95 protein-coding genes, 1 tRNA gene, 1 rRNA gene, 1 pseudogene and 3 riboswitches are annotated in these 114,465 nt (G+C 73.1%); of the genes and pseudogenes, 56 read left to right on the top strand and 42 right to left on the bottom strand.

What is annotated here, in order from left to right:
• Positions 1-82: 82 nt before the first annotated feature.
• Positions 83-385: a zinc-binding dehydrogenase gene (locus ACFV4F_RS16645; RefSeq protein ID WP_380503080.1), complete on the top strand. Its 303-nt coding sequence runs from the start codon at positions 83-85 to the stop codon at positions 383-385.
• A 64-nt stretch (positions 386-449) separates the two neighbouring features.
• The gene (locus ACFV4F_RS16640) at positions 450-1,214 is read left to right on the top strand and encodes a VOC family protein (protein ID WP_380503079.1); all 765 of its coding nucleotides are present in this window, start codon (positions 450-452) and stop codon (positions 1,212-1,214) included.
• Here ACFV4F_RS16640 and lnt read toward each other — a convergent pair.
• Entirely contained in the window at positions 1,190-2,824 is a 1,635-nt protein-coding gene (gene lnt, locus ACFV4F_RS16635; RefSeq protein WP_380446079.1) for an apolipoprotein N-acyltransferase, read from the bottom strand. The two genes, ACFV4F_RS16640 and lnt, sit on opposite strands and share 25 nt — an antisense overlap.
• Positions 2,825-3,006: 182 nt before the next feature.
• On the bottom strand, positions 3,007-6,672 hold the full coding sequence (gene cobN, locus ACFV4F_RS16630) for a cobaltochelatase subunit CobN (protein ID WP_380503077.1): 3,666 nt from the start codon (positions 6,670-6,672) through the stop codon (positions 3,007-3,009).
• A gap of 160 nt (positions 6,673-6,832) precedes the next feature.
• A riboswitch (cobalamin riboswitch) is annotated at positions 6,833-6,918 on the bottom strand.
• A gap of 355 nt (positions 6,919-7,273) precedes the next feature.
• Between cobN and ACFV4F_RS16625 the strand changes: the two genes are divergently transcribed.
• From ACFV4F_RS16625 to ACFV4F_RS16615, 3 genes are read left to right on the top strand one after another with little or no spacing between them, the layout of a single operon-like run.
• The gene (locus tag ACFV4F_RS16625; protein ID WP_380503074.1) at positions 7,274-8,611 is read left to right on the top strand and encodes a cobalamin biosynthesis protein CobG; all 1,338 of its coding nucleotides are present in this window, start codon (positions 7,274-7,276) and stop codon (positions 8,609-8,611) included.
• Entirely contained in the window at positions 8,608-9,234 is a 627-nt protein-coding gene (locus ACFV4F_RS16620) for a precorrin-8X methylmutase (protein WP_380447847.1), read from the top strand. Before ACFV4F_RS16625 ends, ACFV4F_RS16620 begins: the two co-directional genes overlap by 4 nt.
• Positions 9,231-10,760: a precorrin-2 C(20)-methyltransferase gene (locus tag ACFV4F_RS16615; protein WP_380447845.1), complete on the top strand. Its 1,530-nt coding sequence runs from the start codon at positions 9,231-9,233 to the stop codon at positions 10,758-10,760. The genes ACFV4F_RS16620 and ACFV4F_RS16615 overlap by 4 nt, the downstream gene beginning before the upstream one ends.
• A gap of 134 nt (positions 10,761-10,894) precedes the next feature.
• On the opposite strand, the gene ACFV4F_RS16610 is transcribed toward ACFV4F_RS16615, so the two are convergent.
• Positions 10,895-12,634, bottom strand: a complete 1,740-nt coding sequence (locus tag ACFV4F_RS16610; protein ID WP_380503071.1) for a TIGR03767 family metallophosphoesterase — start codon at positions 12,632-12,634, stop codon at positions 10,895-10,897.
• Positions 12,635-13,089: 455 nt separating this feature from the next.
• Here ACFV4F_RS16610 and ACFV4F_RS16605 point away from each other — a divergent pair, with 455 nt between their 5' ends.
• Together ACFV4F_RS16605 and ACFV4F_RS16600 are read left to right on the top strand one after the other, a co-directional pair.
• Positions 13,090-14,265 carry a cobalt-precorrin-5B (C(1))-methyltransferase gene (locus tag ACFV4F_RS16605; RefSeq protein WP_380503068.1) on the top strand — a complete coding sequence of 392 codons (1,176 nt, stop codon included), beginning with the start codon at positions 13,090-13,092 and terminating at the stop codon, positions 14,263-14,265.
• A gap of 191 nt (positions 14,266-14,456) precedes the next feature.
• On the top strand, positions 14,457-15,986 hold the full coding sequence (locus ACFV4F_RS16600) for a UDP-N-acetylglucosamine 1-carboxyvinyltransferase (RefSeq protein WP_359957966.1): 1,530 nt from the start codon (positions 14,457-14,459) through the stop codon (positions 15,984-15,986).
• Positions 15,987-16,014: 28 nt separating this feature from the next.
• Here ACFV4F_RS16600 and ACFV4F_RS16595 read toward each other — a convergent pair whose 3' ends face one another.
• The 5 genes from ACFV4F_RS16595 to ACFV4F_RS16575 all read right to left on the bottom strand — a co-directional run bounded on the left by ACFV4F_RS16595 (position 16,015) and on the right by ACFV4F_RS16575 (position 20,180).
• On the bottom strand, positions 16,015-16,530 hold the full coding sequence (locus tag ACFV4F_RS16595) for a protein phosphatase (RefSeq protein WP_380503065.1): 516 nt from the start codon (positions 16,528-16,530) through the stop codon (positions 16,015-16,017).
• A gap of 205 nt (positions 16,531-16,735) precedes the next feature.
• Complete coding sequence (locus ACFV4F_RS16590; protein ID WP_380447837.1) at positions 16,736-17,500, bottom strand: cobalt-precorrin-6A reductase; 765 nt, start codon at positions 17,498-17,500, stop codon at positions 16,736-16,738.
• 4 nt (positions 17,501-17,504) lie between these two features.
• Positions 17,505-18,266 carry a precorrin-4 C(11)-methyltransferase gene (gene cobM / locus ACFV4F_RS16585; protein WP_380503062.1) on the bottom strand — a complete coding sequence of 254 codons (762 nt, stop codon included), beginning with the start codon at positions 18,264-18,266 and terminating at the stop codon, positions 17,505-17,507.
• Positions 18,263-19,501: a precorrin-6y C5,15-methyltransferase (decarboxylating) subunit CbiE gene (gene cbiE / locus ACFV4F_RS16580; protein ID WP_380503060.1), complete on the bottom strand. Its 1,239-nt coding sequence runs from the start codon at positions 19,499-19,501 to the stop codon at positions 18,263-18,265. Before cbiE ends, cobM begins: the two co-directional genes overlap by 4 nt.
• A gap of 244 nt (positions 19,502-19,745) precedes the next feature.
• Positions 19,746-20,180 (bottom strand): gamma-glutamylcyclotransferase family protein, encoded by a 435-nt coding sequence (locus tag ACFV4F_RS16575; protein WP_380447672.1) that lies wholly within the window; start codon positions 20,178-20,180, stop codon positions 19,746-19,748.
• 131 nt (positions 20,181-20,311) lie between these two features.
• Between ACFV4F_RS16575 and ACFV4F_RS16570 the strand changes: the two genes are divergently transcribed.
• The gene (locus ACFV4F_RS16570) at positions 20,312-21,394 is read left to right on the top strand and encodes an EamA family transporter (RefSeq protein WP_380503057.1); all 1,083 of its coding nucleotides are present in this window, start codon (positions 20,312-20,314) and stop codon (positions 21,392-21,394) included.
• 156 nt (positions 21,395-21,550) lie between these two features.
• Here ACFV4F_RS16570 and ACFV4F_RS16565 read toward each other — a convergent pair whose 3' ends face one another.
• The 3 genes from ACFV4F_RS16565 to ACFV4F_RS16555 form a co-directional block, all read right to left on the bottom strand.
• Positions 21,551-22,114: an EF-hand domain-containing protein gene (locus tag ACFV4F_RS16565; RefSeq protein WP_380447668.1), complete on the bottom strand. Its 564-nt coding sequence runs from the start codon at positions 22,112-22,114 to the stop codon at positions 21,551-21,553.
• Between the two features lie 313 nt (positions 22,115-22,427).
• Positions 22,428-22,760, bottom strand: a complete 333-nt coding sequence (locus ACFV4F_RS16560) for a hypothetical protein (RefSeq protein ID WP_380447666.1) — start codon at positions 22,758-22,760, stop codon at positions 22,428-22,430.
• A 166-nt stretch (positions 22,761-22,926) separates the two neighbouring features.
• A complete protein-coding gene (locus ACFV4F_RS16555; protein WP_380503086.1) occupies positions 22,927-23,340 on the bottom strand; it encodes a cytidine deaminase family protein in 414 nt (137 codons plus the stop codon).
• Between the two features lie 65 nt (positions 23,341-23,405).
• Here ACFV4F_RS16555 and ACFV4F_RS16550 point away from each other — a divergent pair.
• A pseudogene (locus ACFV4F_RS16550) lies at positions 23,406-23,852 on the top strand (GNAT family N-acetyltransferase); the annotation flags it as partial.
• Positions 23,853-23,953: 101 nt separating this feature from the next.
• Here the strand turns inward: ACFV4F_RS16550 and ACFV4F_RS16545 are convergent.
• The 4 genes from ACFV4F_RS16545 to ACFV4F_RS16530 all read right to left on the bottom strand — a co-directional run bounded on the left by ACFV4F_RS16545 (position 23,954) and on the right by ACFV4F_RS16530 (position 29,802).
• Positions 23,954-25,750 (bottom strand): dipeptide ABC transporter ATP-binding protein, encoded by a 1,797-nt coding sequence (locus tag ACFV4F_RS16545; protein ID WP_380503054.1) that lies wholly within the window; start codon positions 25,748-25,750, stop codon positions 23,954-23,956.
• A gap of 104 nt (positions 25,751-25,854) precedes the next feature.
• Positions 25,855-26,847, bottom strand: a complete 993-nt coding sequence (locus ACFV4F_RS16540) for an ABC transporter permease (RefSeq protein WP_380503052.1) — start codon at positions 26,845-26,847, stop codon at positions 25,855-25,857.
• Between the two features lie 132 nt (positions 26,848-26,979).
• Entirely contained in the window at positions 26,980-28,740 is a 1,761-nt protein-coding gene (locus ACFV4F_RS16535; RefSeq protein ID WP_380447658.1) for an ABC transporter substrate-binding protein, read from the bottom strand.
• Positions 28,741-28,827: 87 nt separating this feature from the next.
• Entirely contained in the window at positions 28,828-29,802 is a 975-nt protein-coding gene (locus ACFV4F_RS16530) for an ABC transporter permease (RefSeq protein ID WP_380447656.1), read from the bottom strand.
• 294 nt (positions 29,803-30,096) lie between these two features.
• Positions 30,097-30,193: riboswitch (ZMP/ZTP riboswitch) on the top strand.
• 20 nt (positions 30,194-30,213) lie between these two features.
• Between ACFV4F_RS16530 and ACFV4F_RS16525 the strand changes: the two genes are divergently transcribed.
• On the top strand, positions 30,214-31,725 hold the full coding sequence (locus ACFV4F_RS16525; protein WP_380503050.1) for a glycine hydroxymethyltransferase: 1,512 nt from the start codon (positions 30,214-30,216) through the stop codon (positions 31,723-31,725).
• Positions 31,726-31,794: 69 nt separating this feature from the next.
• On the opposite strand, the gene ACFV4F_RS16520 is transcribed toward ACFV4F_RS16525, so the two are convergent.
• Together ACFV4F_RS16520 and ACFV4F_RS16515 are read right to left on the bottom strand one after the other, a co-directional pair.
• Positions 31,795-33,282, bottom strand: a complete 1,488-nt coding sequence (locus ACFV4F_RS16520; RefSeq protein ID WP_380503047.1) for an aldehyde dehydrogenase family protein — start codon at positions 33,280-33,282, stop codon at positions 31,795-31,797.
• Positions 33,283-33,424: 142 nt separating this feature from the next.
• A complete protein-coding gene (locus ACFV4F_RS16515) occupies positions 33,425-33,940 on the bottom strand; it encodes a DUF6624 domain-containing protein (RefSeq protein ID WP_380447651.1) in 516 nt (171 codons plus the stop codon).
• 388 nt (positions 33,941-34,328) lie between these two features.
• Between ACFV4F_RS16515 and ACFV4F_RS16510 the strand changes: the two genes are divergently transcribed.
• Entirely contained in the window at positions 34,329-35,330 is a 1,002-nt protein-coding gene (locus ACFV4F_RS16510) for a class I SAM-dependent methyltransferase (protein ID WP_380503045.1), read from the top strand.
• A 190-nt stretch (positions 35,331-35,520) separates the two neighbouring features.
• Here the strand turns inward: ACFV4F_RS16510 and ACFV4F_RS16505 are convergent, their stop codons facing one another.
• Positions 35,521-37,221: an APC family permease gene (locus tag ACFV4F_RS16505; RefSeq protein WP_380503043.1), complete on the bottom strand. Its 1,701-nt coding sequence runs from the start codon at positions 37,219-37,221 to the stop codon at positions 35,521-35,523.
• 295 nt (positions 37,222-37,516) lie between these two features.
• Positions 37,517-37,604 (bottom strand) — tRNA-Leu (locus ACFV4F_RS16500).
• 389 nt (positions 37,605-37,993) lie between these two features.
• On the opposite strand from ACFV4F_RS16500, the gene ACFV4F_RS16495 reads away from it, so the two are divergent.
• A complete protein-coding gene (locus ACFV4F_RS16495; RefSeq protein WP_380442243.1) occupies positions 37,994-38,512 on the top strand; it encodes an ATP-binding protein in 519 nt (172 codons plus the stop codon).
• Between the two features lie 121 nt (positions 38,513-38,633).
• On the opposite strand, the gene idi is transcribed toward ACFV4F_RS16495, so the two are convergent.
• Positions 38,634-39,284, bottom strand: a complete 651-nt coding sequence (idi, locus tag ACFV4F_RS16490; protein ID WP_380442227.1) for an isopentenyl-diphosphate Delta-isomerase — start codon at positions 39,282-39,284, stop codon at positions 38,634-38,636.
• Between the two features lie 515 nt (positions 39,285-39,799).
• Between idi and ACFV4F_RS16485 the strand changes: the two genes are divergently transcribed.
• The 15 genes from ACFV4F_RS16485 (at position 39,800) to ACFV4F_RS16415 (ending at position 57,276) form a co-directional block, all read left to right on the top strand.
• A complete protein-coding gene (locus ACFV4F_RS16485; protein WP_380442225.1) occupies positions 39,800-40,555 on the top strand; it encodes a sugar phosphate nucleotidyltransferase in 756 nt (251 codons plus the stop codon).
• On the top strand, positions 40,543-41,604 hold the full coding sequence (locus ACFV4F_RS16480) for an iron-containing alcohol dehydrogenase family protein (protein ID WP_359958020.1): 1,062 nt from the start codon (positions 40,543-40,545) through the stop codon (positions 41,602-41,604). Before ACFV4F_RS16485 ends, ACFV4F_RS16480 begins: the two co-directional genes overlap by 13 nt.
• 91 nt (positions 41,605-41,695) lie before the next feature.
• Positions 41,696-42,433, top strand: a complete 738-nt coding sequence (locus ACFV4F_RS16475; RefSeq protein WP_359958111.1) for a CDP-alcohol phosphatidyltransferase family protein — start codon at positions 41,696-41,698, stop codon at positions 42,431-42,433.
• Between the two features lie 44 nt (positions 42,434-42,477).
• A complete protein-coding gene (locus ACFV4F_RS16470) occupies positions 42,478-43,395 on the top strand; it encodes a glycosyltransferase family 2 protein (RefSeq protein WP_380503082.1) in 918 nt (305 codons plus the stop codon).
• A 145-nt stretch (positions 43,396-43,540) separates the two neighbouring features.
• Positions 43,541-44,482, top strand: a complete 942-nt coding sequence (locus tag ACFV4F_RS16465) for an ABC transporter permease (protein WP_380503040.1) — start codon at positions 43,541-43,543, stop codon at positions 44,480-44,482.
• Positions 44,475-45,281, top strand: a complete 807-nt coding sequence (locus ACFV4F_RS16460) for an ABC transporter ATP-binding protein (RefSeq protein WP_380442220.1) — start codon at positions 44,475-44,477, stop codon at positions 45,279-45,281. Before ACFV4F_RS16465 ends, ACFV4F_RS16460 begins: the two co-directional genes overlap by 8 nt.
• A gap of 140 nt (positions 45,282-45,421) precedes the next feature.
• A complete protein-coding gene (gene hpnC, locus ACFV4F_RS16455; protein WP_380503037.1) occupies positions 45,422-46,378 on the top strand; it encodes a squalene synthase HpnC in 957 nt (318 codons plus the stop codon).
• 41 nt (positions 46,379-46,419) lie between these two features.
• Positions 46,420-47,277: a presqualene diphosphate synthase HpnD gene (gene hpnD / locus ACFV4F_RS16450; RefSeq protein WP_380442235.1), complete on the top strand. Its 858-nt coding sequence runs from the start codon at positions 46,420-46,422 to the stop codon at positions 47,275-47,277.
• A 127-nt stretch (positions 47,278-47,404) separates the two neighbouring features.
• Positions 47,405-48,838 (top strand): hydroxysqualene dehydroxylase HpnE, encoded by a 1,434-nt coding sequence (gene hpnE / locus ACFV4F_RS16445; RefSeq protein ID WP_380489233.1) that lies wholly within the window; start codon positions 47,405-47,407, stop codon positions 48,836-48,838.
• Between the two features lie 137 nt (positions 48,839-48,975).
• Positions 48,976-50,064: a polyprenyl synthetase family protein gene (locus tag ACFV4F_RS16440; protein WP_380503034.1), complete on the top strand. Its 1,089-nt coding sequence runs from the start codon at positions 48,976-48,978 to the stop codon at positions 50,062-50,064.
• A 7-nt stretch (positions 50,065-50,071) separates the two neighbouring features.
• A complete protein-coding gene (shc, locus tag ACFV4F_RS16435) occupies positions 50,072-52,153 on the top strand; it encodes a squalene--hopene cyclase (RefSeq protein ID WP_380442213.1) in 2,082 nt (693 codons plus the stop codon).
• Complete coding sequence (locus ACFV4F_RS16430; RefSeq protein ID WP_380503031.1) at positions 52,150-52,827, top strand: 1-hydroxy-2-methyl-2-butenyl 4-diphosphate reductase; 678 nt, start codon at positions 52,150-52,152, stop codon at positions 52,825-52,827. Before shc ends, ACFV4F_RS16430 begins: the two co-directional genes overlap by 4 nt.
• 2 nt (positions 52,828-52,829) lie before the next feature.
• Entirely contained in the window at positions 52,830-53,858 is a 1,029-nt protein-coding gene (hpnH, locus tag ACFV4F_RS16425; RefSeq protein WP_359958036.1) for an adenosyl-hopene transferase HpnH, read from the top strand.
• A 117-nt stretch (positions 53,859-53,975) separates the two neighbouring features.
• Positions 53,976-55,886, top strand: coding sequence for a 1-deoxy-D-xylulose-5-phosphate synthase (gene dxs, locus ACFV4F_RS16420; protein WP_380503028.1), 1,911 nt, complete (start codon positions 53,976-53,978; stop codon positions 55,884-55,886).
• A complete protein-coding gene (locus ACFV4F_RS16415) occupies positions 55,876-57,276 on the top strand; it encodes an aspartate aminotransferase family protein (RefSeq protein ID WP_380489223.1) in 1,401 nt (466 codons plus the stop codon). The genes dxs and ACFV4F_RS16415 overlap by 11 nt, the downstream gene beginning before the upstream one ends.
• A 65-nt stretch (positions 57,277-57,341) precedes the next feature.
• On the opposite strand, the gene ACFV4F_RS16410 is transcribed toward ACFV4F_RS16415, so the two are convergent.
• Complete coding sequence (locus tag ACFV4F_RS16410; RefSeq protein WP_380442204.1) at positions 57,342-57,614, bottom strand: DUF6343 family protein; 273 nt, start codon at positions 57,612-57,614, stop codon at positions 57,342-57,344.
• A 76-nt stretch (positions 57,615-57,690) separates the two neighbouring features.
• Between ACFV4F_RS16410 and ACFV4F_RS16405 the strand changes: the two genes are divergently transcribed.
• Positions 57,691-57,951, top strand: coding sequence for an I78 family peptidase inhibitor (locus tag ACFV4F_RS16405; protein ID WP_380442202.1), 261 nt, complete (start codon positions 57,691-57,693; stop codon positions 57,949-57,951).
• Between the two features lie 33 nt (positions 57,952-57,984).
• Here the strand turns inward: ACFV4F_RS16405 and ACFV4F_RS16400 are convergent, their stop codons facing one another.
• A complete protein-coding gene (locus tag ACFV4F_RS16400; RefSeq protein WP_380503025.1) occupies positions 57,985-58,836 on the bottom strand; it encodes a phosphatase PAP2 family protein in 852 nt (283 codons plus the stop codon).
• Positions 58,837-59,080: 244 nt separating this feature from the next.
• The gene (gene fabG, locus ACFV4F_RS16395; protein ID WP_380489214.1) at positions 59,081-59,845 is read right to left on the bottom strand and encodes a 3-oxoacyl-ACP reductase FabG; all 765 of its coding nucleotides are present in this window, start codon (positions 59,843-59,845) and stop codon (positions 59,081-59,083) included.
• A 405-nt stretch (positions 59,846-60,250) separates the two neighbouring features.
• Between fabG and ACFV4F_RS16390 the strand changes: the two genes are divergently transcribed.
• Positions 60,251-61,114 (top strand): MarR family winged helix-turn-helix transcriptional regulator, encoded by an 864-nt coding sequence (locus tag ACFV4F_RS16390; protein WP_380442196.1) that lies wholly within the window; start codon positions 60,251-60,253, stop codon positions 61,112-61,114.
• Positions 61,115-61,412: 298 nt separating this feature from the next.
• Here the strand turns inward: ACFV4F_RS16390 and ACFV4F_RS16385 are convergent, their stop codons facing one another.
• On the bottom strand, positions 61,413-62,276 hold the full coding sequence (locus ACFV4F_RS16385; RefSeq protein WP_380442194.1) for an aldo/keto reductase: 864 nt from the start codon (positions 62,274-62,276) through the stop codon (positions 61,413-61,415).
• A 446-nt stretch (positions 62,277-62,722) separates the two neighbouring features.
• Here ACFV4F_RS16385 and ACFV4F_RS16380 point away from each other — a divergent pair, with 446 nt between their 5' ends.
• The 12 genes from ACFV4F_RS16380 to ACFV4F_RS16325 all read left to right on the top strand — a co-directional run bounded on the left by ACFV4F_RS16380 (position 62,723) and on the right by ACFV4F_RS16325 (position 75,012).
• Positions 62,723-64,597, top strand: a complete 1,875-nt coding sequence (locus ACFV4F_RS16380; RefSeq protein WP_380489210.1) for an ABC transporter transmembrane domain-containing protein — start codon at positions 62,723-62,725, stop codon at positions 64,595-64,597.
• A 73-nt stretch (positions 64,598-64,670) separates the two neighbouring features.
• Positions 64,671-66,443, top strand: a complete 1,773-nt coding sequence (locus ACFV4F_RS16375) for an ABC transporter ATP-binding protein (protein WP_380503022.1) — start codon at positions 64,671-64,673, stop codon at positions 66,441-66,443.
• 189 nt (positions 66,444-66,632) lie between these two features.
• The gene (locus ACFV4F_RS16370; RefSeq protein ID WP_380442188.1) at positions 66,633-66,878 is read left to right on the top strand and encodes a LapA family protein; all 246 of its coding nucleotides are present in this window, start codon (positions 66,633-66,635) and stop codon (positions 66,876-66,878) included.
• Between the two features lie 56 nt (positions 66,879-66,934).
• Positions 66,935-67,654 carry an amino acid ABC transporter ATP-binding protein gene (locus ACFV4F_RS16365; RefSeq protein ID WP_380490073.1) on the top strand — a complete coding sequence of 240 codons (720 nt, stop codon included), beginning with the start codon at positions 66,935-66,937 and terminating at the stop codon, positions 67,652-67,654.
• A gap of 40 nt (positions 67,655-67,694) precedes the next feature.
• Complete coding sequence (locus ACFV4F_RS16360; protein ID WP_380503019.1) at positions 67,695-68,648, top strand: glutamate ABC transporter substrate-binding protein; 954 nt, start codon at positions 67,695-67,697, stop codon at positions 68,646-68,648.
• 13 nt (positions 68,649-68,661) lie between these two features.
• A complete protein-coding gene (locus ACFV4F_RS16355; RefSeq protein WP_380442186.1) occupies positions 68,662-69,306 on the top strand; it encodes an amino acid ABC transporter permease in 645 nt (214 codons plus the stop codon).
• The gene (locus tag ACFV4F_RS16350; protein ID WP_380442184.1) at positions 69,303-70,172 is read left to right on the top strand and encodes an amino acid ABC transporter permease; all 870 of its coding nucleotides are present in this window, start codon (positions 69,303-69,305) and stop codon (positions 70,170-70,172) included. The genes ACFV4F_RS16355 and ACFV4F_RS16350 overlap by 4 nt, the downstream gene beginning before the upstream one ends.
• A gap of 198 nt (positions 70,173-70,370) precedes the next feature.
• A complete protein-coding gene (locus ACFV4F_RS16345; RefSeq protein ID WP_380442229.1) occupies positions 70,371-71,276 on the top strand; it encodes a LysR family transcriptional regulator in 906 nt (301 codons plus the stop codon).
• Between the two features lie 158 nt (positions 71,277-71,434).
• Entirely contained in the window at positions 71,435-72,016 is a 582-nt protein-coding gene (locus ACFV4F_RS16340) for a cysteine dioxygenase (RefSeq protein WP_380442182.1), read from the top strand.
• Between the two features lie 7 nt (positions 72,017-72,023).
• Positions 72,024-73,121 (top strand): YeiH family protein, encoded by a 1,098-nt coding sequence (locus tag ACFV4F_RS16335; protein ID WP_380503016.1) that lies wholly within the window; start codon positions 72,024-72,026, stop codon positions 73,119-73,121.
• 97 nt (positions 73,122-73,218) lie between these two features.
• Positions 73,219-73,929: a spermidine synthase gene (locus ACFV4F_RS16330; RefSeq protein ID WP_380442179.1), complete on the top strand. Its 711-nt coding sequence runs from the start codon at positions 73,219-73,221 to the stop codon at positions 73,927-73,929.
• A 63-nt stretch (positions 73,930-73,992) separates the two neighbouring features.
• A complete protein-coding gene (locus ACFV4F_RS16325; RefSeq protein ID WP_380442177.1) occupies positions 73,993-75,012 on the top strand; it encodes a TetR/AcrR family transcriptional regulator C-terminal domain-containing protein in 1,020 nt (339 codons plus the stop codon).
• Positions 75,013-75,138: 126 nt separating this feature from the next.
• Here the strand turns inward: ACFV4F_RS16325 and ACFV4F_RS16320 are convergent, their stop codons facing one another.
• From ACFV4F_RS16320 to ACFV4F_RS16310, 3 genes are all read right to left on the bottom strand, one after another.
• Positions 75,139-77,115, bottom strand: coding sequence for a hypothetical protein (locus ACFV4F_RS16320; protein WP_380503013.1), 1,977 nt, complete (start codon positions 77,113-77,115; stop codon positions 75,139-75,141).
• Positions 77,116-77,292: 177 nt separating this feature from the next.
• A complete protein-coding gene (locus ACFV4F_RS16315) occupies positions 77,293-78,159 on the bottom strand; it encodes a TetR/AcrR family transcriptional regulator (protein ID WP_380442171.1) in 867 nt (288 codons plus the stop codon).
• A gap of 33 nt (positions 78,160-78,192) precedes the next feature.
• Positions 78,193-78,717, bottom strand: a complete 525-nt coding sequence (locus ACFV4F_RS16310) for an NUDIX hydrolase (protein WP_380503011.1) — start codon at positions 78,715-78,717, stop codon at positions 78,193-78,195.
• A 128-nt stretch (positions 78,718-78,845) separates the two neighbouring features.
• Here ACFV4F_RS16310 and ACFV4F_RS16305 point away from each other — a divergent pair, with 128 nt between their 5' ends.
• Positions 78,846-80,069: a serine hydrolase domain-containing protein gene (locus tag ACFV4F_RS16305; protein WP_380442167.1), complete on the top strand. Its 1,224-nt coding sequence runs from the start codon at positions 78,846-78,848 to the stop codon at positions 80,067-80,069.
• Positions 80,070-80,124: 55 nt separating this feature from the next.
• Here ACFV4F_RS16305 and ACFV4F_RS16300 read toward each other — a convergent pair whose 3' ends face one another.
• The 3 genes from ACFV4F_RS16300 to ACFV4F_RS16290 all read right to left on the bottom strand — a co-directional run bounded on the left by ACFV4F_RS16300 (position 80,125) and on the right by ACFV4F_RS16290 (position 83,729).
• On the bottom strand, positions 80,125-80,448 hold the full coding sequence (locus tag ACFV4F_RS16300) for a nuclear transport factor 2 family protein (protein ID WP_380442165.1): 324 nt from the start codon (positions 80,446-80,448) through the stop codon (positions 80,125-80,127).
• A gap of 309 nt (positions 80,449-80,757) precedes the next feature.
• Positions 80,758-82,281: an aldehyde dehydrogenase family protein gene (locus ACFV4F_RS16295; protein WP_380503008.1), complete on the bottom strand. Its 1,524-nt coding sequence runs from the start codon at positions 82,279-82,281 to the stop codon at positions 80,758-80,760.
• A gap of 500 nt (positions 82,282-82,781) precedes the next feature.
• Positions 82,782-83,729 carry a hypothetical protein gene (locus ACFV4F_RS16290; protein ID WP_380503005.1) on the bottom strand — a complete coding sequence of 316 codons (948 nt, stop codon included), beginning with the start codon at positions 83,727-83,729 and terminating at the stop codon, positions 82,782-82,784.
• Positions 83,730-84,026: 297 nt separating this feature from the next.
• On the opposite strand from ACFV4F_RS16290, the gene ACFV4F_RS16285 reads away from it, so the two are divergent.
• The gene (locus ACFV4F_RS16285) at positions 84,027-87,089 is read left to right on the top strand and encodes an ATP-binding protein (RefSeq protein WP_380442158.1); all 3,063 of its coding nucleotides are present in this window, start codon (positions 84,027-84,029) and stop codon (positions 87,087-87,089) included.
• A 296-nt stretch (positions 87,090-87,385) separates the two neighbouring features.
• The gene (locus ACFV4F_RS16280; protein WP_380503003.1) at positions 87,386-88,450 is read left to right on the top strand and encodes an aldose epimerase family protein; all 1,065 of its coding nucleotides are present in this window, start codon (positions 87,386-87,388) and stop codon (positions 88,448-88,450) included.
• On the opposite strand, the gene ACFV4F_RS16275 is transcribed toward ACFV4F_RS16280, so the two are convergent.
• Positions 88,447-88,968: a GNAT family N-acetyltransferase gene (locus tag ACFV4F_RS16275; RefSeq protein ID WP_380442154.1), complete on the bottom strand. Its 522-nt coding sequence runs from the start codon at positions 88,966-88,968 to the stop codon at positions 88,447-88,449. The genes ACFV4F_RS16280 and ACFV4F_RS16275 overlap by 4 nt on opposite strands.
• Positions 88,969-89,277: 309 nt before the next feature.
• Here ACFV4F_RS16275 and ACFV4F_RS16270 point away from each other — a divergent pair, with 309 nt between their 5' ends.
• From ACFV4F_RS16270 to ACFV4F_RS16250, 5 genes are all read left to right on the top strand, one after another.
• Positions 89,278-90,555 (top strand): extracellular solute-binding protein, encoded by a 1,278-nt coding sequence (locus ACFV4F_RS16270; RefSeq protein WP_380442152.1) that lies wholly within the window; start codon positions 89,278-89,280, stop codon positions 90,553-90,555.
• Between the two features lie 136 nt (positions 90,556-90,691).
• On the top strand, positions 90,692-91,696 hold the full coding sequence (locus ACFV4F_RS16265) for a sugar ABC transporter permease (RefSeq protein ID WP_359972458.1): 1,005 nt from the start codon (positions 90,692-90,694) through the stop codon (positions 91,694-91,696).
• A gap of 114 nt (positions 91,697-91,810) precedes the next feature.
• Positions 91,811-92,716, top strand: a complete 906-nt coding sequence (locus tag ACFV4F_RS16260) for a sugar ABC transporter permease (RefSeq protein ID WP_380503000.1) — start codon at positions 91,811-91,813, stop codon at positions 92,714-92,716.
• 95 nt (positions 92,717-92,811) lie between these two features.
• Positions 92,812-94,527 (top strand): glycoside hydrolase family 13 protein, encoded by a 1,716-nt coding sequence (locus ACFV4F_RS16255; RefSeq protein ID WP_380442147.1) that lies wholly within the window; start codon positions 92,812-92,814, stop codon positions 94,525-94,527.
• Positions 94,528-94,552: 25 nt separating this feature from the next.
• Positions 94,553-95,572 (top strand): LacI family DNA-binding transcriptional regulator, encoded by a 1,020-nt coding sequence (locus ACFV4F_RS16250; RefSeq protein WP_380442144.1) that lies wholly within the window; start codon positions 94,553-94,555, stop codon positions 95,570-95,572.
• A 174-nt stretch (positions 95,573-95,746) separates the two neighbouring features.
• On the opposite strand, the gene ACFV4F_RS16245 is transcribed toward ACFV4F_RS16250, so the two are convergent.
• From ACFV4F_RS16245 to ACFV4F_RS16235, 3 genes are all read right to left on the bottom strand, one after another.
• Entirely contained in the window at positions 95,747-95,947 is a 201-nt protein-coding gene (locus ACFV4F_RS16245; RefSeq protein WP_380442142.1) for a hypothetical protein, read from the bottom strand.
• Positions 95,948-96,231: 284 nt separating this feature from the next.
• Positions 96,232-97,542 (bottom strand): transglycosylase family protein, encoded by a 1,311-nt coding sequence (locus tag ACFV4F_RS16240; RefSeq protein WP_380502997.1) that lies wholly within the window; start codon positions 97,540-97,542, stop codon positions 96,232-96,234.
• Positions 97,529-97,688: riboswitch (cyclic di-AMP (ydaO/yuaA leader) on the bottom strand. (Overlaps the previous gene by 14 nt.)
• A 362-nt stretch (positions 97,689-98,050) precedes the next feature.
• Positions 98,051-99,028 carry a hypothetical protein gene (locus ACFV4F_RS16235; protein ID WP_380502994.1) on the bottom strand — a complete coding sequence of 326 codons (978 nt, stop codon included), beginning with the start codon at positions 99,026-99,028 and terminating at the stop codon, positions 98,051-98,053.
• A 571-nt stretch (positions 99,029-99,599) separates the two neighbouring features.
• Here ACFV4F_RS16235 and ACFV4F_RS16230 point away from each other — a divergent pair.
• On the top strand, positions 99,600-99,872 hold the full coding sequence (locus ACFV4F_RS16230; protein ID WP_380442137.1) for a DUF397 domain-containing protein: 273 nt from the start codon (positions 99,600-99,602) through the stop codon (positions 99,870-99,872).
• Between the two features lie 463 nt (positions 99,873-100,335).
• Here the strand turns inward: ACFV4F_RS16230 and ACFV4F_RS16225 are convergent, their stop codons facing one another.
• Positions 100,336-100,860: an ATP-binding protein gene (locus ACFV4F_RS16225; protein ID WP_380442135.1), complete on the bottom strand. Its 525-nt coding sequence runs from the start codon at positions 100,858-100,860 to the stop codon at positions 100,336-100,338.
• A 418-nt stretch (positions 100,861-101,278) separates the two neighbouring features.
• Between ACFV4F_RS16225 and ACFV4F_RS16220 the strand changes: the two genes are divergently transcribed.
• Positions 101,279-102,145, top strand: coding sequence for a helix-turn-helix transcriptional regulator (locus tag ACFV4F_RS16220; protein WP_329930454.1), 867 nt, complete (start codon positions 101,279-101,281; stop codon positions 102,143-102,145).
• Positions 102,146-102,272: 127 nt separating this feature from the next.
• Here ACFV4F_RS16220 and ACFV4F_RS16215 read toward each other — a convergent pair whose 3' ends face one another.
• Both ACFV4F_RS16215 and ACFV4F_RS16210 read right to left on the bottom strand, forming a co-directional pair.
• Positions 102,273-102,905, bottom strand: a complete 633-nt coding sequence (locus ACFV4F_RS16215) for a TetR/AcrR family transcriptional regulator (protein WP_380502991.1) — start codon at positions 102,903-102,905, stop codon at positions 102,273-102,275.
• 331 nt (positions 102,906-103,236) lie between these two features.
• On the bottom strand, positions 103,237-104,754 hold the full coding sequence (locus ACFV4F_RS16210; protein WP_380502988.1) for an MFS transporter: 1,518 nt from the start codon (positions 104,752-104,754) through the stop codon (positions 103,237-103,239).
• A gap of 86 nt (positions 104,755-104,840) precedes the next feature.
• On the opposite strand from ACFV4F_RS16210, the gene ACFV4F_RS16205 reads away from it, so the two are divergent.
• The gene (locus ACFV4F_RS16205) at positions 104,841-105,266 is read left to right on the top strand and encodes a MarR family winged helix-turn-helix transcriptional regulator (RefSeq protein WP_380502985.1); all 426 of its coding nucleotides are present in this window, start codon (positions 104,841-104,843) and stop codon (positions 105,264-105,266) included.
• A 102-nt stretch (positions 105,267-105,368) separates the two neighbouring features.
• Here the strand turns inward: ACFV4F_RS16205 and ACFV4F_RS16200 are convergent, their stop codons facing one another.
• The 5 genes from ACFV4F_RS16200 to ACFV4F_RS16180 all read right to left on the bottom strand — a co-directional run bounded on the left by ACFV4F_RS16200 (position 105,369) and on the right by ACFV4F_RS16180 (position 110,226).
• Entirely contained in the window at positions 105,369-106,316 is a 948-nt protein-coding gene (locus tag ACFV4F_RS16200) for a M56 family metallopeptidase (protein WP_380502982.1), read from the bottom strand.
• Positions 106,317-106,583: 267 nt separating this feature from the next.
• Positions 106,584-107,192: a DUF5134 domain-containing protein gene (locus ACFV4F_RS16195; RefSeq protein WP_380502980.1), complete on the bottom strand. Its 609-nt coding sequence runs from the start codon at positions 107,190-107,192 to the stop codon at positions 106,584-106,586.
• Positions 107,193-107,534: 342 nt separating this feature from the next.
• Positions 107,535-108,296 (bottom strand): amino acid ABC transporter ATP-binding protein, encoded by a 762-nt coding sequence (locus ACFV4F_RS16190; RefSeq protein ID WP_380502977.1) that lies wholly within the window; start codon positions 108,294-108,296, stop codon positions 107,535-107,537.
• 56 nt (positions 108,297-108,352) lie between these two features.
• The gene (locus ACFV4F_RS16185; RefSeq protein ID WP_380502974.1) at positions 108,353-109,357 is read right to left on the bottom strand and encodes an amino acid ABC transporter permease; all 1,005 of its coding nucleotides are present in this window, start codon (positions 109,355-109,357) and stop codon (positions 108,353-108,355) included.
• Positions 109,318-110,226 (bottom strand): ABC transporter substrate-binding protein, encoded by a 909-nt coding sequence (locus ACFV4F_RS16180; RefSeq protein WP_380502971.1) that lies wholly within the window; start codon positions 110,224-110,226, stop codon positions 109,318-109,320. Before ACFV4F_RS16180 ends, ACFV4F_RS16185 begins: the two co-directional genes overlap by 40 nt.
• Positions 110,227-110,733: 507 nt before the next feature.
• On the opposite strand from ACFV4F_RS16180, the gene ACFV4F_RS16175 reads away from it, so the two are divergent.
• From ACFV4F_RS16175 to ACFV4F_RS16160, 4 genes are all read left to right on the top strand, one after another.
• Positions 110,734-112,134, top strand: a complete 1,401-nt coding sequence (locus ACFV4F_RS16175) for a DUF6421 family protein (protein ID WP_380502969.1) — start codon at positions 110,734-110,736, stop codon at positions 112,132-112,134.
• Positions 112,131-112,889 (top strand): SDR family NAD(P)-dependent oxidoreductase, encoded by a 759-nt coding sequence (locus ACFV4F_RS16170; RefSeq protein WP_380448888.1) that lies wholly within the window; start codon positions 112,131-112,133, stop codon positions 112,887-112,889. Before ACFV4F_RS16175 ends, ACFV4F_RS16170 begins: the two co-directional genes overlap by 4 nt.
• On the top strand, positions 112,886-113,962 hold the full coding sequence (locus ACFV4F_RS16165; protein WP_380448890.1) for a threonine aldolase family protein: 1,077 nt from the start codon (positions 112,886-112,888) through the stop codon (positions 113,960-113,962). The genes ACFV4F_RS16170 and ACFV4F_RS16165 overlap by 4 nt, the downstream gene beginning before the upstream one ends.
• Before the next feature lie 410 nt (positions 113,963-114,372).
• Positions 114,373-114,465 (top strand): 16S ribosomal RNA (locus tag ACFV4F_RS16160); the annotation flags it as partial.

The raw sequence follows: 114,465 nt of genomic DNA, 5'->3' as shown, positions 1-114,465 counted from the left end.
ACACCCACACCACCCCCCCACACACCTCGTTCCAGAAGACGACGTCATCCGCGAGATCCTTGAGTCTCGGGGGCTGGGAGTTGTGAAAAACAGCCAGATCCTCGAGCTCGTCGGCGGCGCCGCGCCGCGCGACGCCGCCGGGGCCCTCGCCGACCGTTCGAAGCTGGTCAGCACCGCCGATCCGGCGACCGCCGCCGAGCTCGGCGGCCGCTACGTCACGCGGTCCACCACCTCCGAAAGCCTCGCCGCCCTGGCCGCCCTCGTCGCGGCCGGCGAGCTGGCCGTGCACATCACCGCCCGCTACCCGCTGGCCCACGCCGCCGAGGCGCTCGCCCTCGTCGAGTCCGGGCATGCGAAAGGCAAGCTCGTCCTCGAAGTCTCCTGAAAGCAAGCAGAATTGACGAACCATCATCGAAATCGCCAATGCAGGAACAGCCAGAGAGAAGCACATGAAGCAGAACTCCGCCACGATCGGCGCCCCCTGCTGGGTCGAGCTGGGCACCTCCGACCCCGCCGCCGCCCAGTCCTTCTACGGCGAGCTGTTCGGCTGGCGCGCCGAGACCGACGTGCGGCCCGAGGCCGGCGGCTACACGCAGATGTTCCTCGGCGACGCGCCGGCCGCCGCCGTCACCCCGCTCTACGCGCCGCAGCAGCCGACGGCCTGGACGGTGTCCTTCGCGGTCGCCGACGCCGACGAGACCGTCGCGACGATCAAGGCGCGCGGCGGAAGGGCGCTGATGGAGCCCGCCGACGTGTTCGACCTCGGCCGGTTCGCCGTCGTCTCCGACACCTCCGGTGCGGTCTTCACCCTCTGGCAGGCCCGCGCCTTCCAGGGCGCGGGCGTGTTCAACGAGCCCGGCGCGCTCGGCTGGGTGGAGCTGGCCACCCGGGACGCGGAGAGCGCGACCGCCTTCTACCCCGCGGTGTTCGGCTGGTCGGTCACCGCGTCCCCGCAGTACACCCAATGGGGCCTGGCCGGCGCGGACTTCGGCGGCATGATGGTGATGGACGAGCGCTTCCCGCCGCAGGTCCCGGCGCACTGGCTGCCGTACTTCGCGGTCGCGGACGTCGACAACACCGTCACCCGGGCGAACGGCCTCGGCGCCGATGTGCTGATGCCCGCGACGGACGTCCCGGACGGCCCGCGCATCGGCGTCCTGCGCGACGCCCAGGGAGCGGTGTTCGGCGTCTACCGCGCCGGCGACGAGGGCTGACCGTCCCCGGACTCCCCGCCGGACACCAGTGCCCGCGCCGCGCGCCGTCCCCGCCACACCACGGCCGCCGCCCCCGCCGTCACGAGCACGGCCGCCAGCGGTACCACGTCACCGACGCGGTCGTACCAGGTCAGCGTGTCGGGTGCGGTGAGCGGCAGCCGCACGGTCAGCGCCCCGGTGCCGTCGGTGCCGAGCCGCGCGAGCTCGCGCCCCTGCGCGTCGAAGGCCGCCGAGACCCCCGTCAGCGAGGCCTGCACGGCCGGACGGCCGGTCTCGGCGGCCCGGATCGCCGCGAGCGAGACGTGCTGCGCGGGCGCCCACGTGTGCTGGAACGTCGACGTGGACGACTGGTAGACCAGCACCCGGGCCCCGTCGCGCGCCGCCGTCCGCGCCATGTCGGGGAACGCCGACTCGAAGCAGACCAGTGCCCCGACCGGCAGCGCGCCGCCCGCCCGGTCGGTGGCCGGCAGCACGTGGAACGAGGTGCCGGGCGCCCGGTTCTCGCCCGCCGCCCGGCTGACGCCCGCGATCCACCCGAGCACCGGCCGCAGCGGGATGTACTCGCCGAACGGCACCAGCCGGATCTTGCGGTAGCGGTCCACGACGCCCGCGGGGGAGACCAGGACGGCGTCCTTCGAGATCCGCCCGTCGGCCTTGCGCGCGTCCTCCCCGGCGATGACCTGCGCGCCGGTGGCGGCGGACAGTTCGCGCAGCCGGTCCAGCGCGACCCGGTCGCGGTCCAGGTCGGACGTGGTGCTGCTCTCGCCCCAGACGACCAGGTCCACCGGCCGCCCGCCGAGCTCCGCCGTGGCCCGGGCGCTCGCGTCGAACCGGGCCTGCGGGTCGTCGACGATCCCCGGCTGGACGAGCGCCACCGTCACCGCCCCCGCCCGCACGGGCGCGTCGCGCAGCGCGAACAGGAGCGGCCCGGCCACCAGCATCAGGACGGCGGTCAGCGCCGCGACGGCCCGCGGCCGCCAGGGGGCGGCCGTGAGCACGACCAGCACCCCCGTGTTGACCGCCACCACCGCCGCGCTGACCAGCCAGATCCCGCCCGCCGACGCCAGCGCGAGGACCGCCGGGTGCTGCCACTGGGTGGCACCGAGCAGCGCCCACGGCCCGCCCAGCGCGTGCCAGGAGCGCGCGTACTCGGTGGTCAGCCACAGCGCGGGGACGACGGCCACGGCGAGCAGCGCCCGGCGGGCCGTCAGCGGCGGGCGCAGCAGCCGGTGCACGCCGAGGCCGACGACGGCCTGCAGCGCCCCGAACAGGACGGCGAGCACCGGCAGACCCGGTCCGATCGAGGGGACCAGCCAGTACATCGCCGTCAGGATGAAACCGGCGCCGAACCACCACCCGCGCACCGCCGCCTCCCGCCCCGACGGCGCCCGCTGCATCAGCAGCAGTCCGGGCACCAGTGCGACCCACGCCAGCCACGCGAGCCCCAGGGGCGGGAACGCGAGCACCGGCAGCGCCCCGGCCGCCAGCGCCCCGAGGCGCGCCCGGTACCGGTGGGCGGGCCGCGGCGGGCCGGCACCGGCCGGGTCGCCCCGGTGGCGGGCGAAGGGCGTGGGGGAGACGGGACGGCTGAGGGCGAGGCGTCGCGACATGCCCCGTATTGTCCGCTCGGGCGCATGATGTCACCAGTGTTCACGTCACCCGGATGGATGACGTGAACACCACGTTTGGAACACCCGAACGACCGGCCGGCGCCGGTGCCCCGGCCCACACCGGGGTGCCCCGGCCCTCGCCGCCCTCCGGGCCCCTTGACCCTCCAGGTGCCAGGTGCCGCTTAACCCTCCAGGTCCCCCTCGCCCTCCAGGTCCCCCTCGGTCTCCAGGAACGCGGCCTGCAACTGCTCGATCAGCTCCGGGTCCGGCTTCTCCCACAGGCCGCGGCTCGCCGCCTCCAGGAGGCGCTCGCTGATCCCGTGCAGCGCCCACGGGTTGGCGCCGGCGAGGAACTCCCGGTTGACCGGGTCCAGCACGTACTCCTGGGTCAGCTTCTCGTACATCCAGTCCGCGACCACGCCCGTCGTGGCGTCGTAGCCGAACAGGTAGTCGACGGTGGCGGCCATCTCGAACGCGCCCTTGTAGCCGTGGCGGCGCATCGCCTCGATCCAGCGCGGGTTGACCACCCGGGCGCGGAAGACGCGGGCGGCCTCCTCGGTGAGCGTCCTGGTGCGGACGGTCTCCGGGCGGGTCGAGTCGCCGATGTAGGCGGTCGGTGCCTTGCCGGTGAGGGCGCGGACGGTGGCGACCATGCCGCCGTGGTACTGGAAGTAGTCGTCCGAGTCGGCGATGTCGTGCTCGCGGGTGTCGGTGTTCTTCGCGGCGACGGTGATCCGCTTGTAGGCGGTCTCCATCTCCTCGCGCGCCGGGCGTCCGTCGAGACCGCGCCCGTACGCGTAGCCGCCCCACACCGTGTAGACCTCGGCGAGGTCGGCGTCGGTGCGCCAGTCGCGGCTGTCGATCAGCTGGAGCAGGCCCGCGCCGTAGGTGCCGGGGCGGGAGCCGAAGACGCGGACGGTGGCCTTGCGCTCGTCCCCGTGGACGGCGAGGTCGGCCTGCACGTGGGCGCGGACGAAGTTGTCCTCCGCCGGTTCCTCCTGGGCGGCGGCCAGGCGCACGGCGTCGTCGAGCAGGGCGACGACGTGCGGGAACGCGTCGCGGAAGAAGCCCGAGATGCGCAGCGTGACGTCGATGCGCGGGCGGCCGAGCTCCTCCAGCGGGATCGGCTCCAGGCCGGTCACGCGGCGCGAGGCGTCGTCCCAGACCGGGCGGACGCCGAGCAGGGCGAAGGCCTCGGCGATGTCGTCGCCGGCGGTGCGCATCGCGCTGGTGCCCCACAGCGAGAGCCCGACGGAGGGCGGGCAGGCGCCGTCGTTGTCGGCCCGGTAGCGCTCGACCAGCGAGGCGGCGAGGGCCTGGCCGGTCTCCCAGGCGAGCTTGCTGGGCACGGCCTTGGGATCGACGGAGTAGAAGTTGCGGCCGGTGGGCAGCACGTTGACCAGGCCGCGCAGCGGGGAGCCGGAGGGCCCGGCCGGGACGAAGCCGCCCTGGAGCGCGTGCAGGACGGCGTCCAGCTCGTCGGTCGTGGCGGCCAGGCGCGGCACCACCTGGGTGGCGGCGAACGCGAGCACCTCGCGGACGGCCTCCGGGTGCCCGGCGGCGACCTTCTCCACCGCCTCGGGCGCCCAGTCCTCGGCCTCCATGGCCTCGACCAGGGCACGGGCCCGGGCCTCGGCCGCGTCGGTGGCGCCCAGCGTGAGCGCGGCCTCGTCCAGGCCGAGCGCCTCGCGCAGACCGGGCAGGGCGCTGACGCCGCCCCAGATCTGGCGGGCGCGCAGGATGGCGAGCACGATGTTGACGCGGTCGGTGCCGGCCGGGGCCTGGCCGAGTACGTGCAGGCCGTCGCGGATCTGGGCGTCCTTGACCTCGCACAGCCAGCCGTCGACGTGCAGCAGGAAGTCGTCGAAGCCGTCGTCCTCGGGGCGCTCGTCGAGGCCGAGGTCGTGGTCGAGCTTGGCGGCCTGGATGAGGGTCCAGATCTGGGCGCGGATCGCGGGCAGCTTGGCCGGGTCCATCGCGGCGATGTTGGAGTGCTCGTCGAGGAGCTGCTCCAGGCGGGCGATGTCGCCGTAGGAGTCGGCACGGGCCATCGGCGGCACGAGGTGGTCGACCAGGGTGGCGTGGGCGCGGCGCTTGGCCTGGGTGCCCTCGCCCGGGTCGTTGACCAGGAACGGGTAGACGAGCGGGAGGTCGCCGAGGACGGCGTCGGGGCCGCACTCGGCGGACAGCGCGGCGGTCTTGCCGGGCAGCCACTCCAGGTTGCCGTGCTTGCCGAGGTGGATGACGGCGTGGGCGCCGAAGCCGCCGTCCTCCTGGGCGGCCTGGATCCAGCGGTAGGCGGCGAGGTAGTGGTGGCTCGGCGGCAGGTCGGGGTCGTGGTAGATCGCGACCGGGTTCTCGCCGAAGCCGCGCGGCGGCTGGATGAGGACGAGCAGGTTCCCGGAGCGGATCGCGGCGAGCACGATGTCGCCGTCGGGGTTCTGCGAGCGGTCGACGTACAGCTCGCCGGGGGCCGGGCCCCAGTGCTCCTCGACCCGCTCGCGCAGGCCCTGCGGGAGGGTGGCGTACCAGCGGCGGTAGTCGGCGGCGGGGATGCGGACCGGGTTGCGGGCCAGCTGGTCCTCGGTGAGCCAGTCCTGGTCGTAGCCGCCGGCGGCGATCAGGGCGTGGATGATCGCGTCGCCCTCGTGGCCGTCCTCGGCGCCGTCGTCCAGGCCGGGCAGGTCGTTCCCGAGGTCCATGCCCTCCTCGCGCAGCCGGTGCAGCAGCCGGACGGCGCTGGCCGGGGTGTCCAGGCCGACGGCGTTGCCGACGCGGGCGTGCTTGGTCGGGTACGCGGACAGCACGAGCGCGAGGCGGCGCTCGGCGGCCGGGACGTGCCGCAGGCGGGCGTGCTTGACGGCGGTGCCGGCGACGCGGGCGGCGCGCTCCGGGTCGGCGGCGTAGACGGTGAGGCCGTCCTCGTCGAACTCCTTGAAGGAGAACGGGACGCTGATCAGACGGCCGTCGAACTCCGGCACGGCGATCTGCGTCGCGGTGTCCAGCGGGGACAGGCCGTCGTCGCTGGCCTCCCACTGGGCGCGCGACCAGGTGAGGCACAGCGCCTGGAGGATCGGGCGGTCCAGCGCGGCGAGCGCGCCCGCGTCCCAGGCCTCCTCGTCGCCGCCGGCCTGGGCGTCGGCGGGGCGGGTGCCGCCGGCGGCGAGCACGGTGGTGACGATCGCGTCGGCCTCGCCGAGGGCGGCCAGCAGCTCGGGCTCGGCGCCGCGCAGCGAGGCGCAGTAGTAGGCCTCCGCACGGGCGCCCTTGTCCTCGATCGCCCGGCACAGGGTCTCGACGAAGGCGGTGTTCCCGCTCATGTGGTGGGCGCGGTAGTAGAGCACGGCGACCGTCGGGCGGGCGTCGTCGCCGTCGCCGTCGCCGTTGCCGTCGCCGGCGGTGGTCGCGGTCGCGGCCTCGCGCTCCAGCGGACCCCAGGCCGGGGCGGAGGCGGGCGGGGCGAAGCCGTGGCCGGTGAGCAGCACGGTGTCGGAGAGGAACGCGCCCAGCTCGGCCAGGTTGGCCGCGCCGCCGTGGGCGAGGTAGGCGTGCGCCTCGGCGGCGATGCCGGCCGGGACGGTGGACAGCTCCATCAGCTGGGCGTCGGGGGCCTGTTCGCCGGTCAGGACGATCACCGGGCGCGGGCCCGCCAGCAGCGCGTCGAGGCCCTCCTGCCAGGCGCGGCGCCCGCCGAGCAGGCGGACCACCACGAGCTCGGTGCCGTCCAGCAGCTCCGGCAGGTCCTCGGGGGACAGCCGGGCGGGGTTGCCGAGCCGGTACGGGACGGGGCCGGCCGAGGCGCGGGCGCTGAGCAGGTCGGTGTCGGACGTCGACAGCAGCAGGATCATGCGTAGGCCCTCCCGGCCTCGGTGGTGGCCGGGGCGGCCGAAACGGCGGCGGCCCGGACGGCCTCGGTGGTGGCCGGGGACGCGGGCGCGGGCATGCGACAGCGGTGGTGCATTTCTGCCTTCCTCGGGGTCCGCGCCCCGGGCCGGTGGAGGACGGCGGGAGTTCCTGGCTCCCGCGGCCACCGGGTGTCCCGGTGAGCCGCGGTCACAGTGGCGGGACCGCACCGGGCTTGCACCGGTTTCCTCCCCTGCGCCGTCGCTGGCGTCGGGCGGTCCGCGGGGACCGCCCGCCAGCATCGTACGGGGTGTGGCTGACCTGGGGGAGAGCGAGTTTCGACCTGCCCGGTGTCGGTGCGGGCGCGGGGGAGGTGCGGGGACGGCGTGGGGACGGGGTGGCCGTGGGGGTGCGGCGAGGGGGTTGCGGGGGTAGCGGGGGTGCGGCGGGGGCGTGCGGTCGGGCGTGGGCGGCGCGTGCCGGGGTGTGCGGTGGCAGGGCGAGCGTGAGGCGCGCACCGGGAGCCGGAGTGTGATCCCGAGTGTGATCCCGAGTGTGATGCAGCGGACGGAGGCAACCGATCGGATCATCTGTATGCTCGCCGCCATGCCACCGACACCCGACGCCACCCCGCCGGGCGCCGCGGTGCCCGACCGGGGGCGCGCGGACGCCTGTCCAGGGGCGCTTCGTCTGCATGCGGCCGACGACGGCGCCCTGGCCCGGGTCCGCCTGCCCGGCGGCCTCCTGACGGCTCGTCAGGCGCTCGCGCTGGCCGACGCGGCTGAGGCCCTCGGCGACGGCACACTGGAGACCACCTCCCGCGGCAACGTCCAACTCCGGGGCCTGGCTCCGCACTGCGCGGCGGACCTCGCCGAACGGCTGCGCGCCGTCGGGCTGCTGCCCTCCGACACCCACGAGCGGGTGCGCAACATCGTCGCCTCGCCGCTCGCCGGCCTCGACGCCCGACCGGCCGCCGACGTGCAGGCCTGGGTGCGGGAACTGGACGCGCGGCTGTGCGCGAGCGACTGGGCGGCCGGACTCTCCGGCAAGTTCCTGTTCGCGCTGGACGACGGCCGCGGCGACGTCGCCGCGCTCGACGCCGATGTGACATTGATCGCAGGCCCGGACGGCCGCCGCCTGCTGCGCCTCGGGCGCGACGCCTTCGGACACCCGGTCGAGGCCGGGCGGGAAGTGACGGCCGTGCTGGATGCGGCCCGGTCCTTCCTGGACGCGCTGCGCGCGGGCGGACGCAAGGCCTGGCACCTGCGCGAAGTCCCGGACCTGCTGCCGGCCGGCACCGTGCCGCTGCCCGCGCTCGCCGGGACCGCCCCCGACGTCGGCACGCTGCCCGGCGGACTGTCGGTGGGCCTGCGCTTCGGACGGGCGAGCGCGGCGCAGTGGCGCGCGCTGGTCGCGGCCTCCGCCGGTGAACTGCGCCTGACGCCCTGGCGCGGAGCCGTCCTGCCGGGGGCCCCGGCCCAGCGGCTGGCCGGCCTCGCCGAGGCCGGGTTCCGGACGCTGCCCGGCTCGCCCTGGGAGCGGGCCTCCGCCTGCACCGGGCTGCCCGGGTGCGCCAAGTCGCTCGCCGACGTGCGGGCGGACGCGGCGCGGGCCCTGGACGCGGCGGCCGCCGGCGGGCTGCCCGTGCACTGGTCGGGCTGTGAACGGCGCTGCGGCCACCCGGCCGGGCGGTGGGTGGACGTGCTCGCCACCGGGCAGGGCTACCGGGTGACGGTGAACGGCCCGGCGGTCGGCGCGGACGCGCGGGCTTCCGCTTTGGATGTTTCCGTCGTGGATGTTTCCGCGAGGGAGGGTTCTGCGATGGAGGCTTCCGCCGTGGAGGTTCCCGCCGTGGACGTTTCCGCGATGGAGGTTTCCGCCGTGGATGTGACGAACGAGGAGATGGCCGAGGCGGTCGCCGAGGCCAGGAGGACCACGAAGTGATCGAGTACGAGAAGGACGGCGCGTCCATCTACCGCCAGTCCTTTGCCACCATCCGCGCGGAGGCCGACCTGGCCGCCCTGCCGGCGGACGTCTCCCAGGTCGCGGTGCGGATGATCCACGCCTGCGGGATGGTCGACCTGGTCGAGGACCTGGTGTACTCGCCCGGCGTGGTCGCCTCCGCGCGCGCCGCGCTGCACGCCGGTGCGCCGATCCTGTGCGACGTCAACATGGTCGCGAGCGGCGTGACCCGCAAGCGGCTGCCGGCCGACAACGAGGTCGTCTGCACCCTCACCGACCCGTCGGTCCCCGAACTGGCGCGCACGATGGGCAACACCCGCAGCGCCGCCGCCATGGAGCTGTGGCTGCCCCGCCTGGAAGGAGCCGTGGTGGCCGTCGGTAACGCGCCGACCTCGCTCTTCCGGCTCCTGGAGATGATCGAGGCGGGCGCACCGCGCCCGGCCGCGGTGATCGGCGTGCCGGTCGGCTTCATCGGCGCCGCCGAGTCCAAGCAGGCCCTGGCCGAGCACCCGTCCGGCCTGGAGCACCTGGTGGTGCGCGGCCGCCGCGGTGGCAGCGCGATGGCCGCCGCCGCCATCAACGCGATTGCGAGCGAAGAAGAGTGACGGACCGTCAGAACCGTCAGAACGTTGCCTCGACCGGACGGCTCTACGGAGTCGGGCTCGGGCCGGGCGACCCGTCGCTGGTGACCGTCCGCGCCGCCGAACTCATCGGCAAGGCCGACGTCGTGGCGTACCATAGCGCCCGGCACGGGCGGTCCATCGCGCGCTCGATCGCCGAGCGGTACCTGACGGGTGGTCAGATCGAGGAGAAGCTGGTCTACCCGATCACGGTCGAGACCACCGACCACCCGGGCGGCTACCGGGGCGCGCTGGACGACTTCTACGAGGAGGCCGCCGCCCGGCTGGCCGCCCACCTGGACGCCGGGCGCGACGTCGTCGTGCTCGCCGAGGGCGACCCGCTGTTCTACGGCTCCTACCAGCACATGCACAAGCGGCTCGCGCACCGCTACCCGACCGAGGTGGTGCCGGGCGTGACCTCCGTCAGCGCGGCGGCCGCCCGGCTCGGCCAGCCGTTGACGGAGGCCGAGGAGACCCTGACGGTCATCCCCGGCACGCTGCCCGAGGAGGAGCTGGCGGCGCGGATCGCGGCCGCGGACTCGGCCGTGATCATGAAGCTCGGGCGCACCTTCCCGGCCGTCCGCCGCGCGCTGGAGCGGGCGGGCCGACTGGAGGACGCGCAGTACGTCGAGCGCGCGTTCATGGAGGGGGAGCGGATCGCGCCCCTCGCCGAGATCGACGGGGAGACGGTGCCGTACTTCTCGGTGGCGGTCCTGCCGAGCAAGGTCGCCCCGCTGGAGCCGGTCGTGCGGACGGCGGAGGGGGCCGGCAGCGTGACCGTCGTCGGCACCGGGCCGGCCGGGCCGCTGTGGCTCACCCCGGAGGCGCGCGGCGCGCTGGCCGAGGCCACCGACCTGGTCGGCTACACCACCTACCTGGCCCGGGTGCCGGAGCGGCCGGGGCAGGTGCGGCACGGCTCGGACAACAAGGTGGAGTCCGAGCGCGCCGAGTTCGCCCTCGACCTGGCCCGGCGCGGACGGCGGGTCTGCGTGGTGTCCTCGGGCGACCCGGGCGTCTTCGCGATGGCGACGGCGGTGCTGGAGGTCGCCTGCGAGGAGGCCTACCGGGACGTGCCGGTGCGGGTCCTGCCCGGCATGACCGCGGCGCACGCGGCCGCGTCCCGGGCGGGTGCCCCGTTGGGGCACGACTACGCGGTCGTCTCGCTGTCGGACCGGCTGAAGCCGTGGGACGCGGTCGCCCGCCGCCTGCGCGCGGCGGCGGAGGCGGACCTGGTGCTCGCGCTGTACAACCCGGGGTCCAAGTCGCGGACGACGCAGGTCGGCCTGGCCCGGGACCTCCTCCTGGAGTACCGCGCGCCGGAGACGCCCGTCGTGATGGCGCGCGATGTCGGCGGCCCGACCGAGCGGGTCCGGATCGTGCGGCTCGGCGAGCTGGACCCGGCGCTCGTCGACATGCGGACGATCCTGCTGATCGGCTCCTCGCAGACGCGGGCCGTCGAGCGCGGGGCCGGCGTCGAGGTCGTCTGGACGCCGCGGCGGTACCCGGAGTAGCGGAGAACGGCTGACAGATAACAGCTGACAGATTTCGTTATCTGTCAGCTGTTATCTGTTACTCGTCAGCCGTCAGCCGTCAGCCGCTGACCGTCAGCCGCTGACCGCCGGCCGCTGACCGCCGGCCGCCCCAGTCACCGAGTCGGCTTGGTGATCAGCAGCTCCGTGTTGTGGTCCTGCCCCGCGCCGAGCAGCGCGGCCGGCCGCCCGTACGGGTCGTTGTAGGACAGCTCGCGGTAGAGCGCGGCCAGGTTCGCGTCCGACGTGCTGCCGAAGTCCGTCCCGTACGGGGCGTCGGACTCGATCAGCGTCGTGAACAGGGAGAGCGTGCCGTCCCCGTTGTCCGCGATCTCGATGATCCGGCCGTGCTGCGGGTAGTCGATGTGGGAGGCGGTGTTGATCTCCCAGAACGCGCGCTCCGGCACCGCGTGCCCGTGCGCCGTGATCTGGTTCCTGTGGGTGTGCCCGTTCACCCACGCGACGACGTTGGGGTAGCGCTGGAGCAGCGCCACCAGTTCGTTGCCGTCGTGCCGCTTCTCGAAGATGTTGCGCGGGTCGGGCAGCAGGTTGCCCATGGTGCCGCTGGTGTGGTGGCTGAAGATCAGGATCAGGTCGTCGGCGCTGCCGCCCGTCACCTTGCGCCCGTTGCCGTCGTACCAGTGCCCGCTGTGCGCCTTCAGCTGCTGCTCCAGCCAGCGCAGTTGGGCGGTGCCGATCGAACCGTCCGCGAATCCGGCCTGGTTGGTGGTGTCCAGGCTGATGCCGAGGACCTTCTCCGAGATGCGGAAGGTGTAGAAGAGCTTGCCGCTGTTCACCATGTCCGAGGTGAAGCCGTGCCCGTGCGGGCCCGCGCCGGTGACCGCCGGGTCGAGGTGGGCCTTCGCGAACTCCTTGAGCGTGAACGGCCGTCGGCGCTCGTCGGGGGTGATCTCGCGCACCGCGTCGCCGGTCGCCAGCAGCTTGCCGAGCAGCAGCGCGGCGCTCGCCGGGTCGTGCCGCAGGGCCTCCGTCAGCCGGCCGGCCTCGGCGTTGTCGCAGCCCTCCAGCTTGTACCGGCCGGTGTAGAGGTCGTTCAGCAGGCCGAGGTCCGGGAGCGAACCCTCAAGGCTGTCGTCGTGGTTGCCGACCGTCGTGTACCAGGGCGTGCGCAGGCCGGGGGCGTCGAAGGGGCGGCCGGCGGCCGACAGGAAGCCGGGTATCTGCGGGAAGCCCTTCGCCTTGTAGCCGTCCTGGAAGGACAGTTCGGGGTTCCAGTAGGCGGAGCTGCCGGAGTTCTGCACACCCTCGTAGCGGTCCGGGTCACCGGTGTTCTGGGCGAGGCGTCCGCCGCCCATCACCGTGAGGTACCAGTCGAGTTCGGCGTGTTCGTGGTTGTCGGTGTTGTCGCCGGTGGCCATCACCAGACTGAACGGCATCCCGGTGTAGGGGCCGCCGGCGAGCGAGTTGACGCGCTCGACGAGGGCCGAGACACCGCGGGCGTTCAGCGTCTCGTGCGGCCGGTGCGCCGCGCCGAGGAACTTGGCGAGGTACTCGAAGCGGAACGGCGACTCGGTGTCGACCAGGTGCAGGTCGGAGAACTGGACGAAGCTGGCCAGCCCGGTGCGTCGGTCGTCGCGCCCGCTGCCCGGGGCCGCGATGTCCCCGCGGACGACCAGCGGCCAGCCCGGCCCGGCCGTCAGCCGCTTGTAGGAGCCGTTGCCGACCGGCGTCGCCACCTGGTCGAGCGTGGTCCCGGTCACCCGGACGGCTCTCGCGGCGGTGGCCGCCAGCGCCCGGTCGCGCGCCGCCGCCGACGCGAACTGCGCGCCGCCCAGCGAAAGGGCCGCCCAGGCGGCGGCCACCGACGTACCCGTCACGAACGTACGCCGACTCATCCCTGCCACGAAAACCCCGCATTCTGATGACCCGGCCGGTCGCACCGGTCCCGGGCCTCGTGTCATGAACCCGCATCTGGCGGAGCGACAGATTACTCACTGGTAGGCGGCGGTTTCGAGACCCGTGCAGAGAACTTCTCGGTAACGAGAGGCGGCCATTCCCGCCGCTCCCACCGGCCCCCGCCCGCATGCCCGCCCGCATGCCCGCCCGCATGCCCGCCCGCATGCCCGCCTGCATCCCCGCCCGTACCCTCACCCACGTCGGCCGAGGGCCCCGGTCACCGTCCGGCCGGGTCCATGGGGGAAAATCGGCACCGGAGGCCGTTGCGGCCGTCCCGGGGCGGCGGCCGGAGTGATGACCGGTGGCGCGGCCGGGGACGGCGGTCCGTGCAGCAATCGGTGCGGCGACGGGAGCAGCGGCCACGACGGCGACCGAGACAGCGAGCGAGGCGGACGTGGCCGAACCGGGAGGCCGGGCCGGGCAGCTGAAGAGCAGCGGCCTGCGGCACGGCTGGACGACGGGCGCCTGCGCCACCGCCGCCGCCAAGGCCGCGTACACGGCGCTGCTCACCGGCGAGTTCCCGGACCCGGTGACCATCACCCTCCCCAAGGGGCAGCAGCCCGCGTTCGCCCTGGCCGCGGAGGAGCTCGGGCCGGCGAGCGGCTCGGCCGCCCCCGGCCGGCACCCGGGCGCCCAGGACGGTCCGGACGGTCCGAGCGCCATGGCCGGCGTGGTCAAGGACGCCGGCGACGACCCCGATGTGACGCACGGCGCCCTCATCCGTGCGACGGTGCGGGCCGGCGAGCCCGGCGCCGGGGTGGTGTTCCGGGCCGGTCCCGGGGTCGGGACGGTCACCAAGGCCGGTCTGCCGCTGCCCGTCGGCGAGCCCGCCATCAACCCGGTGCCGAGGCAGATGATCCGCGACGCCGTCGCCGAGGTGGCCGCCGAGCACGGTGGGACGGGGGACGTCGTCGTCGAGGTCTCCGTCGACCACGGCGAGGAGATCGCCCGCTCCACCTGGAACCCCCGCCTGGGGATCCTCGGCGGCCTGTCCATCCTGGGCACGACCGGCATCGTCGTCCCCTACTCCTGCTCGGCCTGGATCGACTCGATCCGCCGCGGCGTGGACGTGGCGCGCGCGGCGGGCCGCACGCACGTGGCGGGATGCACCGGCTCGACGTCGGAGAAGGTCGCGGTCGCCGTGCACGGACTGCCCGAGGACGCGCTGCTCGACATGGGCGACTTCGCCGGCGCCGTCCTCAAGTACCTCAAGCGCCACCCGGTGCCGAGGCTGACCATCGCGGGCGGCTTCGCCAAGCTGTCCAAGCTCGCGGTCGGCCACCTCGACCTCCACTCGGCGCGCTCGCAGGTGGACAAGGGATACCTCGCGGACCTGGCCCGGCGCGGCGGCGCGGACGAGGCCCTCGCCGCGGCGGTGGCCGCCGCCAACACCGGCCTGGAGGCGGTGCAGTTGTGCCGGGCGGCGGGCGTGCCGCTGGGGGACCTGGTCGCCGAGGCGGCCCGGGCGACGGCGCTCGGCGTGCTCGTCGGCTCCCCGGTGGCGGTGGACGTCATCTGCATCGACCGCGCGGGCACCATCGTCGGACGGGCGGAACCGCTCGGGCCGTGAGGCGCGGCGGCCGTACTTCCCGGGCCCCACGGGTTCAGCCGGGTGAACTCCCGGGAAAGCGTGGAAAGCTCAGCAATATCTCATGGTGATGTGAAGATCTGACGCCCATACGGGGCGAGAAACGGACAAATGGAGCAAGGATTCGCCCCCTGATTCTGTCGCCATCTCAAGCGTGAGATATGGTCTGCCGGGTGACAGGCGACTACCTCACCCGTATCGGCACCCTCATCCGTACCGCGCGCCAGCACCGCGGCTGGTCCCAGGCGCAGCTCGGCGAGGCCCTCGGCACCAGCCAGAGCGCGGTCAACCGCATCGAACAGGGCAAGCAGAACGTCAGCCTTGAGATGATCGCCCGCATCGGCGAAGCCCTCGACAGCGAGATCGTCTCCCTCGGCTACTCCGGCCCGATGCACCTGCGCGTCGCCGGCGGCACCCGCCTCTCCGGCGCGATCGACGTCCGCAGCAGCAAGAACGCCTGCGTCGCGATCCTCTGCGCCTCGCTCCTCACCACCGGCCGCACCACGATCCGCAGCGTCGCCCGGATCGAGGAGGTCTACCGCATCCTCGAGGTCCTCACCAGCATCGGCGTCAAGAGCCGCTGGATCAACGAGGGCCGCGACCTCGAACTCACCCCGCCGGCCGAGCTCGACCTCGCCGCGATGGACGTCGAGGCCGCCCGCCGCACCCGCAGCGTGCTGATGTTCCTCGGCCCGCTGATGCACCGCGCCGAGCACTTCGCCATCCCGTACGCGGGCGGCTGCGACCTCGGCACCCGCACCGTCCAGCCGCACCTGACCGCGCTGCGCCGCTTCGGCCTGGAGGTCGCCACCACCGGCGGCGCCTACCACGCCTCGGTCGAGCCGGGCGTCCCGCTGGACCGTCCGATCGTGCTGACCGAGCGCGGGGACACCGTCACCGAGAACGCGCTGCTGGCCGCGGCCCGCCACGACGGCGTGAGCGTCATCCGCAACGCCTCGCCCAACTACATGGTCCAGGACCTGTGCTTCTTCCTGGAGAAGCTCGGCGTGAAGATCGAGGGCATCGGCACCACCACCCTCACCGTGCACGGCGTCCCGGAGATCACCTGCGACGTCGACTACACCCCGGCCGAGGACCCGGTGGAGGCGATGAGCCTGCTCGCCGCCGCCGTCGTCACCTCCTCCGAGCTGACGATCCGCCGGGTGCCGATCGAGTTCCTGGAGATCGAGCTCGCCGTGCTGGAGGGCATGGGCCTGGACTACGACCGGACCCCGGAGTACCGGGCCCACAACGGTCACACCCGGCTGGTCGACCTCACCGTGCGCCCGTCCAAGCTGACCGCGCCGATCGACACCATCCACCCGATGCCGTTCCCGGGCATCAACATCGACAACGTGCCGTTCTTCGCCGCGATCGCCGCGGCGGCGCACGGCACGACGATGATCCACGACTGGGTCTACGACAACCGCGCGATCTACCTCACCGAGCTGACCAGGCTCGGCGCGGACGTCAAGCTCCTCGACCCGCACCGCGTCCTCGTCCAGGGCCCGACCCGCTGGCGCGCCGCCGAGATGATGTGCCCGCCCGCGCTGCGGCCCGCGGTGGTCATCCTCCTCGCGATGCTCGCCGCGCAGGGCACCTCCGTGCTGCGCAACGTCTACGTCATCAACCGCGGTTACGAGGACCTCGCCGAGCGCCTCAACTCGATCGGCGCGCAGATCGAGACCTTCCGCGACATCTGACGGCCGGCGTCGATCCCCTGACCGTCCGTCAGGGGATCGCCCCGTCGAGGCCGGACAGCAGCAGGGCCACGTCCAACCCGGTGTTCAGGTACTCCACGAACACCGGGTTGTTCAGTGCCCAGGGCGAACGCCGTTCCCGGACCAGTCCGATGGCCCGGTCGGTGTCGTGCCCGAGGAGCGCGAGGGCGCCCGCCACCACGAGGCCGGAGCGGTTGTAGCCGGAGTGGCAGCGCACGAGGGTCCGGCGGCCCCGGCGGACGGCCTGCGCGGTGAGCGCGACCGCGTCCTGGACGGCCCGGATCTGGGCGGCGGAGAGCACGTCGTCCGGCACCGCCCGGACGACGTGCTCCACGTGCGGAGCGGGCCCGTGCCCCGGCAGCGTGAACAAGCTGATGACGACGTCGAACTCGTATCCCACGATGGCGAGTTCGAGATCACCGCCGGGTGGGGTCCAGTAGTGCCCGCCCATCCAGAGCCCGGGCGTGATCTCGTTCCAGGGGGTCGAGGGGCCCGGGGTGTCGCGCTCCTTCTGGCGGGTCCGCATGCGTGGTTCCGTGGTCCTTCCCGTTCGGCGGGCGGCGCTCGTCGATCAATGGGGACGGGGATCCGGCGAAGTGGGCGGACCTCCCCGCCGCAGGGCCCGGGGATCCGGCGAAGTGGGCGGACCTCCCCGCCGCAGGGCCCGGGGTGTCCAACGATGCTGCGGCGCACGCGAGTTTCCGGGAGGGCCGACCGGACATGCCCGCAGGCTAGGCGAGTTCGCCCAAGGAACCGGCCGTCGTGGCCAGCCAGCGGACCGCGCCCGGGACGTCCGGCGCGACCGGGACGCCGTCGGGCAGCGGCGGGCGCTCCACGACGACCACGGGCAGGCCGAGTTCGCGCGCGGCGGTGAGCTTGGGGGCGGTGGCCGCGCCGCCGCTGTCCTTGGTGACGAGGACGTCGATCCGGTGCTCGCGCAGCAGCGCGCGTTCGCCGTCCAGCGTGAACGGGCCCCGGTCCAGCAGGACTTCGAGCGAGGGCGGCAACGGCGGCTCGGGCGGGTCGACCGAGCGGGCCACGAAGTGCAGTCCGTCGAGGTGCGCGAAGGTGCCGATGCCCTGCCGCCCGGTGGTGAGGAACACCCGCCGCCCGAGGGCGGGCAAGGCCTCGGCCGCCGCGGCGAGCGAGGGGACGGGGTGCCAGCGGTCGCCGTCGGCCGGTGACCAGCCGGGCCGTCGCAGCGCCAGCAGCGGCACGCCGGTGGCGGCGGCCGCGAGGGCGGCGTTGCGGGACATGCCGGCGGCGAACGGGTGGGTGGCGTCCACCACGGCGGCCACGCGCTCGGCGCGCAGCCAGGCCGCCAGGCCGTCCGGACCGCCGAAGCCGCCGATCCTCACCTCCCCCACGGGGAGCCGGGGTTGAGCCACCCGGCCGGCCAGCGAACTGGTCACGCGCAGGTGCGGGTCCCCGGCGAGTACGGCGGCGAGGGACCGGCCCTCGGTCGTGCCGCCGAGGATCAGGACGTGGCGGACCACCGGGTCACGCCCCGCAGGGCTCGTGCGGGCGCTCGCGGTCCGCCGAGTAGAGGTGGCTGTCGCGGAACTGCTCGGCGGTGAGGGTCCGTCCGACGATGATCACCGCGGTGCGGACCACGCCGGCCGCCTTCACCTGCTCCGCGATGTCGGCGAGCGTGCCGCGCAGCACCAGTTCGTCCGGGCGGCTGGCCATCGCGACGACGGCGGTGGGGCATTCGGCGCCGTAGTGCGGAAGCAGCTGCTCGACGACGTCGTCGATGTAGCCGGCTGCCAGGTGCAGCACCAGCAGGGCGCCGCTGCGCCCGAGGGTCGCCAGGTCCTCGCCCTCCGGCATGGGCGTGGCGCGCTTGGCGATCCGGGTGAGGATGACGGTCTGGCCGACCGTCGGCACGGTCAGCTCCCGCTTCAGCGCGGCCGCCGCGGCCGCGAAGGCCGGCACGCCCGGGACCACCTCGTACGGGACGCCGGCCGCGTCGAGGCGGCGCATCTGCTCGGCGACGGCGGAGAAGACGGACGGGTCGCCGGAGTGCAGGCGGGCCACGTCCTGCCTGGCCTCGTGGGCGCGGACCAGCTCGGTGACGATCTGGTCGAGGTTGAGCCGGGCGGTGTCGATCAGCCGGGCACCGGCCGGGCACTCGTCGAGGAGCTCGCGCGGCACCAGGCTGCCGGCGTAGAGGCAGACCTCGGCGCGGGCGAGGATCCGCTGGCCGCGCAGGGTGATCAGGTCGGCGGCGCCCGGGCCGGCTCCGATGAAGTAGACGGTCACGAGGCGTCCTCCTGGGGGGTGTTGGGCTTGACGGCGGACCACTGGGTGACCGGCATGGCCTGCCGCCATCCGGTGAACCCGCCGACCGGGACGGCGTGGGCGACGGCGAGCTGGACGAGCTCGCCGCCGTGGCGCCGGTACCAGTCGGTGAGCAGCGCCTCGGATTCCAGTGTCACCGTGTTGGCGACCAGCCGGCCGCCGGGCGCCAGGGCGGCCCAGCAACTCTCCAGCAGGCCGGGCGCGGTGAGGCCGCCGCCGATGAACACGGCGTCGGGGGTGGGGAGTTCCGCGAGTGCGGCAGGAGCCCGGCCGGTGACGACGCGCAGCCGGGGGACGCCCAGCGCGGCGGCGTTGCGGGTGATGCGCCCGGCCCGGACGGGGTCGCGCTCGACGGTGACGGCCCGGCAGTCGCGGTGGGCGCGCAGCCACTCGATGGCGATCGAGCCGGAGCCGCCGCCGACGTCCCAGAGCAGCTCGCCGGGGGCGGGCGCGAGGGCGGCGAGGGTCGCGGCGCGGACGTGGCGCTTGGTGAGCTGGCCGTCGCTCTCGTACGCGGCGTCGGGCAGGCCGGGGACGAGGGAGGTGCGGGGGCCGGCGCCGAGGTCGACCGCGATGACGTTCAGCGGGTCGCCGGGCGGGTGCGGCCAGCCGTCCGCCGGGCCGTCGAGGTGCCGTTCGGCGGGGGAGCCGAGCTGTTCGAGCACCCGGAGGCGGGCGGCGCCGTAACCGCGGGCGGTGAGCAGCGCGGCGACGGCCGCCGGGGTGGCGGCGTCGGCGCTGAGCACGAGCAGGCGGCGGCCGGGGTGGAGGGCCAGGGCGAGGGTGTCCAGCGGGCGGCCGACGAGGCTGACCACCTCGGTGGCCTCCAGGGGCCAGCCGAGGCGGGCGCACGCGTGGGAGACGGAGGAGGGGTGGGGCAGGACGCGGAGCCGTTCGGCGCCGACCGTCTCGGCGAGGGTGCGGCCGATGCCGTAGAACATCGGGTCGCCGCTGGCGAGGACGGCGATGCGGCGGCCGGTGTGGGCGGCGAGCAGCCCGGGGACGGCGGGGCGCAGCGGGGACGGCCAGGGGACGCGGTCGGCGGGCACCTCGTCGTGGGGGAGGAGGTCCAGCTGCCGGGGGCCGCCGATGACGACCTCGGCCGCGTGGAGGGCGGCGCGGGAGGTGGCGGCGAGGCCGGGCCAGCCGTCGGCCCCGATCCCGACGACGGTGATCGGGGGTGGCAGCTCGGGCACCGGGTGGCTCCTCGTCGTTCGGTGGGCCGTGAGGCGGGAGGGGGAAACGGACGTAGCCGGGGCAGCCTACCTGGCGGTTTGGCGGAGGATCAGGGCGGGCGACGGGTGACGGCGGACGGGTGACGACTTTCAGCGAACAGATGACAGATAACAGATTTCGAAATCTGTTATCTGTCATCTGTTCGCCGAAAGTCGTTCGCGGCGCCCGAGCTCCCCCGCCCCGAACCAGCCGCCCCTCGCCCTGTCACCGCTCCGCCCAGTCCCCCGAGGCGATCAGCGCCGGCCGCGCCCGCAGTTCCGCCGCCGCCGTCGGCCCGGCCAGGTACACCCACGCCTCTCGCGTCTCGCCCGACGCCGTCCGCACCGTCCGCCGTTGCCGTACGTACAGTCCCGCTCCGTCGGCCCGGCACTCCTCCAGCCGGTCCAGGTCCGCGAGCGCGCCCGCGTACGCGCCAGGGCGGACGGTGACGAGCTCACCCACGATCCGGCGCCCGGGTGTCGGGTCCGGCACCGCCCACGGGAACCCGGGACCGTCGTGGAGGGCGGCGCCCTCCAGGACCGCCGGCCGGATGTCGGCGCAGCGGCCCGCCAGGTGTACGGCGTGGTTGTGGCCGTCGCTGCGCAGGGTGCCGTAGACGAAGAACGGAAGCGACTCGTCGGACGGGCGCTGATCAGACACGGGTTCGACCTCTCGTCCGGGGGCGCCCACCGTACGTCCTCGTGCCCGACTGGTGATACCCACTGGCGTGCGGGCCCGCCGATGCGGTGTCATATCGGATGTTCTGCCAGCACCGTCCAAGGGGGACACCCGTGACAGCGCCCGCCTCCTCCCCATCGCCCGAAGCCTCCGCCGAGGACACCGACGGCGAAGCCTCTCCAGGCCCGGCCTCACCGGCGCCGGTCGCCGCCCCGGACTCGGCCGCCCCGGACTCGGCCTCCACGGACTCGGCCTCCACGGGCTCCGCCTCCCCGGATCCCGCTGCCCCTCCCCGCCCGGCCCGGCTCAGTGGTGCGGTGTGGCTGGCGCTCGGCGTCGTCTACGTCGTCTGGGGCTCCACCTACCTGGCGATCCGGATCTCGGTCGAGACGATGCCGTCCTTCCTCTCCGCCGCCGCCCGGTTCCTGACCGCGGGCCTGCTGCTCGCCGGGTTCCTGCTGGTCCGGAGCGGCCCGGCCGGCCTGCGGGTGAGTGCGCGCCGGCTGGCCTCCTCGGCGCTGGTGGGCGTGCTCCTGCTGACCGGCGGCAACGGCCTCGTCGTGCTGGGCGAGCGCTCGGTCCCGTCCGGCCTGGCCGCCCTGCTGGTCGCGGCCGTCCCGCTCTGGATGGTGCTGCTGACGGCGTCCGGCGGCGAGCGGCCCCGGCCCGCCGAGCTGGCCGGCGTGCTGCTCGGCCTCGTCGGTCTCGGGGTGCTGTCCGCCCCGGCGTTCGGCGGGGACATCGCGCCGCTCGGCGTGATCGTGATCATCTGCGCCACGCTGACCTGGGCGGGCGGTTCGTTCGTCAGCAAGCGCCTGCCGATGCCGGGCAACGTGCTCGCCGCGAGCGCCTACCAGATGCTGGCGGGCGGCCTCGGCGACCTGCTGGTCGGCCTCGTGCGCGGCGAGGCGCACGGGCTGGACGCCGCCGCGGTCTCCGGCCGGTCCTGGTTCGCGCTCGCGTACCTGGTGCTGTTCGGTTCGCTGCTCGCCTTCACCGCGTACGCGTGGCTGCTGCGGAACGCGCCGCTGACGCTGGTCTCGACGTACGCCTACGTGAACCCGGTCGTCGCCGTGCTCCTCGGCTGGCTGATCCTGTCCGAGCCGCTGACGGGCCCGACCCTCGCGGGCGGGGCGATCGTGGTGGCGGGCGTGTGCCTGGTGGTGAGCGCCAGTCGGAAGCCCGCTCGTCAGTGAGGACGACGTCGCCGGTCCGAGTCGACGACAAGGCGCGGCGCTGCCCGAGGCGTTGGGCTCCGACGGCCTGAGGAGGCGCTGGTCGACACCCTCGTCGAGCGGACCGTTCCGGAGGCCTGACGGGCCGAACGCGACGTCCCGGCGGGGGAGTCGGGGTCAGAGCGCGTGCGGCGGGGTGCCCGTCCACCAGTTGCCGGGGGCCTCGGGGTCGCGGCTGGTCCAGAACTCGATGATGGCGGTGGTGAACTCCTCGGCGGAGAGCGTGCCGTCGCCGTCGCGGTCGAGCCGCCGGAAGGCCTCGTCGGCGTCGTCGCGCGAGAGGCCGACGAAGTGGCCGCGCTGGAAGACGAAGAACTCGCCCGCGTCGACCGTGCCGCTGCGGTCGGCGTCGGCCACGGCGAGGAAGGCCTCGGCGAGCGCCCCGAGGCTGGTGCGGGCGGCCTCCGGGTCGTCGGCCAGGGCGCCCGTCGAGCGGACGAACTGCTCCCTGGTGATCGACTCGGTGTCGGCCGGGAGGTGGGCGAGGTGGAGGTCGTGCCAGATCGTCAGGTAGGCGCGGACGATGACCGCCTCCGCCTCCGAACCCTCCTGGTGGCCGAGCGAGCGGGCGACCGAGTGGCCCATGAGGACGTGGTCCCGCTCGGTGATCAGCCCGTCGCCGTCGGCGTCGAGGTACCGGAACCCGTGATTGATCTTCGCGATGAGCAGATCGTCGGACATGTGTCCCCTCGGTTGGCGATCCCTGCCGGTGGAGTCCGCTTGATGGACCCCGGTTGACGGACCCGGTTGATGACGTCTGCCGGGCGTGCCGCAGATCTTGCCGGAGCACGACGCCAGCACGCCAGCGCTTTCGGCCACGGCCACGCAGTCGAACGGTGGCCCGACCGCTCCACAGCGCCGACCGCGCGCCGTCACCGACCCGCGCGCACTTCTCCGGCTCATTCGCACGACGACAGCGCACTCGCACGACGACTGCTCACACGCACCACGACTGCTCACCCGCACCACGACAGCCCGTCCGCACGCCCCCGGCTCACTCGCACGACCACGACGACGGCCATGTGCGCCCCAGCAGCACCATCCCGATCCCGCACAGCACCGCGACCACCGCGAGCGACCACAGCGCGGCCCGGGCCCGCCGGGAGTACCGCCACCAGCCGGCCACCCACGAGAGCGCTGCCGCGACGGCCCCGAGGAGCCCCAGCCCGACCGCCCCGAGCGCCGGGACCAGCCACGGCGGCCCGTCACCCTGGCAGGGCAGGTCCCGCTGGAACAACTGCCAGCTCCCCGCCGCCCCGCCCGCGAGCGCCATCGCGGCCAGGCACACCCCCACCTGCGGCCACCGCACTGCGGGTCGTCCGCCCATCGATGCCCCCGTCCGCCCAGAGCCTGCTCCCGCACGGGTCCGCGCCCAACGGGGTCGGTGAACTCTCCCAGGGCGGACGGACCACGGGCGTCAGCCCCCGGACGGAGGCCTCGCAGCCGCATCCGGTCCGAACGGCGGGGGCGCGAGGGCGCCGAAAGGCGCCCGCTCAGTCCTGGTGGTCCGCCGAGACGTACGCGTCGGGGAGGAGGTCGCGAACCCGGACGGCCCGCAGGGCCGGCCCGCGGCCGACGAGCACCTCGATGTCGGGGAAGTAGTCGAGCAGCACCTGGCGGCACCGGCCGCAGGGCGGGATGACGCCCCGCCCCTCGTCGCCGACCGCGACGATCGCGGTGAGGTCGTACGCGCCCTGACCGGCCGCCGAGCCGATGAGGGCGAGCTCGGCGCAGGGCCCGCCGGTGAAGTGGTAGGCGTTGAGGGCCGTGACGATCCGACCGTCGGCGTTGCGGGCGGCCGCGGCGACGGTGTGGTTGTCCGCGCGGGCGAAGCGGCGGGCGACGTCCTCGGCGGCGTCGACGAGCTCACGGTGCGCGGCGGACAGCGGGGACGGGGGCGAAGACAGGGACGGGGGCTCGGCGGCGGAGTTATTGGGTGGGTCTCCCGGGTCGTTCGTGACAGGCTTCGAGCATGGACCGCAGCCCCCTGTCCGTGCCAACGCTCTCCGCCGGCCCGTTCGACCTGCGCCCGTGGCGGCTCAGTGACGCCGACGTGCTGCGCGAGGCCGCCGCGGACCCGTACATCCCGCTGGTGACGACCGTCCCGGCCCGCTACGACGCGGACGCCGCGCGGGCCTTCGTCGAGCGGCAGTGGGCCAAGGCGGCGGCCGGCGGCGCCTACCCGTTCGCCGTCGCGCGCCGCGCCGACGAGCGGGCCGTCGGCTTCGTCGGGCTGTTCCCGCAGGGCGACGGCCGGGCCACGATCGGCTACTGGACGGCGGCCTCGGCCCGCGGCCTGGGCGTGGCCGGCCACGCCCTGCGCACGGTCGCGGACTGGGCGCTGCGCGAGGCCGGGCTGGCCCGGCTGGAACTGCACATCGAGCCGTGGAACACCGGCTCGCTGCGGGCGGCCGAGCGGGCCGGCTTCCGGCGCGAGGGCCTGCTCCGCGCTCACCGGACGATCGCCGGCGAGCGCCGCGACATGGAGCTGTACGCCCTCCTCGCGGCCGACCTGGAGCTTCAGCCGCCCACAGCGGCTCCTCCGGACGCCGTACGCGTACCCGCAAAGGACGTCGTGCGCGCATCCGCCCCGGGCGCCGCACGCGCGTTCGTCCCGGGCACGGCGGCCAGCAGCTCGCGCGTGTAGTCCGTGTGCGGCGCGGCGAACAGCCGGTCGCGGTCGGCGGACTCGACCAGCCGTCCCCGGTGCATCACGGCGACCCGGTCGCAGAAGTGCCGGACGACGGCGAGGTCGTGCGAGACGAACAGGAAGGCGACGCCGAGCCGTTCGCGCAGCTCCATCAGCAGGTTGAGCACCTGTGCCTGGACGGACACGTCGAGCGCGGAGACCGGTTCGTCCGCGATGATCAGCCGCGGCTGCGGGGCGAGCGCCCGCGCGATGCCGATCCGCTGGCGCTGCCCGCCGGAGAACTCGTGCGGGTAGCGGTCGAGGTGGTCGCCGGACAGGCCGACCTGTTCGAGCAGTTCGGCGGAGCGTTCGCGCCGCCCGGCGGCCGTGAGCGCGGTGTGCAGGCGCAGCGGGGTGTCGAGGGTCCGGGCGACGGTGCGGCGCGGGTTGAGCGAGGCATACGGGTCCTGGAAGACGAGCTGGACCTCGCGGCTGAGCCGGCGCCGCAGCGCGTGGTCGGGCCGGGCGGCGCCGGAGTCGTCGTGGATCACCCGGCCGTCGTAGGCGACGCGCCCGCCGGTGGGTCGCTGGAGCCCGGCGAGGACGCGCGAGGTGGTGGACTTGCCGGAGCCGGACTCGCCGACGAGGCCGACGGTCTCCCCGGGGGCGATGCGCAGCCCGACGCCGTCGACGGCCTTGACGGTCTCGGTGCGCCCACCGGGGAAGCGGCGGCGTCCGGGGAAGTGGACGGCGAGGTCGTCCACTTCGACGAGCCAGCGCGCCGGATCGCGCAGCCGGTCCGTCACCCGCGCCCCGAACGTCCTGGTAGGTGACGGATCGTCAACAGTCGGAAGTGGTGAGCCTGGTACGGAGTCCAGCGTGAGCGCCGCTCCCACCAGTGCGCGGGTGTAGGGCTCTTGTGGATCGGCCAGCAGTCGGGCGGTGGGTGCGGACTCGACCGGGAGGCCCCCGCGCAGGACGAGGGTGCGGTCCGTCGTCCCGGCGACGACGCCGAGGTCGTGGCTGACCAGGAGCACGGCCGTGCCGTGCTCGCGCTGCAAGTCGCCCAGGAGGTCGAGCACTTGCTGTTGGACGCGGGCGTCGAGGGCGGTGGTCGGCTCGTCGGCGATGAGCACCTCGGGGTCGTTCATCAGCGCCATGGCGATCATCACCCGCTGGCGCATGCCGCCCGAGAACCGGTGCGGGTGGTCGCGGGCCCGGCCGGCCGGGATGCCGACCCGGTCGAGCATCGCGACCGCCCGTCGCCGGGCCTCGGCGCGACCGGTGCCGGGGTGGTGCAGCCGGTACATCTCGGCGAGTTGGGCGCCGACGCCGTGGAACGGGCTCAGTGAGGTGAGCGCGTCCTGGAAGACCAGCGCGATCCGGCCGCCGCGCACCCCGCGCAGGACCGACTCGTCGGCGCCCACCAACTCCCGGCCGTCCAGCCGGATCGAGCCGGTGACGGTGGTGGTCCGCGGATCGTGCAGGCCGAGCACGGCGAGCCCGGTCGCGGACTTGCCGGAGCCCGACTCGCCGACCAGGCCGAGGACTTCACCCCGGGCGAGGTCGAACGAGAGCCCCCGGACGGCGGCGACCGGCGGGCCGCCGCGCGGATCGGCGAAGGTGACGGTCAGGTCGCGGACGCTCAGCACGGGTTCCGTGGACGACACATTGACTCCGGACGACATTGAACAACAACTCCCTTCGGACGGCGGACGGCGGACGGCGGACGGCGGACGGCAGGCGGCAGGCGGCAGGCGGCAGGCGGCAGACGGTGGGCAGCGGGCGGGCCTCAAGCCAGCCGGACGCGCGGATCGAGCCAGGCCACCACCACGTCGGCCAGCGCGACGAACAGGACGACGAAGCACGCGGCGAGCAGGACCGCCCCGACGACGGCGGGCAGGTCCTGCCCCTCCACCGCCTCCGCCGCGAACCGCCCGACGCCGTTGAGCCCGAACACCGTCTCGGTGATGACCGCCCCGCCCAGCAGCGCCCCGGTCTCCAGCCCGAGCAGCTGCACGAGCGGTCCGGCCGCGCCGCGCGACGTGTACTTGAGGTGGGCGCGCAGCCGGCCGAGGCCCTTGGCGCGCGCGGTGCGGACGTACTCCTCGCCCATCGTCTCCAGCAGCTGTGAGCGCGAGAGCCGGGCGAAGACGGCCGAGTTGACGAAGCCGAGGACGAGCCAGGGCAGCAGCATCCCGCCCGCCCAGGCGGCGGGGTCGGTGGCCGGCGGGGTGTACGACGGCAGCGGGAGCAGGCCGGTCGAGTAGACGAGCGCCCACTGCGCGACGTACCCGAGGAAGTAGATCTGCACGCTGGCGCCGACGAGCGTGAACCCGGAGAGCAGCCGGTCCGTGCGCGTCCCGTGCCGCAGCGCGGAGACGAACCCGGTGCCGAGCCCGAGCACCACGAGCACGGCGAGCGCGCCGGCGGTGAGCGAGAGGGTGACGGGCAGGTGGTCGGCGAGGGCCTCGGTGACGGGCTGGTGCAGCCGGTAGGAGTAGCCGAGGCAGGGCGCGGAGCAGCGGATGACCGAGCCGTCGACGTCGCCGACGTTCCGCCCGGCGACGATCCCGGTCAGGTAGTCGGTGTACTGGGTGAGCAGCGGCCGGTCCAGGCCCATGCTCGCGCGGACCGCCGCCACCTGGGCGCCGTCGCAGCGCGGCCCGCAGGCGGCGCGGGCCGGGTCGGCGGGTGCGGCGTAGAACAGGGCGAAGGCGGCGGCGGAGACCGCGGCGAGCACGGCGAGGGCCTGGAGGGCCCGCCGCAGGGCGAAGGAGAACATCGTCGGAACCTTGAAACCTCGAAGTGAGCCTCGAACTGCCGGCCCGGCCCGATCTGTCCGAATCAAACCGAACCGAACCAAACCGGACCGGACCGAACAAGGCCGAACCGGACCGGACCAGGCCTGGCCGGATCAGGACTTCAGGTACAGCCAGGCGAGCCCGACCGTCCCGTAGATCGGGTGGATGAACGCCCCGCCGACGTTGCCGCCGCGCAGCTGGTTGGCGGTCGGGTAGGCGAACGGCAGCACCGGCACGTCCTTCATGACGGTCTGCTCCAGGGCGTACAGCTCCTTCGCCTTGGCGCGCGGCTCGCCGATCCCGTTGATCCGGTCGATCTCCTTGTCGACCGCCGGGTTGCGGTAGCGCGCGCTGTTGAGGTCGTTGCCGGCGCGGCCGTCGAAGGCGAAGGGGACGAGCGTGGACGGGGTCGGCCAGTCGACGGACGAGGTCTCCTCGTACAGGTCGTACGGGGAGTCGGCGCGGTGCACCTCGTCGAGGAAGGCCTTGGGGTCGATCGGCTTGGGCACGACGGTGATCCCGGCCCTGGCGAAGCCGTCGACGAGCACCTGCGCGACGCGCTGGCCGTCCGGCGTGTTCTTGTAGCCGTAGGTGAGGCTCGCGGGTGGCTGCTTGGCCTTGGCGAGTTGGGCCTTGGCGGCGTCCGGGTCGCCCTCGGGCCGGGCCGGGTAGAGGTCGTACTTCTGCCAGTCGATCAGGGCGGGCGAGCTGAGCGTGGTGGCGAGTTCGCCGATGCGGGAGCCGCCCTGGACCTGGCGGGCCTGCTGGCGCGGGTAGGCGAGGTGCAGGGCCTTGCGGACCTCGACGTCCGGCACGCGCTCGTTGTTGATCACGAGCTGGGTGACGAAGGCGCCCTGACGGCCGGAGACGACGAGGTCCTTGGCCTCGGGGTCGGTGTCGGCGGTCCGGTACAGCTCGGGGGAGAGCTCGTCGGAGGCGGTGGTGGCGTCGGCGCCGCCGTCGCGGCCGGAGAGGATCTCCTGGTTGATGTTGAGCGCCTCCTTGCCGTAGGTGAAGACGAACCGGTCCGGGTACTGGCTGCGGACGGGGTCGGTCTCGGCCTTCCAGTACGGGTTGCGCTCCAGCACCATGCGGGTGTTCTGGACGTGTTCGGCGATCCGGTAGGGGCCGGTGGCGAACGGCAGCCGGTCGTAGTCGGTGCCGGTGTCCTTGTCGCGGCGCACCGGCGCGGACGAGGACTGCGCGGCCATGTACGGCACGTCGGCCTGCGGCTGCGGGAAGTGGAAGACGACGGTGCGCTCGTCGGGCGTCTCGATGGCGGCGAGGTCGCCGTCCTGGGGGCCGGCGTACTTCTTGCGCGCGTCCTCGTAGCTCGCCTCGCCGGTGAGCCACTGGGGCCAGTACGGCGGGCCGACCTCGTAGCCCTTGCCGAAGGTGCGCTCGATGCCGTACTTGACGTCCTGGGCGGTGATCGGCTTGCCGTCCTCCCAGGCGACGCCGTCCTTGAGGCGGTAGGTCCAGGTGCGGCCGCCGTCGGCGGAGGTGCCGGTGTCGGTGGCGAGGTCGCCGACCAGCTTGGCCTTTCCGTCGACGACCTGATACTGCGTCAGTTGACGCCCCCAGAGCAGCGAGGCGTTGTACGCGGCGCCCGCGTACACCTTCTGCGGGTCGAGGTGGCGGAACTCGACGCTGTTGTACACGTTGACCGTCCCGCCCTTGCGGGCGCCGGGCACGGCCGGGGCGGGGCCGGCGCTCTCCTGCTCGCCGCCGAGCGCGGCGGTCAGCGGGGAGGTCTCCTTGGCGGCGGCCGGGTTCGCGGTGGAACCCGCGCCCGCGCCGGCCGAGCAGGAGGTCGCGAGGAGGGCGGTGGCGACGACGGCGAGGGACGGACCGGTCCTGCGGGTCCAGCGCATGGCGAATCTCTCCTTGCCCCGACATGCGGGGTCATCAGACGAACGAACGGGGAAAACGGGGCGAGGTCCGGGCGGCGAATCGCCGGATCAGCGCCGGCCCGACCGCGGGTCCAGGGAGTCCCGGACGGCGTCGCCGAGCAGGTTGAAGGCGAGGACGAAGAGCAGCAGTGCCACGCCGGGGAAGACCATGTACGTCGGGTCGGCCCGGAACACCTCGGCGCCGCGGGCGATCATCCGGCCCCAGTCCGGGACGGGCTCGGTGATCCCGACCCCGAGGAACGACAGCACCGCCTCCGAGGCGACGATCGCCGGCACCGCCATCGTCACGTGCACCAGCAGTTGCGAGCGGACGTTCGGCAGCAATTCCCGGACGACGACGTGGAAACCGCTCGCCCCCTGGGCGCGGGCGGATTGCACGAAATCCCGTTCCCGTAGCGAGCGCACGGTGGCCCGGAGGGAAAGCGCGAGCGGAATCCAGCCGAACGCGGCGAATACCAGGATCAGCACCAGGAACTGCATCCATTCCGGTTCCGCGGCGCCCGGATCGACCAGTCTCGACTGGATGACCGGGCTGAGCGCGAGCAGCAGGAGCAGGGTCGGAAAGGCGAGCAGCACGTTCGCGAGGAAACCGAACAGGCGGTCCGCGATTCCGCCGAGGTAGCCGACCGCGACACCGGCCAGCACGCCGAGCGCGGTCGTCACGGCGGCGGACGCGAAGGCGATCAGCAGCGAGGTGCGGATGCCGTACAGCAGCTGGGTGAACACGTCCCGGCCGAGGCCCGGCTCCAGGCCGAACCAGAAGTCGCCGGAGATGCCGCCGTTCGCCAGCACGGGCAGTCCGCCGTCGCTGAGCAGGCCCGGAGCGTTCTGGCCGTAGTGCTCGGTCGGGTTCTTCCCGTACAGGGCGGCGATCAGCGGGGCGGCGAGGGCGAGGAGCAGGAACAGCAGGACGACGGCGAGGGCGGTGGCGCCGACCCGGTCGCGCAGGATCCGGCGGACCGCACCGTCCGGGGCCGGCCGGACGGCGGAATCAGGTGCCGGGACTGTTTCGACGATGGCCATGCGAGGCGTACTCCCGAATTCTCCGCCGCCCTTTGGGGTGAGGGTGCGATGACGTGCATTTCCGAGCCGCCTCCGGGGGTTTCCCGGCGGCCGGCGCAATGCCATCAGATCGGATGCGATGGACCTCGGGCAAATCACTTCGAGCCGATGTGTTGCGCATTGTTTCGGCCGGTGCGACGGCTTCACGGCGCCGCAACACGCTCGTCGCAGGAGAACGGGCAAAAGCCCCCAAAGCATCCTCCCCGTCCCGCATTCTGAGATCTGCGCCACACCCCTGCGGGTATTGGTACGATCCGGGTGGGCCGCGACTGGCGCGTAGGGATGGAATCAACCATCGGGAAGCGGCCCCGTGCCCTGTCACGTGCAGTTGCCGAGCGCCTGGGCCGTCCGCATCCCCACCAGGAGACCGCCATGGCCGCCCAGCCCCAGCCCGAGCTTCAGCCCGAGTCCCGGCACCAGCCCGAGCCCCTTCCGCAGCCCCACACCGCCGCCGACGCCGCCGCGAACACCGCCTTCCGCAGCGCCCTCGACGTCGTCGCGGGCGTCGAACCGCGCATCGCCGCCGCCATCGGCCGGGAGATCGAGGACCAGCGCGCCTCCCTCAAGCTGATCGCCAGCGAGAACTACGCCTCCCCGGCCGTCCTGCTCGCCATGGGCAACTGGCTCAGCGACAAGTACGCCGAGGGCACCGCCGGGCGCCGCTTCTACGCCGGCTGCCGCAACGTCGACACCGTCGAGACCGTCGCCGCCGAGCACGCCCGCGCCCTGTTCGGCGCCGACCACGCCTACGTCCAGCCGCACTCCGGCATCGACGCCAACCTGACCGCCTTCTGGGCCGTCCTCTCCCAGCGCGTCGAGAGCCCGGCCCTGGAGCGCGCCGAGGTGCGCAACGTCAACGACCTCACCGAGCAGGACTGGGCGCGGCTGCGCCACGAGCTCGGCAACCAGCGGATGCTCGGCATGTCCCTGGACACCGGCGGCCACCTCACCCACGGCTTCCGGCCCAACATCTCGGGCAAGATGTTCGAGCAGCGCAGCTACGGCACCGACCCGGCGACCGGCCTGATCGACTACGACGCGCTGCGCGAGACGGCCCGCGAGTTCCGCCCGCTCATCCTGGTGGCCGGGTACTCCGCCTACCCGCGGCGCGTGGACTTCCGCCGGATGCGCGAGATCGCGGACGAGGTCGGCGCGACGCTCATGGTCGACATGGCACACTTCGCGGGCCTCGTCGCGGGCAAGGTGTTCACCGGCGACTTCGACCCGGTGCCGCACGCCCACATCGTCACCACGACCACCCACAAGTCGCTGCGCGGCCCGCGCGGCGGCATGGTGCTGTCCACCGCCGAGCTCGCCGAACACGTCGACCGCGGCTGCCCGCTGGTCCTCGGCGGCCCGCTCTCGCACGTCATGGCCGCCAAGGCGGTCGCGTTCGCCGAGGCCCGCCGCCCCGAGTTCCGGGCCTACGCCCAGGCCGTCGTCGACAACGCGCAGGCGCTCGCCGAGGGCCTGCTGCGCCGCGGCGGCACGCTCGTCACCGGTGGCACGGACAACCACCTGGTCCTCGCCGACGTCTCCGGCCACGGCCTGACCGGCCGCCAGGCCGAGGCGGCGCTCCTGGACGCGGGCGTCGTCACCAACCGCAACTCCGTCCCGCAGGACCCGAACGGCGCCTGGTACACCTCCGGCGTCCGCCTCGGCACCCCCGCGCTCACCACCCGCGGCCTCGGCGCCGCCGAGATGGACGAGATCGCGGGCCTCATCGACACCGTGCTGCGCGCCACGACCCCCACCACGACCGCCAACGGCGCCCCGTCGAAGGCCCAGTACGTCCTGGACGCCGCCGTCCGCGACGGCATCGCCAAGCGCGCCGCCGACCTGCTCGCGCCCTTCCCGCTCTACCCGGGCGTCGACCTGGTCTGACCGCCGAAGTCCCTGGGGGCGGGACGCGTTGACGCGTCCCACCCCCAAGTCCGACGGCTCGCGCCGAGGTCAGTACTGCAGCGACTTGTACTGCAGGAACTCCTCCAGGCCGTGGCGGCCGAGCTCGCGGCCGAGGCCCGAGCTCTTGTAACCGCCGAACGGGGCCAGGGGGTTGAAGCGGCCGCCGTTGAGGTCGACCTGGCCGGTGTCGAGGCGGCGGGCGAAGGCGGCGGCGGTGTCGGTGTCGGCCGCCCAGACGCCGCCGGCCAGGCCGTACTCGGTGCCGTTGGCGAGCTCGGCGGCGTGGTCCTCGTCGCGATAGGGGAGGACCACCAGCACCGGGCCGAAGACCTCCTCCTGAGCTACCGTCATGTCCGGTGTGACGTCGGCGAGTACGGTCGGGCGGACGTAGAAGCCGACGGGAAGGTCGGCGATCGGCTCGGGACCCCCGGCGACCACCCGGGCGCCCTCGGTGATCGCTCCCTCCAGGTAACTGCGCACCCGCGCCTGCTGCTTGGCGTTGACCACCGGACCGATCCGGGTCCGCGCATCGGCCGGATCGCCGGGGACGTACTTCTCGGCGGCCTTCGCCGCTATGGAGACGGCCTCCTCGTAGTGGTCCCGGTGCACCAGCAGCCTCGTCCACGCGCTGCACGTCTGGCCCGAGTTGGCGAACACATTGGCCACGTTGACGTTGACCGCGCGGGTCAGGTCGGCGCCGGGCAGCACCACGTTGGCGGACTTGCCGCCCAGTTCCAGGGCGACCCGCTTCAGGCCGCGCCCGGCCGTCTCGGCGACCGCGCGGCCGACGGCGGTCGACCCGGTGAACGACACGACGTCCACGTCCCGGTGGGCGGCGAGCGCCGCACCGGCCACCGCACCGGTGCCGGTCACCAGGTTGAACACGCCCGCGGGGAAGCCCGCTTCGTGGACCAGCCGGGCGAACAGCCGTGCCACCAGCGGCGTGTCCTCGGCCGGCTTGAGGACCACCGGGCAGCCGGCCGCCAGCGCCGGGACGACCTTGGCCACGATCTGGTGCAGCGGGTAGTTCCACGGTGTGATCGCCGCGACCACGCCGGCCGGCTCGGCCAGCACCAGCGAGTTGCCGATCCGCTCCTCGAAGGGGTGCTCGGCGAGCAGCGCCAGGTAGGAGGACGCGACGGTCAGCGGCAGTCCGGCGTGGACGGCGGCCGCGAAGCCCACCGGGGCGCCCAGTTCGGCGACCACCGTCGCGGTGATCTCGTCCTGCGCCCCGGCGATGCCGTCCCGGAGCCGGGTGAGCAGTGCGAGCCGCTCCTCACGGGTGGTGGCGCCCCAGGCCCGCGCCGCCCGGCGGGCCGCGCCCACCGCGGCGTCCACGTCGGCCGCGCCGCCGGCCGGCACGGTGGCGATCACCCGTTCGGTCGCGGGGTTCAGCACCTCGATCGACCCGGTGTCCCCGGAGGGGCGCCAGGCGCCGTCGACGTACTGGTCCGCGTGGTCCCCGAACCACCGGCCGCCCTGCTCGTCCCCGCCCGACCCGTCGTTCCGCGCGTCCTGCTCCGCGTCGTGCTGCACCGATGGTCCTCTCGTCCGCCTGGCCTTCCGACCGCGCTCCACCGCGTTTGACCGCGCTCAACCCAGCGCTGGTCCAAAGGCCCAGTCAAGGCGGCCGGGGCGGCCGTGCGCAAGAGCCAATCCGCTCCGGCGGACCCGACGGTCAGCGCGGCGCGAACCGCGAGGTGTACTCGGCGAACGGCTCGATCCCCACGTCGGCCCGCCGCTCGTCCAGCCGCTCCGGGTCCTCGCAGGGCCACGGCACCGGGCGGCCGTCCGTGACCGCGCCGATCTGCGTGCCGTACCGCTGCTCGTGCCCCTCGTTGACGGCGAGCCGGTCCTGAAGGAACGCCAGGTCGCGCGCGCTCGCGGCGCCGTCCGCGACGGCCACGGCCATCAGCTCCACGGCCCGGCGCTGGACGTCCAGTTGGCGGTCGGCGTGCTGGGCGACCAGCCAGGCGGCCTTCGCCGCGTCGGCTCCGACCAGTGCCTCGGTGGGCCAGCCGTGCTCGGCCATGATCGCGGCCAGCCGGTCCCCGTGCCCGGTGGTGAGCCGCCGCCAGGCGGCCTGCTCGGCGAGGTCGGTGCTGTTGGCGAGCCGCACGGCGGCGGCGTCCTCGGTCATCATCGCCGTCAATTCCCCGGCCAGCGCGGTGAGATCTCGCTCGGTCTTCGTCATGTCGCTCCGTTCCCCATTCCCGGCCCACCGCAGTGGGGGCCGACGGTGTCCCACCGTAGGCGGCCGAAAAGCAACGAAGATCATTCCAAGGAATGGTGACTCTGTGGAGCGGAGAGGGCACAATGGATGTACGTGATCGGTGCGGCCGTGCCCACTCCCGGCCCGATGCGACGGTCCACAAATTCTGCGTCCGAAAGGCTCCTCAATCGCGCGGACGGCGCTGTAGATTGCAGCGAACTCAGCGGTGGGGGGCTACGGTTGGCGGCGGGTGCAAGACGTGTGCACACCGTCGGCACGTCGTGCGCCCCCGCGGTGGGCGGGAGGGCGCCACCGCTCTGAGGTCTGGCTCGAATCCGCAGGTCATCCGTACCGCAAAAGGAGCTTCCCCGTGACCGACGCCGCGTTCACCGACGAGCAGCCCCGGCCCGCCGAGCCGGCCTCGCTGGACGACGTGCCGGGGTGGTTCTGGGACCACGACCGGCATTCCTTCGAGTGGTTCCTGGGGCGCCAGGAGAAGGCCGGCGTCACGGGCGACCTGCTGGAAATGGGCGCATACCTGGGGCGCAGCGCCATCGTCATCGGGGAGCACCTCCAGCCCGGCGAGTCATTCACCGTCTGTGACCTCTTCGACTCGGACGCGCCGGACGACGAGAATGCCGCTGAAATGGACATGTCCTACCGCAAGACGCTGAGCCGAACGGCCTTCGAGTCGAACTACCTGTCGTTCCACGGCGAGCTGCCGGAGATCATCCAGGCGCCGACCTCGACGCTGGCGGGCGGACGGATAGCGGCGGGCGCGTTCCGGTTCATCCACATCGACGCCTCGCACCTGTACGAGCACGTGGTCGGCGACCTCCAGGTGGCCCGCGTCGCGCTGCAGGACCAGGGCGTCGTGGTGCTCGACGACTACCGCTCCCAGCACACCCCGGGTGTCGCCGCCGCCACCTGGGAGGCCGTGTTCAACCACGGGCTCAAGCCGGTCCTGCTCACCGAGTGCAAGTTCTACGGCACCTGGGGGGACCCGGAGCCCTTCCAGCGGGACCTGCTCGACCGGGTGGACCTCGCCGAGGGCTGTGAGCTGAGCGCCGAGACCCTCAACGGCCGGCAGATGCTGCGCATGACCGGTACCTCGGAGGGCATCGAGCCGTTCCGGCCGTCCCGCCACCACAAGCGGCTCGTCGCGCTGAACGCCCGCCACCAGGCCGACCAGGCCGCCGACGACTCCCGTCGGGCGCTCCTGGAGTCGCAGGAGGAGGCCGCCCGCGACCTCGCCGCCCGCCGTGCCCGGGCCGCCGAGCAGCGCCGCCCGGTCAACGTCGCCAAGCGCGCCGCCCGCGACCTGCTCCCCCCGGTGGTCACCTCGGCGATCCGCCGCGCCCGCCGGGGCTGAGGGCGGGCGGCGGCCGACAGCTGTCAGCTGACAAGTAACAGATAACAGATAACAGATTTCAGCGAACAGATTTTGAAATCTGTTCGCTGAAATCCGTCCGCCGCCGCCGCTCGCCGCCCCCGGAACGCGCGAGTGCCGGCCGAGCCAAGCTCGACCGGCACTCCCGTGTTCGGCTCCCAGCCTCAGGCCGTCACGCCCGCGACGGCTCCGGCGACGCCGACTCCGACGCCGACTCCGGCCCCGGGCCCGACGCGGCGTCCTGCGCGCCGGCCTCGCCCTCGGCCTCGCCCTCGCTCAGCTCGCGGCGGACCTCCGCCAGGGACGGGTTCGCCCAGGCGCTCGCGACGCCCCAGCGGTAGAACGCGAGACCGATCGCGGCGACGATCAGCAGGTCCCAGCCCTCGGGCAGGTAGCCGTGCCCGCCGAAGTCGGAGCTGCCCGCCCACGAGACGCCGGCCATCACGAACAGGTACGCGACCATCCAGGCGCCCGCGATCAGGTGCGGACGCAGCACGGCCCACGGCTTGCGCAGCTCGTACCAGGCCCAGATCGGCAGGCCGGCGGCCATCAGCAGGATGACCTTGCCGGTCAGCGGCCAGCGGGCCCAGTACAGGACCAGCGAGCCGAAGACCATCGCGACCGGCGCGATGACCGGCATCGCGCGCAGCCGCACCGGGCGCGGCAGGTCCGGGGCGAGGCGGCGCAGCGCCATGACGGCGACCGGGCCGGTGATGTACGAGATGACGGTCGCGACCGAGACGATCTCGGCGAGCGAGCCCCAGCCGCGGAAGACGGCCAGGAACAGGAACGCGACGCCGAGGTTGAGCAGCAGCGCGGGGCGCGGGATGCCGGTCTTGGGGTCGACCTTGCCGAAGAGCTTCGGCAGGTGGCCGTTCTCCTGGACGCCGTGGATCATGCGCGAGGTGGTGGCGGCGTAGATCATGCCGGTGCCGGAGGGCGAGATGAACGCGTCCGCGTACAGCAGGATCGCGAGCCAGTTGATGCCCCAGGCGATGGCGAGGTCGGCGAGCGGCGAGGTGTAGCCGAGGCCGCTCCAGCCCTGCGACAGGTCGGCGGCCGGGATGGCGCCGAGGAAGGCGATCTGCAGCGCGACGTAGATCACCAGGGCGATCAGGATGGACCCGATGACGGCCTTGGGCAGCGACTTGCCGGGGTCGCGGGCCTCGCCGGCCAGGTTGAGCGGCGACTGGAAGCCGTTGAAGGCCCAGACGATGCCGGAGACGGCGACGGCGGTGAACACCGCGCTCCAGCCGTTCGGCGCGAAGCCGCCGTGGTCGGTGAAGTGCGCGGTGTCGAAGTGCGCGAGGAGCAGCGCGCCGGCGGTCAGGGTCGGGACGATGACCTTGAAGACGGTGATCGCGGTGTTGGTCTTGGCGAACAGCGTGATCGCGAACCAGTTGAGGGCGAAGTAGACGAGCAGCAGCACGCTCGCGAGGGCGACGCCGCTGATGGTCAGTTCCTGCCCGTTGTACAGCCCCTTGGCCCAGCCGAAGTGCCAGGAGCTCATGTACTGGACGGACGCCGTGGCCTCGCCGGGGATGACGGAGACGATGGCGATCCAGTTGGCCCAGGCGGCGAGGTAGCCGGCCAGCGAGCCGTGCGAGTACTGGCCGTAGCGGACCATGCCGCCGGCCTTGGGGAACATCGACCCGAGCTCGCTGTAGGTGAGGGCGATGGTCAGGGCCACGGCGGCGCCGATCGCCCAGGCGAGGATCGAGGCGGGGCCGGCGAGCTTGGCGGCCCGCTCGGCGCCGAACAGCCACCCGGACCCGATGATCGAGCCCAGCCCGACGGCGGTGAGGCTGATGGTGCCGAGCGAGCGTCGGTAGTGGTTCTGGTGCGATGCCGCTGACGGCTCGGGCTCACTCAACGTATCGGTCCTCTCGCTCGGGGTCGACGGGTGGTGTCGTGGTTTTTACGGTCATGAGTCGGTATTCCGGACACAAACGCCCAGCAGCCTATGGGGCGAAAAAGGGCGTTTACCTCAGGGGAAGCTCAAACCGTCCGATCGTTGCCATCTCGTGTCCGGTCTCCGGGGCTCCGACGCCCTCGGAACGCCGCTGTGGCCGGTCCCAGCGGGCCTGCCGGGCCCGGGCCCGGCCACAGCGGCGGACGAAAAACAAAAAATTCCCCGCGGAATCCTTGTGGATCCACGGGGAATTCGATGGTGTCCGAGGGGGGACTTGAACCCCCACGCCCGATAAAGGGCACTAGCACCTCAAGCTAGCGCGTCTGCCATTCCGCCACCCGGACGGGGTGTGTGCTTCGGGGTTTTTCTCGCCCCCTCGGCGACAGAGAGAACATTACCAGGGTTCTGGAGTGCTTCTCACCTGCGTTTCCCCGGCGGGGGCCCCGGTCCGACGGCGACCGACGGGGGACACCCCGACGACGGCCCGACCACCGCCGGACGGCGAAGCCTCGCAGGGCCACCCGATCGCCGGCCGAAGCGGTGGCGAGGGCGAAGGAAACGGTCCGATTGCGCCGTCCCGCCGATCGGGACCAGTCGACACCGATCCGACACGGGCAACTTCTCGACGGTGCCGCGGTCCCCGTGGCGGCTCTCCTAGCCTCTGTGGACCGAGGGCGCCAGCGGAACGCCTGATTCCCGGGTCGCGGACGAAGGGCGGCTGGACGTGGAGCAGATCAGCGGGGCGGCGAAGGCCGAGCCGAGACGCGACCGGGCCCTGCGGGGGCCCGCCCGCCCGGCGCCGGAGCCGGCCGAGGGCGTCTGGCGCTTCCCGGTGCCCGCCACGGAGTCCTCGGTGCCGCGTACCCGGCACGCGGTGCGCGACCGCCTGCTGGCCCAGGGCATGACCGGGGTGCGCCACCAGGAGCTGGTGGACGACGTGCTGCTGATCGTCTCCGAGCTGGTCAGCAACGCCGTGACGCACGCCGCCGAGCTCTCGCCCGAGGTGACCACCGAGCTGGCGGTGCGCGACGGCTGGGTGCGGGTCTCGGTCGAGGACGGCGACCCGTACCGTCCGAAGGCCCTGGAGAGCGACACCGGCCGCACCGGGGGGCGCGGCCTGCTGCTGGTCAAGAGCGTGACCCTGCAGGCCGGGGGCGTGTGCGACGTGGAGCGGACGGGGGAGGGCGGCAAGGTCATCTGGGCCTCGCTGCCCATCCCTCCGCTCCCTCCGCGGCACGACGACTGTCCGTGACCATCCGGACGATCCGGACCATCCCGGCGGTCACCGCCCCCGCCACCAGTCCCGTCCTCGCCATCAGTCCTGCCCCCGCCACCAGTCCCGCGCGGACTAGCCGGACTACCGGACCATCGGACTACCAGTCCCGTCCGGCGATCTCCCGGATCCCCGGCAGCGCCGCCTCGAAGACGGTCTCGAACCACACCGAGAACGGCCGCTCGGTCCGCAGCTCGCGCAGCTCCTGCGCGGTGACGAAGGCGTAGTCGTCCACCTCGTCCGGATCGGGGACGACCGGCGCCGTGACCAGGCCCACGAACAGGTGGTTCCACTCGCGCTCGATCAGCCCGGAGGCCTCGTCCGGCAGGTCGTAGCGCACCGTCCCGGCCTCGCACAGCAGTGCCGGCGCGACGCCCAGCTCCTCCGAGGTGCGGCGGGCGGCGGCGACGAACGGCGGCTCGTCCGGGTAGGGGTGGCCGCAGCAGGTGTTCGACCAGACGCCGGGGGAGTGGTACTTGCCGAGCGCGCGGCGCTGGAGCAGCAGCCGGCCCTGGCGGTCGAAGAGGAACACCGAGAAGGCCCGGTGCAGGCGCCCCGGCTGCTGGTGGGCCCAGTGCTTCTCGGCCGTGCCGATGGTGGTGCCCTCGTCGTCGACGAGTTCCAGCAGGATCTCCGGGCCGGTGCTCCCGGCGGTGCCCCCGGGGTCGGCCGTCACGTCGGTCTCCACGTCGAGACCGGTGTCGATCTCGGAGGTGAAGTGCGTCGGGCTGGTCGGCGGACTCTGGGGCATGGGGTGGCCTCTTTCGGGGAGCGGGAGCAACGGAAGCATCGGGTTGCGTCCGGTGCAGCGGGTGCATCGGACGCAGCGGGGGCACCGGCGCCGGCGTCGGGCTCCAGTCTGCCGTATGGGTGGCGGTCGGCACGGGTCCCACGCACAACCTGGCGGATCATGACCCTCAGGGGGACTTTTCCGGACGGAGAAGGACGTCAGAGGGCCCCGGAAGGGTCATGGAGTTAGCAAAAGGGTTCGGAGTCGTTCGAGGCACGTTCGGGCGCGCCAGGAGGCGCGCCGGCCCCGTTCGCGCCCGCTCCGGTGCGCCGCTCCGGCCGTCGTTCCCAGCCACCGTTCAGGCACCTCCCAGGTCCCCGGCCGCGTTCGGGCCGGTCGCCCCGGTCGCCTACCATCACTAAGGACAAGGTGCCCGCATCTGCGCCGGCACCGGCGCGCCGATTGCGCGGCCCGGGCGACTCGTTCCGGTGCCCCGGCGCACCCGCGCACAGCACGACGGATCAGGAGACCCCCGCATGATCGGCCTCGTTCTGGCAGCCGGCGCCGGCCGCCGGTTGCGCCCGTACACCGACACCCTGCCCAAGGCGCTGGTGCCGGTCGACGGGGAGCGGACCGTCCTGGATCTCACCCTCGGCAACTTCGCGGAGGTCGGGCTGCGCGAGGCCGCGATCGTCGTCGGCTACCGCAAGGAGGCGGTGTACGACCGCAAGGACGCCCTGGAGAGCAAGTACGGCGTCAAGCTCCACCTGGTCGAGAACGACAAGGCCGAGGAGTGGAACAACGCCTACTCCCTGTGGTGCGCCCGCGACCTCTTCGCCGAGGGCCTGCTGCTCGCCAACGGCGACACCGTCCACCCGGCCTCCGTCCAGCGCACCATGCTGGAGGGCAACCGCCGCCTGACCGAGGCCGGCGAGGCCCCCGGCATCCTGCTGGCCCTCGACACGGTGAAGAAGCTCGCCGACGAGGAGATGAAGGTCGTCGTCGACCCGGCCGCCGGAATGCGCCGCATCACCAAGCTGATGGACCCGGTCGAGGCGAGCGGCGAGTACATCGGCGTGACCGTGATCAACCCCTCGGCCGCCGCGGACCTCACCGACGCGCTGCGCGCCACCTACGAGCGCGACCCGCAGCTGTACTACGAGGACGGCTACCAGGAGATGGTCGACCGCGGCCTGCGGATCGACGTGCAGCCGATCGGCGAGGTCTCCTGGGTCGAGGTCGACAACCACGACGACCTGGCGAAGGCGCGGGAGATCGCGTGCCGGTACTGACCCGACTGGTCCCCTCGCCGCTGTTCGTCGAGGTCCGCCCGGGCGCGCTGGACGCGCTCGGCGGGATCCTCGCGGACCAGCGGCTGTCGGCCTCGGGCCGGATCGCGGTGGCGATCAGCAACGGCTCGGGTGCCGCGATGCGCGAGCGGCTGGAGCCGGCCCTGCCCGGTGCCGACTGGTTCAGCGTGGACGACGGCAGCCTGGACAGCGCGGTGCGCTTCGCCGAGGCGATGCGCGGCGGCCACTACGACGCGGTCGTGGGCCTGGGCGGCGGCAAGATCATCGACGCCGCCAAGTACGCCGCGGCCCGGGTCGGCCTGCCGCTGGTCGCGGTGGCCACCAACCTCGCGCACGACGGCATCTGCTCGCCGGTCTCCACGCTCGACAACGACGCCGGCCGGGGCTCCTACGGGGTGCCCAGCCCGATCGGCATCGTCGTCGACCTGGACGTGATCCGCCAGGCCCCGCCGCGCTTCGTGGCGGCCGGCATCGGCGACGTCGTCTCCAACATCTCCGCCTGCGCGGACTGGGAGCTGTCGCACGCGGTCACCGGCGAGCCGGTGGACGGGCTGGCCGTGGCGATGGCCCGTTCGGCGGGCGAGAACCTGCTGCGCCACCCCGGGAACCTGGCGGACCAGGACCTCCTGACGGCGCTCGCGGAAGCCCTGGTACTGTCCGGCATCGCGATGAACATCGCGGGCAGCACCCGGCCCTCGTCGGGCGCCTGCCACGAGATCTCGCATGCCCTGGACGTGCTGTATCCCAAGCGGTCCGCCCAGCACGGCGAACAGGTCGGCCTCGGCGCGGCGTTCGCCAGCTTCCTGCGGGGCGAGCGCGAGCTGACCGGTCTGATCGTGGAGCGCCTGGCGCGCCACGGCCTGCCGGTGACCGCCGCTCAGATCGGCTTCACCGAGGCGGAGTTCACCGAGGCGGTGCACTACGCTCCGAACACCCGGCCGGGCCGCTTCACCATCCTTGAGCACCTCGACCTCTCCCCCTCAGCAATCAGGGACGCGTACGCCGACTATGTCCAAGCCGTCAACAGCTGACCCCTCCACCGCGGGCGCCGAGCGGCCCCCGGTGGACCTGACCCGCCGGCCCTCGATCGAGGAGCTGCGCGCGGTGATCCACCCGGAGGGCATGCTCCAGCGCCGCAGCGCCGAGCACTGGGCCGGGCGCCTGTACATGCGGAGCATCTCGCTGCGGGTCACGCGGGTGCTCTCGACCGTCACGGCGATCACCCCCAACGGCCTCACCTACCTGATGATGGTCACCGGCGTCCTGGCCGGTGCCGCGCTGGTGGTGCCGGGTCTGACCGGCGCCGTCCTGGGCGCCCTGCTGATCCAGCTGTACCTGCTGCTGGACTGCGTGGACGGCGAGGTGGCGCGCTGGCGCCGGCAGACCTCGCTCACCGGCGTCTACCTGGACCGGGTCGGCCACTACATGTCCGAGGCCGCGCTGCTGACCGGCCTCGGCCTGCGCGGCTGCGACCTCTTCCACCGGCAGGGCCCGGCGGCGCACTGGGAGTGGGCCTTCCTCGGCACGCTGGCCGCGCTCGGCGCGATCCTGATCAAGTCCGAGACGGACCTGGTGGACGTGGCCCGCGCCCGCAGCGGCCTGACGGCGGTCGAGGACAGCGCCTCGGTGCCGCGCTCCGCGGCCGTGGCCAAGGCCCGCCGCGCGGCCTCGCTCCTGAAGTTCCACCGCCTGGTGGGCGCGGTCGAGGCCTCGCTGTTCATCCTGGCCGCCGGCGTCGCCGACGCCGTCCACGGCGGTCTGTTCTTCACCCGGCTCGCCGTGGTCGTGCTGGCCGCGATCGCCATGCTGCAGACCGTCCTGCACCTGCTGAGCATCGTCCTTTCGAGCAGGCTCCGATGAACACTTCCGCGAACACCTCCACGAACACCTCCACGAACACCTCTATGAACACCTCCGCGAACGCCGCCGCCGGTCCAGGCGCCGACGGCTTCCGCCTCGGCGCCGTGATCATCACGATGGGCAACCGCCCAGCCGAGCTGAACGCCCTGATCGAGTCCGTCCGCGCCCAGGAGGGCCCGGCGGTCGAGCTGGCCGTGGTGGCCAACGGCGCGCCGCTGCCCCCGCTGCCGGAGGGCGTGCGCAGCGTCGAGCTGCCGGAGAACCTCGGCATCCCCGGCGGGCGCAACGTCGGCATCGAGCTGTTCGGCCGGGACGGGCGGGACGTCGACGCCATCCTGTTCCTGGACGACGACGGCCACCTGCCGCGCACCGACTCCGCCCGCCTCCTGCGCGAGGCCTTCACCGCCGACCCGGAGCTGGGCATCGTCTCGTTCCGGATCGCCGACCCCGACACCGGTGTCACCGCGCGCCGGCACGTGCCCCGGCTGCGCGCGAGCGACCCGCTGCGCTCCTCCCGGGTGACGACCTTCCTGGGCGGCGCGAGCGCCGTGCGCTGCACGGTGTTCGAGCAGGCCGGGCAGCTACCCGCCGAGTTCTTCTACGCGCACGAGGAGACCGACCTCGCGTGGCGCGCGCTGGACGCCGGCTGGGCCATCGACTACCGGGCGGACGTGGTCCTGCACCACCCGACGACCTCGCCGGCCCGGCACGCCACGTATTTCCACAACGTGGCGCGGAACAGGGTTTGGCTCGCGCGACGGAACCTTCCGGCCCTGTTCGTGCCTCTCTATCTGGGAACCTGGTTCCTGCTGACCCTGGCCCGCCGCCCCTCCCCGGAGGCGCTGAAGGCCTGGTGGGGCGGGTTCCGGGCGGGCTGGCGCGAACCTTGCGGTCCGCGTCGCCCGATGCGATGGCGTACCGTTTGGCGATTGACCAGGCTGGGCCGCCCACCGGTCATCTGATCTCATTTGATCGAATGATCGATCGCTGCGGCCGGTGCCACACACCGGCCGGACTCCCCCGTGATCCCAGTGGATCCCCATCGGCGCAAGGCCGGCGGACCCCCGCCGACCGGCCGCCCCGACCGATCCCGCGTGAAGGACGAATGTGTCGACAGTGAGTGAACCCGTCAGCCTCTCAGCCCCCAGGGGGGCGGACGCGGGCCTGACCCCCAAGCAGCTTGCGGACAAGTACGGCCTGGCCGTGAGCGGCCGGCGGCCCGGCCTCTTCGCCTACACCAAGCAGCTCTGGGCCCGGCGCCACTTCATCTGGGCCTTCGCCACCGCCCGACTGGTGGCGCAGTACACCGATGCCAAGCTCGGCCAGCTGTGGCAGGTCGTGACCCCGCTGCTGAACTGCGCGGTGTTCTACCTGGTCTTCGGCGTGATCCTGAAGAGCAAGGACAACTTCCCGCCGAACACCTACATCGCGTGGCTGTGCATCGGCGTCTTCGTCTTCCAGTTCACCCAGAACGCGGTGCAGTCCGGCACCCGGGCGATCTCCGACAGCCTCGGGCTGATCCGCGCGCTGCACTTCCCGCGCGCCTGCCTGCCGATCGCCTTCACGGTGATCCAGCTGCAGCAGCTGCTGATCTCGATGGTGGTCCTGGTCGCCACCGTCCTGGCGGCCGGCATCACGCCGGGCCGCACCTGGCTGCTGATCATCCCGGCGCTGCTCCTGCAGACGATGTTCAACACCGGCGTCTCCCTGATCTTCGCCCGGATCGGCGCCAAGACCAGTGACATCTCCCAGCTGATCCCGTTCGTGATGCGCGCCTGGATGTTCCTGTCCGGCGTGATGTTCAGCATCCAGGACAAGGTCAGCACCTGGCCCCACTACATCCAGACGATCATGGCCGTCAACCCGGCCTCGGTCTACATGGACCTGCTGCGGCACGCCTTCGCGCCGATCATCTACAACCACCACCAGCCCGCCCACCAGACGATCCCGCCGCACCAGTGGATGTACGGCATCGCCTGGGGCGTGGGGATGTTCATCGTCGGATACGTCTTCTTCTGGAAGGCCGAGGAGGAGTACGGCCGTGGCTGACGCAGACCTGAACAAGAACACCGTCCGGGACACCGACGTCGCCCGCGAGCCCACCGTCGTCGTCGACGACGTGCACATCGTCTACCGCGTGCACGGCGCCGGCTCCGGCAAGGGCAGCGCGACCTCGGCGCTCAGCCGCATCGTCAGCCGCAAGCGCTCGGCCGGCGTGCGCGAGGTGCACGCCGTGCGCGGCATCAGCTTCACCGCCTACAAGGGCGAGGCGGTCGGCCTGATCGGCTCGAACGGCTCCGGCAAGTCGACCATGCTGGCCGCCATCGCGGGCCTGCTGCCGACCGAGAAGGGCGGCATCTACACCAACGGCCAGCCCTCGCTGCTGGGCGTGAACGCGGCCCTGATGAACGAGCTCACCGGTGAGCGCAACGTCGTCCTCGGCTGCCTCGCGATGGGCATGCCGCCGGCCGAGGTCCGGCGCCGCTACCAGGACATCGTCGAGTTCTCGGGCATCAACGAGAAGGGGGACTTCATCTCCCTGCCGATGCGCACCTACTCCTCCGGCATGGGCGCCCGCCTGCGGTTCTCCATCGCCGCGGCGAAGACCCACGACGTGCTGCTGATCGACGAGGCGCTGGCCACCGGCGACCAGGCCTTCCAGCAGCGCAGCAAGAAGCGGATCGAGGAGCTGCGCCAGTCGGCCGGTACGGTCTTCCTGGTCAGCCACGACAACAGCTCGATCCGCGAGGTCTGCGAGCGGACCATCTGGATCGAGCACGGCGAGCTGGTCATGGACGGCCCGACCGACGAGGTCGTCGGCCGCTACGAGCGCGGCGAGCGCCCGTAGCACCCGAGCCGCGCGGGGGGCGTGTGCCGGACGTGACGCCCGTGCTCGGACGCGTGTCCGAGTCGGGCCGGTGATGCCCATCGGTGTAGAACGGGGGAGTGACAGCAGTGTCGGCTTCGGCCCAGCCCAGCAACGAGCCCGTGGACCAGACCGCGGGGGCGACCCTGGAGAAGGCGAGCGCGGAGAACTTCCCGGTCGCCCCCTTCTTCCTGCCCGCCGCCTGGCGCGGTGACCTGATGGCGGTCTACGGCTTCGCCCGGCTGGTCGACGACGCGGGCGACGGCGACCTCGCCGACCCGGCCGGCGCCGCCCGCCTCCTCGGCGTCGACACCCCCTTCCCGGCGTCCGCCACCACCCCTTCGGCCCAGTGCGGCCCGCCCGCTCCCGACGAGGTCGCCTTCCGGCTCGCCCTGCTCGACGGACTGGACCGCGACCTCGACCGGGTGTTCGAGACGGCGCTGCGCCCGGGCGGCGCCGACCGGCCCCGGCACCCGCTGATGCGCGCCCTCGTCCCGGTCGTCGACCGGCACGGACTGACCCCCGAGCCCTTCCGCCGCCTGATCGAGGCCAACCGGGTCGACCAGACCACCGCCCGCTACGCCACCTGGGACGACCTCGTCGGCTACTGCACGCTCTCCGCCGACCCGGTGGGCCGACTGGTGCTCGCCATCGCCGGCGTCTCGACGCCCGAGCGGGTCGGGCTCTCCGACGCGATCTGCACCGCCCTCCAAGTGGTCGAACACCTCCAGGACGTCGCCGAGGACCTCGCCCGCGGCCGGATCTACCTGCCCGCCGAGGACCTGGAGCGCTTCGGCGTCACCGAGGCCGACCTGGCCGCGCCGAGCGCCGACGGCCCGGTCCGCGAGCTGATCGCCTTCGAGGCCGAGCGGGCCCGCACCCTGCTCGACCGCGGCGCGCCGCTGGTAGGTACGGTTCGGGGGAGGCTTCGACTGCTCCTGGCGGGATTCACCGCAGGTGGTTACGCGGCCCTGGCGGCCGTCGAGGACGCCGGGTACGACGTGCTCGCCCAGCAGGCGAAGCCGGACAAGCGCCGCCTCGCAGCGAAGGCGGCGGCCATCTTCGCGAAGGGAAGGTGAACGCCCGAGTGGCGGCATCACCACTGGCGTCGGCCCAGGTCATGGCGGCCTACCGGTACTGCGAGGCAGTCACCGGACTCCAGGCGCGCAACTTCAGCTACGGCATCCGGCTGCTGCCGGAGCCCAAGCGGCTGGCCATGTCGGCCCTGTACGCCCTGGCCCGCCGGGTGGACGACATCGGCGACGGCGACCTGCCCGCCGACCGCAAGGCCGAGGCACTGCTGCGCACCCGCGAACTGCTGGACGACGTCCGCGCCGGCAAGGTCGCCGAGGACGACACCGACCCGATCAAGGTCGCCCTCGCGGACGCGGCCCGTCGCTTCCCGATCCCGATCGGCGGCTTCGACGAACTGATCGACGGCGTCGAGATGGACCTCAAGGGCGCCGAGTACCAGACGTACGAGGAGCTCAAGGTCTACTGCCGCTGCGTGGCCGGCGCGATCGGCCGGCTGTCGCTCGGCGTGTACGGCTGCGACGACCCCGAGCGCGGGGCGCACTATGCCGACACCCTCGGGCTCGCGCTCCAGCTCACCAACATCCTGCGCGACCTGCGCGAGGACGCCCTGAACGGCCGCACCTACCTGCCCACCGAGGACCTGGTCCGGTTCGGCTGCCAGGAGGGCTTCGCCCAGCCCAGGCCGCCGGCCGGCGCGGACTTCACCGGCCTGGTCGCCTTCGAGGCCGCCCGGGCGCAGGCCGCGTTCGAGGAGGGCCTGCGGCTGCTGCCGATGCTCGACCGCCGCAGCCGGGCCTGCACGGCCGCGATGGCCGGCATCTACCACCGGCTGCTCGGCCGGATCGCGGCCGACCCCGAGTCGGTGCTGCGCGGCCGGGTCTCGCTGCCGGGCTGGGAGAAGGCGTACGTGGCGCTTTCCGGGCTCGCCGGGGGGCGTTCTTGATTCTCGCCGCAGTTCTGTCACGCTGTGTCAGCGGGGAATCACGCATGGGTAGAGCCGCGTTGTCCACGACCGAGCCGACCACGGCAGCCGCCGCCGGGCGGTCCAGCGATCGCGAGGGGGAGGGCCGATGACCGGGCGAGCCGATGCCGCGCGCCCGGCCGCCGTCGTGGTCGGCGGCGGCCTGGCCGGGATCACCGCCGCGCTGCGCCTGGCCGAGGCAGGGCAGCGGGTCACCCTGGTGGAGGGGCGGCCCCGGCTCGGCGGCCTCGCCTTCTCCTTCCGGCGCGGCGAGCTGACCGTCGACAACGGCCAGCACGTCTACCTGCGCTGCTGCACCGCCTACCGCGGCCTGCTCGACCGGCTCGGCGCCACCCGCCTCACCCACCTCCAGGAGCGGCTCGACGTCCCGGTGCTCTCCGTCACCGGCCCGGCCGAGGCGCCCGTGCGCACCCTCGGCCGGCTGCGCCGGGCCGGCCTGCCGGTCCCGCTGCACCTGGCCGGCAGCCTCGCCCGCTACCCGCACCTCGGCCCGGCCGACCGCGCCCGGGTGGTCCGCGGCGCGCTCGCCCTCCAGCGCCTCGACCTGGCGGACCCGGCGCTGGACGGCACGTCCTTCGGCGCGTGGCTGCGCCGCCACGGGCAGAACGAGCGGACCCTCGCCGCCCTGTGGGACCTGGTCGGCGTCGCCACCCTGAACGCCTACGCGGACGACGTGTCGCTGGCCCTCGCGGCCATGGTGTTCAAGACCGGCCTGCTCTCCGACCCGGGCGCCTCCGACATCGGCGTCGCCGCCGTCCCGCTCGGCACCATCCACCACGACCGGGCGCTCGCCGAGCTGGAGCGCGCGGGCGTGACGGTGCTGCTGCGCGCCCGCGCGGCGGAGCTCAAGCCCGGCGCGCAGCAGCACGCCGTACGCCTGGAGGGCGGCGAGCTGCTCACCGCCGAGACCGTCGTCCTGGCCGGCGCCCAGGACAGCGCGGCCGCCCTGCTGCCGCCGGACGCGATCCCCGCACAGGAGCGCCTGGCCGGCTTCGGCACCTCGCCGATCCTCAACGTCCACGTCGTCTACGACCGCAAGGTCCTGCGCCGCCCCTTCTTCGCGGCGCTCGACTCCCCGGTCCAGTGGGTCTTCGACCGCACCGACCACTCCGGACTGGCCGCCACGCCGCTCGGCCGCGAGCACCCCGGCGCCCAGTACCTGGCGCTCTCCCAGTCCGCCGTGCGGGACGAGATCGACCTGCCCGTCGCCGAGCTGCGCGAGCGGTACCTCCCGGAGCTCGCCCGGCTGCTGCCCGCCGCGGCGGGCGCCGAGGTGCTGGACTTCTTCGTCACCCGCGAGCGCACCGCCACGTTCGACCCGGCCCCCGGCACCGCGGCGCTGCGCCCCTCGGCGGGCACCCGCGTGCCCGGCCTGCTGCTGGCCGGTTCGTGGACGGCCACGGGCTGGCCCGCGACGATGGAGGGGGCCGTGCGCAGCGGCCACGCCGCGGCCGACGCGGCGCTCGCCGCCTCAGGCGCCCGCCGCCCGGTGGACCGGGGCGACGGGAGGTGGCCGAGGTGACCAGCGGCCCCGTCGCCGGCGACCCCGCGAGAGCCGGCGCCCGTCCCCCCGGACGCGCCGGGCACCCCGGGCGCGCCGACACCGCAAGCATCCGGCCGGCCCGCGCGGTCCGGCACCACCAGGGAGAGGGAACGCACGTGGAGTCACGCACCGGCACCGCCGCTGGAGGCACGGCGCACGCCGAACCGGTCTCGGTGCCGGAGCTGCTGGCCCGCAGCCGCACGCTCTGCACCCCGCCGCTGCGCGCCGCCGTCGCCCGTTTGGCCGCACCGATGGACACCGTCGCGGCGTACCACTTCGGCTGGATCGACCGGGACGGCACGGCCGTGAAGGGCGACGGCGGCAAGGCCGTGCGCCCGGCGCTGGCCCTGCTGTCCGCCCAGGCGGCGGGTGCGTCCGCCGAGGTGGGAGTGCCCGGCGGGGTCGCCGTTGAACTGGTACACAACTTCTCCCTGCTCCATGATGATCTGATGGACGGTGACGAGACCCGGCGCCACCGGGCGACCGCCTGGACGGTCTTCGGCCCGGCCCAGGCGATCCTGGTCGGCGACGCCCTGGCGACGCTCGGGACGGAGGTGCTGCTCGACGCCGGCGCGGCCGGTCCGGCGAGCGCCGCCGACGCCTCGCGCGCCGTCCGGCTGCTCACCACCGCCACCCGCCGGCTCATCGACGGGCAGGCGATGGACGTCGCCTTCGAGCAGCGCGACAGCGTCACCGTCGCCGAGTGCCTGGAGATGGAGGGCGGCAAGACCGCCGCCCTGCTCGCCGCCGCCTCGGCGATCGGCGCCGTGCTGGCCGGGGCCGACGACGAGGTCTCCGGCTCGCTCCAGCGCTACGGCCACCACCTGGGCCTGGCCTTCCAGGCGGTGGACGACCTGCTCGGCATCTGGGGCGCCACCGAGGTCACCGGCAAGCCGCACTGGGGCGACCTGCGCCAGCGCAAGAAGTCCCTGCCGGTCGCCGCCGCCCTCGCCGAGGGCGGCGCCGCGTCGCGCCGCCTGGCCGAGCAGCTGGCCGACCCCTCGGGCCGCGGGGAGGAGAGCGAGCCCGAGCTCGCCGCCCGGGCCGCGCTGATCGAGCAGGCCGGCGGCCGCGCCTGGACCCAGGAGGAGGCCCGCCGCCAGCACACGACCGCCCTCGCCGCTCTCGACGAGGTGCCCATGTCCGACCCGGTGCGCGAGCACTTCGTCGCACTCGCCGAATTCGTGGTGGTACGAGAGAGGTGACGTTACGTTGACAGCAACCGCGGACGGCCGGCTCGACCCTGAGTACGATCCCGAGCCGGTCGCGGTGGGCGACCGCCCCCCGGCCCTGCTGGGCACCGGACTGTGGCGGCCCGAGGACCCCGCCCCGCCCCCACCGGGCGGGGAAGCGGCCCCGGGTCCGGCCGACGCCCGGGACGCGCTGGCCCGGGCCACCGCCCACCTGCTCTCGCTGCAGAGTCCGGACGGCTGGTGGAAGGGCGATCTGGAGACCAACGTCACCATGGACGCCGAGGACTTACTGCTCCGGCAGTTCCTCGGGATCCGCACCGAGGAACAGACCGCGGCCACCGCCGACTGGATCCGCTCCCAGCAGGGGGAGGACGGCACCTGGGCCACCTTCCACGGCGGGCCGCCCGAACTGTCCACGACCGTCGAGGCGTACGTCGCCCTCAAACTCGCCGGCGACGACCCGGACGCACCGCACATGCTTGCCGCCGCGCGCTACGTCCGCTCCGCCGGGGGCATCGCCGCCGCCCGGGTCTTCACCCGGATCTGGCTCGCGCTCTTCGGCTGGTGGCCCTGGGAGCGGCTGCCCGAGATGCCGCCCGAGATCATCTTCCTGCCCCGCTGGCTGCCGCTGAACATCTACGCCTTCGGCTGCTGGGCCCGCCAGACCATCGTCCCGCTGACCGTCGTCTCGGCCCACCGCCCGGTCCGCCCGGCGCCCTTCGCGCTCACCGAGCTGCACACCGACCCCGGTGACCCCTTCCCCGACCGGCCGCTCGCCCCCGCCACCAGCTGGGACGGCCTCTTCGAGCGCCTCGACAAGGTCCTGCACGCCTACCACCACCGCGCGTTGCGCCCGCTGCGCAAGCACGCCATCGCCCAGGCCTGCCGCTGGATCGTCGAGCGGCAGGAGGCCGATGGCTGCTGGGGCGGCATCCAGCCGCCCGCCGTCTACTCGCTGATCGCCCTGCACCTGGAGGGCTACGAGCTGGAGCACCCGGTGATGCAGGCCGGGCTCACCGCCTTCGACCGCTTCACCGTGCACACCGAGGACGGCATGCGCTGGCTGGAGGCCTGCCAGTCCCCGGTCTGGGACACCTGCCTGGCCACCATCGCCCTGGTCGACGCCGGACTGCCGGCCGACCACCCGGCGCTGGTGACCGCCGTCGACTGGATGCTCGGCGAGGAGATCCGCAAGCGCGGCGACTGGAGCGTGCGGCGGCCCTCGCTGGAGGCGGGCGGCTGGGCGTTCGAGTTCGAGAACGACACCTACCCCGACATCGACGACACCGCCGAGGTGGTGCTCGCGCTGCGCCGGGTCGCCCACCCCGATCCGGCGAAGGTCGACGGGGCGGTGGACCGGGGAGTGCGCTGGAACCTCGGCATGCAGTCCAAGAACGGCGCCTGGGGCGCCTTCGACGTCGACAACACCAGCACCCTGCCGAACAAGCTGCCGTTCTGCGACTTCGGCGAGGTCGTCGACCCGCCGTCCGCCGACGTCACCGCGCACGTCGTCGAGATGCTCGCCGAGGTCGGCCAGGCGCGGGACCCGCGCACCCGGCGCGGCGTGGAGTGGCTGCTGCGCAACCAGGAGGCCGACGGCTCCTGGTTCGGCCGCTGGGGCACCAACTACATCTACGGCACCGGCTCGGTGCTGCCCGCCCTCGTCGCGGCCGGCGTGCCGGACGAGCACCCGGCGATCCGCCAGGCCGTCCGCTGGCTGGAGGACCGCCAGAACGCCGACGGCGGCTGGGGCGAGGACATGCGCTCCTACGACGACCCGGCGCGCTGGGCCGGGCGCGGCGACTCGACCGCCTCGCAGACCGCGTGGGCGCTGATGGCGCTGCTCGCGGCCGGCGAGGGCCCCGAGCGTCGGGCCAACCCGGCGGTGGAGCGCGGGGTCGACTGGCTGGTGCGCACCCAGCTGCCCGAAGGCACGTGGGACGAGCCGCAGTTCACCGGGACCGGCTTCCCGTGGGACTTCTCCATCAACTACCACCTGTACCGGCTGGTCTTCCCCGTCACCGCCCTCGGCCGCTACCTGGGCGGCGGTCCGGCGGTCCTGCGGGAGGGCGCCGGCCCGGTGATCGGGGCGTCCCGGTGACCACCCCGCCCCTGCTGGTGCTCTGCGCGCTCGGCCCCGAGGTCTGGGCCCTGCGCGGCGGGAACTGGCGCGGCTCGGCGGGCGGGCCGCCGGTGCTGCTGCGCACCGGGGTGGGCCGGCGGCGGGCCGGCCACGCGGTGCGCCGGGTGCTCGGCTCCGCCCCGGGCGGCTACGGCGCGGTCGTGGTGGCCGGCTTCGGCGCGGCCGTCGGCCCCGGGATCGCCCCGGGGGACGTCGTCGTCGCCGACGGCGTGCGCAACGCGGAGGGCAACCTGTTCGCCGTCCGCTCGGCCGCCGACCTCGCCCGGGCGCTCAAGGAGCGCGGGCTGGCCGTGCACACCGGGGTGCACCACACCGCCGACCACGTCGTCCGCGGCCTCGAACGGCGGGCCCTGTACCTCCAGGGCGCGCTCGCCGTCGACATGGAGGCCGCCGCCGTCCTCGCCGCGCTGCACGAGCTGCGGCCCGCGCTGCCCGCGGCCGTCCTGCGGGTGGTCGTGGACACCCCCGAGCGGGAGCTGCTGCGGCCCGGGACGCTCCCCGCGGGGGTGCGCGCCTGGCGGACCCTCCGCGCGACCGTTCCCGCCCTCGTCGACTGGTACCGGCAGGACCTCCCGGACCGCAGGGAACCGCACCACCCCACATCCTCGACGCTCCCCCAGGAGGCGAGCTAGCCATGGCCATGCCGTTGCGCCAGACCGTGCGGGTCGGCACCTACCTCATGCAGCAGAAGCTGCTCAAACGGCGGGACAAGTTCCCCCTGATCGTCGAGCTGGAACCGCTGTTCGCGTGCAACCTCGCGTGCGAGGGCTGCGGCAAGATCCAGCACCCGGCGGGCGTGCTGAAGCAGCGGATGCCGGTCGCCCAGGCGGTCGGCGCGGTGCTGGAGTCCGGCGCGCCGATGGTCTCGATCGCCGGCGGCGAACCGCTGATGCACCCGCAGATCGACGAGATCGTCCGGCAGCTGGTGGAGCGCCGCAAGTACGTGTTCCTGTGCACCAACGCGCTGCTGCTGCGCAAGAAGATCGACAAGTTCCGGCCCTCGCCCTACTTCACCTTCGCCGTGCACATCGACGGCATGCGCGAGCGGCACGACGAGTCGGTGGCCAAGGAGGGCACCTTCGACGAGGCGGTGGCGGCCATCAAGGAGGCCAAGCGGCGCGGCTTCCGGGTCACCACCAACAGCACCTTCTTCAACACCGACACCCCGCAGACCGTCATCGAGGTGCTGGACTACCTCAACGACGAGCTCAAGGTCGACGAGATGATGATCTCCCCGGCCTACGCCTACGAGAAGGCCCCCGACCAGGAGCACTTCCTCGGCGTCACCCAGACCCGCGAGCTGTTCCGCAAGGCCTTCGCCGGCGGCAACCGGCAGCGCTGGCGCCTCAACCACAGTCCGCTCTTCCTGGACTTCCTGGAGGGCAAGAAGGACTTCGAGTGCACGCCGTGGGGCATCCCCAACTACTCGCTCTTCGGCTGGCAGCGGCCCTGCTACCTGATGGCCGACGGGTACGTGCCCACCTACCGCGAGCTGGTCGAGAAGACCGACTGGAGCAAGTACGGCCGCGGCAAGGACCCCCGCTGCGAGAACTGCATGGCCCACTGCGGCTACGAGCCGACGGCGGTGCTCGCCACCATGGGCTCGCTCAAGGAATCGCTGCGCGCGATCACCGAGACCGTCAGCGCCAACCGCGGCCGCTGACCGGAGCCGCTCCGGCGGACCCGGTCGCTCCAGACCGGCCCGGGCGCCGTGCCCGGGCCGGCCCCGCCCCTCGGGGGCGAAGGCACCACCGCACCACTCGAGTCGTGAGGTGTACCCATGTCACTGCTCTCCAGCGTCACGTCCCCGGCCGACCTGCGAAAGCTCCCCGCCGCCGAACTGCCGCTGCTCGCCGACGAGATCCGCGACTTCCTGATCGACGCCGTCACCCGGACCGGCGGGCACCTCGGCCCGAACCTCGGCGTGGTGGAGCTGACCATCGCCCTGCACCGGGTCTTCGACTCCCCGTACGACCGGATCGTCTTCGACACCGGACACCAGAGCTACGTCCACAAGCTCCTCACCGGGCGCCAGGACTTCAGCCGGCTGCGGATGAAGGGCGGCCTGTCCGGCTACCCGTCGCGCGCCGAGTCCGAGCACGACCTCGTCGAGAACTCGCACGCCTCCACCGCCCTCTCCTACGCCGACGGCCTCGCCAAGGCCGCCCAGCTGCTCGGCCAGCACGACCGGCACACCGTCGCCGTCATCGGCGACGGCGCGCTCACCGGCGGGCTCGCCTGGGAGGCGCTCAACAACATCGCCGACGCGAAGGACCGGCCGCTCGTCATCGTCGTCAACGACAACGAGCGCTCCTACGCGAAGACGATCGGCGGCCTCGCCCACCACCTCGCCACCCTGCGCACCACCCAGGGCTACGAGCGCTTCCTCGCCCTCGGCAAGGGCGCGCTGCAACGAACCCCGCTGGTCGGCCAGCCGATCTTCGACGCGCTGCACGGCGCCAAGAAGGGCTTCAAGGACGCGTTCGCCCCACAGGGCATGTTCGAGGACCTCGGGCTCAAGTACCTCGGCCCGATCGACGGCCACGACCTCGGCGCCGTCGAACAGGCGCTGCGCCAGGCCCGGGGCTTCGGCGGCCCGGTCATCGTGCACTGCCTGACCGTCAAGGGACGCGGCTACCGCCCCGCCGAACAGGACGAGGCCGACCGCTTCCACGCCGTCAACCCGATCGACCCCTACACCTGCCTGCCGATCTCGCCCAGCGGCGGCGTCTCGTGGACCTCGGTGTTCGGCGAGGAGATGGTCGCGCTCGGCGCCGAGCGGCCCGACGTCGTGGCGATCACCGCGGCGATGCTCCAACCGGTCGGGCTGGAACGGTTCGCCAAGGCCCATCCCGAACGCACCTTCGACGTCGGCATCGCCGAGCAGCACGCCGTCACCAGCGCCGCCGGGCTCGCCACCGGCGGGCTGCACCCCGTCGTCGCCGTCTACGCGACCTTCCTCAACCGCGCCTTCGACCAGGTCCTGATGGACGTCGCCCTGCACCGGCTCGGCGTCACCTTCGTCCTCGACCGCTCCGGGGTGACCGGGCCCGACGGCGCCTCGCACAACGGGATGTGGGACATGTCGATCCTCCAGGTCGTGCCGGGCCTGCGGCTCGCCGCCCCGCGCGACGCCGACCAGCTGCGCGCCCAGCTGCGCGAGGCCGTCGACGTGGCCGACGCCCCCACCGTCGTGCGCTTCCCCAAGGCGACCATCGGGCCCGCCGTCCCGGCCGTCGAACGCGTCGGCGGCGTGGATGTGCTGCTGCGCACCGGCGACCTGCCCGAGATCCTCCTGGTCGCCGTCGGCACCACCGCGCCGGCCTGCCTGGACGCCGCCCGGCTGCTGATCGCCGAGGGCTTCGCCGCGACCGTCGTCGACCCGCGGTGGGTCAAGCCCGTCGACCCGGCGCTGCCCGCACTCGCCGCCGCCCACCGGCTCGTGGTCACCGTCGAGGACAACGGGCGCACCGGGGGCGTGGGCGCCGCCGTCGCCCAGGCGCTGCGCGACGCCGACGTCGACGTCCCGGTGCGGGTGCTCGGCCTGCCCCAGGAGTTCCTCGGCCACGCGGCCCGCGGCGAGGTCCTGGAGGAGGCCGGGCTGACCGGCACCGGGGTCGCGGCCCAGACCGCCGTCTTCGCCAAGAACCTGCTACCGACCAGAGGAGCGAACCCGCGCCATGCCGGCTGACCCCGACCGCACCGCCTTCGACCTCGCCGCCCTGATCGCCGAGCGCGGCGGCGAGCGGTACGAGCTGCACGGCCGCTACCTCAACCCGCAGCTGCCGCGGATGCTCCACACCATCGGCTTCGACAAGTACTACGAGCGCGCGCAGGGCCCGTACTTCTACGACGCCGAGGGCAACGAGTACCTCGACATGCTGGCCGGCTTCGGCATCTTCGCCCTCGGGCGCCACCACCCCGTGGTGCGCTCGGCGGTCCAGCAGGTCATGGACCTCGACCTGCCCGACCTCGTGCGCTTCGACTGCTCGCCGCTGCCCGGGCTGCTGGCCGAGCGGCTGCTCTCGTACGCGCCGGGGCTGGACCGGGTGTTCTTCGGCAACAGCGGCACCGAGGCGGTCGAGACCGCGCTCAAGTTCGCCCGCTACGCCACCGGCCGCAAGCGGATCCTCTACGCCGACCACGCCTTCCACGGGCTGACCGTCGGCTCGCTCTCCGTCAACGGGGAGAACGGCTTCCGCAAGGGCTTCGACCCGCTGCTGCCCGACACCGCCATCCCGCTCGGCGACCTCGGCGCGCTGGCCAAGGAGCTGAAGCGCGGCGACGTCGCGGCGCTGATCGTCGAGCCGATCCAGGGCAAGGGCGTCCTCGCGCCGCCGCCCGGCTGGCTGCGGGCGGCCCAGGACCTGCTGCACGAGCACAAGGCGCTGCTGATCTGCGACGAGGTACAGACCGGGATCGGCCGCACCGGGGAGTTCTTCGCCTACCAGTACGAGGAGGGCGTGCTGCCCGACCTGGTCTGCGCGGCCAAGGCGCTCTCCGGCGGCTACGTGCCGGTCGGGGCGACGCTCGGCAAGGGCTGGATCTTCGAGAAGGTGTACTCCTCGATGGACCGCGTGCTCGTCCACTCGGCCAGCTTCGGCTCCAACGCCCAGGCGATGGCGGCCGGGCTCGCGACCCTGGAGGTCATGCGCGACGAGAAGGTGGTCGAGAACGCCCGGCAGGTCGGCGACCACTTCCGGGAGCGGCTCGCCGCGCTCGTCGACAGGTACGAGCTGCTGGCCGAGGTGCGCGGCAAGGGGCTGATGATCGGCATCGAGTTCGGCCGGCCCAGGTCGCTCAAGCTGCGCACCGGGTGGACCGCGCTCCAGGCGGCCCGCAAGGGGCTGTTCGCCCAGATGGTGGTCGTGCCGCTGCTCCAGCGCCACCGGATCCTGACCCAGGTGTCCGGGGACCACCTGGAGGTGATCAAGCTGATCCCGCCGCTGATCATCACCGAGCGGGACGTCGACCGGTTCGTCACGGCGTTCACCGACGTCATGGACGACGCACACCGGGGGAGCGGGCTGATGTGGGACTTCGGGCGGACGCTGGTGAAGCAGGCGGTCGGCAACCGCTGACGGCCGTTGCCGGAAGGAGCGGGAAGCCGGCCCGGCCGACTTCCCGCTCCGGGGGAGACACCGCGTCAGAGCTCGGTCCGGCGGCGCCGGATGACCACGACGAGATCGACGGCGGCGAACAGGGTGAGCAGGCCCATCACGACCGCGAAGCCGGTGAGGGTGCCGCTGCTCGGGGCCCCGTACGACGGGGAGTTGGCCGCCCAGACCGCGAAGGCCACCGTCGCGATCGCGAACAGCGGGGTGAAGGTGAGCGACAGCAGGTAGCGGAGCTTGAGGTCGCTGCGGGCGGTCGAGGGCTCGGTGCCGCTGCGCCAGCGCCGCGGGGTCGTGGTGCGCATGCCCGTTCACCTCCCGGCCGCACGGGTGCGGGCTACGATTCCAGCGTACGTCCGAGGGACGGGCCGGGGAGGGGCGATGACGGGATCGGGCGGGGAACGACCGGGGGCCGGCGGCGGCGATCAGGGGGGCGCGGGCCACGCCTGGGACGGGCCGGAGGGGGACGCCGAGGGCTACGCGGGACTGCGGATCGAGCGGGCGCGGGAACTGGCCCGGCGGCACGGGTGGGCCTCGGTCCGGGTGCTGGAGCCGGACGCGATGATCACCATGGAGTACCGGGAGGGGCGGCTCAACCTCGCGGTGCGCGACGGCGTGGTGGAGCGTAGCTGGGAGGGGTGAGGCGCCGTACCGGGCCGTTGACCCGGCCGTCGTTCATCGGTTCCGGACGTCCCGGCGGCTCCGGCTCCCGCTTCGGTTTCGGCTCCGGCGCCTGCGGCTGGTGATCCACTCCTCGGCCGTGGTGACGAGCGGCTCCAGCAGCGGCAGCGAGAGCAGCACCAGCAGTCCGGCGGCCCAGCCGGCCAGGACGTCGGTGACCCAGTGGGTGCCCAGGTAGACGGTGGTCAGGCCGATCGAGCAGGCGGTGGCGGCGGCGATCAGCGCGCCGGTGCGGCGCCAGCGGACGGCGAGGTAGGCCAGCACACCCCAGGTGACGACGGCGTTGGCGGTGTGGCCGGACGGGAAGATCGTGCCGCCGGAGAAGAGCTCGGGGGAGCCGACGTACTGGGCGTAGTGCGGGCCGAGCCGGCCGGTGACGATCTTGACGGCGCCGACGGTGACGTTGAGCAGCAGCAGGGCGACGCCCATCACCAGGAGCGGGCGCAGCCGGCCGAGCCGGTGGGCGCGCCAGGCGAGCCAGGCGAAGGCGGCGATCGCGGAGGGGCCGCGCTGGCCGGCCACCACCCAGGTGCCGAGCAGCGGCTCCAGGCCGGGCCAGCGCTCGTAGGGGCGCAGCAGGCGGACCGACCAGTCGAGGTCGACGAGGGCGGTGTTGAGGAGTACACCGGCGAGTACCAGCAGGTAGCAGGCGCAGGTGGCGAGGAGCAGGAGCGCGCGGCGGCGGCTCATCGGGGGCCAGCCGGGCTCGGCGGTGGTCGGGCCGAGCGGCGCGCGGCCGTCCGGGGCCGGGCGCACGGGCCGCCCCGGGGACGGCCGGCCGGGGCGGCGGGAGGTGTTCTCCGGGCCCTGCTTCGGGAATTGCCGGGAGGCACTCGGGGCTTGCACGGGGGTGACCCTACCCATCCGTCCGGTGCCATTTCGGGGGTAATTGTCATTTCCCCGGGAAATCGACAATCCGGTCGGCAGGGGATGGTCCGGGGAGTGATTTCGGCTAATCCCCGATCGAAAGTCCGTGTGGTGTTCGAATCATCCTTCAAAAGGCTCGGTAAAAAGAACGGGGCGGCCGGCCGGTCCGCCCGGCCGCCCGCCCCATGGTCACCCTGTGTAGGTTCCGTGCCCAGCAGAGGGGTCAGTCGAGGGGGCCGCCCGCGACGTAGATCACCTGACCGGAGACGAAGCCGGCGCCCTCGCTCGCGAGGAAGGAGATGGTGTGGGCCACATCCTCAGGCAGACCGACCCGCTGGACCGGGATCTGAGAGGCTGCGGCCCGCTTGAAGTCTTCGAAGTCCATGCCGACCCGGGCCGCGGTGGCCGCGGTCATGTCCGTGGCGATGAAGCCCGGGGCCACGGCGTTGGCGGTGACGCCGAACTTGCCGAGCTCGATGGCCAAAGTCTTGGTGAAGCCCTGCAGGCCCGCTTTGGCGGCCGAGTAGTTGGCCTGGCCGCGGTTGCCCTGGGCGGACGAGGAGGACAGGTTGACGATGCGGCCGAAACCCGCGTCCACCATGTGCTTCTGCACCGCGCGGGTCATCAGGAAGGCGCCGCGCAGGTGGACGTTCATGACCGTGTCCCAGTCGGACTCGGACATCTTGAAGAGCAGGTTGTCGCGGAGCACTCCGGCGTTGTTGACCAGGACGACGGGGGCGCCGAGCTCGGCCACCACGCGGTCCACGGCGGCCTGGACCTGCCCGGCGTCCGAGACGTCGGCGCCGACCGCGAGGGCCCGGCCGCCCGCGGCGGTGATCCGGTCGACGGTGTCCTTGCCGGCCGCCTCGTCCAGGTCGAGGACGGCGACCGCGTAGCCGTCGGCGGCCAGTCGGAGGGCGGTGGCGGCGCCCAGGCCGCGTCCGGCGCCGGTGACGACGGCGACCCGGGGGGTGCTCTGCTCGGTCATGCTCGCTCTCGTCTCTCTCAGGATTTTCCCAGGGAAGGGCGTCCCCGGGTGACGCTGGCCACACCCTACCGGCGAGTAGGAAGGGCGGCCAGAGCGGAGACGCGCAGGTGACGGTGGGTAAGGACCGACCGGTCGGCTTTCTGCTGAGAACGGGTTACCGAGAAGGCGTGGCGGCGCGTAAATATGCCAATGTTGCCGAACCTGCGTCTACTATCCGCCCCTGCCTGCCAGCGAGGGCCAGCCGTTTGTATAGTGTCCGCCAGCAGCCACCGGCTGCACGGCTGGAGCGCCCTCCCTCATAGCGGGACGCCCACTCGCCGTTACTGCCCCACCCGGGTGTCCCACACACACCGGGTGTGACATCGGGACGGATACATGGTGCTGGGGGAGATCCCGACGACCCGCGTGTCTGCGCGACTGCAGCAGTCGCCCGGACACCTCATCCGCGTTGCACAGCAGGTCCACACGCGACTGTGGTCCGAACACGTCGGAGCCGATCTCACGGCTCCGCAGTTCGCCGTCCTGCTGGTCCTCGCGCTGGAACCGGGCGCGGACCAGAGGACGGTCGGCGAGCGTGCCTCGCTCGACAAGGCCACGATGGCGGAGATGGTCGCGCGGCTGGTCCGCCGCGGCTTGGTGCTGAGAAGGCGCGACCCGGCCGACGGCCGGCGCAAACTCCTCGCTCTGTCGCAGAGCGGGGCCCAGGCGGTGCGCGAGGCCACCGGAGGCGTGGTCCGCGTGCAGCGCACCCTGTTCGAGCCGCTCGGCGCGGACGAGCAGGTCGAGATCGTCCGGGTGATGGCCAAGATAGCCAGGCTGGAGCCCGCGGCGGTCGTGTACAGCGACGCGCGGCCGATACTGGACGCCCAGCGGGCGATCGGTTACCTGATCAGGGTGAGCCAGCAGGTGCACACCAAGCTCTGGTCGGAGCACGTCGGTGCGGAGCTCACCGCTCCGCAGTACGCGGTGCTCGACGCGCTGGAGCTGGAACCGGGCGCGGACCAGCGCACGGTCGGCGAGCTGGCCTCGCTGGACAAGGCCACGATGGCCGAGATGGTGAGCCGTCTCGTCCGCCGCGGTCTGGTGCAGCGCCGCCGCGACCCCTCGGACGGGCGGCGCAACCTGCTCTCGCTCTCGCCGGCGGGACAGGACCTGCTGCACCGCTCGGCGGCCGGCGTCGCCAAGGTCCAGCAGCTGCTGCTGGCGCCGCTGGACGAGCACGAGCACGCTCCGGCGCTCGCGCTGATCGGCAAGGCCGCCAGGCTCTAGCCTCCGCCCTTTTGAGCTCCAGCCAAAACGATTCGCCAACGTACGGACGATCCCGGGTCAGGGGTCGGGTCGGACGGGGGTGGGTCGGGGAGGGTTTCGGGCTCGTGTCGTAGTGATCGTGTGCTTGTGTGCTCACATATTTGCGGCACGAGTCCCTTCCGGGCATGTCGAAGACCGCCCACTCCTCAACGGGGTGGGCGGTCTTTCGATATGACCGCTGGTCCGGTGGCTACGGGTTCCCGGTCAGGGACGCCTGGCTACGGGTGCCCGGCGTCCCGGCCTCGCGGCCGGGCGGGGCTCAGTTCCAGTCGAAGCCCTGCGGGTCCGGGCCGATGCGCTCGCCGGTGGCGACGCCGGCGATCGCGGCGAGGTCCTCCGCGTCCAGCTCGAAGCCGGCCACGTCCAGGTTCTCCCGGATACGGGAGGGGGTGACCGACTTCGGGATCGCGATGATGCCGCTCTGCAGGTGCCAGCGGAGCACGACCTGGGCGACCGTGCGGCCGTGCTTCTCGGCGATCTTCACCAGCGCCGGCTCGGCGAGCAGGTCCTTGCCCTGGCCCAGCGGGCTCCACGCCTCCGTGGCGATGCCGTGCTCGGCGTGGAAGGCGCGCAGTTCCGTCTGCGGGAAGTACGGGTGCAGCTCGACCTGGTTGAGCGCCGGGACGACCGAGGCCTCGTCGACCAGGCGGGTCAGCTGCTCGGGGCCGAAGTTCGAGACGCCGATGGAGCGGGCCCGGCCGTCGGCCTTGAGCTGCTCCAGCGCCTTCCAGACGTTCGGGTAGGTGCCGTGCATCGGGCGCGGCCAGTGGATCAGGTAGAGGTCGACGTACTCCAGGCCGAGCTTGGCCAGCGAGGCGTCGAACTCGCGCAGGACCGCGTCCCGGCCCTGCGCGCCGGACCAGTCGCGGGTGCCGGAGTTCCACAGCTTCGTGGTGATGTAGAGGTCCTCGCGGGCCACGCCGCCGGCCAGCGCCTCGGTGACGGCCTGGCCGGTGCCCGTCTCGTTCTCGTAGATCGCCGCGGTGTCGATCGAGCGGTAGCCCGCCTCGATGGCGGCGCGGACGGCCGGGGTGGCCTCCGCGTCCGGGACCTGCCACACGCCGAAGCCGAGCTGCGGGATCCGCGTGCCGTCGTTCAGGGTCACGGTGGGGATGTTGCTCACGGGAAGGGGTGCCCTCCTGGTCGACCATGGGTTCCAGTGGGGCAACCGGAACTCATGGAGTGTTTGTTCCCGCCGTTCGGGTGAACCTTCCGGGGCCGGGGGCCGTCCGGGCGGGGAACCGCGGGGGCGGGCCCGGAAAACCTGTTGCGCGGATCACACCGGGGTTGGCAGGCTCGCGGCCATGACCTCCTGAGACACGGGCCCTTCGTGCCCTCCCCAGTCAGCCCCGGCCGCTGCCGGGCGCGTTTCCGTCGCCGTGGCCCGCGCCGCCCGTGGCGCGCGGCGCCTCGAACCATCCCGAAGCCTCCCGGACCGTGCGCACCGCGGACTGCTCGCCGCAGGCCGCGTGCCGCCGAACCGGCGTGCCGCCGTTTCGCGTGCCGCCGCTCCGCGCGCCGACCGGGCCACCCCAGGACCGTCCCCCGAACCACCGGCATCGGAGTGTCATGCCGCTCGCCCCCCTCCCCCTGGCCGATCCCGGCCGCCCCGACCTCTCCTCACCCCTCGCCTTCCTGCGCTGGCTCCAGCGCGCCCAGCGGCGCGGGCAGGTGCTCTCCACCTGCTGGGCGCTGCTGGAGATGGGCGGTCAGGCCGCCCTGCCCGTACCGCTCGGACACGGCGTCCAGGCCGCCGTGGACGGCGACGCGGGCGGGATCTGGCGGGCCGGCGCCCTCGTGGTGCTGCTCGCCGCCGTCGCCTCGCTCGGCACCGTCCTGCTGCACCGCCAGGCGGTCTGGAACTGGATCCACGCCGCCACCCACGTACGGCAGTTGGTCGCCCGGCAGGCCTCGCACCTCGGCGCCGGGCTGTCCCGGCGGATCGCCACCGGCGAGGTCGTCGCGGTCGGCAGCGGGGACGTCGAGCGGATCGGCTGGTACGTCGAGCTCGTCGCCCGCGTCCGGGCCGCGGTGATCGTCTGGCTGGCGGTCAGCGCGGTCGTGCTGGTGACCGAGCCGGTGCTCGGCCTCGGCGTGCTGCTCGGCGTGCCGGTGCTCGCGGCCTCCGTCTGGCCGCTGATCGGGCCGTTCGAGCGGCGCTACGAGAAGCAGCGCGCGCTCGGCGGCAAGGCCACCGAACTGGCCGCCGACACCGTCGCCGGGCTGCGGGTGCTGCGCGGCATCGGCGGCGAAGAACTGTTCCTGGAGCGCTACCGCGCGGCCTCCCAGAAGGTCCGCGCCGCGGCCGTCCGCTCGGCCCGGCTGTGGTCCCTGATGCAGGCCCAACAGGTGCTGCTGCCGGGCCTGTTCGTCGTCGGGGTCACCTGGTACGGGGCCCGGCTGGCGGCCTCCGGGGAACTCGCCGTCGGCACCCTGATCGCCGTGTACGGCGCGACCGCCTTCCTGGCGGCGCCGCTGCGGATCCTCGGCGAGGCCGCGCACGCCTGGAGCGTGGCCCGGGTCTCCGCGGGCCGGGCCGTCCGGGTGCTCTCGCTGCGCCGGACCAGCGGCGCGGCCGAGGCCGCGCTCACCCGGCCGGGCACCTGCGACCTGCACGATCCGGTGACGGGGCTGACCGCGCGGGCCGGCGAGCTGACCGCCGTGGTCTGCGGCGATCCGGACTTCGCCGGAGCGCTCGCCGAGCGGCTCGGCGGGCACGTCCCGACGGCCGAGGAGGAACGGCAGCCCTCCGCCCGGCTCGGCGGGACGGAGCTGGACGCGGTGCCGCTGGCCGAGGCGAGAGCCGCGGTGCTGGTCCACGACAAGGAGCCGGTACTGCTCTCCGGCACACTGGCCGGGCTGTTCGACATCCCGTCCTCGGGCCGGGTCCCGGTCGCCGAGGCGCTCGCGGCCGCCCGCTCCGACGACGTGCTGGAGGCCCTGGTGGAGGGCTCGCCGGAGTGCGGGGGAGACCCGATGCGCGCCCGGATCACCGAGCGCGGCCGGTCGCTGTCCGGCGGCCAGCGCCAGCGCCTCGCACTGGCCCGCGCGCTGCTGGCCGACCCGCCGGTGCTCGTCCTGGACGAGCCCACCAGCGCGGTCGACGCCCACACCGAGTCGCGGATCGCCACCGGGCTGCGCGACGTCCGGGCCGGGCGCACCACCGTGGTGTTCGCGACCAGCCCGCTGCTGCTCGACCAGGCGGACCGGGTGGTGCTGGTCCGCGACGGCCGGGCGGTCGTGGCCGGGCGGCACCGCGAGCTGATGCGGACCGAGCCCGCGTACCGGTCGGTGGTCACCCGTGACGAGGAGGCCGCGCCCGGGGCTCCTGCCCGGGGCGAGGCCGTTGCGGGGAAGACCGTTGCGGGGGCGGCCGCCCGGGGCGGGGAGACCGTGCCCGGGGCGGAGGCGGCTTCCGTGGGGGCCGGGGAGGGGGCCGCGTGAGCACGTCCGTCAACCGTCCTGCGAACAACTGTGCTGCGAACAACTGTCCTGCGAAGCCGGCGAGGAGTACGTCATGAAGCCCCCTCTGCATCAGGAGCAGGGGCCGGCCGCCACCCTGCCGGTCGGCTCGCCGGCCGCCGTGCGCGCGTACCTGCGGCTGCTCGCGCGGCGCCACCGCACGGCCTTCTCCGGGGTGGTGGCGCTGCACTCGGTGGCCACGCTCGCCGGGCTGGTCGGGCCGTGGGTGCTCGGCGGGCTGGTCGAGTCGCTGGCCCCGGACGGTGCGCGGGCCTCCCTCGGGGTGGCCGTCGCCTGGTACCTGCTGGCGCTGGCGGTGCAGTCCGCCTTCACCGGCTGGTCCCGGATGCGCGGCGCGATCCTCGGCGAGCGGGTCCTCGCCGACCTGCGCGAGGACTTCCTGGTCCGCTCGGTCGCGCTGCCCACCGGCGTCCTGGAGCGGGCCGGCACCGGCGACCTCGTCTCCCGGGGCACCACGGACATCGACCGGCTGGACAAGTCCGTGCGCGAGGCGGTGCCCGAACTCGCGGTCGCCGTCGTGTCGTTGCTGCTGGTCCTCGGCGCGCTGCTGATCACCTCGCCGCTGCTCGCGCTCACCTCCCTGGTCGGGCTGCCGTTGCTGCTGGCCAGCTCCCGCTGGTACTTCCGGCGCGCGCCGCAGTCCTACCGCAACGAGTCGGCCGGGTACGCCGCGGTGAACACCGTGCTCGCCGAGACGGTGGACGCCGGGCGGACGGTCGAGGCGCTGCGCCTGGGCGACCAGCGGGTCCGCCTGACCGACCGCAAGCTGCGCGAGTGGCTGGCCTGGGAGCGGTACACGCTGTGGCTGCGCTCGGTGTGGTTCCCGACCGTCGACGCGGTCTACGCCTCGGCGGTGCTGGCCACGCTGGTGCTCGGCGGACTGTTCACCCTCCGCGGCTGGATCACCGTCGGCCAGCTGACCACCGGGGTGCTGTACGCCCAGATGCTCACCGGCCCGGTCGACCTGATCCTGCGCTGGTACGACGAGCTGCAGATCGGGCAGGCCTCGCTGGCCCGGCTGGTCGGCGTCCGCGAGGTGCCGGAGCACGAGGGCGACGAGGGCGCGCGCCCGGACGGCCGCCGGGTCGAGGCCACGGACGTGCGGTTCGGCTACCGCGAGGGCGCGGACGTCCTGCACGGGATCAGCCTGGACGTCGCCCCGGGCAGCCGGGTGGCGCTGGTCGGGCCGTCCGGGGCGGGCAAGTCCACCCTCGGGCGGCTGCTGGCCGGGATCTACGCGCCCGGCCGGGGCAGCGTCACGCTCGGCGGCGCGGCGCTCGCGCGGATGCCGGCCGAGCGGGTCCGGGCCGAGGTGGCGCTCGTCAACCAGGAGCACCACGTCTTCGTGGGTACGCTGCGGGACAACCTGCGGCTGGCCGCGCCCGGGGCCGATGACACCGAGCTGAGGGCCGCGCTCGACGCGGTGGATGCCGGTGCCTGGGTGGACGCCCTCCCGGAGGGCCTGGACACCGAGGTCGGCTCCGGCGGCGCCGTGCTGACCCCGCCGCAGGCCCAGCAACTGGCCCTGGCCCGGCTGGTGCTGGCCGATCCGCACACCCTCGTGCTGGACGAGGCCACCTCGCTGCTCGACCCGCGCGCCGCCCGGCACCTGGAGCGCTCGCTCTCCCGGGTGCTGGAGGGGCGGACGGTCATCGCCATCGCGCACCGGCTGCACACCGCGCACGACGCCGACGTGATCGCGGTGGTCGAGGGCGGGCGGATCAGCGAGTACGGCAGCCACCCGGAGCTGGTCGCGGCCGGCGGTCCGTACGCGGCGCTGTGGCGCTCCTGGCGGGACGAGCGGTAGTGCCGGTCAGGTCCGGGGTCGTCAGGTCCGGGGTCGTCAGGTCCGGAGCGTTCCGGTCCCGCGCGGCGAGCGCAGGGCCCGGAACGCCCCAAACCCGCACGGGGCCGGATTGCCCCGTGCGGGTTACTCCACCCGCACGGAAGGGCGCGTAACCGGGCAAAACGGGGTCCGGGCCCGCAGACTGCTCCGGTGACCAAAGTTTCAGGCGGCTCGTCCGGCCCCCAGCGCAGCGAGATCGGCGGGATCCCCACCCGGTACATCGGGATCGGCGTCATCGTCATCCTCGCGGTGTGGTTCCTGTTCGCCAACCTCGACAAGGTGAAGATCCAGTTCTGGGTCTTCACCGTCACCGCGCCGCTGTGGATCGCCCTGCTGGCCACCCTGCTCGCGGGCGGCGCGCTGGGCTGGCTGCTGAAGGGGCGGCGCGCCCGGTGACCGCCGACCCCGGGCCCGCGCAGGGCGGCGCGTCCGGTTTCGCGCCGCTGATCGAGATGCGCGGCGTCAACAAGCACTTCGGGGACCTGCACGTCCTGCAGGACATCGAGCTGACGGTCGGCCGCGGCGAGGTCGTCGTGGTGATCGGACCCTCCGGTTCCGGCAAGTCCACGCTCTGCCGGGCCATCAACCGGCTGGAGCCGATCGAGGGCGGCACCATCCTGATCGACGGCGAGCCGCTGCCCGAGGAGGGCAAGGGGCTGGCCCGGTTGCGGGCCGAGGTCGGAATGGTGTTCCAGTCCTTCAACCTGTTCGCGCACAAGACGGTGCTGCAGAACGTCTCGCTCGCCCAGATCAAGGTGCGCGGCCGGCCGAGGGCGGAGGCGGATGCCAAGTCCCGGACGCTGCTGGAGCGGGTCGGGCTGGCCGATCAGGCCGGCAAGTACCCGGCGCAGCTGTCCGGTGGCCAGCAGCAGCGCGTGGCGATCGCCCGCGCGCTGGCGATGGACCCGAAGGCGCTGCTGTTCGACGAGCCCACCTCGGCGCTCGACCCCGAGATGATCAACGAGGTGCTGGACGTCATGCGCCAGCTCGCCCACGAGGGCATGACGATGGTCGTCGTCACGCACGAGATGGGCTTCGCCCGGGCCTCGGCGAACCGGGTGGTCTTCATGGCGGACGGCCGGATCGTCGAGGACCGCGCCCCGGAGGCGTTCTTCAGCGCTCCCGAGAGCGAGCGCGCCCGGGACTTCCTCTCCAAGATCCTGAAGCACTGAGGCGGCGCCGGTGATGAGGAAGGCCGTTGCGAGGAAGGCCGTGACCACGAGGGCGGCGGAGAAGGCCGGGACGAGGAAGGCTGGGACGGAGAGGGCCGGGGCGAGGAAGGGCGGGGCCGCCGCCGCGTTGGTGCTCGCCGTGCTGGTGGCGGGCTGCGGCAAGGCCGGCACCCCGCCGCCCAAGGGCCCGCAGCCCAGCGCCCTGCCCAGCTACCAGGTGCAGGACGCCGCCGCGATCACCGGCTCGCCCACCCTGAACGCGGCCCGCGGCCGCGGCCACCTGGTGGTCGGTGCCAAGGAGGACCAGCCGTACCTGGGGCAGAAGAACCCGGCCACCGGCGTGTACTCGGGCTTCGACATCGAGATCGCCAAGATGGTCGGGGCCTCGCTCGGGTTCGCGCCGGACCGGATCCAGTTCAAGACCATCGCCTCGGCCAACCGCGAGACCGCGCTGCAGAACGGCCAGGTGGACTACTACGTCGGCACATACACCATCAACGACAACCGCAAGAAGCTGGTCGGCTTCGCCGGCCCGTACTTCGTCGCCGGGCAGTCGCTGCTGGTGCGCAAGAACGACAACAGCATCCACGGCCCGCAGGACCTGGACGGCAAGAAGGTGTGCTCGGCGGCGGGCTCGACCCCGTACCAGCGGATCCAGTCGAAGTACCCGAAGGCGAAGCTGATCGGCTACGACACCTACTCGGCCTGCGTGGACAACCTGATCACCGGCCAGGTCGACACCGTCACCACGGACAACGCGATCCTGCTGGGCTACGCGGCGAAGGTGCCGGACGAGCTCAAGGTCGTCGGACCGCTGTTCTCGACGGAGCCGTACGGGATCGGGACGCCGAAGAACGACACCGTGCTGCGGTACGCGCTGGACGACGCCCTGGCCCAGCACGAGCAGAACGGCGACTGGAAGAAGGCGTTCGACGCGACCCTCGGCCTCTCCGGGGAGCCCGCGCCGACCCCGCCGCAGATCGACCGGTACTGAGAGGGGCCGCGCCGTGAAAACGCTGACCGACAACTGGTCGACCTACTGGGACGGGTTCCTCGGCACGCTCTCGCTGTTCGCGGTGAGCGCCGTGCTGTCGCTGGTGCTGGGCGTGCTGATCGCGAGCTTCCGGGTCTCGCCGGTGAAGCCGCTGCGGATCTTCGGCACGGCGTGGGTGACGATCCTGCGCAACACCCCGCTGACCCTGCTGTTCTTCATCGTGGTGCTGGGCCTGCCGCGGTTCGACATCACGCTGCCCTTCTACACGTTCGCGGTGCTCGCGCTCGGCTGCTACACCTCGGCGTTCGTCTGCGAGGCGATGCGCTCGGGCGTCAACACCGTGCCGCTCGGTCAGGGCGAGGCGGCGCGCAGCCTGGGCATGACCTTCGGGCAGACGATGGGGCTCGTGGTGCTGCCGCAGGCCTACCGCTCGGTGGTCGCGCCGATCGGCAGCGTGCTGATCGCGCTGGCGAAGAACACGGCGATCGCCGGCTCCTTCAGCGTCACCGAGCTGCTGGGCACCTACCGGACCATCAACGAGCTGGGCTACAGCATCGTCTGGACGTTCGTCTGGATCGCCGTCGGCTACCTGATCATCACCCTGGCCATCAGTGCCGTCTTCAACCTGCTCGAACGACGACTGGCGGTGTCGCGATGACCGTTGAATCCTCGGCGCTGTACGACATCCCCGGCCCGAAGGCGCTCGCCCGGCACCGGACGTATGGCGTGGTCGCGCTGGTGCTGATCGCGGGGCTGATCGCGTGGGTCGTCTACATGCTGTTCCACACCCACCAGTTCACGTACGCGAAGTGGGAGCCGTTCGAGTACCGCGGCGTCCAGGACCTCCTGCTGCGCGGGCTCGGCAACACGCTGCAGGCGTTCGGCTGGACGGTGCTGTTCGCGCTGCCGTTCGGGGCGCTGTTCGCGGCCGGGCGGCTGTCGGACCACCGGGTGGTGCGCTGGTTCTCCACGCTGGTGGTCGAGTTCTTCCGGGCCATGCCGCTGCTGGTGATGATCTTCTTCGTCTTCGTCGCGCTGAAGGTGCAGCCGCTTTGGGCGCTGGTGGCCGGGCTGGTGCTGTACAACGGCTCGGTGCTGGCCGAGGTGTTCCGCGCCGGCGTGCTCGCCGTGCCGAAGGGGCAGCGGGAGGCGGCGTACGCGCTCGGGCTGCGCAAGACCCAGGTGATGACCTACGTGCTGGTGCCGCAGGCCAACCGGGCGATGCTGCCGGCGATCATCAGCCAGCTGGTGGTCGCGCTCAAGGACACCTCGCTCGGCTTCCTCATCACCTACGAGGAGTTCCTGCACGCGGGCAAGCTGATCGCCACCAACCTCGACTACGACCTCCCGTTCATCCCCGTGGTGATCGTGATCGCGCCGATCTACATCGGGATGTGCCTGCTGCTCTCCTGGCTCGCCCGGTGGGTCGAGCGGCGCAGCCGGCGCAGCCCGAGCGTGCGGGGCGGGGCGCCGGTGGCGAAGGCGGGGGTGGCGCTGGGGCTGCCGCCGTCGGCGCAGCAGTGAGGCGGGTGACGCGGGTGGCGCGGGGCGGCGGCCAGGGGTGGTGGAGCGGTCGCGCCGGGGTGGGTCCGCCGTGCCGGTGTGGCGGTTGGTTCGCGACTGAACCATAGGTGTGCTCGGGGTCAGGCCCGGAACCTCCAATTTCCTCTTATGATTGCGGAGGCTGGAGGCAGACGACCGGGCGGAGGGGCCATGGAGCCGGTGTTCGACTCGCGGCACATCAGGACGTTCCACGAGGTGGTCAGGGCCGGGTCCTACTCGGCGGCGGCCCGCGAACTCGGCTACACCCAGCCCGCCATCACCCAGCAGATGAAGGCGCTCGAACGCACCGTCGGCGTCCCCCTGTTCACCCGCGCCGGACGCGGACTGCGCCTCACCGAGGCCGGCGAGGCGCTCTCCCGGCACGCCGAGGTGATCCTCGGTAGCCTCTCCGCCGCCCAGCAGCAGCTCGCCGCGCTCGCCCGGCTGCGCACCGGGCGCGTGCGGGTCTGCGCGTTCCCGAGCGCCAACGCGACCCTGATACCGCAGGCGATGGCGCGACTGCTCGACGAGCACCCGGGCGTGCGGGTCGAGCTCCTGGAGGCCGAGCCGCCGGACTCCGTCCAGCGGCTGCTGCGGGGGGAGTGCGACATCGCGTTGGCCTTCCGCTACCCCGGCGCCCCGGCCGATGTGCCGGAGGGGCTGGACGAGATTCCGCTGATGGAGGACCTGCTCACGGTGCTGCTGCCGGTCGGGCACCCGCTCGGGCGCCGGCATGCCGTGCGGCTCGTCGACCTCGACCGCGAGCGGTGGATCGCCGGGTGCCCGCGCTGCCGGGCGAACCTGCTGCACGTGTGCGCGGAGGAGGGCTTCGCGCCGGACATCGTCTTCTCGACGGACGACAACCTCGCGGTGCAGAGCCTCGTCGCGGCCGGCGTCGGGATCGCGCTGATGCCGGCCCTCGTGCTCTCCTTCATGTGCCACCGCAAGGTCACCGGGCGGGCCGTCGAGCCGCACCTACGGCGGCACGTGAGTGCGTACGTGCTGCGCGAGCACCGGCGGATCCCGGCCACCGCGCTGGTGCTGGACCACCTGCGGCAGGCGGCCGCGAGCCGGGTGGGGTGCTGAGCCCGGTCCCGGTGCACTGCCGGCCGTCGGCTGGTGAAGACGGGTTCCCGGGTTCGCCATCGGGGGGAAGATCGCCTGCGGACTTATAAGCGCACGTTGGAATACCGCTTACGATCCCTCGTTGGACGTGATAGGTCCGCTTGGCCGAACCTGCTGGCATGACAGCCCCAGCCACGGTCGACAGCGACCGTCTCACCGAGCGGATGAACGCCCTCATCGGCGAGATCCGCGCCGTCGTCGACCGCGGCCTGCCGCCGGAGCTCACGGCGTACCTGGTCGGCGAACGCCTCGCCCCCCACCTGTCGGCCGACCCCGACGGCCCCGGCGCCCTGCTCACCCCCGCCCAGTGCGAGGCCGACCCCGCCCGCTACCGGCAGCACGTCGTGCACGCCGAGGAGGACGGCAGCTTCTCCGTCGTCGCCCTCGTCTGGCTGCCCGGCCAGCAGACCCCGATCCACGACCACGTCTCCTGGTGCGTCGCCGGCGTCCACCAGGGGCAGGAGAGCGAGATCCGCTACCGGCTCATCTCCGACGGCCGCACCGCCCGGCTCGTGGAGACCGAGCACGTGGCCGGACCGGCCGGCACCGTCGCCGCCTTCGCCCCGCCCGGTGACATCCACCTCGTGCGCAACGCGTGCAGCACCACCGCCATCTCCATCCACGTGTACGGCGCCGACGTCTCGCGCCTCGGCACCAGCATCCGGCGCGTCTACCGGCTGCCCGCCGACGGGCAGCGGTGAGCGTGGCGTGGCGCTGACCCTCCGGGAGCGGACCACCCGGGAGCGGACCACCCGCACCCGCACCCGCTCCCTCCCCCCGCTGGGCGGCGACGCCCACGGCCTGCTCCTCGCGGCCGCGGGCGTCGGCGCCGCGCTCGCCGTCCACGCGGCCGTGCCGGCCGTGCCCAAGCTCACCGCCGCCGTCGTGCTCGGCATGGCGGCGGCCCACCTGCCCGGGCTGCGCCCGGTCGTGCGCGGCGTGGCGCGGCCCGGCCTGTCCACGGCCGGCAAGCGGCTGATGCGGCTCGGGATCGTGCTGCTCGGCCTCAAGCTCAGCCTCGGCGACGTGCTCGGCCTCGGCTGGGCCACCGTCGCCATGGTGATCACCGTCGTCGCGGCCACCTTCGGCGGCACGCTGTGGCTCGGGCGCAGGCTCGGGCTGCCGGGGGACCAGCCACTGCTGATCGCCACCGGCTACTCGATCTGCGGCGCCTCGGCGATCGGCGCGGTCAGCCAGGCCTCCGGCAGTGACGAGGAGGACGTCGCCGCCTCGGTCGCGCTCGTGACGCTGTGCGGCACGCTCGCGATCGCCGTGCTGCCGCTGCTCCAGCACCCGCTCGGGCTCGGCGAGGTGGAGTTCGGGCGCTGGGTCGGCGCGAGCGTGCACGACGTCGGGCAGGTCGTCGCCACCGCGCAGACCGGCGGGCCCGGAGCGCTGCGCGAGGCCGTCCTGGTCAAGCTGATGCGGGTGGTGCTGCTGGCGCCGCTGGTCGCCGGGGTCGCGGTCGCGGTGCGGCGCAGGCAGCGGTGGAACAAAGAGAACATTGCTGGACCAACTGCTAAAGAGTCGGTCAAAAGCGACACCCGGCCGCCGATCGTCCCGCTGTTCGTCGCGGGCTTCCTCGCGATGATCGTCCTGCGGACCACCGGAGTGCTGCCCGAGCGGGCGCTGACCGTGGCCGGGGACGCCCAGGAGCTGCTGCTCGCCGCCGCGTTGTTCGGTCTCGGCAGCGCCGTCCACCTGCCGACCATGGTCCGCACCGGCGGGCGGATCGCCCTGCTCGGCCTCGGCTCCTGGGTGATGGTCGCGGGGGTCTCGTACGCCGGAGTGCTGCTCACGACCTGAGGAAAACGGCTGCTGGCACGGTGACGACCTTGGGTATTGTCGGGCGGGTAGTGGTCCTGCGGGACCGTCCCGCACCCGAGTCCGCCGAGGAACGCGCATGCCGACCGCACTGCCCGAACGGAACGACCGCGACGCCGTGGTCACGCTCGACCGGCGCGAGGGTCCGTTCGGCGAGGTGGTGCTGCGCCGGCGCGGGCCGGACTTCGAGATCATCGCCAACGGCTGCTTCCTGATGGACACCGCCGACGGCCGCTCGGAGCGGCTGCTGATCCAGGCCGCGCTCGACGAGCTCGACCGCGCGGGCGGAGCCGCCGGGCGGCCGTCCGTGCTGATCGGCGGGCTCGGCGTCGGCTTCTCGCTCGCCTACGCGGTCGCCGAGCCGCGCTGGGGGCGGATCGCGATCGTCGAGCGCGAGACCGCGATCATCGACTGGCACCGGACCGGGCCGCTCGGCGCCTTCTCCGGCGGCGCGCTGGAGGACGAGCGGGTCGAGGTGCTCCACACCGACCTGCTGGAGTACCTCGCCGCCGCCGACGGCGAGCGGTACGACGCGCTGTGCCTCGACATCGACAACGGGCCGGACTGGACCGTCACCGACGGCAACGCGCCCCTGTACGGGGCCGACGGGCTCGCGGTGCTGTGGCACCGGCTCCGGCCGGGCGGGGTGCTGGCGGTCTGGAGCGCCCAGCCCTCGGCGGCGTTCGACGAGGCGCTGCGGGCGGCGGGGTTCTCGGACGTCGCTTCGCACGAGGTCCCCGTCTCCCGGGGAGTGCCGGACGTGGTGCACCTGGCGCGGCGCGCGGGCTGATCCGGCTCGGGTCGGTCGGGGTCCGATCGTTCGTTTCGGTGCTGTGGGGCTGAGGAGTTGGGCATGGCGGAGGACGGGACGCCGTCGGGGCGGATCTTGGCGGAGCTCCGACGGCGGATCGCCTCGGGGGAGTTGGCGCCGGGGGAGCGCGTGCCGTCCACCAGGGCGATCACCCGGGAGTGGGGGGTCGCGATGGCCACGGCCACCAAGGTGCTGAGCCGGCTGCGGGAGGAAGGGCTGGTCCGGGCGGTGCCCGGGGTCGGGACGGTGGTGGCGGGGGCTCCTGTTGCTGCTGGTCCGTCGGCCGCCCCCGCGGCTCCGGGCGGCTCGACCGGACCTTCGGGGACGGCTGTTGCGCGGCGGGCGGCGCGGGGTGGGGACCGGGTCGCGGAGCGGGGTGGAGACCGGGAGCTGTCCCGGGAGCGGATCGTCACGACGGCCGTGCGGGTGGCGGACGAGGAGGGGATCGCGGCGCTGTCGATGCGGCGCATCGCGACCGACCTCGGTGTGGCGACGATGTCGCTCTACCGCCATGTGCCGGGCAAGGACGAGCTGTTGAGGCTCATGACGGACCGGGTCTTCGGCGAGGAGCCGCTGCCCGATCCGCTGCCGGCGGGGTGGCGGGAGGCGCTGGAGACGGTCGCCCGGTTGCAGTGGCGGATCTACCGGCGGCACCCGTGGCTGGCGGGCACGATGTCGTTCACCCGGCCGGTGCTGGCGCCGGACGCGGCCGTGCACACCGAGCGCACGTTGGCCGCGCTCGCCGGACTGGGGCTGGGCGTCGAGGAGATGGCCCAGGCGTCGGTCACGCTGGCGGCCTTCGTGTGCGGGCTGGCGGTGCACTTCGAGCGGGAGGCGCAGGCCGTCCAGGACAGCGGGATGTCCGCGGACGAGTGGATGGACCGCCAGGACGGCGAGGAGCGGGACCAGCTGATGGCGGACCCGGAGCGGTTCCCGATGTTCGACGCGCTGAACCGGGGGCCGGAGATCGACATGAGCCTGGACGCGCTGTTCGCGTTCGGGGTGGCGCGCATGCTCGACGGGATCGGCGCGGTGATCGCCCGGCGGTCGGGCGGGGGCTGACGGGCGACGGCGGACAGGTGACAGCGAACAGATGACAACTAACAGATTTCAGCGAACGAAATCTGAAATCTGTTAGTTGTCAGTTGTCATCCGTCTGCTCGCCGCCGTCTGCCCGCCGCCGTCGGCTCAGCCGAACGGCCGGGCCTCCGGCATCGGGGGCGTGGCCGGGGTGTCGGCGCCGGAGCGGGTGCCGTCCGGGGCCTCGCCCGGGAGGGGCGGGAGGGTTTCCGGGGCGAAGGGGTTGAAGTCCGGCGGGGGCACCCGCACGGGCGTGCCCCGGAGGGCCGGGTCGCCGTCCGGCCCGTCCTCGTCGTCCGTCGGCGGGTGCCCCGGGCCGTCGACCTGGGCGGGGATGCGCGGCGGGACCGACGGCGGCGGCGGGACGGGCGGACGCTGGGGCGCGAGCGTGGTGCCGAAGGGGTCGCTCGGCTCGTCGGCCACCACCGTGCCGAACGGGTCGGTGGCCACGGCGGGCGCGCCGTCTGGGGCCTCGCCCGGGAGGGGCGGGAGGGTTTCCGGGGCGAAGGGGTTGAAGTTCGGCGGGGGCACCCGGACGGGCGTGCCGCGGAGGGCCGGGTCGCTGTCCGGCTCGTTCTCCTCGCGTTCCGCCTCGCGCTCCTCGTCAGGCTCGTTCTCGCCCTGCTCGTTCCGGTCCGGCGCGTCGGCGATCGCCGCGAAGGGGTTGAAGTCCGGCGGGGGCCCGGCCGCCGGGGTGCCCCGCAGTGCGGGGTCGTCCTCGGCCGCGGGCACGGCCGTCGCGTCGGCGAGCGCGGCGAACGGGTTGTGGTCCAGAGGCACGGCCGCCTCCCGCTCGGCGGGCACAGGCACAGGCACAGGCAGAGGCAGGGGTACGGGAGTGGGTACGCCCGGCGTGCCGTCCCACCCGAACTGGACGCTATTCAGCAGCTCCGCGAACGCCTCCGTGTACAGGTCCCAGTCCTCCGGCTGCGCCGTGGAGAGCTGGACGCAGAGCACCGACGCACCGTCCGGCAGCGGGACGAACGCCTCGACGACCGAGGTGACCACCCAGCGTCGCTGCCCGTCGGCGGCCAGCGCCCCGGGCACGGGCACCGTCCTGCCCTCGACCAGGACGGCGGCCGGCCCGGCCGGCAGCAGGACCGTCCACACCTCGGCGTGCCGGCGGACGGTGGCGAGTTCGGTGGCGAGCGCCGTGATCGGCAGCGGGTGCCGGGCGAGCGAGACGACCAGGGTGGCCTCGGTGGTGCGGCCGTCCGCCTCCAGGGCGCAGACGCCCGCGTAAACGGCGCCCGCGGCGTGGACCACGTCGGCGAGGGCGGCCGTGATGACGGCGAAGTCGCGGCGTGGGCCGGGGCCGGAGGCGCTGAACAGTTCCTCGGCGACCTCGGCCAGGTGTCCGGTCAGCCCGTCGGCGGCCGCGGCGACGGCCCGGTCGGCGCCGTGGCCGTCCGCTCCGTCCGGCGTTCCGTCCGGCGTCGCGCCCAGCGGCGGCACCGCGCGGGACGAGACGCCCGCGGGGCCGTCGGGAGAGGTCAGGGGGTGGAAGCCGGGCGGCACGACCAGGCGGACCTCGGTGCCGGCGCCGGTGGCCAGCTCGACGGGCAGTCGGGTCTGCTGACCGCCCGCCAGCGCCGCCAGAGCGGGCGCGAACGGCGGGCGCAGCTTGGGGTCGGCGATCTCGCCGGTGACGGGCAGCTGGAAGAGCGCGGCGGAGGCGGTGCCGCGGTCGGCGGTCGTGCCGCGCACCGCGCCGCCGCCGTAGCGGGCGAGGAGCGCGGTGACGGCCCGTTCCGCGACCGGCGCGCCGGTGCCGGGGCGGGCCGTTCCGGCGGTCACGACGGTGCCGAGCCGGTCGACGGCGGCGTGCACCGGTCCGTTGGGCGCCAGCGGCAGGCCGAACAGTTCCTCGGCGGCCGGGTGCCGCTCCGACGACCCGCGCGACCCGCGCCGCGGGTCGAGCGAGGCCACCGGGTGACGGGAGGTGCGTCCGTCGAGGAGGGCGTCGGTGAGGGTGGAGAGGGTCGCGCTGACCTGCTCCGCGGCGGCGAAGGGGTTGGCCTCCGCGGTGGACCGGTCGTCGAACCGGCCGCCGAACTGGCTGTCGAACTGGCCGTCCTGGGTCAACTGTTGAGCCCCCCGCTCTGGTGCGTCCGCGGTCGGTGTCCGGGTGGTCAGGGCGCGCGCCCGGTGGCATGCCGCCGGGGTCCGCGGCTGTTCCCGGCCGTGGTCATTCCTATCAGAGCCCACCGTCGGGGCAGAACCGGCGGCCGTCCTGCGGACCACCGGCCAAGCCGGGGCCGGCTACTCCGTGGCCTGCGCCGACGGCCCGTCGGCGACGGGCTGAGCGGGCGGAGCGGCGAGCGCCCCGAGCGCCTCGGTGATCCCGGGCACGGCGAGCAGTCCGGCGAGGTCGTGCACGAGGCGCCCGGTCGGCCCGTCCGGCCGTTCGTCGGCGAGGAACGACGCGAGCTCGGCGCCGAGGGCCGGTTCCCGGGCGGCGGTGAGGACCAGCGCGGCGACGAACTCCTGCACCAGGTGCAGCTGCAGCTCCTCCAGCGGCACCGAGCGCTCGGCCAGCCATTCGAGCGAGGTGATCTCCGCGTTGGCGATCCAGGCGCGGACGGTCAGCCGCAGCCCCGGGCTCGGGTCGGGGATGGCGAGGTGGCCGAGGATCTGGTCGTGGGCGGCCCGCCGGACCTCGTCGATCACCGCCGAGGTGCCCGCGCTGGCGGCCACCGAGCCGCCGCGCAGCAGCGCCGCGAAGCCGGGTCCGTGGCTCTGGACGAAGTCCAGGTAGCGCCCCATCACGCGAAAGAGGCGTTCGGACAGCGGCCCCTCGGGGGGTTCCTCGAAGCGTCCGGCGAGTTCGCGCCCGGCCCGGCGCAGCGACTCCTCGTACAGCGCCTGCTTGCCGGGGAAGTAGTGGTAGACCAGCGGCCGGGAGGCGCCCGCGGCGGCGGCGATGTCGTCGATCGACACCTCCTCCGGCGGGCGGACGCTGAAGAGCTCCAGCGCGACGGCGATCAGCTGCTCGCGCCGCTCGTCGACGCTCAGCCGGCGGCGCGGGCGCTCGCCCGCCGCGGCGGGCGCGGCGGGCGCCGGGGTCCGGTCCGGGCCGGCGGTCCGTCCGGTGCGGGCGGCCGTCGGCGACGGCGTACGGGAGGCCATGCGCGCCACCTTATCCGGCGGGCGCAACGGGCCCTATGCGGCGCGGAAGTCCAGGTAGCGGCGGTAGGCCTCGCGGCCGTCGGGGACGAAGTCGTCGCGGGCGAGGCGCGCGTCGAGTTCGGCGGGGGTCAGCCAGTCGTGCCAGGCGACCTCGGACTCCTGCGGGGAGACCGGGCCGTCCCACTCGGCCTCGTACATGTCGCACCACCAGGACAGGTGGTCCTGCCGGAAGAGGAACTTGAACAGCGGGCGCGGGGCGATGCCGCTCACGCCCAGTTCCTCCTCGGCCTCGCGGACGGCCGCCTCGCCGTACGTCTCGCCGGAGCCGACGACGCCGCCGACGAACATGTCGTACGCGCCCGGGGCGAAGAGCTTGGTGTCGGTGCGCCGGTGGACGAAGATCCGCCCGGCCGGGTCGCGGACCAGGATGAAGACGCACCGGTGGGTCAGGCCCCGCCGGTACACCTCCCCGCGCACCGCGGTTCCGATCACCCGGTCGTGCTCGTCGACGACGTCCAGCAGCTCTTCGGCGGGGTTCACTGGGGCAGGGTTGGTCATGACGGACAGGTTAGGGTTTCCGGGCCCGGTTCGAACGCGGGCGCGAACACATTCGGACACGTGCAGAGACATGTACGGACAGGTGCGGTCGGGCCCGATCGGGCCGGACGAGCTGAGGACGGCGCGCGATGACGGAGATCTGGGGCGAGACGGCCGAGGGCTTCGAGCCGGTGCGGGAGGCCTTCGCGCGGAACTTCCGCGACTACGGCGAGCTCGGCGCCGCCTTCGCGCTGTACGTGCGCGGCCGCAAGGTGGTCGACCTGTGGGGCGGCGACGCCCGGCCCGAGGTCGGCGGCCGGCCCGCGCCCGCCGTCGCCTGGACGGCGGACACCGCGCAGGTGCTGCGCTCGGTCACCAAGGGCCTGACCGCGACCACCGCCCTCCTGCTCGCCGAGCGGGGCGAGCTCGACCTGGACGCGCCGGTGGCCTCCTACTGGCCCGAGTTCGCGGCGGCCGGCAAGGGCGGGGTGCCGGTGAGCTGGCTGCTCTCGCACCAGGCCGGGGTGCCCGCGCTGGACGTGCCGCTGCGCCTGGAGGACGTGCTGACCTGGGAGCGGGCGGCCGCGGCGGTGGCCGCGCAGGAGCCCGCCTGGGAGCCCGGCACCGCGCACGGCTACCACCCGTACACCTTCGGCTGGCTGGTCGGCGAGGTGGTGCGGCGGGCGAGCGGGCGCACCGTGGGCCGGTACTTCGCCGAGGAGATCGCCCGGCCGCTCGGCCTGGACCTGTGGATCGGGCTGCCGGCCGGCGCGGCGCCGCGTGTCGGCCGGCTGGTGGACCTGCCCGCCCCCGAGGCGGCCAGGACCGGGCCGAGCGGGCTGCGGCTGCGGCCCAAGCAGTCCGTCCGGGACGCCTACCAGGACCCGTCCTCGCTGACCGCCCGCTCGTTCGCCTCGGTGCGTCCGGGAGTGGACCTCAACGACCCGGCGGTGCAGGCCGCCGAGATCCCCGGGGCCGGCGGTATCGGGACGGCCCGTTCGCTGGCCCGGTTCTACGCGGCCCTGGTCGGGGCGGCGGACCGGCACGACGGCTCGGGCGGCACGCTCGCTCCGCTGCTCGGGCCGCAGGTGCTGGCCCGGGCGGTCGGCCCGGCGGTGAGCGGCCCGGACCGGGTGCTGATCGTCAACTCCACGTTCGGCCTGGGCTTCTGGCGGCACGGCCCGACGGCGCCGATGGCGTCCCGGGCGAGCTTCGGGCACCCGGGCCGGGGCGGCTCGCTGGGCTTCGCCGACCCGGATCTCGGGCTCGGTTTCGGTTACGTCACCAACGGGATGCAGCCGGGCGTGACCGGGGATATCCGCTCGCGCAACCTCATCCGCGCCGTGCGCGGGTGCCTGGGGCTCGACGGGTAGCGGGCCGGCCGGCGCTCGGGTCCGGCCGGCGGCGCCCGGGCCCGGCCGGTGCCGCTCAGGCCTGGCCGGTCTCGAAGCGGCTGATCTTCCCGCCCTGGACGGTGAACCGCCAGGCCGTGCGCATCTCGCCCCAGGTCGCGTTGGTGAAGTCGGCGACGAGGGCGTGGCCGTCGTTCGACTCGGTCCGCACGTCCATGTGTCCGTTCGGCTCGAAGATCTCCCGGTCGATCCACTGCATCAGGTCGCGGTCGGAGCCGTCGTCGGACATGGTGGCGTCCGGGGTGAGGGTGGCGAGGAAGGCGGCGCGGTCGTTCGCGTTGATCGCGGCGACGAAGGCGCGCACGGTGGGGTCGGAGAGCTTGGCGGGGGAGATGGTCATCGGGGCTCCCGGGTTGGAAGTGACGGGAGCCCCTGTGTACGACGTTCGCCGGGCGGGTCCGGGCATGTCGGCGGCGCGTCGGCGAAATTCACGCATTCATGTGCTTGGATCAACAAATGGGCGATTTGGTGGTATTTGCCCTGATGTCACGGGGAGTGGCAGCGGATCGGGAGACCGGCAGCGGTCTCCCGACCCGCGACGACTTCGGCCGCCGAAGGACCTGGCCGTGATCCTTGGCCGTGGTTCCTGGCCGTGGTTCCTGACCGAGATCCCTGGTCGGGAGGCCTGTCGGGAGGCCTGTCGGGAGGCCTAGAAGAAGCCGACCTCGTCGGGCGAGTAGCTGACCAGCAGGTTCTTGGTCTGCTGGTAGTGCTCCAGCAGCGCCTTGTGGGTCTCCCGGCCGATGCCGGAGTTCTTGTAGCCGCCGAAGGCCGCGTGGGCCGGGTAGGCGTGGTAGCAGTTGGTCCAGACGCGGCCGGCCTGGATGGCGCGGCCGGCGCGGTGGGCGGTGTTGAGGTCGCGCGTCCAGACGCCCGCGCCGAGGCCGTACTGGGTGTCGTTGGCGAGCGCGACGCCCTCGGCGAAGTCGTCGAAGCGGGTGACGGAGACCACCGGGCCGAAGATCTCCTCCTGGAAGACCCGCATCCGGTTGTCGCCCTCGAAGACCGTCGGCGTCACGTAGTACCCGCCGGCCAGGGCGCCGCCGAGGTCGGCCTGCTCGCCGCCGGCGAGCACCTTGGCGCCCTCGGCGCGGCCGATGTCGAAGTAGGAGAGGATCTTCTTGAGCTGCTCGGCGCTGGCCTGCGCGCCGACCTGGGTCTCGGTGTCGAGCGGGTTGCCCTGGCGCATCGCGCGCACCCGCTCCAGGCCGTCGGCGAGCAGGCGCTCGTAGACCGAGGACTGGATCAGCGCCCGGCTCGGGCAGGTGCACACCTCGCCCTGGTTGAGGGCGAACATCGCGAAGCCCTCGACGGCCTTGCCGTAGAAGGCGTCGGTGGCGTCGGCGACGTCCTCGAAGAACACGTTGGGGCTCTTGCCGCCGAGCTCCAGCGAGACCGGGATCAGGTTGTCGCTGGCGGCGCGGGAGATGAGCCGGCCGGTGCTGGTCTCGCCGGTGAAGGCGATCTTGCGGATGCGGGGGCTGGCCGCGAGCGGGGCGCCGGCCTCCTCGCCGAAGCCCGTCACGATGTTGACGATGCCGGGCGGCAGCAGGTCCGCGGTGAGCTCGGCGAGCAGCAGGACGGAGGCCGGGGTCTGCTCGGCGGGCTTGAGGACGACGGCGTTGCCGGCCGCGATCGCCGGGGCGAGCTTCCATATCGCCATCAGGATCGGGAAGTTCCACGGGATGATCTGGCCGACCACGCCCAGCGGCTCGTGGAAGTGGTACGCGACGGTGTCCTCGTCCAGCTGGGAGATGCCGCCCTCCTGGGCGCGCAGCGCGCCGGCGAAGTAGCGCAGGTGGTCGACGGCGAGCGGGAGGTCGGCGGCGAGGGTCTCGCGCACCGGCTTGCCGTTCTCCCAGCTCTCCGCGACGGCCAGCCGCTCCAGGTTCGCCTCCATCCGGTCGGCCAGGCGCAGGAGCACCTGGGCGCGCTCGGCGGCGGACGTGCGCCCCCAGGCGGGCGCGGCGGCGTGGGCGGCGTCCAGGGCGGCCTCGATGTCCTCGGCGGTGCCGCGGGCGACCTCGGTGAAGACCTCCCCGGTGACCGGGGTCGGGTTCCCGAAGTACTCGCCCCGCACCGGCGGCACCCAGTCGCCGCCGATCCAGTGCTCGTAGCGCGGACGGTAGGCGACGATGCTGTCGGGGGTGCCGGGCGGCTGGTAGACCGTCATGCTCTGGTGTCTCCTCGCGACGTCGGGCGCTGCCCGTGTCCTGTCCTGCGGCCGGGCGGCGGGCCGGACCGCACGGTTCGGGAGCGGTCCGGCGGGAGGGATGTGAACGCGCGCTCGCGGCGGGGCCCGCCGGGGCGCCCGCCGCCGAGCACGATAGTCGCGACGGCGCGGCGCGGCTACGGTCCGTACGGAACTCGTGTACGGAGGGTGCGCGTTCCGGCCGTTGTGGAGATCGCCGGGGCCCGGCCGCGCGCCTCGTGGTACCAGGGCGCGCGTCGCGTCGGGCGTCGGGTGCACGGGCTCCGGGGTGTCCGGAGCCCCGGGGCGCGGCGTCCCGGGGGCGGGGCCGCGTCGGACCGGGGCCGCCCTGCGGCGCCCCGCCGTCGGCGGGTGCGGCGCTGGGGGAGAGGCGGGCGGCCCTGGTGCGGTGCCGGTGGGTGTCCGGCGCCAGGCGGAGCGGTCGGACGGCGCGGTGTCTGACGCAGTCTGACGGAGTGGCGTCAGACGGAGTGGTAGCGGCCCGTGCGGGACTCCCAGTACTGGTAGCCGGCCAGCCAGGTGAGCAGCCCGTCGGCGTAGCGCTGGGCGATGCTCGCCTCGACCCGGGACAGGCCCAGCTCCCGGTAGACCTCGGGGAGCTGGGCGTGCAGCTCGCCGCAGCGCTCCACCATGATCTGCGCCTCGTCGAGGACCACCGCGCAGGCCTCCTCGGCCGAGCAGCGGCGTTCGCGCTGGACGATCAGCACGAGGTTGTTGACGTCGCCGCGCGGGGCCTCCAGCGGGAAGGACCGCACGTCGTTGCTCAACGAGGGTATGTCGGCGGCCAGTTGGCGCAGCTGGCGGAGCACCGGGTGGTGCAGGACGGCGGGCGGCACCTCGAACTGGCCGAGCCGTTCGACCATGTCGAAGATGGTCTCCATGGCCGCGGTGCCCCGCCGGAGCACGAGGTAGCCGGCCCGGTCCGGCGGGCGGGTGGAGATCCGGCCGGCGGCCTCGGCGGGGTGACTGGCCAGGTACCACTCCCAGTTGTAGGCGGCGCGGGCCTGCCAGCGGGCGGGCATGCCGCGCGCGCTGCGGTCCCAGAGGTCCGCGAACGCGGTCTCGACGGGGGAGCGCTGGTCGGCGCGCGCGCCGTGCAGGACCGCGATGAGCCGCTCGCAGATCGGGGCGACCTCGGTGGGTCGGCGGCCGAGCGGGCCGTCGAACTGGTCGTCGAAGAGGAAGTAGAACCCCATCAGGTCGGCCGCGAGGGCGAGTTCGTCCGGTCCGGCGTCCGGGTAGCCCAGGGCGGCGAGCTCGACGATCTCCCAGTGGGCGTACCCGGGGCGGTCGGCGTCGGCCAGCAGCGGGTGCCGGTGGAGCCAGTCGCGGTGCAGCGCGGCGGCGTGCGGGATGTGGGAACTGCGGCGGTGCGGGAACGGGATCTGAAGTGAGGTGTCGTCAGACATCGGACTCCCGGTGCAGCGGAGGGTGGGGGCGCTAACGGTTCGGACACGGCGTGTGGGGGGAGTTGACGCAGCGAGGCTCCGTGCGTGAGGGTGGCAGGACAAGATCATCTTCGCCTCGCGGGCCGTAGGGTATCTGATGTAATGATCGGACGTTAGGGATATAGGGCAATTGCCCTTGGCAAGCCGTCCGAACCCTCACCGTCCGTCTCAGCCTGCGCGAATGCCGCACGGCACGCCCCCCGCGGCGCTAACCTCGGCACACGACCAGGGAGTCAGCAGGAGCGGCGGAGGCATGACGTGACCGAGCAGGGCAACGGACTTCGGGCGGGAACCGGCCCCGGCCGGGACGGGGACGGCGCCGCTCCCCGGGTCAGGCTGCGCGACCGTGACGCGGAACTGCGCTCCGCCGAGACCGCCGTCGAAAAGCTGTGCCGCGAATTCGCCGCCGGCGGCACCGAGATCGGCGAACTCCTCACCATCTCCGGCCGCCCCGGCATCGGCAAGACCAGCCTGCTCCACGAGGTGCGGCGCACCGCCAAGCTCCGCGACGGCGCCACCGTGCTGTTCGCGCGCGGCGGCGAACAGCAGGTCAAGGAGCCCTACCACGTGCTGCGCCAGCTCCTGCAGCCCGCGCTCACCGGTCTCCCGCCGGCCGAGTTCCGGCAGGTCATGGGCACCTGGGAGGAGGTCGTCGGACCGGCCATGGGCCTCAAGCAGCCCAAGGCCGGCGCCCGCCGGCTCGACCCGCAGGGCGTGCGCGACGGACTGGACTACGTCCTCACCCAGCTCGCGCCCCGCAGCGCGCCCCTGGTGATGATCGTCGACGACCTGCACTGGGCCGACCTGGAATCCCTGTCCTGGCTCACCCAGTTCGCCGTCCGCGCACGCGAACTGCCCGTCCTGCTCGTCTTCGCGTTCCGCGAGGACGAACACGACTGGCAACCCGAAGCCCACCCCCACCACTCCACCGTCCTCAAGCTCGCCACCCGTCGGCACGAGCTCAACCGCCTCTCCCTCACTTCGGTCACGGACATCATCCGGGCGGAACTCGGCGAGAAGGCCGAGGACGCCTTCTGCTACGAGTTCTGGAACGTCGTCAACGGCAACCCCTACGAGGCCATCGCCCTGCTCGACCAGGTCCGCGACCAGGAGCTCGAACCGGTCGAGGAGAACTCCGTCCAACTGCGCGAACTCGCCGTCGACGCCAACGGGATGACCCTCAAGACCTGGCTCGACCGGCTCGGCGCCAGCACCCTGCGCTTCGCCTGGGCCTGCGCCATGCTCGGCACCGACATCCGGATCGACCTCGCGACCCGCATCTCCACCCAGAGCGCCGAGGGCGCCCGCGAGTCCATCAAGCAGCTCCGCAAGCAGCGCGTCCTCACCCAGACCCCCAACGGAAACCTGGAGTTCGTCCACCCGCTGATCGGCAGCTCGATCTACAACACCATGCCGGAGGCCACCCGCACCGGCATGCACGGCGTCGCCGCGGCCGAGATCGAGAACGCCGGGCTCGGCCTGCTCTCCGCCTCCCGCCACCTCGTCGAGACCTTCGCGGGCGAGGGCGACGACCGCACTGTGCGCAAGCTGCGCAAGGCCGCCGCCGAACACCTGCTCATCGGTGCCCCCGAAGCCGCCCAGCGCTGCCTGCACCGTGCCCTCAACGAGCCGCCCGCCGACGGCATCCGCGCCGAGGTGCTCTACGAACTCGGCTGCTCCGCGCTGCTCACCGACCCCGTCGCCACCGTCAACCAGCTCAAGCTCGCCCTCGACCCGGAGGAGGGGCCGCTGCGCCCCGAACTGCGGGTGGACGCCACGTTCCGGCTCTCCGAAGTGCTCGCGCACAGCGGCGAACTGCGCGAGGCCGCGCTGGTGTGCCAGGAGGAGGTCGCCGCCACCGACGACGCCGCGGGCCGGCTGCGGCTCCAGGCCGCCTCGTTCATGTGGCACGCCTTCCGCAAGTCCGAGGAGGACGGCCCCGGCCGCTCCCGGCGGCTCGGCGAGATGTGCGAGGGCCTCACCGGCCGCGAGCCCGCCGACCGCGCGGTCCTCGCGATGCGCGCCTGGGACCTCACCCTGCGCGGCAAGCCCTCCGTCGACGCGCTCGCCCACGCCGACGACGTCCTGGAGGCCGGCCGGCTGCCCAAGGGACTCGGCTGGACCGACAGCACCTGGGGCTTCGAGCTGCCCGCGATGCTCGGCCTCACCTACACGTACAACGACCGCATCGCCCAGGCCGAGCGGCTGTTCGCCGACGCCATCGTCCAGTTCGAGGTCGCCGGGTGGAGCGGTGCCCACCGGGGCTTCGCCTACTTCCTGATGGGCCTCGCCCGCTTCCGCCGCGGCCTGCTCGCCGAGGCCGAGGACTTCCTGCGCCGCGCCCTGCGCCTCTCCGAGCGGATCGCCCCCAAGCTGCCGCTCGCGTGGGACGCCGTCGGCGTGCTCGTCGACACCCTGCTCGCCCGCGGACGCGTCGAGGAGGCCTGGGACCTCGCCACCGGCTTCGGCTTCCAGCCGCCGTACCACGACACCGCGATGGTCCTGCCCGACGCGCCCTCCCTGTACGGCAAGCTGCTCGTCGCCAAGCGGCGCTACGCCGGCGCCGCCGCCGCGCTCACCGAGGCCGGCGCCCAGCTGGAGGCCCGCGGCTGGCACAACACCGTCTGGGCGCCGTGGGCCGGCCACCTCGCCATCGCCATCGCCCAGGACGAGCCCGACCGCGCCCGCGAGTACGCCCACAAGGCCGTCCGGGACGCCCGGACCTTCGGCACCGCCTCGGCGATCGGCACCGCGCTGCGGCTGCACGCCCAGATCGAGGACGGCCAGCAGGCGGTCGAGCTCCTGGAGCAGGCCGTGGCCTACCTCGGCCAGTCCCCGGCCGGCTACGAGCACGCCGTCGCGCTGGTCGAGCTCGGGGCGGCGCTGCGCCGGGTCGGGCGGCTGGAGGACGCCCAGGAGTACCTGTACCAGGGCATCGAGCTGGCCCAGCACTGCTCGGCCGAGGGCCTGGTCGAGCAGGCGCGCCGGGAGCTCGCCAACTACGGCCTGCGGCCCAACCGGCTGGGCGACTTCCGCGCCTCCCGCGAGGCGCTCAGCCAGCCGGAGTGGGACGTCGCCCAGCTGGCGCTGCGGGGCGTGCCGCCGCAGCGGATCGCCGACGAGCTCGGGCTGCAGCTGAGCCTGGTCAACCGGCGGCTGGCCGCGGTCTACCGCAAGGCGGGCAGCGGGCCGGACGGCCTGGCCACCGCGCTCGGGCTGCCGGGCCAGCCGCGTGCCACCCGGCCGACGTGGCCGACCACGCCGGCCCAGCCGACCCGGCCGGCCGGGGACGCGGAGCAGGAAGAGGCGGGCGACGCGTAGAGCGTGTCCTTCGGCTCGGGCCGCCGTCGCGGCCGGGCGTCCGCGTCCGGCGGACGGAAGCGCTCGGGCGGCGCGCGGGGGTTCGGGAGCGCCCCCGCGGCCGTTCCCGTCGTTAGGCTGACGCAGACCGGGGCGGCCACGGCCGGCTTCCTGACGGTATTCCCGGCCCACCCCCGTTCCACCCCGTCCCATCCCCGGTCGGTTCCCGGCCGGCCCCCCGGATCGACCCCCCGGATCGACCCCCGTTCGGCGCGACCGCGGCACCCGCCCCGGCCGCCAGTGAGGAGCAGCAGGGCATGGCGACTCAGGCCACCGGCGTGCGCCACGAACCCCTCGACGCCTCGGGCGCGGGCGCCGCGATCCAGCGCTGGACGCTCACCGCCGGCCCGTACGAGGCGAGCGTGCTCACCCTCGGCGCCACCCTGCACACCCTCACCGCGCCCGACCGCGCCGGCCGCCGTGCCCAACTCCTGCTCGCCACCGACGAACTGGCCCAGATCCTCGGCCCGGCCCGGCACTACGGCACCGTCGTCGGCCGCTACGCCAACCGGATCGACGGCTCGCGGATCACCATCGACGGCGAGGACCACCCGCTCGCCCCCACCGGCGGCGGCATGACCCTGCACGGCGGCCCCGACGGCTTCGCCAACCGGATGTGGGACGCCACCGGGATCCCGGGCGGCGTCGAACTGAGGCTGCACAGCCCGGACGGCGACCAGGGCTTCCCCGGCGCCCTCGACGTCACCGTCGCCTACACCCTCGACGCCGGCGGCGCGCTCACCATCGCCTACCGCGCCGTCACCACGAAACCGACCGTCGTCAACCTCACCAACCACGCCTACGTCAACCTCGCGGGTGAAGGCAGCGGCGACGTCCTCGGCCACCTGCTCACCCTCGACGCCGACGCCTACACCCCGGCCGACGAACGGCAGATCCCCACCGGGCGGATCGAACCCGTGGCCGGTACCCCGTTCGACTTCACGACGGCCCGGCCGATCGGCAAGTCCGTGCACGACGAGCACCCGCAGCTGACCGGGCCCGGCGGGTACGACCACAACTGGGTGCTGCGCCCGCGCCCGGCCGACGGCACCCCGGCCCGGGCGGCGCTGCTGGAGGACCCGGTCAGCGGGCGCGCCCTGGAGGTGCTGACCACCGAGCCGGGCGTCCAGGTCTACACGGCCAACAAGTTCCAGGGCGCGGTGACGGGCGCGAGCGGGGTGGCGTACGGGCCGTTCGCCGGGGTCGCGCTGGAGACGCAGCACTTCCCGGACTCGCCGCACCACCCGGACTTCCCCGGCACGGTGCTGCGCCCGGGGGAGGAGTTCCGCTCGACGACCGTCCTGCGCTTCGGGACGAACTAGTCGATGACCCCCTGGCGCGCCGGCAGGTCCCGGCGCATGCAGAGCCGGGGCCAGCGGTCGAGGCCGTGCTCGGCCTCCTGGCGGCGGATCTCCCGCAGGCCCGGCGTGAGTTCGCCGTCGGCGAGCGGGCGGAAGCCGCAGCGGGCGTAGTAGGGGGCGTTCCACGGGACGTCGGCGAACGTGGTGAGGGTGAGCGCGGGGGCGTCGGTGGTGGCGGCGAGGTGCTCGATCAGCGCGCGGCCGATGCCCCGGCGGGCGTGGCCGGGGTGCACCGAGACCTGCTCGACGTGGCACGCGCCGTCGACCGGTTCGGCGAGCAGGTAGGCGATGGGGCGGTCGCCGTCGTCGACCGCGACGAGGGCGGTGCCGTCCGTCAGGTAGCGGGCGAGTTCCCCGGGGGCCGGGGGTTCGTCCTCGGCGATCTCCGGCATGCCGATGGCGGCGAACGGGGCTCCGGCGGCCCGTTCCAGCTCGCACAGCAGGGGCAGTTCGTCCTTCACGGCTGGTCTGATGCGCATGCCACCCAGTGTCCTGCAAGCGGCTTTCCGCCACGCAGGGTGGTGTTCCAGGCCACAGGCCGGTGGAGCGGAACGGTCAAAGCCGGACATAGTCGGGCGCTGTCCACTACCGTGCGGCAACATCCAGGACACGCGGCTGTAACGATCGCCGTTTCTTGCAGAAAGTTTCTGCAAGGGGTTTCCGTGACGTTTCGCCCGCTGTTAACTTCCTTCCAGCCCGACGGCAGCGAAGGTGCAGTCGGCACGAGGCAGCCATTATGCGCCTGTCTCCGAACATCTCGGGCACCCCCACCCTCCCAAGGAGTTCTCATGCGGCGTGGCATCGCGGCCTCTGCCCTCGTTGTGGCCCTCGCGGTCTCGATGGCTGCCTGTGGCAGCAGCGGCTCCAGCTCGGACGGCAAGGCCGACGGGCCGGTCACCCTCACGTACTGGGACACCTCGAACGCCACCAACGAGGCGCCGAACTACCAGGAACTGGTCAAGAAGTTCGAGGCGGCCAACCCGACCGTCAAGGTCGACTTCGTCAACGTGCCGTTCGACCAGGCGCAGAACAAGCTGCAGACCGCCATGGGGGCCAAGGGCGCGCCCGACGTGTTCCGCTCCGAGGTCGGCTGGACCGCCGCCTTCGCCAAGGCCGGCTACCTGGAGCCGCTCGACGGCACCCCGGCCGCCGCCGACACCTCCGCCTTCCAGCCCAGCCTCGTCCAGCAGGCCAAGTACGACGGCAAGCTGTACGGCGTCCCGCTGGTCACCGACACCCTGGGCCTGCTCTACAACAAGGACCTCTTCGCCAAGGCCGGGATCACCGACGCCCCGAAGACCTGGGACGAGCTCAAGGCCGACGCCGCCACGATCAAGGACAAGGACGGCGTCGACGGCTTCTGGCTGAAGGCCGCCGACGGCTACTACGCGATGCCGTTCCTGTTCGGCGAGGGCACCGACACCGTCGACGCCGCTGGCAAGAAGATCACCATCACCTCGCCCGAGGCCGTCAAGGGCATCGAGACCTACAAGTCGATGTTCACCTCGCCCGGCACCGCCAAGGCCGACGTCACCACCGACGCCTACGCCCACATGATGGACGCCTTCAACAGCGGCAAGGTCGCGGCGATCATCCAGGGCCCCTGGGAGATCACCAACATCTACAAGGGCTCCGCCTTCGCCGACAAGAAGAACCTCGGCATCGCCGCCGTCCCGGCCGGCTCCAGCGGCAAGGCCGGCGCCCCGACCGGCGGCCACAACATCTCCGTCTACGCCGGCTCCGACGCCGCCCACAAGGCCGCCGCCGAGAAGTTCGCGGCCTTCATGACCTCGGCCGAGAGCCAGGCGTTCATCGCGCAGAAGAACTCCACCCTGCCGACCCGCTCCGACGCCTTCACCGCCGACGTCAAGGCCGACCCGGGCATCGCCGGCTTCCAGGCCGTCCTCGCCAGCGCCAAGCCGCGCCCCGAACTGCCCGAGTACAGCTCGCTGTTCGCCTCGCTCGGCACCAACCTCGGCAAGGCCGTCCAGGGCACCAGCACCCAGGACGCGCTGAACACCGTCGCCACCGACTACGCCAAGCTCCTCCCGGGCTTCGCCAAGTAGCCGTCAGCCGCCCGGCCCGCCGCGGGTGAGGGACACCCCCACGTCCCTCACCCCGGCGGGCCCGGCGGCCGGACCCGCTCCTCCCGAGGCGGCCGGACCCGCTCTCCCCGAGACCTCCCCCGAGAAGGTGTAATCGATGTCAGTCGCCGTGCAGGGCGCCACCGGCAAGGGCAGCCGGCCGCGCGAGCAGCGTCCGGGCCCGCTGGAGCGCCTCAAGCGCTCCTACGCCAAGCACTGGTACGCCTACGCGATGACCGCCCCGGTCGTGCTCGTGCTCGGCGTGCTCGTGCTCTACCCGCTCGTCGAGGGCGTCTGGCTCACCCTCACCGACGCCAACAGCCTCAACTCGGCCCGCACCATCGGCGTCAACCACATCCCGGCCAGCTACAAGTTCGTCGGCCTCCACAACTACGCCGACATCCTGTGGGGCCCCGGCTCGTACGACCGCTTCTGGTCCCACTTCGTGTGGACCATCACCTGGACGGTGCTGTGCGTCGTCCTCCACTACACCATCGGCCTGGGCCTCGCCCTGCTGCTGAACAAGAAGCTGCGCGGACGCGCCGTCTACCGGATGCTGCTCATCCTCCCGTGGGCCGTGCCGACCTTCGTCACCGTCTTCTCCTGGCGCCTGATGCTCGCCGACGGCGGCGCCGTCAACGGCCTGCTCTCCGCCCTCCACCTGCCCCAGCCCGGCTGGCTGGACGACCCGCTGGCGCAGAAGGCCGCCGCCGTCCTGGTCAACACCTGGGTCGGCGTGCCGTTCATGATGATCTCGCTGCTCGGCGGCCTGCAGTCCATCCCGGCCGAGCTGTACGAGGCCGCCGAGATGGACGGCGCCACCCCGTGGCAGCGCTTCCGTCACGTCACCCTGCCCGGACTGCGCACCGTCTCCTCGACCGTCGTCCTGCTCGGCGTGATCTGGACCTTCAACCAGTTCGCCGTCATCTTCCTGCTGTTCGGCACCAGCGGCGGCTCCGACGCCCAGCTGCTCGTCACCTGGGCCTACCGCCTCGGCTTCGGCCAGCAGCCCCGGGACTACGCGCAGTCCGCCGCGTACGGCGTGATCCTGCTGTCCATCCTCATCGTCTTCACCGCCTTCTACCGGCGCTGGCTCGCCCGCAACGAGCAGGCCAACGGCTAGCAGGCCGACAGCCAGCAGGCCAACGGCCAGCAGGCCAACGGCCAGCAGGCCAACAGCAACAGGCCAACGGCTGCGGCCCCGGACTCAGTTGACCCACGAAGGCAGGTACCCCCGATGAGCACCACCACCGAAGCCGCCGCGCCGGCCGCGCGCCCCGCACCGGCCGCCCGGCCCGCCAAGGTCCGCCGCCGCGGCGAGAGCAGCCCGCTGGTCACCGCGCTGTCCCACGGCGCCCTGATCCTCGCCAGCCTGATCGCCCTGTTCCCGGTGCTGTGGATCCTCTACATCTCGCTCGGCCCGGACAAGACGGACTACCTCCACCCCGGGAAGATCCTCGGCAAGCTGACCTTGTCGAACTACGACCACGTGCTGTTCGGCACCGACTTCTTCACCTGGTTCGGCAACTCCTTCCTGGTCTCCGGCATCACCACGGTGTTCGGCGTCATGGTCGCCGCCACCACCGGCTACGCCGTCTCCCGGATGAAGTTCCCCGGCCACAAGCCGCTCATGTGGTCGCTGCTGGTCACCCAGATGTTCCCGATCGCGGTGCTGATCGTGCCGATGTACACGATCCTGTCCGAGCTCGGCCTGCTCGACGGCTACACCGGCCTGATCCTGGTCTACTCGACCACCACCGTGCCGTACTGCGCCTGGCTGCTGAAGGGCTACTTCGACACCATCCCGGTGGAGATCGACGAGGCCGGCCGGGTCGACGGCCTCAGCCCGATCGGCACCTTCTGGCGGCTGGTCCTGCCGCTCGCCCGCCCGGGCCTGGCGGTGGCCGCGTTCTACTCCTTCCTGACCGCCTGGGCCGAGGTCGCGTTCGCCTCCACCTTCATGCTCAGCTCCGACAAGTACACGCTGGCCGTCGGCCTGCAGACCTTCGTCAGCGAGCACGACGCCCAGTGGAACTTCATGGCCGCGACCGCGGTGCTGATCGCGATCCCGTCCTCCGTCTTCTTCTACCTGGTGCAGCGACACCTGGTCACCGGCCTGACCGCCGGCGCCTCCAAGTCGTAACGCCGGCACACGCCGGCACACGCCGGCAGTCGCCAGCACTCGCCAGCACCCGTCTCAGCGCTCCTCGCTCCTCTATTCCCCGAGGGATTCCGTCCATGACCCAGAACCTGGCCGACACCTCCCGGCCCGCCGCCGACACCGCTCACGAGGCGGCCGCCCTGGCTCCGGTGACTGGCAGCGCGTCCAGAGGCTGGTGGCGGGACGCGGTCATCTACCAGGTGTACCCGCGCAGCTTCGCCGACTCCAACGGCGACGGCATGGGCGACCTGCCGGGCATCCGCAGCCGCCTGCCCTACCTGCGCGACCTCGGCGTGGACGCCGTCTGGCTCTCGCCGTTCTACGCCTCCCCGCAGGCCGACGCCGGCTACGACGTGGCCGACTACCGCGCGGTGGACCCGATGTTCGGCACCCTGCTGGACGCCGACGCGCTGATCCGCGACGCCCACGACCTGGGCCTGCGGATCATCGTCGACCTCGTCCCCAACCACTCCTCGGACCAGCACGAGTGGTTCCAGCGCGCCCTGCGGGACGGCCCCGCGTCCCCGCTGCGCGAGCGCTACCACTTCCGTCCCGGCAAGGGCGAGACGGGCGAACTGCCGCCCAACGACTGGGAGTCCATCTTCGGCGGCCCGGCCTGGACCCGCACCGAGAACCCCGACGGCACCCCCGGCGACTGGTACCTGCACCTGTTCGCCCCGGAGCAGCCCGACTTCAACTGGGAGAACCCGGCCGTCGCCGACGAGTTCCGCTCGATCCTGCGGTTCTGGCTCGACATGGGCGTGGACGGCTTCCGCATCGACGTCGCCCACGGCCTGGTCAAGGCCCCCGGCCTGCCCGATCTCGGCGGCTCCGACCAGCTCAAGCTGCTCGGCAACGACGTCATGCCGTTCTTCGACCAGGACGGCGTGCACGAGATCTACCGCAGCTGGCGGGGGATCCTCGACGAGTACCCCGGCCAGCGGATCGGCGTCGCCGAGGCCTGGACCCCGACCGTCCAGCGCACCGCCAACTACGTCCGTCCCGACGAGCTCCACCAGGCCTTCAACTTCCAGTACCTGGGCACCGACTGGGACGCCGCCGCGCTGCGCGAGGTGATCGACGTCTCGCTCGACTCGATGCGCCCGGTCGACGCCCCCACCACGTGGGTGCTGTCCAACCACGACGTCACCCGGCACGCGACCCGCTTCGCCAACGAGCCCGGCCTCGGCACCCAGATCCGCACCCCCGGCGACCGCGCGCTTGGCCTGCGCCGGGCCCGCGCCGCCACCCTGCTGATGCTCGCGCTGCCCGGCTCCGCCTACGTCTACCAGGGCGAGGAGCTCGGCCTGCCGGACGTCACCGACCTGCCCGACGAGGTCCGCCAGGACCCGTCCTTCTTCCGCCAGGCCGGACAGGACGGCTACCGCGACGGCTGCCGCGTGCCGATCCCGTGGTCCGGCACCGAGGCGCCGTACGGCTTCGGACCGGTCGCCGGCGGGCCGTCCTGGCTGCCGCAGCCGGCCCAGTGGGCCGAACTCAGCGTCGAGGCGCAGACCGGCGACCCGACCTCCACCCTGGAGCTCTACCGCAGCGCGCTCGCCGTCCGCCGGGCGCAGCCCGACCTGGGCGCGGGCACCGGGGTCGAGTGGCTGGACGCCCCGCAGGGCACGCTCGCCTTCCGCCGCGGCTCCTTCGTCTGCACGGTCAACGCGAGCGGCGAGCCGGTGCGCATACCCGCCCCGGGCACGCTGCTGCTCGCCTCGGCGGAACTGGTCGTGGACGGCGGCGAGACGGTGCTCGCACCGGACAGCACCGGCTGGTGGGCGGTCTGACGTGGTTGCAATAGGCTCTGGGACCGTGACTACGGCGCGACTTTCAGACATCGCGGCGCAGGCGGGGGTCAGCGAAGCCACCGTCTCCCGCGTACTCAACGGCAAGGCGAACGTCTCCGCCGCCACCCGGCAGACCGTGCTGGCGGCCCTCGACGTGCTCGGGTACGAGCGGCCGACCCGCCTGCGCCAGCGCAGCGCCGGGCTGATCGGGCTGATCACGCCGGAGCTCAGCAACCCGATCTTCCCCGCGCTCGCGCAGGTCATCGAGCAGGTGCTCAGCCGGCACGGCTTCACGCCGGTGCTGTGCACCCAGACGCCCGGCGGGTCCACCGAGGACGAACTGGTCGAGATGCTGGTGGACCGGGGGGTGGCGGGCATCGTCTTCGTCTCCGGTCTGCACGCCGACTCCACCGCCGACCACGACCGCTACGCCCGGCTGGCCGGGCGCGGGGTGCCGTTCGTCCTGATCAACGGTTTCAGCGAGCGGATCGACGCGCCGTTCATCTCGCCGGACGACCGGGCCGCCATGTGGATGGCCGTCCAGCACCTCGCCGAGCTGGGGCACGAGCGGATCGGGCTGGCGGTCGGCCAGAGGCGGTACGTGCCGGTGCTGCGCAAGATCGAGGGCTTCACGGCCGCGATGCGCACCGTCCTCGGGCGGACGCAGGAGGAGGCCGAAGAGCTGGTCCACCACACGCTGTTCAGCGTCGAGGGCGGGCACGCGGCGGCGGGCGCGCTGCTGGACAAGGGGTGCACGGCGATCGTGTGCGGCAGCGACATGATGGCGCTCGGGGCGATCCGGGCGGTGCGGCAGCGGGGGCTGTCGGTGCCGCAGGACGTGTCGGTGGTCGGCTTCGACGACTCGCCGCTGATCGCCTTCACCGAGCCGCCGCTGACGACGATCCGCCAGCCGGTCGAGGCGATGGCGACGGCGGCGGTGGACGCGCTGCTGGAGGAGGTGGGCGGGAACGCCGCCCAGCGCGGGGAGTTCATGTTCCAGCCGGAGTTGGTCATGCGCGGCTCCACGGGGGCCTGCGCGCGCTGAGGCCGGTGACGGCCGTGTGAAGGGCCCCGGAGGGCGGTTGCTCTCCGGGGCCCTTCGGCGTGCCGTGCCGGGCTGTGCCGGGCTTGTGCTGTGCTGTGCCGGGCTGTGCTGTGCTGTGCTGGGCTTGTGCTGCGCCGTGCTGGGCTGTGCCGCGAGTGCCGTGCCGGGCCGGGGTCAGCCCTCCTGGACGGTCGGGCGGTCGGCGGTGACGCGGTGGCCGTCGGCGGCGTCGCCGGTGCGGGTCTCGGTGCGGCGACCGCGGGCCAGGTAGTCGCGCAGGATCAGTTCGACGGCGTCCTGGGGACTCTTGGTGCCGGAGAGCATCATCGCGTCGATCGCGAGGTTCGCGTCGAGCGTGACGGTGACCTGGGCCATGGGTGACTCCTCCTCGGGTGCAGAGCAGCAGCATGCCCGCTGGGCCGGGGTTTGACCACGCGAATGCTCCGATGCGCGGAGCCGCGGGTGCGCGCCGGGGGGAGGCGGCACGGACTTCGGAGGCGGGTACGCCGAAGCCCCGGGGAGAGCGACCAGTCTCTCCCCGGGGCGGTGGGCGGGTGACAGATGACAGATAACAGATGATGAAATCTGTTATCTGTCATCTGTTCGCTGTCATCCGCGATCCGTCACCCGTCCCCGGCGGGACGGTTCCGGAAGGATCCTCAGACGCGGCCGGCGAAGTCCGGCGCCCAGTTGGCGATGGTCTGCAGGCGGACGCCCGAGCTCGGGTTGGCGGCCTCGACGTACTGGCCGCCGCCGATGTAGATGGCGACGTGGTAGACGCCGGAGTCCTGGCCGTTGTTGGACCAGAACAGCAGGTCGCCCGGCTGCAGGCTGTCCAGCGAGACGTGGGTGCTCGCGGCGGCCTGGTCGTTGGCGACGCGCGGGATGGAGATGCCCGCGGCGCGCAGCGCGGCCTGGGTCAGACCCGAGCAGTCCCAGCCGCCGTTGCCGGTGCCGCCGTAGACGTACGCCTGGCCGACCTGCGCCTTGGCGAAGCTGACCGCGGCGGCCATCGAGCCGGTGACGGCCGGGGCCGGGGTCTGCGCCTGGGCGGAGGGCTTGGCGGCGGGCTTCGAGGACGGCTTGGCGGCCGGGGTCTGGGCCTCGGCGGCCGGCTGGGCGTTCACGGCGTTCCCGGCGGAGGACTGGCCCGGCTTCTGCGAGCGGTCGAACCAGTTGAAGTCACCGGACTGGCCGGCCGGAGCCTGGGCGGAGTCGCCGAAGGACAGGTGCTGGCCCGGGTAGATGGTGTCCGGACCGTCGGTCAGGGTGCCGCGGTTCAGCTCGTACAGGCGCTGCCAGCCGCCCTTGACGTTGTGCTTGTCGGCGATCGTGGACAGCCAGTCGCCGGCCACGACGGTGTAGTCCGAGGCACCGGCCTGGGTGGTGCCGCCCTGGGTCCAGTCCTGGCGCTTCTGCGCCCAGGTGCCCTTGGCGGAGTCGGCGGCGGCCGGGGCCTGCGCCTGGTCCTGCGCCTGGGCGGAGGGCTTGGCGGCGGGCTTCGGGGCCGGCTTGACGGCCGGGGCGGCCTTCGCGGTGCTCGCGGCGGCGGAGGTGTCGACGGCGGCCGGGGCGCCGCCCGCGGTCAGGCCGGCCTGGACGGAGCACACGGGCCAGGCGCCGGGGCCCTGCGAGGCGAGGACCTTCTCGGCGACGGCGATCTGCTGGTCCTTGGTGGCCTGGTTGGCCTGCGGGGCGTACGAGGTGCCGCCGAAGGCGGCCCAGGTGCTGGAGGTGAACTGCAGGCCGCCGTAGAAGCCGTTGCCGGTGTTGATGCTCCAGTCGCCGCTGCTCTCGCACTGGGCGACCTTGTCCCAGGTGGCGACGGAGGCGGCGGAGGCGGTGCCGGAGGTGAGGCAGGGGATGGTGAGGCCGACGCCGGCGACGCCGAGGGCGGCGATCACGCGGCGGGTGCGGCTGGACAGGCGAGTGCCGTTGGTGGGCAGCATGAAGACGCGGTCCTCTCCCACGCCTGCGAGGTGAGCTGTCGGATTCGGGCCGGAGTTGCCCGGCCGCGCTGTGGCGCGGCTTCACCCCTAGCCCAGGACCGTTCCGTGGATCGGTCCGGGGCGACTTACCTGTGGGTCCCCCGCTCCTGCCGTGGTGCGTTTTCGCGCTTCCAGCGCACCCGACGGCAGGACTCGGCGTTGCGGATGTGCTGGGTCCGTGTGGTCACGAACGGGGAGCACGTTAAGCAGACTTAAGTACGAACTGCAAATACCTGTGATGCGCATCACGGATTATGGAAAGCCACCAAAACTTTCCTTCTCCAAGATCGAAAATGATCGTTTTCTCGCAATAAACCTGCGGATGTGCACAACTGTCAGGCTCTCAGGAATCGCATGACGGGCGGTCACCCGATCGCAAACAATCACAGAACGGACATCTCGCGCATTCGGCTCTTAATTCCCTTACGCCGCAAGCCGAAAGGGCCCGGAGCGCGGTCGCTCCGGGCCCTTCCGTACGCGTTGTCGGCGGTTACTCGCCGGCGGCCTCCCCGGTCGCCCCGGAGGCCGTCCCACCGGCCGCGTGGGCCGCGCGGGAGCCCTCGGAGGCGGCCTCCGCCGCCTCGGCCTCGGCCTGGGCCTGCGCGGCGGCCAGGGCCTCCGCGGACGGCGCCGGCAGCGCGGCCAGGTACAGCGAGGCGATGAGCTGGCCGACCGTCTGGTAGGCGCCGAGCGGCGCGGCGGACGGGCAGCCGGTCTCCTCGGCGGCCGTGGCGAGCAGCTCGGAGTCCGCCTCCGGGCCGATCACCAGCGGGGCCAGCGCGGGGCGCTGCGAGCCGGTCTCCTTGAGGTGCGCGACGGCGGCGGCGACCGAGCCGGGCACGTCGAGCGCGGCGGGGACGACCGGGACGGCCAGGCGGGCGGCCAGCAGCACGCCGGTGATGCCGGCGGCGGCCGCGGCGTCCTCGCCGCCGACGGTGGTCAGCACGACGCCGTCCGCGGCGGTCGCGATGGCGAACAGGCGGGCGCGGTCGGCGCGGGCCAGCCCGGCCTCGGACAGGCGGACGTGGACGGCCTCGGCCAGCAGCGGGTGCGGGCCCAGCACGTCGGTGACGTGCGCGCCGTACTCGGCGGCGAGTGCGTGGAGTTCGGGCAGGAAGTCGTGCGGGCCGGGCACCAGGGGTACCAGGATCGGTGCCGGGACGCCGGCCTCGGCGGCGGCCGCCAGCAGCTCGCCGATGCTGCGCTCGGTGCCGTCCGCGCCCTCGGTGCCGTCGCCGGGGAGGTAGCCCACCGCGGTCTGGACGCCGTTCTGCTCGCTGCGGACGATCGAGAGCAGCTCCTCGACGACCGAGCGGGACTCGGGCCCGGCGGTCGCGGGCACGGCGAGCACCAGGGCCGGGGAGCCGGACGGGATCTCGGGGCGCTCGGGGCGACGGTGGCGCCCCCGCGCACGGGAGCCTGGAGTGCGAACGGGCAGTGGCGCGCCCGGGATGGCTGCGGTGCTCATGGCGGAGATCGTAGGACATCGGCCCGTCAGGGCTGCAGTCGGCTGCCGTGCCGGTTTCGCGCGAGCGTGGTGTGCGCGGCGCGCGGAGCTCCCGCGTGCGCGGGTCGATGAGCGGTCATTAGGTCATATTCCGGACATACCTGGCCCAACCCCCGCGCGTCCGCCGGTATCTCCTGGAGACGTGTCCGGTGGGGCGTCACGTTGCACCTGTGGCGCGTGAGATGTCTCACAGTCGACGGGCGGTCTGACGGAGGGTCACGAGTGCGCGACTCCCGGCTTTCGAAGATCAACATTTAGCGGGGAGCCGCTCACGGCCGGTTATCGGAAGCGGGCCGGTTCGGTCGGCTATGTCCGTTTACGTACCGTCAGGAGAAGGGTCCGTGAAGAGTTCAGGTCGGCCGGTGAAAGGCCTCGTGCACCTGCACCGTCTCGTGCTGATGCACGTGCACAAGGGCTATCATCGCGTCAAGTGAGGCGTTGTGCCGGGCTGGTACGGGGCCGGCCCGTTCGTTCGGCGGGTGCCGGGGGCGCCGCGCTGGACCGCAACTCCGGGGCTCTTCGGGAGACTTCTATGCACGACTCGCACGAATCGCAGGAACTGGGCGGCTCGTACGGTCCCTACAACGGGATGGCCGCCACCGAGCTGGAGGGAGTGGTCTGGCAGAAGAGCCTGCACAGCAACTCCCAGGGCAACTGCGTCGAGTTCGCCGCGCTGCCGGGGGGCGACGTGGCGATGCGCAACTCGCGCTTCCCGGACGGTCCGGCGCTCATCTACACGCGGGCCGAGATCGCCGCGATGCTGTTGGGGGCCAAGGACGGGGAGTTCGACCACCTGTCCGCCTGACCGGACGTCCGTCCGGCCGTTCACCGGGCCGTCCGGCCGCTTCACCGGACGTCCGTCGGTCCGGCCACCGCTCCGCACCAGGAGCCATCGGGGGGCCGTCGTGGGTGCTGACACCACGGCGGCCTTTGTCTTCTCCGCAGGCTCGGCCCCGCGGTCGTCCGCGCGGTTCGTCACGCGCTCGGTCACACGCTCGGTGGTGTGCCTCTTCGCGGGCTTCTCCACCGTCCCGTGCGCTGCTGTCCCGCGTAACGCTGTCCCGTGCGCTGCTGTCCCGCGCACTGGCGGCCCGTCGGCCGTCGGGGGCGCACTGGTCGTCGCGGGTGCGCTGCGGGGGGCCGGTGGGTCTCCGGCGCGAGCCCGGCGAGGGCGAACTACCGCTTCTTCCCGGGGTTTCGGTCCTCCCGGGGTGTCCATCGATCCGGGGACGCGTGCCCGCGCTGCGGGGGTGCGTGCCCGTCCGCCGCTAGGCGGAGCGCCGGTGCCGGCCACCGAGTTCGGGGGTCGCGGCCTGCGCGTCGGCCTCGAACAGCGCCCAGACGACCTTGCCCCCGCCCAGCGGGTGCCAGCCCCAGGAGTGGCTGAACGAGTCCACCAGGTGCAGCCCGCGGCCGGATTCGGCCACGAAGTCCGCCTCCCGGGCGACCGGGCCGGTGCTGCTCGGATCGCTGACCGCGCAGACGATCTGCGGCGCGCGGTGCACGAGGCTTATTCGGATCGGCAGCCTGCCGTCACCACCGTGCTGTGTGGGAAAGTCGTACTCGCCCAGGGCGCCGCCCACCGGGTCGGGCCGTGCGCCGATCGCATGCCGCAGCGCGTTGGTCACGAGTTCCGACGCGACCAGCGCGACGTCGTCGAACAGCTCCATCAGCCCCCAGCGCTGCAGAGCGGTCCGGGCGAAGTCACGTGCGGTTCTGACGGCTTCGAAGCGAGGAGCGAGCGTACAGGTGACCACGTGGGGGTCAACCGCCAAAGCCGTACCGGTGCCCATGAAGAGCTCCTCCCATAAGGGGGCGGACACGGCTGGACCCGCCGGGGTCATGCCGGTCACCTCCGACTCGCTCGGCCGCACGGCCCCCTCCTCGACGAGGCGCGCGCGCACACGAAGGCCCGGTGGCGTGGGGGACGCTGCCGGGCTGGTGCACGGAGTCGCGCGTGGGGTCGACGCGGAGCCCGCGGGATTGCCAGGGATGTGCAGGTGCACGTGCACCATGGTCCTCTGCGCTCACTGCAGATGCAAGAGTCGATTCACGTGCAGTCGCACTATTGGCATATGCAAGCGCCGGATGCACGTGCATCCTGGTGTGTGGAGTGCAGAACTGATAGGAACATCCGTCAGTATCGGCACCGTGAGCGCTCAACTGATGGCAGACTGTGCGCTGTTTGCCCTAGGTGGAGGTTTCGACCGCATGACCACAGTTCAGCCGGGCGGCGGCTCGATGGTCCGCCGGATCCTCCTCGGCTCACAGCTGCGACGCCTGCGTGAGGCGCGCGGCATCACCCGCGAGGACGCCGGCTACGCGATCCGCGCCTCCGAGTCCAAGATCAGCCGCATGGAGCTCGGCCGGGTCAGCTTCAAGGAGCGCGACGTCGCCGACCTGCTCAGCCTCTACGGCGTGGACGACGGCCTGGAGCGGGAGGCCCTCCTCGGCCTGGTCCGCGAGGCCAACAAGTCCGGCTGGTGGCACAGCTTCAACGACGTGCTGCCAGGCTGGTTCCAGACCTACGTCGGTCTGGAGGAGGCCGCGCAGCTGATCCGCACGTACGAGGTGCAGTTCATCCCGGGACTCCTGCAGTCCGAGGAGTACGCGCGGGCGGTTTTCGGTCAGAGTCGGCCGGTCATCAGCGAGGAGGAGGTCGAACGGCGGGTCAGCCTCCGCCTGCGCCGCCAGAAGCTGCTGACCGAGGGCAACAACCCGCGCCTGTGGGCCGTCATCGACGAGGCCGCGCTGCGCCGCCCGGTCGGCGGGCCCAAGGTGATGCGCGGCCAGGTCCAATACCTGATCGACGTCGCCGAGCAGGCCAACGTCGTCATCCAGGTCATGCCGTTCCGCTTCGGCGCGCACGCGGGCGAGTCCGGCGCGTTCACGATCCTGCGCTTCCCGGAGCAGGACCTCGCCGACGTCGTTTACCTGGAGCAGCTCACCAGCGCGCTCTACCTCGACAAGCGGGACGACGTGGACGCCTACATCCAGGTCATGGAGCGCCTCTGCGTGGACAGCCTCACGCCCGAGCGCACCATAGACCTGCTCGCCTCGATCCTGAAGGAACGCTGAGCCTCCGCCCGGAGGGGCCTGGACGTCCGGGCCCGAACGGCCGGACCACGAGCCGTGCTTGCCCGCCGCCCGGACCGGCCGTCGGCGAGCACCGGCCGCCGGAGCATCCGCCGCCGCCCACCGGCCGTCAGCCGCGGGCCGGCGGCCGTTCGCGTTCCAGCGGCAGCGGCAGCGGCAGCTGTGGCTGTGGCAGCGGCTGCGGCGGGCGGCCCAGCTCCCACGGCAGGTCGTAGCGCCGGAACAGGTCGGCCCGGATCGGCGCCAGCGGCACCTCCGCGCCCGGCAGCAGGAGGCCGATGCACCCGCCCATGAGCGCGCTGCGCAGCACCGCGTGCTCGGCGGCCGGATCCGGCGCACCCCACTCCCGCAGCAGGCCCTGGAGGATCGCGCCGAGCTGCTGCTGCTCCGGGTCCTGGACGAAGGAGCCGGTGTCCGGGTCGAGGATCAGCGCCAGGTGGGAGCGCATCACCCGCGGGTGGTCGAGGGCGAGGCCGAGGACGGCGTCGATGGCGCGGGCCAGCCGGGCCTCGGGTGTCGCGTCCGGCGCGAGTTCGGCCAGGGCGTTGCTGAGCGACTGGTGCATCATCCGGTGCGTGGCGGACTGCATGAGCAGCCGTTTGCCGTCGAAGTAGTACGACAGCAGGCCGCGCGCGAGTCCGGCGCGCTCGGCGATGTCGCTCAGCGTGGTCCCGGCGTATCCGTGCTGGTCGACCAGTTCGACGGTGGCCCGCATGATGCGCCGGCGCGAGCGCTGACGCATTTCCTCATTGACCGAATCCCCGCGGGGTGCCATCGTGACAGCTCCGAACGTTCGTTGGCTCCCGGCCAATATACTGGGGGAGTCGACGGCCGATCCGTGGAACCGCGTTGACGAGCGGCGCACGGACGGCTGGTGCGGGGGCGGCCGTTACGAAGACGGCCGGCTCCACCAACACGGGGGTTTGGTGGAGCCGGCGGCAGTGCCCGGGGGTGGACATCCGCGTCGGCTCGACGCGGCGCGGTGTGGTGCGGTCCGCCGTTGTCCGGTGCGGGTCCGGTGCGGTCTCGCGTGGGCGGTTCGGCGTGGGCGGAAGCGGCGCGGGCGGAAGTGGTCAGCGCTCGGCCAGTACCTCGGCCCGGTCGGTGGGCCCGGATGCCCGTGACGTGTAGTCATAGTCCGGGACAGACACAGGAGTTGACTTCTTCCGGCGCTCCAGCAGTGCGCCCACGAGGGCGATCAGGAACCCGAGCAGCGCGACCGCCGTGACGAACAGCAGGGCCGGCCGGTAGCCGTCCAGCTGCGCCTGCGGGCTGTCGCCGCCGGCGCTCCCGGCGGTGATCATCGCGGTCGCACCGGCGAGCACGACGGCGGTGCCGACCTGGATCGCCGTGTTGACCAGGCCCGAGGCCAGGCCCTGCTCCTCGTCCGCGACGCCGTCGGTGGCGGCGATGTTCACGGAGGGGAAGGCGAGCGCGAAGCCGACGCCGAGCAGCAGCATCGACGGCAGCACCAGCGCGGGGTAGGAGCTGTGCTCGTCCAGCCGCAGGAACAGTGCGAACGCCGCGGTCAGCGACAGGACGCCGATGGGCAGCAGCCGGCCGGTGCCGAAGCGGTCCACGATCGGGCCCATGAACGGCGCGGACAGCGCGATGAACGCGCCGGCCGGCAGCAGCCCGAGCGCCATCTCCAGCGCCGACCAGCCGAGCAGGTGCTGGAGGTAGAGCGTCACGATGAACTGGAAGCCGCCGTAGGCGCCGGTCATCGTGAAGGCGATCACGTTGGCCCGGGCCACCGCGCCGTTGCGGAAGATGCCGAGCCGGACCAGCGGGTGGGCGGCGCGGCTCTCGGTCACCAGGAACGCGGCCGCCAGGGCGGCGACCACGGCGAACGAGCCGAGTGTGCGCAGGCTGAGCCAGCCGGCACCCTGCGCCTCGGTGACGGTGAAGACGAGCAGCAGGACGGTGAGCGTGCCGGTGATCGCGCCGAGGACGTCGTACCCGCCCTTGGCGCGCTCCTCGACCGGGCGGGGGAGCAGGCGGACGGCGAGCAGCAGGGCGATCAGCGCGACCGGGACGGGCATCAGGAACGTCCAGCGCCAGCCGACCGAGGTGAGCAGGCCGCTGAGCACGAGACCGAGCGAGAAGCCGCTGGCGGCGCAGGTGGTGTAGATGGACAGCGCCCGGTTGCGGGCGGGGCCCTCCGGGAAGGTCGTGGTGATGATCGACAGGCCGGCCGGGGCGGTGAACGCGGCGGCGGTCCCCTTGAGGAAGCGGGCGGCGATCAGCAGTCCGCCGTCGTCGACCAGTCCGCCGAGCAGGGAGGCGGCGCCGAAGACGCCCAGGGCGACGAGGAACACCCGGCGGCGGCCGAGCAGGTCGGCCGCCCGTCCGCCGAGCAGGAGCAGGCCGCCGTAACCGAGCACGTAGCCGGAGACCACCCATTGCAGGGTCGAGGTGGAGAGGTGCAGTTCGGAGCCGATGGACGGGAGGGCCACTCCCACCATGGAGACGTCCAGGGCGTCCAGGAAGATCGCGGCGCAGAGGACGAACAGGGTGCCCCAGAGGCGGGGGGTCCAGGCCTGTCCGCCGGTTGACGGTGCGTCGGGTGACGTGACGGTCGCGGTGGTCATGGGGAGGAGACTACATGCACGTGCAATCAATGCAAGTGAATAAGATGTAAACGCATAAGTTGCGGTGGCGGTGGTAGGGTGGCGCCGTGGCTGAACTCGACTCCCCGGCGGAGGCCGGTCTCGTCGCGCAGTGGCGCGAACTGCTGGCCCGGCACGCCGAGACCTCCTGTGCGCTCGACCGCGAGCTGGGCGAGAAGCACGGGCTCGGGATGAGTGAGTTCGAGGTGCTGGAGCGCCTGGTCGAGGGCTGCTCGGTGGACCGCAGCCACCGGCTCCGGGTCCAGGAGCTCGCCGACGTCGTCCACCTCAGCCAGAGCGCGCTGTCCCGTCTGATCGGCCGGCTGGAGAAGGCGGGACTGGTGACGCGCGAGATGTGCGTGGACGACCGCCGCGGCATCCTGATCGTCCTCACGGACGAGGGGCGTGAGCGCTACCGGCAGGCCCGTCCGCTCCACCGCGACGTGCTTGCGCGCACGCTCGGCGATGAGGTCACTGGCCCGTGTGAGGCGTGATGCTGACGGTTCGTCAGCAGATTTGCCGGCAGGTTCGTCAGCAGGTTCTTCGGCAGGTTCTTCGGCGGTCCTGAGGGTCCGGTGGGGCGATGGGGCGTCTGGCTAGAACTGCGAGACGAGTCCCGGAGCGGCGGCCAGCAGCACGACGGCCACGGGCGCGGCGAGCGCGGCGACGGTGAGTTGGAGCCGGTGCGGAACGGACAGCCGGGGGCGGCCCGCGAGCAGGCGGTCCACCCGCTTCGGGGACTGCGCGAGGCCCGGCGGACAGGAGCCGAACACCCCGCGGCCCAGGTTGAGTTCGGCCAGCGCAAGGGCGGTGGTGTGCCGTCCGTGCCGACGGGCCGCACGGTCGTCGGCCGCCAGCTCGACCAGCTCGCCGACCTGGTCCCGGAAGGTGCTGAACACCCGGACCCCCGGGAACCCGGACGCGAGTGCCTGGGCGGCCTGCGCGAGCCAGTCGTGCCGGGCACGCACGTGCCCGCGCTCGTGACTCAGTACGGCCGCCAACTCCCGTGCGGTCAGCTGCTGGAGGGCGCCCGTGGTGACCACCAGCCGGGAGTTCGGGCCGGGCAGCGACCAGGCCTCCGGCCGGACGTTCTCCAGCACCACCAGGCGCTCCCGGCGGCTGCGGGCGGCCGCGATGGCCTCCGGCAACTCGGGAGCGCGGTCGGAGAGTTGAGCGTGACGGTGGTTGCGCAGAGCCTTCGCCGAACGGACCTCACGGGTGACCGCCAGCACCGTCTGCAGCCCGCCCGCGGCCAGCACCGCCGCGCAGAGCCGGCCCCAGCCTTCGGCGTCCTGGAGCCCGTACGCCGCCTCCACCCCGTGCGGCGCGCCGGCGAACACGAGTGCGCGCAGTTCGGGCAGCGCGGCCGAGGCGGCCAGGACCAGGCTCAACGCGCAGCACAGCAGGACGGCTACGACCAGGCACTGCCATGCCAGCAGCGCCAGCACGGGTTCGCGCTCCACCCAGCGGGCCCGGGCGAGCAGCCGGGGCACGGCGGTGGAGAGCAGTAGGCCGAGCAGCAGCAGGCCGATCAGGGCAGTCATCGCATGGGCTCCCCGAGTGCGCACGGAGCGCGACAACGCGCTCCTCGCCAACCTATGCGCTGGCGACGTCCGGTGGAACGGCTTTCGGGCGGCCAGTGACCAACGCCACGCGGGCCCGGGGACCTTGGTCCCGGGTGTGGCTCGGCCAGGGTGCGTGGGGTGGGGGTTGGGGCGGCGGGTGGGGTGGGGTGGGGTGGGGTGGGGGACGGGCGTCGGGGACGGGCGTTGGGTGTGGGTGTTGGGCGTGGGCGTCGGGGGCGGGCAAGGTCACATGGTCAGGAGCATCGCGAACATCCCGATGCCCATGGTGAGCCGGCAGGCCTGCGGGAGGCCCGCCGTTCCGACGGTGACGCTTCCGCCGGGGGCGTGCAGGAGCCGGGTGCCGGCCCAGAGGGAGTAGGCGCCGAAGTACACCAGCAGCGCGCCGGTGAGCAGCGGGGCGCCGGTGCTCGGGGCGTGGTGGTGATGGCCGGGGGAGGCGGTCATGGCGAGGGCTGCGTAGGTCATGGCCAGGCCGCCGATCGCGTGGTGCAGCCGGTGTCCGCGGCGGTCCGGGGCGCCGGCGGCGGCGAGCAGGAAGAGGGCTGCGGGGACGCCGAACAGCCAGGCCCAGACGGGCGCCGGGACGGCGGCGCCGGTGACGGCCATTCCGGCCATGCCGAGCCCCATCAGCGCTTCGGCGGCGTCGGTTTCCCGGGCGAGAAGCCGTTGGGCGCCCGTCGGGTGGGTGGTGGAGGGCGCCGGTGCGCAGGTGGTGTGTGGCGCGTGCGGGGCTCCGGGGGCTCCCGGGGCATACCGGAGGCGGGTCAGGCAGTAGGCCCCGGCGGTGGCGGTGAGGAGGGCGAGGAGCCAGTTGACCAGCGTGGGTCCGTGCAACGGCGGCCTCCTGGGGTGACGGGAGGACGGCGAACAGCGAACAGCTGACAGGTTTCAGATAACAGATAACGAAATCTGTCATCTGAAACCTGTCAGCTGTTCGCCGCCACCCGTACTCTGCGGCGTTCGTCCTGTCCACGATCACCGCTGCCGCTCCCGGGAGGCCAGGGCGCGTGCAGGGGCGCACGGTGGTGACCAGCGGAGTGCGTTCCTGCGAGCGCCCTATGCCTGCCTCAACAAGCCCCCCAGCCAGACCTCGCCAGATCTCGCCGGACCCCGCCACCCTGCCGCCGCCACCCCGCCGGAATCCACCTGCCGGAGCCCGCCCCCGCGCGTCCCGTCTCAGCCCTGAAGCCGCCCCGAGGCGACGATCCGGCTGAGGAACCGCCGGGTCCGCTCCTCCCGCGGATCGCCGAACACCTGCTCCGGCGGCCCCTGTTCGAGCACCACCCCGCCGTCCAGGAAGCAGACCTGGTCGGCCACCTCGCGCGCGAACCCCATCTCGTGCGTCGACAGGACCATCGTCATGCCCTGTTCCTTCAGATCGCGCACCACCGACAGCACCTCCCCGACGAGCACCGGGTCGAGCGCCGCCGTGATCTCGTCGAGCAGCAGCAGCCGTGGCCCGGTGGCCAGCGCCCGCACGATGGCGACGCGCTGCTGCTGCCCGCCGGAGAGCCGGTCCGGGTACTCCTTCGCCTTGGCCGCCAGCCCGAGCCGGTCCAGCAGCTCCAGTGCCTTCGCCTCCGCCTCGGCCCGCCCGAGCCCGTGCACCCGGCGCGGCGCGAGCGTGATGTTCTCCAGCACCGTCATGTGCGGGAACAGGTTGTAGGCCTGGAAGACGACACCGATCCGGCGCCGGACGGCGTCCTCGTCCGTCCGCGGGTCGGTGATGTCCTCGCCGTCCAGGAAGATCGCGCCGTCGTCGACGCCCTCCAGCAGGTTCACGCACCGCATCAGCGTGGACTTGCCCGAGCCGGACGCCCCGATCAGCGCCGTCACCGAGTGCTCGGGCACGGCGAGGTCGACGTCGCGCAGCACCACCTGTGAGCCGAAGGTCTTGCGCACCGACTCCAGCCGCAGCACGTCCGCTCCGGCGCCCACCGGGTCCCCGCCCACACCCCTCGCACTGCTCGTACTGTTAGTACTGCTCGCCCCGCTCACACCGCACCTCCCTGGACCTGCCGACGGTTCATGCGCGCGGTCAGCCAGTCGGCGAACCGCGTGAGCGGAATGGTCAGCACGATGAACACCAGCCCCGCGACCAGGTACGGCGTGTAGTTGAACGACCGGGACGCGATGATCTTCGCCGCGTAGACGGCGTCGATCGCCCCGCCGATCGAGACGAGCCCGGTGTCCTTCTGCAGGCTGACCAGGTTGTTGATCAGCGGCGGCACCACCCGCCGTACCGCCTGCGGCAGCACGACGTACCGCATCGCCTGCGCGTTGGTGAGCCCGAGCGAGCGCGCCGCGGCCCGCTGGCTCGGGTGCACCGACTCGATCCCCGCGCGGAACACCTCGGACACGTACGCCGAGTACGTCAGCACGAGCGCCGCCCCGCCGAGCAGCAGCGGATCGGTGGTCACCCCGGTGAGGCGCAGTGCCGGCACCCCGGTGATCATCACCAGCAGGCAGATGATCATCGGCAGCCCGAGGAAGAAGTCCACGTACGCGGTGGCCAGCAGCCGGACCGGCAGGAACACCGGACCGCGCAGGGTCCGGAGCACCGCCAGCAGCAGGCCGAACACCAGGATCAGCACGCCGCAGCCGAGCATCAGCTCCAGGTTGAGCCGGAGCCCGGTCAGGACCTCGGGCAGCGCCTGCCGGGCGTAGTCGAGGTTGAAGAAGGTCCGTCGAGTCACCTCCCAGCCGGGGGAGTTGACGATGAGCAGGTACAGCACGACGGCCGTCAGCAGCGTCGACGAGCCCGCGATCAGGGCCGAACGCCGGGTCCGCCCGCGGCGGTAGGCGTCCCGGGCGAGCCGGCGCTCGGACGGACGGTAGCCGTCGTCCTCCCCGCCGCCGGGCGCACCGTCGTCCCGCGCGCCCGCCTCCCGGCCCGCCGCGCCGTCGGCCCCGACACCCCCGCCGGCCTCGACGCCGCCACTGGCCTCGATGCCGCCGCTCACTTCAGCACCGGTGCCGAGACGGCGTCGGACAGCCACTGCTTCTCCAGCTTCGCGAGCGTCCCGTCCGCCCGCAGCGCGTCCACGGCCTGCGACACGCAGCCGGTGAGCCGGGAGCCCTTGTCCAGCACCAGTCCGAACTGCTCGCCCTGCGACGCGCTCTCGAACTGCCCCACCACCTGAGCCTCCGGCACCTCGGCGCCGGTGATGTAGAAGGCCGTCGGCAGGTCGACCACGAGCGCCTCGACCTGGCCGTTCTTCAGCGCGGCCTTGGCCAGGTCGTTGGAGTCGAAGACGGCCGGCCGGGTGCTCGGCTTGATGGTGTCGGTGATGGTGTCGAGGCTGGTCGTGCCCACCTGCGCGCCGAGCTTGGCGCCCTTGAGGTCGGCGATGCTCTTCGCGCTCGCGGCCTTGGAGTTCTTTAGCGCGATGACGGCCTGCCGGACGTCGTAGTAGCCGGAGGAGAAGTCGACCGCCTGCTTGCGCTCGGCGCTGATGGACACCTGGTTGACGTCGAAGTCGAAGTCCTTCGGGCCGGGCGAGGTGGCCTTGTTGAACGGGGCCACCACCCAGGTCACCTTCTCCTTGGGGTAGCCGAGCTTGTCGGCGACCGCGTAGGCGACCGCGGACTCGAAGCCCTTGCCGTTCTCCGGCTTGTCCTCGGAGAACCACGGGTCGTACGCGGGCTTGTCGGTGCCGATCGTCAGCGTGCCGGCGGTCCAGGTCGCCAGCGCCCCCGGCGCGCAGCCGGCCGATGTGCCCGACGCGCCCGCGCCCGCGGCCGCGGTCCCGTCGGTCTTGGCGTCCTGCGGCGCGCACGCGGTCAGCGCGGCGGCGGCCGCCAGCAGCGCGGCGACGGGGAGGGCGGCGGACTTGCGGAAGCCGGGGCGGAGACGGAGGTCGGTCATGGCAGGGCTCCAGGGAAGGAAGGCCGGGCAGGACAGGAGATGCGGCGGCCGGGGCCGGAGGCGGCCGCGGACCCGGCGGGTCACTTCCCCCGGTGGCGGCGCCGGAACACACGCGGCATGGTCGGCGTACGGGCCCGCGTCCGCGGCGCCCTCCGAGCCTGATCGGCGGATCGGCGAGCGAGCGGATCGGCGGATCAACGACAGCAGCGGCGGCGACAGCAACAGCCGCGCGTGCCACGGCAGGCGTGACAACGAGAGGGCACCCGGAACAGGCCGTCGTGCCGCTCGGTCATCGTGATCACCGCCGGGAGCATGGCGGGAGGTTCGCATCCCGACGGCGCCCGTGTCCAGAACATCCACCGCGGCGTCCACATGCCGGACATCCGGTCGCGGCGTCCCCGAAACCCCCCACCACCGGAGGTTCTCCGATCGGAGCCCCCTTGAACAGGAGAACCTTTCGTATCTATGGTGTCTCCATCGAAAACCTCCTGTCGAAGTGAGTCCACGATGCAGAATCTTTCGCCAAGGCTCGCTGTGGCGGCCGACGCCCCGGTCTCGACCCTCGCCGGCCACCCGGCGTGGCTGCTCCTGAAGGAGGCCGTCGAGACCCTGCGCCCGCTGCAGTCCAAGGACGGCTCGATCGACCTGGCCGCCGTCCAGCGGCACACGGTCGATCCGCTGGTCGCCACGGTCCGCAGCGCGGTCGCCGAGCTGGCCCCGCTGTTCCCGCACGACGAGGCCTACCTGGCCGCCGTCGACGCGGACCTGGCCAAGTGGGCCGACACGGGCTACCGGGAGCCCGACTTCCTGGACTCGCTGCTCGCCTTCCAGCCCGCCGACCAGCGCGTCGACGGCCTCGAGCACCTCGTGGTCTTCCCGATGTACACGCAGAACGGGAACCCGGACCGCAACCTCGAAGCCGTCCTGCTGCGCGTCGTGTGGCCCGACTGGCTGGCCGAGCTGGAGCGCACGCGCTTCGACAACCCGATGTTCGTCCCGATCACCTTCACCGACTTCACGGCCGGGTACGACACCAACTCCGCCGTCCTCTTTCCCGAGACGGTCGCCGTGCGCAAGGCGCCGGAACGTTTCACCTGGGGCGGCATCTTCTGCGACCGCGAGGCCGCCCGCTTCCGCGCCGTCACCACCAGCGCCGTCCAGCAGCTCGGCCTGGCGATCCCGGACGACGCCGAGGGCCTGCTCAAGGACCAGGCGCGCGCGCAGGAGACCTTCGTCCTGTGGGACCTCGTCCACGACCGCACCCACAGCCACGGTGACCTGCCGTTCGACCCCTTCATGATCAAGCAGCGCAGCCCGTTCTGGATGTACGGCCTCGAAGAGCTCCGCTGCGACCTCACCACCTTCAAGGAGGCGGTGCAGCTGGAGGCCGAGGGCAACAAGCACGCCCGCGACGTCCAGTACGCGATCCTCTTCGACCGCCTGTTCCGCTTCCCGGTCAGCGGCGACCGCGTGCGCAACTACGACGGCATGGGCGGCCAGCTGCTCTTCGCCTACCTGCACAAGAACGACGCGCTGCGCTGGCGGGACAACCGCCTCACCATCGACTGGGACCGCGCCCCGCAGGTCACCAACGAGCTCTGCGCCGAGATCGAGACCCTGTACCGCGACGGCATCGACCGGCCCAAGCCGGCCCACTGGATCGCCGCCTACCAGCTCGTCTCCCGCTACCTCACCCCGCACCCGGCCTCCACGTGGGCGAAGGGGGCCGACGCGCTGCCGCTCGACATCACCGACGGCAAGGCGCTCAACAAGGCGCTGTGCGACGCGGTGCTCCCGGACGAGTTCCCGCTGAGCATGTTCTACGAGGCCCTGTCCAAGAAGCTCGGCGGCGTCATCGCCGCCACCGCCGGCATCACCGGCAACGGAACCAAGGGAGTCGCCGCGTGACCACCACCCCCAACGCCCCGCTGGCCGGCAAGGTCATCGCCGTCGCCGGAGCCAGTGGCCCGGCCGGACAGGCCGTGCTGCGCCGCCTGACCGCCGACGGTGCCACCGTGATCGGTGCCGACATCGACCCGGTCCGGCTGGAGAGCGCCCTCGACGCCACCCGCGTCGCCGTGCGCGGGGCGAAGGTCAGCGGCCAGGTGATCGACCTGCTCGACCCGCAGGAGGTCCACGACTGGGCCGACCACCTGGAGGCGGAGCACGGCCACGTCGACGGCCTGTTCCACCTGGTCGGCGGCTGGCGCGGCAGCAAGACGTTCTTCGACACCCGCCTCGACGACTGGGACTTCCTGCACGACACCGTCGTGCGGACCCTCCAGCACACCTCGCTGGCCTTCCAGCCCGCGCTGGTCCGCAGCCCCGCCGGCCGGTACGCGATGGTCTCCGCCGCCGCGGCCCACAAGCCCACCGCCGGCGGCGCCGCCTACGCGGCCGCCAAGGCCGCCACCGAGGCGTGGACCCTCGCCATGGCCGACTCCTTCAAGAAGGAGACCACCTCGGCCGACGGCGAGCCCACCGCCGCAGCTGCCATCCTGGTGATCAAGGCGCTGGTCAGCCCGGAGATGCGGGCCGAGAAGCCGGACGCGAAGTTCGCCGGCTTCACCGACACGGCCGACCTCGCCACTCACCTGGCGGGCCTCTGGGACCGCCCCGCAGCAGAACTGAACGGACAGCACCTGTGGCTGACAGCCCGATGAACGACTCCACCCGCACGGACGCGGTTCGGCGGCACGACCCCGCCGTCCGCGGCTTCGCCAGCGACAACTACGCCGGCGTGCACCCCGAGGTCCTCGCCGCGATAGCGCTCGCCAACGGTGGCCACCAGGTCGCCTACGGCGAGGACGACTACACGGCACACCTGCAGGACGTCTTCCGCCGCCACTTCGGCGAGAAGGCCGAGGCCTACCCGGTCTTCAACGGCACCGGTGCCAACGTGGTCGCCCTCCAGGCGCTGCTCCCGCGCTGGGGCGCGGTCGTCTGCGCCGAGTCCGCCCACATCAACGTGGACGAGGGCGGCGCCCCGGAGAAGATGGGCGGCATCAAGCTGCTCACCGTCCCCACCCCCGACGGCAAGCTCACCCCCGAACTGCTCGACCAGCAGGCCTGGGGCTTCGGCGACGAGCACCGCGCGCAGCCGCTCGCGGTCTCCATCACCCAGAGCACCGAGCTCGGCACCCTCTACACCGCCGACGAGATCCGCGCGATCACCGAGCACGCCCACCAGCTCGGCATGCTCGTCCACGTCGACGGCTCCCGCCTGGCCAACGCCGCCGCATCGCTCGGCCTGCCGCTGCGCGCCTTCACGACGGACGTCGGCGTCGACGTGCTGTCGTTCGGCGGAACGAAGAACGGCCTGCTGTTGGGCGAGGTCGTCGTGGTGCTGAACCCCGAGCGGGTCCGCAACATCAAGTACCTGCGCAAGACCTCGATGCAGCTCGCGTCGAAGATGCGCTTCGTCTCCGTGCAGTTCGAGGCGCTGCTCTCCGGCGACCTCTACCTGCGCAACGCCGGCCATGCCAACGCCATGGCCAGCCGCCTGGAGGCGGCCGTCCGGAAGATCGACGGCGTCGAGATCGTGCGCCCGGTCCAGGCGAACGCGGTCTTCGCGATCCTCCCGCGGGACGTCAGCGAGCGGCTGCAGAAGCGGTACCGCTTCTACTTCTGGAACGAGCACACCGGCGAGGTGCGCTGGATGTGCGCCTTCGACACCACCGAGGCCGACATCGACGCCTTCGCGGCGGCCATCGCCGAGGAGATGGGCCGCGTCTGACGGCGCTCCACCAGCGGATCGTCCCGTCCTGCGACAGCAGGGCGGGACGATTTGCACGGGGCGCCTCCGGCCCCGTACAGTTCCGGAGTCGCCGCGGGAGACCGGGGCAACGAAAGCGGAAAGCAAATCCGATGAATGAAACTCCGGAAAACGGAGCGGAAAACATCTGATAAGCTGGAAACACGAAAGAACGAAGCGCCCGGAGGGCCCGCTGGAAGGCGGCTCGAAGGAAGCGTCCGTTCCTTGAGAACTCAACAGCGTGCCAAAAGTCAACGCCAGATATGTTGACATCCCCGGCCTCGATCACTTGATCGGGGTTGGAGATTCCTTTTGAAATAACACTAGCGAGGACGCAGTGCGCGGGACCACCCTATTCCGGTGGTTGCCGTGCCGCTCTTTCGTGGAAAGCATTCACGGAGAGTTTGATCCTGGCTCAGGACGAACGCTGGCGGCGTGCTTAACACATGCAAGTCGAACGGTGAAGCCCTTCGGGGTGGATCAGT

It is taken from the genome of Kitasatospora sp. NPDC059722 (assembly GCF_042733235.1).
GTDB lineage: Bacteria > Actinomycetota > Actinomycetes > Streptomycetales > Streptomycetaceae > Kitasatospora.
The sequence above is the reverse complement of the archived record's forward strand: the minus strand, read 5'-3'. Positions and strand labels throughout refer to the sequence as shown.

Bases quoted from the DNA above. Each gene is read 5' to 3' on its own strand.
- ACFV4F_RS16640 (WP_380503079.1), top strand. From the start codon at position 450: ATGAAGCAGAACTCCGCCACGATCGGCGCCCCCTGCTGGGTCGAGCTG.
- lnt (WP_380446079.1), bottom strand. From the start codon at position 2,824: ATGTCGCGACGCCTCGCCCTCAGCCGTCCCGTCTCCCCCACGCCCTTC.
- cobN (WP_380503077.1), bottom strand. From the start codon at position 6,672: ATGATCCTGCTGCTGTCGACGTCCGACACCGACCTGCTCAGCGCCCGC.
- ACFV4F_RS16625 (WP_380503074.1), top strand. From the start codon at position 7,274: ATGCCACCGACACCCGACGCCACCCCGCCGGGCGCCGCGGTGCCCGAC.
- ACFV4F_RS16610 (WP_380503071.1), bottom strand. From the start codon at position 12,634: ATGAGTCGGCGTACGTTCGTGACGGGTACGTCGGTGGCCGCCGCCTGG.
- ACFV4F_RS16595 (WP_380503065.1), bottom strand. From the start codon at position 16,530: ATGCGGACCCGCCAGAAGGAGCGCGACACCCCGGGCCCCTCGACCCCC.
- ACFV4F_RS16565 (WP_380447668.1), bottom strand. From the start codon at position 22,114: ATGTCCGACGATCTGCTCATCGCGAAGATCAATCACGGGTTCCGGTAC.
- ACFV4F_RS16560 (WP_380447666.1), bottom strand. From the start codon at position 22,760: ATGGGCGGACGACCCGCAGTGCGGTGGCCGCAGGTGGGGGTGTGCCTG.
- ACFV4F_RS16545 (WP_380503054.1), bottom strand. From the start codon at position 25,750: ATGTCGTCCGGAGTCAATGTGTCGTCCACGGAACCCGTGCTGAGCGTC.
- ACFV4F_RS16540 (WP_380503052.1), bottom strand. From the start codon at position 26,847: ATGTTCTCCTTCGCCCTGCGGCGGGCCCTCCAGGCCCTCGCCGTGCTC.
- ACFV4F_RS16535 (WP_380447658.1), bottom strand. From the start codon at position 28,740: ATGCGCTGGACCCGCAGGACCGGTCCGTCCCTCGCCGTCGTCGCCACC.
- ACFV4F_RS16530 (WP_380447656.1), bottom strand. From the start codon at position 29,802: ATGGCCATCGTCGAAACAGTCCCGGCACCTGATTCCGCCGTCCGGCCG.
- ACFV4F_RS16525 (WP_380503050.1), top strand. From the start codon at position 30,214: ATGGCCGCCCAGCCCCAGCCCGAGCTTCAGCCCGAGTCCCGGCACCAG.
- ACFV4F_RS16515 (WP_380447651.1), bottom strand. From the start codon at position 33,940: ATGACGAAGACCGAGCGAGATCTCACCGCGCTGGCCGGGGAATTGACG.
- idi (WP_380442227.1), bottom strand. From the start codon at position 39,284: ATGCCCCAGAGTCCGCCGACCAGCCCGACGCACTTCACCTCCGAGATC.
- ACFV4F_RS16485 (WP_380442225.1), top strand. From the start codon at position 39,800: ATGATCGGCCTCGTTCTGGCAGCCGGCGCCGGCCGCCGGTTGCGCCCG.
- ACFV4F_RS16475 (WP_359958111.1), top strand. From the start codon at position 41,696: ATGCTCCAGCGCCGCAGCGCCGAGCACTGGGCCGGGCGCCTGTACATG.
- ACFV4F_RS16470 (WP_380503082.1), top strand. From the start codon at position 42,478: ATGAACACCTCCGCGAACGCCGCCGCCGGTCCAGGCGCCGACGGCTTC.
- hpnD (WP_380442235.1), top strand. From the start codon at position 46,420: ATGGCGGCCTACCGGTACTGCGAGGCAGTCACCGGACTCCAGGCGCGC.
- hpnE (WP_380489233.1), top strand. From the start codon at position 47,405: ATGACCGGGCGAGCCGATGCCGCGCGCCCGGCCGCCGTCGTGGTCGGC.
- hpnH (WP_359958036.1), top strand. From the start codon at position 52,830: ATGGCCATGCCGTTGCGCCAGACCGTGCGGGTCGGCACCTACCTCATG.
- dxs (WP_380503028.1), top strand. From the start codon at position 53,976: ATGTCACTGCTCTCCAGCGTCACGTCCCCGGCCGACCTGCGAAAGCTC.
- ACFV4F_RS16415 (WP_380489223.1), top strand. From the start codon at position 55,876: ATGCCGGCTGACCCCGACCGCACCGCCTTCGACCTCGCCGCCCTGATC.
- ACFV4F_RS16410 (WP_380442204.1), bottom strand. From the start codon at position 57,614: ATGCGCACCACGACCCCGCGGCGCTGGCGCAGCGGCACCGAGCCCTCG.
- ACFV4F_RS16405 (WP_380442202.1), top strand. From the start codon at position 57,691: ATGACGGGATCGGGCGGGGAACGACCGGGGGCCGGCGGCGGCGATCAG.
- fabG (WP_380489214.1), bottom strand. From the start codon at position 59,845: ATGACCGAGCAGAGCACCCCCCGGGTCGCCGTCGTCACCGGCGCCGGA.
- ACFV4F_RS16380 (WP_380489210.1), top strand. From the start codon at position 62,723: ATGCCGCTCGCCCCCCTCCCCCTGGCCGATCCCGGCCGCCCCGACCTC.
- ACFV4F_RS16375 (WP_380503022.1), top strand. From the start codon at position 64,671: ATGAAGCCCCCTCTGCATCAGGAGCAGGGGCCGGCCGCCACCCTGCCG.
- ACFV4F_RS16365 (WP_380490073.1), top strand. From the start codon at position 66,935: ATGCGCGGCGTCAACAAGCACTTCGGGGACCTGCACGTCCTGCAGGAC.
- ACFV4F_RS16350 (WP_380442184.1), top strand. From the start codon at position 69,303: ATGACCGTTGAATCCTCGGCGCTGTACGACATCCCCGGCCCGAAGGCG.
- ACFV4F_RS16340 (WP_380442182.1), top strand. From the start codon at position 71,435: ATGACAGCCCCAGCCACGGTCGACAGCGACCGTCTCACCGAGCGGATG.
- ACFV4F_RS16330 (WP_380442179.1), top strand. From the start codon at position 73,219: ATGCCGACCGCACTGCCCGAACGGAACGACCGCGACGCCGTGGTCACG.
- ACFV4F_RS16325 (WP_380442177.1), top strand. From the start codon at position 73,993: ATGGCGGAGGACGGGACGCCGTCGGGGCGGATCTTGGCGGAGCTCCGA.
- ACFV4F_RS16315 (WP_380442171.1), bottom strand. From the start codon at position 78,159: ATGGCCTCCCGTACGCCGTCGCCGACGGCCGCCCGCACCGGACGGACC.
- ACFV4F_RS16310 (WP_380503011.1), bottom strand. From the start codon at position 78,717: ATGACCAACCCTGCCCCAGTGAACCCCGCCGAAGAGCTGCTGGACGTC.
- ACFV4F_RS16305 (WP_380442167.1), top strand. From the start codon at position 78,846: ATGACGGAGATCTGGGGCGAGACGGCCGAGGGCTTCGAGCCGGTGCGG.
- ACFV4F_RS16300 (WP_380442165.1), bottom strand. From the start codon at position 80,448: ATGACCATCTCCCCCGCCAAGCTCTCCGACCCCACCGTGCGCGCCTTC.
- ACFV4F_RS16295 (WP_380503008.1), bottom strand. From the start codon at position 82,281: ATGACGGTCTACCAGCCGCCCGGCACCCCCGACAGCATCGTCGCCTAC.
- ACFV4F_RS16290 (WP_380503005.1), bottom strand. From the start codon at position 83,729: ATGTCTGACGACACCTCACTTCAGATCCCGTTCCCGCACCGCCGCAGT.
- ACFV4F_RS16280 (WP_380503003.1), top strand. From the start codon at position 87,386: ATGGCGACTCAGGCCACCGGCGTGCGCCACGAACCCCTCGACGCCTCG.
- ACFV4F_RS16275 (WP_380442154.1), bottom strand. From the start codon at position 88,968: ATGCGCATCAGACCAGCCGTGAAGGACGAACTGCCCCTGCTGTGCGAG.
- ACFV4F_RS16270 (WP_380442152.1), top strand. From the start codon at position 89,278: ATGCGGCGTGGCATCGCGGCCTCTGCCCTCGTTGTGGCCCTCGCGGTC.
- ACFV4F_RS16265 (WP_359972458.1), top strand. From the start codon at position 90,692: ATGTCAGTCGCCGTGCAGGGCGCCACCGGCAAGGGCAGCCGGCCGCGC.
- ACFV4F_RS16260 (WP_380503000.1), top strand. From the start codon at position 91,811: ATGAGCACCACCACCGAAGCCGCCGCGCCGGCCGCGCGCCCCGCACCG.
- ACFV4F_RS16255 (WP_380442147.1), top strand. From the start codon at position 92,812: ATGACCCAGAACCTGGCCGACACCTCCCGGCCCGCCGCCGACACCGCT.
- ACFV4F_RS16245 (WP_380442142.1), bottom strand. From the start codon at position 95,947: ATGGCCCAGGTCACCGTCACGCTCGACGCGAACCTCGCGATCGACGCG.
- ACFV4F_RS16235 (WP_380502994.1), bottom strand. From the start codon at position 99,028: ATGAGCACCGCAGCCATCCCGGGCGCGCCACTGCCCGTTCGCACTCCA.
- ACFV4F_RS16230 (WP_380442137.1), top strand. From the start codon at position 99,600: ATGCACGACTCGCACGAATCGCAGGAACTGGGCGGCTCGTACGGTCCC.
- ACFV4F_RS16225 (WP_380442135.1), bottom strand. From the start codon at position 100,860: ATGGGCACCGGTACGGCTTTGGCGGTTGACCCCCACGTGGTCACCTGT.
- ACFV4F_RS16220 (WP_329930454.1), top strand. From the start codon at position 101,279: ATGACCACAGTTCAGCCGGGCGGCGGCTCGATGGTCCGCCGGATCCTC.
- ACFV4F_RS16215 (WP_380502991.1), bottom strand. From the start codon at position 102,905: ATGCGTCAGCGCTCGCGCCGGCGCATCATGCGGGCCACCGTCGAACTG.
- ACFV4F_RS16210 (WP_380502988.1), bottom strand. From the start codon at position 104,754: ATGACCACCGCGACCGTCACGTCACCCGACGCACCGTCAACCGGCGGA.
- ACFV4F_RS16200 (WP_380502982.1), bottom strand. From the start codon at position 106,316: ATGACTGCCCTGATCGGCCTGCTGCTGCTCGGCCTACTGCTCTCCACC.
- ACFV4F_RS16180 (WP_380502971.1), bottom strand. From the start codon at position 110,226: ATGACCGACCTCCGTCTCCGCCCCGGCTTCCGCAAGTCCGCCGCCCTC.
- ACFV4F_RS16175 (WP_380502969.1), top strand. From the start codon at position 110,734: ATGCAGAATCTTTCGCCAAGGCTCGCTGTGGCGGCCGACGCCCCGGTC.
- ACFV4F_RS16165 (WP_380448890.1), top strand. From the start codon at position 112,886: ATGAACGACTCCACCCGCACGGACGCGGTTCGGCGGCACGACCCCGCC.